This window comes from Microtetraspora sp. NBRC 13810, from assembly GCF_030268685.1.
GTDB lineage: Bacteria > Actinomycetota > Actinomycetes > Streptosporangiales > Streptosporangiaceae > BSRQ01.
This window is the reverse complement of sequence record NZ_BSRQ01000017.1, coordinates 1-115343: the sequence shown is the minus strand read 5'-3', so window position 1 is coordinate 115343 and position 115343 is coordinate 1. Positions and strand designations below refer to the sequence as shown.

Below are 115343 nucleotides of genomic sequence, written 5' to 3'. Positions count from 1 at the left end.
CCTTTTCGGTCACTCCGGCGGAGTCGAAGGTCGCCACCTCGTGCATCACGCGTACGGCGGCGCAGACGAGCGGATGGGCGAGCAGGCCGCCGGTGCCCTCGCCGAGACGGAGTTCGAGGTCGACGAGGGGACGCAGGCCGAGGTGGTCCAGGGCCAGCCGGTGCCCGGGCTCGACCGACCGGTGCCCGGCGACGCAGTGGTCCACCGCCGCCGGGGCGAGCGCGGCGGCGGCCAGCGCCGCCGAGCCGGCGATCACCCCGTCGAGCAGCACCGGCACCCGCGCCGCCGCGCCGCCCAGGATGAACCCGGCGATCGCCGCGTGCTCCAGCCCGCCCACCGCCGCCAGCACCCGCAACCCGTCCTGGACGCCGTCACCGGCCGGTGGCACGAGGGCGTTGACGCGCAGGGCCTCGCGGACCGTGGCGATCTTGCGGGTGTGGGTGGGGTCGTCGATGCCGGTGCCGCGGCCGGTGGCGACGGCGGGGTCCGCGCCGGTGTAGGCGCACACGAGGGCGGCCGAGGCGGTGGTGTTGGCGATGCCCATGTCGCCGGTGATCAGGCAGCGGGCGCCGCCGCCGATGAGCTCGGCGGCGACCGAGATACCGGTCTCCAGCGCGGCCACGGCCTGCTGGACCGTCATCGCCGGCCCGCTGGACAGGTCGGCGGTCCCGTGGGCGACCTTGCGCAGGAGCAGGCCCGGCGCCGGGGCGAGATCCGCGGCCACGCCCACGTCTACCACCGTCACGGACGCGCCCACCTGGGCGGCGAACGCGTTGGCCACCGCGCCGCCCGCGGTGAAGTTGGCCACCATCTGGGTCGTGACCTCCTGCGGCCACGGGCTCACGCCGCGGGCGTGCACGCCGTGGTCGCCCGCGAAGATCGCCAGCGCGGCGGGCTCCGGCATGGGCGGCAGGCCGGTCCCCGCCGAGCCGGCCAGCCGTACCGCGACCTCTTCGAGCACGCCGAGCGAGCCGCGCGGCTTGGTGAGGCGGTCCTGGTGGGCGCGGGCCTCGGCGACGGCGCCCGGGTCGGCGGGGCGGATCGCGGCGATCGTCTCGTCGAGCAGGCTCATACGGTGTCTCCCGGGAAGTGGACGGTCCGCCCAGTCTCCACCAGCCCGGCCCGCTTTCCCATCCCGGGCCCGGTTCACCGGGCGGCCGTGGCGAGGGCCTCCTCGTAGCGGTCGATGACGACGTCGGCCAGGGCCTCGCAGTCGCCGATGACCTCGGCGCAGCGGATGTCCAGCTCGGGGTGGCCGGCGGCGTAGGCGAGGGCCTGGGCCCACACGCGTTCGAGCTGGCCGCCGGCGAAGAGGAGGTAGGGGACGACGATCACGCGGCGGGCGCCGAGCCGCCGGCAGCGTTCCAGGCCGCCGGTGACGCCGGGCGGGGTGAGCGACACGAAGGCCGTCTCGACGGTCATGAAGTCGTAGGCGTGGGTCTCCCAGAAGAGCCGGGAGACGCGGTGCACCTCGGCGTTGGCGGTCGGGTCCGTGGAGCCGTCGCCGACCAGGACCACGGCGGTCTCGCCCGGCTCCACCGGCGCCGCGTCCTCCTCGTGCGGCCACAGGCCGGACGGGCCGCGCAGCCGCGCCTCGTGCCCGCCGGAGAGGGCCGGTACGGTGTGCAGCCTCGGCACGTCCGCCGCCGCGTCCGCCAGCCGGTCGGCGAGGACGGACAGTACCCGCGGGTCGGGGCCGAGGGGCCGCCCGTAGTCGTACATGAGCGTCGGGTGGCGCTGCTGCTCCAGGGCCATCGCGGCCGGGATCCTGCCGCCCGCGAGCTGTTCGCCGTTGAGGGTCAGGGACAGCGCGACCAGCCGGTGGTGTCCCCGGGCGATGAGGGAGGCGACCGAGTCGCTCAGCCGGGGGCGCGCCTTCTCAAGATAGCCGCCGGACACGTCGGTGACTTTCTGGTCCAGTCGGCAGCGCAGCCGGTGCACGAATCTGCCGAACTCGGCGGCACCACTGTCCTCCCCCTGGCCGTGCCCGATGAGCAACAGCGGCGGCTTCATGCAGGCTTCTCCAAGTTTCTCGACGCGGTTTCGGCTAGCTGACCTGGGAGGACAGCAGCAAGGCAGCGCGAGGATATCCGATAAGGACACGCAAAGCACAGGTAACGACCTGGCAACGATACAGCTGGGGCAACTGCGGCCCAAGTGGCGTTATCCAGGCTCAGCCGGGCCCGATCCGGGTGCCGTGCACGATGTAGACGGGGGCGTTCGGGGCGAGGTGGTGGGCGCCGTCCAGCCGGGACGCGTGCAACCGGAGTCCTTCGGCGTGGTAGCCGTGCTCGCGCAGGATCGTGAGCAGGGCGGGCACCCGGTCCGCGGCGCCCAGGGTGCACACGAGGGACTCCGGTGACCGCGCGGCGCAGGCGGCGACCACGGCGGGACCGCCGCCGCCGACGTGCACGGCGTCCGGGTCGGGCAGCGGTTCGAGGGCGGCGGGCGCGTCCCCTCGGGTGAGCGCCACCTTGACGTGGTGTTCCAGCACGTTCCGCTTGATGGTCTCGCAGCGGGCCGGGTCGCGTTCCACGGCCACCACCGCCGCGCCGAAGCGGGCGCACTCGACGGCCACGTCGCCGGCCCCCGCGCCGACGTCCCACACCATCGCGCCGAGCCGCGGCCCGAGCCTGGCCAGCACGAACGCCCGCGCCTCCGGCCCGGCCCACGGCACCGCTCCGGGCGCCGCACCGCTCCCTGGCACGGCTGCCGCCGCCGGCCCGGGTACGGCATGCGGGGCGGAGGTGAAGTCGAGCGCCCACCGGCCGGGGCCTGGCCGTGCTCCGGCGAGCCAGGTCCGCTCCGCCGGGCGGTGCCGCGGGTCGAGGACCAGGACCAGCGCCGGGTCCCGCCACGGCCGGGTGGTCGCCTCGCCCATCCGGCTGTGCGTGATCCGCTCGCCGGGGCCGCCGAGGTCCTCGAAGACGATGAGGGCGCGCGGCGTGGTCGGGGCCAGTGCGCGGGCCAGCTCGGCGGGGCCGATCCCGGGGGCGGTCAGCACGGCGACCTTGTGGTGGGCGCGGCAGACGTTGGCCGCCCGCCGCAGGTCGGGGGCGGCCAGCACGAGGGCGTCCTCCCAGGGCAGGCCGGCCCGGCCGAAGGCGCGGGTGACCAGGGAGGCGGCGGGCAGCACCTCGGGGGCGAGGCCGCGCTCGCGCAGGGCGCGCACGACTCCGAAGAACCCGGGATCGCCGTCGGCGACCACCACCGCGGGCCCCTCCCCGCGCTCCAGGTGCGCCTCGACGGCCGCCACCGCGGCCGCGTCGTCCGCGGCCGGGACCGGGGGAACCGCCGTCCGCACCCGCCGCAGGATCCGCTCGGCGCCGGTGACCAGCGCGGCGGCGTCCAGCCTGGCCCGCGCGGCCGGCGACGGCTCCGAACCGTCGAACCCGATCACCGTGATCATCAACGTTTCACCGCCCTCCCCTCCAGAGTGACCGTCTCCCGGTCCGAGTTCCAGGTCACGAAGCCGCCGCCGCCACATCGGGAGCCCGCGAAAGCCCGCAAACGCCCTCGAAAGGGCTCACGGAGGAGCCGGATCCTCGCTGAGACGGCCGAAGACCACCATGTCGGTGCGCACGCCGCCGGGCAGCAGTCCGGCGCCGCGCAGCACGCCCTCCCTGGTGAACCCGGCCCGGTCCGCCACCCGCTGGGAGGCGGTGTTGCCGCTCGCGGCCCACAGGCCGACGCGCGCCAGACCGGCCGCGAAGGCGTGCCGTACCACGGCCTCGGTGGCCTCGGCGGCGAAGCCGTGGCCGCGCGCCCAGGGGGCGATCCAGTAGCCGCAGTAGGCGTGGCCGTCGTCCCAGTCGGCGCCGAACAGGGAGACGGCGCCGGACAGGCGGCCGGTCCCGGTGGCGACGACGGCCCACTGGACGCCGGTGTCGGGACTCTCGTGCGCGAGCCGGACGCAGAAGTCCCAGGCGCGCTCGGCGGTGAAGCCGATCGGCCACTTCAGCCAGCGCCGGATGTCCGGATCGGCGGAGACGGCGAGCAGGTCGTCGGCGTCGCCGGCGTGGAACGGGCGCAGCAGCAGCCGCGCCGTCGCCAGCCTGGCCGGGCCGAGCACGCGGTCCCGCCGGACCTGCCCGCTCGGCTGATCCTGCGCGAGCAGGCCGAAGACCACCAGGTCGCGTGGCCCGTCGGACTCGAACCCGGCGCCCCTCAGCACCCCTTCGCGGGCGAAACCGGACTTCTCCGCGACCCTGATCGAGGACGGGTTGTCCACGTTGGCGCGCAGCTCGATCCGGCGCAGGCCGACCTCGTCGAAGGCGTGCCGGGCCAGGCCGGCGAGGGCCTCGGGCGCGTAACCCCGGCCGCGGTGCGCCGGATGCACGCCGTAGCCGACCTCGGTGGTGCCCGCGCCCCAGTGGGTGCGGAACAGGCTGATCGAGCCGATCACCCGGCCCTCGGCCTCCATCGCCAGGTGGATGCCCTGGCCGGAGCGCTGGAGCTCGTGCACGCCGTGGTCGAGCCACTGCCCGACGCTCGCCACGTGCCGGGGCGCGCCGGCGGGCAGGAACTCGTCGCCGCTCTCCACCACCGCGCGGATCCGGTCCTGGTCGCCGCGGGAGAAGGGGCGCATGACCAGCCGCCGGGTCCCGACGGTGAGCCCGGGATCGAAGGTGCTCATGCTCCACTCCCCGCTCTGTCTCGAATTCCGGCGCACTACACCCCAGCGCATCAGAGATCGCCGCGCAACCCGGATATCACGCATGTTTGCCTTCAAAGCCGCGGGTAGGAGCCCGGGTCCGGACGCACCCCGGATCCGAAAGGGGGAGAACCATGGAACGCGGCAGTGCGAAACATGGGGCCCGGCTGGACGAGCAGCGCAGGAACAGGCCCGGCGGATCGGCCGGCATGACCCCCGCCGACGTGCAGCGCCGCAGCAATCTCGCCAAATGGCTGCACGGCGGCGACTTCCCCGCCGACCGGAGCCAGCTGATCGCCCGCGCCGAGGCGGTGCACGCTCCCGAGGCCGTGGTCGAGGCGGTCAGGTCGCTGCCCGACGTGCGGTTCGCGAACATCTCGGAGGTCGCTCAGGCACTCGGGCTCGGAGTCGAGCCCCGTCGCGGGTAGGAAGGGCGGCCATGAGACTGGACGCGATCCGGTCACTGTACGACCACGCCGGGCAGGCGTTCGCCTCCGTCTACCTCGACACCTGCCGGGTGGGCGCGGAGGGCGTGGCACGGCGCTGGCGGCGCCTGAGTCCCCGGCTCAGGGACGCCGGCGGCGACCCTTCGACGGTCGCCGCCATCGGCGACCTGCTGGCCTCGGACGCCGGTAGCGCCGGCTCCGCGCCGGGCCGCGCCCTCTTCGCCGCGGGCGGCGAGGTCCTGCTGGACGAGCCGCTGCCCGGCCCGCCGCGCAGGGAGCTGGCTCGCTGGTCGCCGCTGCCGCACGTGACGCCGATGCTCGCGCAGCGCGGGGAGAGCGTGCCGCACCTGCGGGTGCTCATCGACGACCGGGGCACGGACGTGGTGGTCGTCCGGGCCAGCGCGCAGGGCCGGGCGTTACCCGGGGTCGCGCCCGGCGGCTGGTCGCGGCACCGGTACGAGCCGGGCGTGGCGGACTCCTGGGAGGGCAACGCGGGCACGGTGGCCAAGCGGGTGAACGCCGAGGTGCGCAGGATCGGCGCCGAACTCGTCGTGGTGGCGGGCGAGCCGCAGGCGCGGGCCGTGCTCTGCGAGCATCTCGGCACCCAGGCGACCGACCGGGTGGTGATGGTCGACCACGACGGACGGGCGCGGGGGGCCGATCGCGGGCCGATGGAGAAGGGCGTGCAGGCGGCCGTGGACGACTGGGTCGGGCAGCGGCGCGCCGAGCTGATCGAGTACTACGGCGAGGGTCCCTCGGCGACCGGCCTGGCCGAGACCGTGCGCTGCCTGCGCCGGGGCCAGGTGGACGTGCTGCTGCTGGCCGGCGACCCGACGGCCGAGGCCCTGATGTGGGTCGGCCGCGAGGGCGGCCAGCTCGCGCTGGACCGCGCGGAGCTGACCGGCCGGGGGATCGCCGAGCCGGGCAGGGAACGCGCGGACGCCGCGCTGGCCCGCGCGGTGGCCGTCACGGACGCCGAGCTGTGGTTCGTGGAACGGGCCGCGCTGGGCACCGACGCGGCGGCGCTGCTCCGCTTCTGACCCGCCGGCCCGTCAGCCGTCGATGATGATCACTTCGAGGTTGCGCGGGCCGTGTACCCCCTCGACCCGGTTCAGCTCGATGTCGCTGGTGGCCGAAGGACCGGCGATCCAGGTGAGCGGCCTGGCCGGATCCAGCCGGCCGATGGCCTCGGGCAGGATGCCGGCGACCTGGTCGATCCGCACCAGGCACAGGTGGTAGTCGGGCAGCAGGGTGAGCGCGCGGCGGCCCTGGCCCGGCCCGGCGTCCAGCACGATCGTCCCGGTCTCGGCGATGGCCACGGCGCAGCCGGTGAGCACGCCGTCCACCGCGTTCAGCTCCTCCGCGCTCAGCGGCGGGTCGTCCCGGACGATCTGCGACCCCCCTTCCCCGGCTGCCGCCCGGCTCCACTCCTCGGGGACGCCGTCCGGCACCACGAGCCGGCCGACGCCGCGCTCCTTCAGCACCCTGCCGACGGTGGCGGCGACCTGCGCGGCCGGCACGACGTGCACCGTCGCCCGGTAGTCGTCCAGCCGGTCGGCCAGCAGCTCGGCCAGGCCCTCCTGTGACCGGGTCCGCCGGTAGCCACGGGGGATCTCGGTCTCCGGCGCGTTCGCCACCGCGGCGCGGATGCGGGAGAGGATCAGCTCGCGGGACCCCGCGGCGGGGGTGTCGGCGGTCATCGGCGGCCTCCGTCCGTCTGCTCCCACCAGTCGCGGAAGGACTGGGCGGGGATGTCCGGTATCTCGCGTGTGTCGGTCCAGCCGCCCAGCGGTCCGGGCAGCCGTCTGGGCACCAGCCTGCGGAACCTGCTGCCCATCCGCTGCGCGCGGGCCAGCCGTCCCGGCTTGCCGAACACCCAGCCCGCGGCGCGCATGCCGAGGCGTTCCGCGCGGGCGTGCCTCGCCCTGGATCGCAGGTGCACCAGCACCTCGGGGATGTCGATCGCCACCGGGCAGGCGTCGAAGCAGGCGCCGCACAGGCTGGAGGCGTAGGGCAGCGAGCGGTCCAGCTCCGAGCCCATGCCGCGCAGCTGCGGGGTGAGGATCGCGCCGATCGGCCCCGGGTACACCGAGCCGTACGCGTGACCGCCGGCCCGCTCGTAGACCGGGCAGACGTTGAGACAGGCGGAGCAGCGGATGCAGCGCAACGCCTGCCTGCCCACCTCGTCGGCGAGCACCTGGGTGCGCCCGTTGTCCACCAGCACGAGGTGGAACTCCTGCCCTTCGGTGGCCCCGGTCCACGAGGAGGTGTAGGGGTTCATCCGCTCCCCGGTGGAGCTGCGCGGCAGCAACTGGAGGAAGACCTCCAGGTCCTGCCAGCGGGGCAGCAGCTTCTCGATGCCCACCACGCTGATCAGCGTCTCCGGCAGGGTGAGGCACATCCGGCCGTTGCCCTCGGACTCCAGCACGACCAGGGTGCCGGTCTCCGCGATCATGAAGTTGGCCCCGGAGACGGCGACCTTGGTGGACAGGAAGCGCTCGCGCAGGTGCAGCCGGGCCGCCTCGGCCAGGGCGCGCGGCTCGTCGGTCAGCGACGCGGGCGCCGGCTTGCCCCACTCGGCCATCTTGGACAGGAAGATCTCCCGGATCTCCGAACGGTTGCGGTGGATCGCCGGGACCAGGATGTGCGAGGGGAAGTCGTCGCCGAGCTGCACGATCAGCTCGGCGAGGTCGGTCTCGTAGGCGGTGATGCCCTCTTCGGCCAGCGCCTCGTTGAGCTCGATCTCCTGGGTGGCCATCGACTTCACCTTGACCACCGACGTCTCACCGGTGGCCTTGACCAGCCCGGTGACGATGCGGTTGGCCTCGGCGGCGTCGGCGGCCCAGTGCACCTTGCCGCCCGCCCTGGTCACCGCCTCCTCCATCTGGAGCAGGTAGGTGTCCAGGTGGCGCAGCGTGTGGTCCTTGATCGCCTTCCCGGCCTGGCGCAGCTCCGCCCAGTCGGGCAGCTCGCCGACCACGCTCAGCCGCCTGTCGCGGATGGTGTGCGTGGCCTTGCGCAGGTTGAAGCGCAGCTGGGAGTCCTGTACGGCTGCCGCCGCGTTCCGCGGGAACGACGGCATGCCGAGGAAGGTGCCGCTCACCTGACCTCCTCCGTGGCCGCGAGGATCTCGGCCAGATGCATGATCCGGACGCCGGTGCGCTGCCGTTTCAGGGCGCCGCCGATGTGCATCAGGCAGGAGTTGTCGGCCGCGCAGAGCACCTCGGCCCCGGTGTCCATGACGTTGCGCACCTTGTCGGCGCACATGGCGGAGGAGACCGCGGCGTTCTTCACCGCGAACGTGCCGCCGAAGCCGCAGCACTCCTCCGCGCCGCGCAGCGGGACCAGCTCGAGGCCGCGCACCTGGGACAGCAGCCGGGTCGGCCGGTCGCCGACGCGCAGGCCGCGCAGCGAGTGGCAGGTCGGGTGGTAGGTCACCCGGTGCGGGAAGTAGGCGCCGACGTCGGTGACGCCGAGCACGTCCACCAGGAACTCCGACAGGTCGTGCACCTTCGGCGTCATCTCGGCCACCGCGCCCGCCAGGCCGCTCGGCACCCGGGGTCCGGAGGACCGGGCGGCGTGCACGAGCCGGGGGTACTGCTCGCGGACCATCGCCGCGCACGATCCCGAGGGGGCCACCACGGCGTCGTACCCGGCGAAGACGTCGACGAAGTGCTCGGCCAGCCGTACCCCTTCGGCGCGGTAGCCGGTGTTGACGTGCATCTGCCCGCAGCAGGTCTGGGCGGCGGGGAACTCGACCTCGCAGCCGAGCCGTCTCAGCAGGGACACCACCGCCTGCCCGGTGCCGGGGAACAGTGTGTCGTTGACACACGTGATGAACAGTGCGACGCGCACGTGACTTCCCTCTCGACTTCCCTGTCCGACCGCCGTTTGTGGTCTGACCACAGTATGGTCGGACCATATGGGGACACAAGACACCGGGTGGCGTCCGGTGCGCCGGGCGCGCACCTTCGAGGACGTGCTCGCGGAGATCGAGCGGCGCATCGTGGCGGACGGCCTGACGCCCGGCGACCGCCTTCCCGGCGAGCGCAGGCTGGCCGAGCAGCTCCAGGTCAGCCGTTCGTCGGTGCGCGAGGCGTTGCGCGTGCTGGAGACGCTCGGCGTGGTCTCCTCCCAGGCCGGGCGGGGTCCCGACGCGGGCGCGGTGCTCACCTCACGGCCCGGCGACGCGCTGACCGACCTGCTCAGGCTGCATCTCGGCCTGTCCAGCCTGTCCATGCGGGAGGTGGTCGAGACGCGGATGATGATCGAGCAGTGGTCGGCCGGGCGCGCGGCCGGGCACGCCACCGCCGAGCACCTGGCGCTGCTGCGGGCGGCGCTGGCGAACATGGAGCGGTCCGGGTCGGTCGAGGAGTTCGTCCGGCACGACGCGGGGTTCCACCTGGCGATCGCCGAGATGTCCGGCAACCGGCTCCAGGCGGCGACCATGCGCGCGCTGCGCGCCGCCGTCGAGGGCTACGCGGTGGAGGCGGTGACCCGGCTCGGCGGCACCGAGCGGCTCATGGCCGAGCACCGGGCGATCTACGACGCCATCGCCGCCGGGGACCGGGAGGCCGCCGTGACCGCCACCACCCGGCACCTCACCCACACATATCCCGAAATATCCGAACCCTGACCCCAGCCCTCCACCCGAGCCCCGACCCGAGCGCCGACCCGACCCCTGCCCCGAGCCCTCCCCCGAGCCCTCCCCCGACCCCTGCCCTGGGCGCCGCCCCGAGTCCCGGCCTCGCCCCCGGGGCCTTGGGTGTCATCGCGCGTCCGCCACCCGGCAGCTCGCCCCGCTGCACCGCGCCATCTCCCGGAGCTTGTCGCGCAGCCCGGCGATCAGGTCGTGCGGGGCCTCGTCGGCGATGTTGTGCAACTGGTGGGGATCGACCACGAGGTCGTAGAGCTGGCGCTCCCCCATGTCGTACTCGACGTAGGTGTACCGCGCGGTGCGCAGCGCCCGGTAGGGCGGCACCGGGGCGGACGGCGTGGACTGCTGCCACGGCGGCCGGTAGAACTCGACCAGGACGTTCTTCCGCCAGGACTCCGGCGTGCGCCCGGCCAGCAGCGGCGCCAGCGAGCGGCCCTCGGCGAACCCGGGCACCTCGGCCCCGGCCAGCTCGGCGAAGGTCGGCGCGAGGTCCACGGTGGCCGACAGCGCCGAGACCTTCGACCCCGCGGGCACCCCAGGCCCGCGCACCACCATCGGCACCCTGATGTCCTCCTCGTACGGCGAGGTCTTCCCGTACCGCAGGCGGTGCTGGCCGAGGTGGTAGCCGTTGTCGGAGGTGAAGAACAGGTAGGTGTCCGCGAGCCGGCCCGCGGTGCGCAGCTCCTCGACCAGCGCCCCCACCATGTCGTCCACGCCCAGCATGGCCCGCAGCCGCGCCCGGTAACGCTCGTCGGCCTGCGCGATCTCGTGCTCGGACATCCGGGGCAGCGCCCGCAGCCAGGCCGGCTCGGCCTCCACGTCCTCCTGGTCGAAGGACGGCGTGCGGGGGGCCATCACGTCGGAGAAGGCTCCGGCGTGCCGCCAGGCCGGGTTGGCCGGCGCGTGCGGCGCCACCGGGGCGAGATAGAGGAAGAACGGCGCCTCGCCGCGGACGAACTCGCGCGCCTTGACGCTCAGCACGTCGGTCAGGTAATCCTGCGGATGGTCGCCGTAATCGCGCAGCGAACCGTTCTCGTTCATCGTGTAGCGGTATTCGCGGTAGAGATGCGTGACCGGAACATCCCATTCGTCCCACCCGGGTGGCACATATGTCGGATGTGTCGCCATACCCGGATAGTGGTTGAGATATTTGCCCATCAACCCCGTGCGATAACCGGCTTCTTGCATCCATGTCCCGATCGTGGAACGTTCCAGACCTTGTTTATAGAATCTCGCGAATCCCCCTTCGGGGGCGGTGTTGGTGTAAACCTCGTGGCTGTGTACATACTGCGAGCGCAGGACGGAGGCGCGGGAGGGGCAGCACCAGGAGTTGCTGACGAAAAACCGGTCGAAGGATGCCCCTTGGCGGACCATCTGCTCAGAGATATTGGGGAAAAGGCTGAGATCCACCGAATCCAGATCGTCCACCATGATCATCACGATATTCGGCCGGGGGGCGGTACCCGCGTCGGCAGGCCGTACGGGCAATGGCTGCGCGCCGGCCAGCGCCAGCATGACCATGACGACCACGGCCATGCCGACCGGCCAGCAGGCGATCCTTTTCACAACCCAGGCTTTCCCCGTCCAAGAAAAGCCGACACTCGACCAATCCAGCTAGAACATGTTCTAATCAGCCGGTGACCGACGATCTGAGACTCGGCCTCAACCTGGGCTACTGGCAGCGCGGACCGGACGACGCCTGACCAGCGACGGCGAGCACTACCCGCTGCCCCTCCCCGGCGGCGCCCGCCTCGGCAAGCCGCTCAAGCTCATCACGCACCCGCTCCGCGCCGAGATCCCGCTCTACCTCGGCGCGGAGGGACCGAGGAACGTCGCGCTCGCCGCCGAGACGGCCGACGGCTGGCTGCCGCTGTTCGTCTTCCCCGAGAAGATCGAGGAGATGTACGGCGCCTCGCTCGCCGCGGCCCCGCCCGGCTTCGACGTCGCCGCCATGGTCACGGTGCTGGTCACCGACGACGTGCGGGCCGCCCTCGACACCGTCAAGCTCACCCTCGCCCTCTACATCGGCGGCATGGGCGCCAGAAGCCGCAACTTCCACGCCGACGTCTTTGCCAGAATGGGCTACGCCGAGGTCACCGAACGGATCCAGGCGCTCTATCTCGCCGGACGCAAGGAGGAGGCGTGCCACGCCGTCCCGGACGAACTCGCCGACGGCATCTCCCTGGTCGGGCCGGCCGGCCGGATCAGGGAACGGCTCGCGCCCTGGCGCCGCTCCCCGGTGACGAGCCTGCTGGCGATGGGCCCGCGGGAGGAGACGGCACTGCGCGCGGTCCGCGACGCCGTGCTCGGCTGAGACTTCCATCCAGCTCCAAGCCGGGATCAAGTGGGCGGGAGCACGATCGGCGTCGTCCGCACCTACTCCGACAAGGCGGCCGATGACCGATACGGTGCTCATTCTCGCGGGTGAGGAGGACACGCAGGCGAGGCACGTCGCCCAGGCGCTCACCGGCCGCGGCGCGCACCCCGTGCTCCTCGACCCCGCCCGCCTCGCCACCGCGGCCCGGCTGTCCGTCACCCTGCGCCCGGACGGCGCCCGCCGCCTCACCGCCGGCGTCCTCGACCTCGACCTCGACGACCTGGCCTCGGTGTGGTTCCGCCGTCTCGGCCCGCCCGCTCCCCCGCAGGCCGGGGTGTCCGCGACGCTCGCCGGCCTCTGGGACGGCCTCGGCTGCACGGCGGTGCCCGCCAGGCCGGTCGCCGTCCTGCGCGCCCGGTACAAACTGCTCCAGCTCCTCACCGCCGAACGCGCCGGGCTCGACGTGCCCGCCACCCTGGTCACCACCGACCCCGACGAGTGCCTGCGCTTCTACCTGGAGAACGGCGGGCGGATCGTCAGCACGGAACTCGACGGCGACGTCCCACCCGGGGCCGGCCACGCGCCGGGGCCGCTGCTCGCCCAGGCGTACCCGGAGCGCAGGCTGTCGGTACGGGTGATCGTGGTGGGCGAGCGGGTGTTCGCGGCGGAGATCCACGTCGCGGGCAGCCGCCGCTGGGTGCGCCCGCACCGCCTGCCCACCGGGGTCGGCGACGCCTGCCACGACCTCGTCGGCCGCCTCGACCTGTGCTACGGCGCCGTGGACCTGGCCCTGACCCCCGACGACCGGTACATCTTCGCCGAGGTCAACCCCACCGGCGGCTACCTGCTCATCGAGGAGGCCACCCGGCTGCCCATCACCCCGGCCCTCTGCGACCTCCTCCTGCGCCGCCAGGGGGAGGGCGGGGACCTCAGTCCGGGCGCGGGCCCGGGTTCGCCGTGACCGAGCGCAGCAGCGGAGAGCTCAGCGCGCCGGCGCCCACCACGCCGGCGAACCCGCCCACGACGCAGACGCCCAGGGCGAGCACCCCGGTGACGTTCAGCCCCGCGTAGACGAACGGCAGCGCGCAGAACATGCCGGTCGCGACCGAGCCGCCGCCCATCACGACCAGCGGGACCAGCGTCTCCGAACGGCGCGCCCGGTCCAGCACGGACAGCGGCGTACCGGCCAGGCGCAGCAGCGCGTACGTCTGCCTGCGGTCCAGCACCGAGGACGCGGCCGTGATGCCCGCGCTCGTGGTCGCGACCAGCAGCGACACGGCGAGCACCACGACGGTGCCGGTGCGGATGTCGCCGAGCAGCAGCATGCCCGGGAGATCGTCCTCGGCGGGCGTGCTCGCGCCACGGCCGGGGACGAGCCCGTCGAGCGCGGTGCGGGCCCGTTCGAGAACCTCGGGCGAGCCCTCCCGGGGGCTCCCGCCGGTACTGCCCGGAGTGGCGGCGGGCTCGGGGGTCACCTCGACCAGGCGCCGGTCCCCCGTGCCGGTGACCGTCACCCGCGCGGGCACCCCGGCCGCGCGCAACCGCCGCTCGGCCCCGGCCTGGACCGTCGCGGCCTGGGCGGCGGGCACCCCCAGCCGCAACCGGTCGGCCGGCGCGTCGCCCAGCAGCCCGGCCGACGGGCTGAGCAGGCCGACGAACCCGGCCACGAAGCCGGTGAGCGCGACGCCGCCGACCGTCCGCCAGGCCGAGCGGGGATCGTCCACCAGCCGCCGCCCGGCCAGCAGCCAGGCCGGCCGCCGTGCCGTACCGGCCATCACCCTGCCGATCAGCGCCACGACCCACGGGCCGACCAGGTTCACCGCCAGGAACGGCAGGGCGAGCGCGACCGCCACCACGACCACGCCCGCGTTCCCCCGGCCCAGCACGGGGAAGGCGCCGACGACGGCCAGGAACGCGACCACCCGCAGGACCCGCATGCCGGGCGGCGTCTCCCGCCTGGCGACGCCGAGCGGGCTGACCACCACCCGCCGCAGGCCGAGCACCGCGGACGCCCCCACCAGCAGCGGCACGGCGAGCAGCACGCCGAACGTGATCAGGACGCCGGGCCACAGGTCCGCGACGAACCAGGTGCCCCCCGCGACGGTGATCCGCGCCAGCAGCGGCGTCATCGCCAAGTAGCCGGCCACGCCGGCGACCGCGCCGGCGAGGGCGAGCAGGATCGCCTCCACCACCGTCATCCCCACGACCTGCCCGGGGGTGGCCCCGACCAGCCGCAACGCCGCCAGCCGCTGGTCACGCCTGGCCACCGTCAGCCGGGCCGCCGCGCCGCTGAACACCAGCAACGGCACCACCATGAGCACGCCGGCGACCAGCGCCAGGCTCTGGTAGGCCACGGCGTCGGCGCCGTGGCGCCCGGTGAAGTCCGCGACCGGGGTCGGCGCCACGCCGTCGCCGCCCCGGCCGGGGGCCAGTGCCGGGTCATCCGGCGCCCTGCCGAGCACGGCGACGAGTTCCCCGGGGTGGACCAGCGTCTCGCCGGCGAGGGTGCCCGCCACGTTCGGGAAACGCCCGCCGAGCCGGTCCGGGGGCGTCTCGCGCACCAGGGCGGCCAGCGCGGGCGACAGCCACGCCTCACCGGGGGCGGGGAAGCGTGCCGCCCCCGGCGGCGGAGCCACGCCGGGCCGCAGCGCGGCCACCTCCGCCACGGTGATCATCCGCCCCTGGAAGAAGTCCCGCCGCACACCCTGCACGGCCACCGCCCGAGCCGCGTCCGCCGGGACCGGGTTGCGCCACGCCTCCCGGTCGGCCCGGTGCTCGAAGGCGACGTTGACCGCCACGGTGAACATCAGGAACGCCGTCGAAACGGCCACCGCCGCCAGCGTCAGCCCCGCGCCGATCAGCCCGCGCCGCCCGCCCCCGCGCAGCAGCCGCCAGGCGATCGTCACCGCGGCGCTCACCGGACACCCCCGGCCCGCTCCGCCACCTGGCCCGCGGCCCGCCGCCGGCAGGACGCCAGCACACCCGCCACCCACCATCGGCAGGCCGCCGCCAGCCCCTTGTAGAACGCCCGCGCGCTCATCGGGCACCACCGCCGGAGAACTCGGGCGAGGGAGTGTGCCCCGGCAGCAGCCGGCCGTCCCGGACCTCGACCACGCGGTGGCACCAGCGAGCCACCTGCGGGTCGTGGGTGACCACCACCAGCGAGGCGCCGTTGTGCGCGGCGGCCGTGACCAGCGTGTGCATCGTGTCGTGACCGGTCGCCTGGTCGAGCGCCCCGGTGGGCTCGTCGGCGAAGACCACCGAGGGGCCGGTCACCAAAGCCCGCGCGATCGCCACCCGCTGGGCCTGGCCGCCGGACAGCTCGCCCGGCCGCTGCCCCTCCATCCCGCCGAGGCCGAGCGGCCCGAACCAGGTGCGCGCCTGCTGTACGGCCCGGGCGCGCGGGACGCCGCCGAGCATGAGCGGCAGCGCCACGTTCTCCTCCGCGGGCAGCTCCGGCAGCAGTTGCCCGAACTGGAACACGAACCCGAACCTGCTCCGCCGCAGCGCGCTCCGCTCCCGTTCCCGCATGCCGTCCACCCGGCGTCCCAGCAGGGTCACCTCGCCCGCGTCCGGCCGCATGATCCCGGCCAGGCAGTGCAGCAGGGTTGATTTCCCCGACCCGCTCGGCCCCATGATCGCCACCGCCTCGCCGCCGCGCACGGCGAGGTCCACGCCGTCCAGCGCGACCGTCCGCCCGAACCGCTTGACCAGCCCGCGGCCTTCGAGCACCACACCTTCAGTCATGCCGTCAAGGCTCCCGCCGGGCCGCGTCCGGCGACATCGGCCGGGCGGCCCCTCCTTCCCGGCGTCCCTCGGCCGAAAGGCCGATCCGCGCGGAGTGCTGGCAGAATCGGCACGTGACGACGCGGGTGCTGATCGCCGACGACCAGGCGCTGGTGCGGACCGGGTTCCAGATGATCCTGGAGGCCCAGGCGGACATCGAGGTGGTGGCCGCGGTCGCCGACGGCGCGGAGGCGGTGGACCAGGCGCGGACTCTCCGGCCGGAGGTGTGCCTGCTGGACATCCGGATGCCCAAGCTGGACGGGCTGGAGGCGACCAGGATCCTCGCCGGTCCCGGCGTGCACGACCCCATGCGCGTGGTCATCGTCACCACCTTCGACCTGGACGAGTACGTGTACGGCGCGCTGCGGGCGGGGGCGTGCGGCTTCCTGCTCAAGGACAGCGGCCCGACGCTGCTCGTGGAGGCGGTCCGGGCGGCGGCCGTGGGCGACGCGCTGGTCTCGCCGTCGGTCACGGTACGGCTGCTGGAACACCTGGCCCGCCCCCGGCAGACCGTCCGGCCCCCGCGCGAGCCGCTCACCGGCCGGGAGATGGACGTGGTCAGGCTGGTGGCCAGAGGGCGGACGAACCAGGAGGTGGCGGCCGAGCTGTTCGTCTCGCTGTCCACGGTGAAGACGCATCTCGGCAGCATTCAGGCCAAGCTCGGCGCCCGTAACCGGGTGGAGATCGCGGCCTGGGCATGGGAGTCCGGCATCGTGCGGTGATCACGATTAGCGGGAGCGCGGACGGGATACAAGAAGGGCAACGTCCTTCAGCGCATCCCGGGGGGAGAGATCCATGCGCTTCGTCCCTCCACCACCCCGCAGGTCCGCCGCGGCGGTGTACGCGACGCTTTCCGCGCAGTTCGCGGCGATGGCCGCCCTGGTGACCTTCGAGGCGGTCCGCGGCAGGCGGCTGGCCGAGGAGATCGCCACGCTCGACGGCGACCCGCACTCCCCCGGCGCCCAGGCGGTGGCCGGAGCCGCGACGGTCTTCGCCGTCCTCCTGCTGCTGGCCGCCGCCGCCACCTTCGCCGTCGCCCTGGCCTACGCCGTCTGGCTGGTCCGCGCCGCCCAGGCGAACGACCCGAAGACCAGGGTGGCCGGCCGGGTGATCGCCGGCTGGCTGATCCCCGGCGTCAATCTGGTCGCCCCGCCGCTGATCGTGGACCACCTCTGGCGCGGCGCCGACCCGCCTCCCGGCCGCCGGGCGCGCTGGCTCACCCTGCTGACCGCGTGGTGGCTGTGCTCCGCCGCCGCCTTCACCCTCGTGGTCCTGCGCCTCCCCCTGACCGGCCCCGTCACCCGCGGCCCCAGCCCCCAGCTCACCGGCTTCGGCCCCGCCGAGCTGACCGCCGTGGCCCTCGCCGCCCTCCTGTGCGCCGCCACCGTCCGCGAGATCACCCGCCACCAGACCTTCCGCACCCACCCCCACCGCGCCCGCCCCGGCACCACCACCCCCCGCCCCATCGCCTTCACCACCGGAAAATAACCGAACAAAAGGCAATTAACCCAAAAAACAGCCCGAGAGAGTTTTCGAAACGCGCCCCATGGAAATGGCAAGCGTGAGTAATCTCTCGCCCATGCCTTCGAACGAACACGAGGCGCTGATCCAGCTTTTCCGTAACCGGCCCTCCCTGGCCACGGAACTGCTACGCGAAGCGCTGCACGTCCCCGTACCCGACCACAACGAAGCCACCATCGAATCGACGGAATTCAGCGACGTCACGCCGACCCAGTATCGCGCGGACGCGGTCGTCGTGCTTTCCGCCGCCGGCAAGGCGGTGCTGGCGGTGGTGGTCGAGGTACAACGCAAGCGCGATCCTGACAAAAGATGGACATGGCCGGTTTATCTCGCCACTCTGCGCAAAACCATGGAATGTCCCGCCGTGCTGCTGGTGGTGTGCACGAACGACCGCACGGCCGCCTGGTGCGGGACCGCCATCGAGATGGGCCACCCGGGGTGGACCCTGACACCCCTGGTCGCCGGGCCCAAGAGCATGCCCGCGATCACGGACCCGCAGCACGCCGCCCGCGCCCCGGAACTCGCCGTCCTGTCCGCCCGCGCCCACGGCTCCTCGGCCGACGGTTTCACCATCGTGAAATCGATGATCAGCGCGCTCCCACTGGTGGATGATCAATTCAGGAACATGTACTGTGACATCGTCCTCCCCGAACTTCCCGAAGATCTGCGACTCTACGTGGAGAAAATGTTGAAAAGCGAATACCAGTACCAAAGCAACTTCTTCCGGGACCAGCTCGCCGAGAGCAAGGCGGAAGGCCAGGCCGAAGGTGAGGCGCAGGCGCTGCTTCTCTTCCTCTCGGCTCGGGGGATAGAGGTGCCGGAGGAGGCTCGGGCGCGGATCAGCGGGTGCGCCGATCTGGCGCAGTTGCAGGAATGGATTCAGCGGGCCGCGACCGTGGAGACGGCGGACGAGCTGTTCGCTTAGGTCAGGCGGACTTTCTCGTGGGGGGCGGGCCCGAGCTGCCGGGGCTGGCGTGCCAGAGACGGCGCGGCGGGGCGGATCCGGACACGGGGGCTATGTCGGCATAGGGAGAGAGCCGGTAGCCGTTGGCGTATTCGATCTGCCGTCCGCCGACATCCGGGCCGGAGGCGGGCCGGGACGCCGGGGTGGCGGACAGGAGCGCCTGTACGGCGGGCAGGCCGTCCTCCCGCCAGACGCGGTCGAGCTCGGCGAGGTTCCAGCAGTCCACCGCGCGCAGCGTGACCGACCTGGCGCCGGTGCGCCTGACGACTCCCCGGGCGACCATCAGCCACGAGCCGAAGACCGTCGAGGCGCAGTGCCCCTGCACCGACTCGAAGAACGTCAGGTCGACGGGGCCGGTCGAGTCGTCCAGCGTGGTGAAGATGATCCGCTGGCCGGACCGGATGGCCGGGGTCTGCGTGCTCACCTTGACCCCGGCGACCAGGATCTCCGCGCCGTTGCGCTGGGCCAGCAGGTTCGCGGAGCGCACCACGCCGATCGCGTCGAGCAGCTCGTCGTGGAAGCCGATCACGTGCTTGCTGACGTCCATGCCGAGGATGTCCAGCTCCGCCTCCACCATCTCGCTCTCCGTCATCTCGGGGAGTTCTCCCGGCGCGACCCGCTCGGTGAAGCCCAGCGGCATCTGCACCGCCGTGCTCGCGGCCGAAGGCGCGCGGGTGGTGGCGACACGGGAGGCCCGGTCGATGACGCCGACCTGGGCGATCAGGTCGCGCCTGGTCAGCTCGCCGGGACGCCAGCGGGGACCCGCTCCCGGGGCGAGGCCGTGCACCTCGTCCAGCCCGCCGACCTGGACGATCCGCTCGGCGATCGGGCGTGACGGGCGGGCCCGGTCCCAGAAGTCGGCCAGCGACGTGTACGGCCGGCCCGCGACGATGCGGTCCACCTCCGCCTCGCTGATCCCCTTGACCGCCGAGAACGGCACCCGCAGGCCGTACCCCAGGCCGATCTCCCCGACGGCCACCTCCCCGTCCGCGGGCGGATCCGCCCGGGGGCCGACGCGTTCCACCTGCCAGTGCCCGCCGGAGCGGTTGACGTCCAGCGGGAGGACGGTCACGCCGCACTGGCGGGCCTCGTCGAGGATCACCCTCGGCGGGTACATCCCGGGCTCGTGGGTGAGCACGCCGGCGAAGAACGCCGCCGTGTGGTGCCGTTTCAGCCAGGCCGACTGGTAGGTGGGCAGCGCGAACGCGGCGGCGTGCGCCTTGCAGAACCCGAAGGCGCCGAACGCGTCGAGCACGTGCCAGGACCGCTCGACCGCCTCCTTGTCGTACTCCGGCCGCACCATGTGCTCCCACCAGGCCCGGACCTTCTCCCTGCCCTCGGGGGTGTCCAGGGTGCGGCGGACCCGCTCCGCCTCGGACAGGCCGCAGCCGGTCATGGCGTGCACGATCCGCAGGATCTGTTCGTGGAAGATGACCACGCCGTTCGTCTCGGCGAGGATGTCGCGCAGGTCGTCGTGCGGGAAGAGGACCGGCCGCCAGCCCTGCCTGCTCTCCAGGTAGGGGGTGACCATGTCGGAGTTGACCGGCCCGGGGCGGAACAGCGAGATGTCCACGATCAGGTCGTGCATCGTGCGCGGTTCCACCTTGGCGACGAGGTCGCGCTGGCCCGGCGACTCGATCTGGAAGCAGCCCAGGGTGCGGGCCGCGCAGATCAGGTCGTAGGTGGCCGGGTCGTCGTGCGGGACGGCGTCGAGGTCGATGCCGGCGCCGTCCACCCGCTTCACCTCGGCGAGCGCGTAGGCCAGCGCCGACTGCATGCGCACGCCCAGCACGTCGAGCTTCAGCAGCCCGGCCTCCTCCACGTCGTCCTTGTCGAACTGCGACATCGGGAAGTCCAGCAGGCTGCGCTCGACCGGGGTGCGGTCACGCAGCCCGGCGTTGCCGATCAGCACGCCGCACGGGTGCAGGGCGATGTGCCTGGGCAGCCCGTCGAGCCGCTCGGCCAGCCGGAACACCGTCTCCAGCACGCGGTCGCTCAGCCCGCTGCCGCGCAGCTCCGGCAGGTCGGACAGGGCGGCGCGGATCTGGCGGGCCCTGATGTGCGGGAACGCCTTGGCGATCACGTCGGTCTCGTGCGGCGGCAGCCCCATGGCCGCGCCGACGTCCCTGATCGCGCTGCGCGCGCGGTAGGTCTCCATCATCGACACGCAGGCGACGCGGTCTTCGCCGTAGTGCTCGTGGATCGCCCGGTAGCAGTCGAGGCGGCGGGCGGACTCCACGTCGATGTCGATGTCGGGCAGCCCGACCCGGCCCTCGGACAGGAAACGCTCCATGAGCAGGCCGTGGTCCAGCGGGTTCACCTCGCCGATGCCGATCAGGTAGTTGACCAGGCTGCCCGCGCCGGAGCCGCGGATCGCGCAGCGCACGTCCATCCCGCGGATCAGGTCGGTGATCCCGGCCACCGCGACGAAGTATCCGGACAGCCGCTTGCGCTCGATGATGTCCAGCTCGGCGGAGAGCCGCTCGCGGACGCCTTTGGAACGCTCCAGCCCGCGGGCGTACAGGCCGTCGGCGCAACGGTTGCGCAGCAGCGGGACCGGGTCCTTGCCGATCTCGGGCAGGTGCAGCCGGGGCGGGTCGTTCCGCAGCGCCAGCAGCTCCAGCGGGGAGAGCGCGCAACGCTCGGCGGTGTCCCTGGTCACGGAGAGCAGGCGGCCGGCCCGCCGCGTGTCGCCGCCGCAGATCCGCACCGCGACCTGGGCCATCTCCTTGTGGCTCTTGAGGTAGGCGTGCGAGGTGGAGTGCTCCAGGTGGCGGGGGTGCAGCGGGACCAGCTTGCGGGCGGCGTCGAGCACGTCGCCGACCTGGTAGTCGGCCGGGTCGAGGTGGCGCGCGGCGTTGGTCAGCACGGCGGGCACACCGGTCCGGTCGGCCAGGGCGAGCATGCGGGCCGCGGTGTTCCCCTCGCGGTGGCCGTACTGGTCGACGACCTCGACGGCGAGGTGGGGGGCCGCCGCGCGCCACTCCCGCAGCAGCGCCTCGGCCTGCTCGTCGCGGCGCGCGGCCACGGCGCGGCCGACGTCGGAGGCGGGGCCGAGGAGCACGACGAGCCCTTCGGCGTGTCGCCCGACCAGCTCGCGGGTGACCCGGGGCTCGCCCCGCTCCCCCGCGTGGTGCGCGGCGGTGACCAGCCGGGCGAGGAGCGGCCAGCCGTCGCCGCCGCGGGCCAGCACGGTCACCCGATGCTCCCGCCGGGCGTCCGCGCCGGAGACGGGCCCGGCCCCGGAGACGGACAGGGTCAGGTCGGCCCCGACGACCGGGGAGATCCCGGCCTCCAGGCACGCCTGGGCGTGTTTGATCACGCCGTAGAGGCCGTCGCGGTCGGTCAGGGCGAGGATGTCCATCCCGTGTTCCGCCGCGCGCCGGGCGAGCGCCCCGGGGAAGGCGGTGCCGTAGCGGAGCGAGTAGGCCGAGGCGACGTGCAGGTGGGCGAACATCAGTCCCACGCCCTCAGCAGCAGCCATCCGCCGCTGGCGGTGTCGAACCGCAGCTCGTAGGTGCCGGGCGTGCCGCCGGGGGTGGCCTCGACCCGCCAGAACCTGCGCTCGCCCGGATCGGTCTCGGAGGTCTTCCACCACTCCCGGGCGACCACCCAGTGGTCGAGCACCTGGCGCACGGCGTAGAGGCGATCGCGCCAGACGAATTGGCTGGGCTCCCCGTCTTTGGTCCAGACCTCGATGGGGTCGCCGTAGAGTCTGCTCAAAGCGGTCTTCTCCCTGGGGCTCCGGCTGTCCTACACGTGAGCCACCCGGGGGAAGACGGGTGCTGTCTCGAACATATGTTCTCCAGTCAGCCTACCGCAAGTCGCCGTCCTGTCCAGCCAGGGACGGGTTCACGCCGCCCGGGCTCCGGGTCGCGAAGACGACGCTGCCCGCCCGGTAGCGGTCGTCGGACCACTCCACGGGCCGCCCTTCCGCGGTGCTGGTGAGCCGCCGCCTGCGCAGCAGCGGGCTGCCCCGCCGTACGGCGAGCAGCCGGGCCTCCTGCACCCCCGCGGCGACCGCGTCGATCAGGTGCTCGCCGTGCCGGAAGGCCAGCCCGGCCGTCTCGCCCAACGCGCCGACGACCGACTCGCACCCGGGTTCCAGTACCTCGACGGCGGGGACGACCCAGCTCGCGTAGACGGCCCGCTCGACCAGCACCGGCACGCCGTCCAGGGTGCGCAGCCGCAGCATGGACAGCACCTCCTCACCCGCGCAGACCGCGAGCCGCACGGCCTCGGTGGCCGACGCCTTCCTGCGCCGCCGCCCGATCACCTCCCCGCCGGCCCGGTGCCCGAGCGCCCCGGCCCACCGCGCGAAGTCGTACGGCTCGCCGAAGAGCTGGTCGCGTTCGCCGCGGAGCACGACGCGGCGAGCGCCCTGCCGGGAGCCGACGAGTCCCTCGCTGGCGAGCAGGGCGACCGCCTGGCGCACGGTGCCGCGGGCGGCGGAGTGGCGGGCGGCGAGCGCGGCCTCCGAGGGCAGGTGCGATCCCACCGGATAGGTCCCCCCGAGGATGGCCTCGCGCAACTCTGCCGCGATCTGCTCGTACCGCGCCGGCATGGTTCCCCCCTCGCCCGGCTGCGCACAGCCGGGAGACACGCCCTGACCGAAGAGATGACTGCCATCAAGCATGATCGATCGGCGAACCCGCAGGTCACACGTTATCCCGTTAGATGACGACCGTTCACGGAACGGCCACTGATTACCTGATCTGACGCCGTTAGCTTGTTCGCACAAGTTTTGTCCTGTCGCGCAACAAATGCCTGACGGCCTGTCTGGGAGACCCCTGTGATCACTAACCGTGTCCGCGTGGCGGGCATCGCCGCCTTCCTGCTGATGGCCGCTGCGGCCTGTGGCGCGGCACCGGAAACCGCGACCACGACCGCCGCGGGCGGCGTGAACGCGCGCACCGCGTCCTCCGCCCAGGACTTCGGCGGGCTGGACAAGCTGGTCGAGGCGGCCAAGAAGGAGGGCAAGCTGCACGTCATCGCGCTGCCCCCGGACTGGGCCAACTACGGTGAGGTCATCGCAGCCTTCAAGACGAAGTACGGCATCGAGATCGAGAGCGAGGACCCGAACGCGGCCAGCGCCGACGAGATCAACGCGGTGAAGACCCGCAAGGGCCAGGACCGCGCCCCCGACGTGCTCGACCTCGGCCAGTCCTTCGCGCTGAGCGGCGCCGCCGAGGGGCTCTTCGCGCCCTACAAGGTGCAGACCTGGGACAAGATCCCGGACGCCCAGAAGGACCCGAACGGCCTCTGGTTCAACGACTACGGAGGCTACGTCTCCATCGGGTGCGACGCCGGGAAGATCCCCACCTGCCCGACCACCTTCGCCGACCTGCTCAAGCCGGAGTACAAGGGCAAGGTCGCGCTGAACGGCAACCCGACCAAGGCCGGCGCCGCGTTCGCCGCGGTCTACGCCGCCTCCCTCGCCAACGGCGGCTCCTTCGACGACATCCAGCCCGGCATCGACTTCTTCAAGAAGCTGAAGGACGCCGGCAACTTCAACCCGGTCGAGGCCACCCCCGCGACGGTCGAGAAGGGCGAGACCCCGATCACCCTGGACTGGGACTACCTCAACGCGAAGTACGCCGACCAGTTCAAGGCCAAGGGCGTGAACTTCCAGGTGGCGGTGCCGAGCGACGGCGTCTACACGCAGTTCTACGCGCAGGCCATCAACAAGGACGCCCCGCACCCGGCCGCCGCGCGGCTGTGGATGGAGTTCCTCTACAGCCCCGAGGGCCAGAACCTGTGGCTGAAGGGGTACGCCCGCCCGGTGCTGCTGCCGGCGATGCAGGCCGACGGCACCGTGGACGCCGCGCTCGCCGAGAAGCTGCCCAAGGTGGAGGCCGAGCCGTCGTTCCCGACCGAGGCGCAGACCACGAAGGCCCAGGAGACGGTGGCCGCGGGCTGGGCCGCAGCGGTCTCCGGCTGACATCGTGACGACGATCGACCCGGGTACGGCCACCGCCGGCCGTACCCGTGCGGCGAGGCCCGCCAGGGGCCGGACCGCGGGCAGGCGCGCGTGGACGGCGGCGCTGCCGCTGCTGGTCTTCGTGGGGGTGGCGTTCGGCATCCCGGCGATCGCCATGCTGATCGGCGCGTTCACCGTGGACGGCTCCCCGAGCACCGAGAACCTCACCGAGACCCTGACCGGCCCCTACCTGCACGCCCTGCGCAGCAGCGTCGAGCTGTCCGCCGTGGTGGCCGTCGCGGGCGCGGTGCTGGGCACGTTCGTCGCCCAGGCCGTGGTCACCTCCAGGTTCACCGCGCTGCGCGAGGTTGTGCTGACCGCCTCCGGGGTGCTGGCGAACTTCGGCGGCGTCCCGCTGGCCTTCGCCTGGATCGCCACGCTCGGCAACTCCGGCGTGCTCACCCGGGTCCTCGGCCTGGACTCGATCGGCTGGAGCCTCTACAACTTCTGGGGCCTGGCCCTGGTCTACCTGTACTTCTCGATCCCGCTGATGGTGCTCGTGGTGGTGCCCGCGCTGGACGGCCTGCGCCCGAACTGGCGTGAGGCCGCGCAGAACTCCGGCGCCACGACCTGGCAGTACTGGCGGCACGTGGGCATCCCCGTGCTGGCCCCCGCGCTGCTCGGCGGGGTGGTGCTGCTGTTCGGCGGCGCGTTCGCGGCCTACGCGACCGCGGCGGCGATGGTCGGCACCGTCGTCCCCCTGATCACCCTGCAGATCGCCGACGCGCTCGGCGGCAACGTGCTGGTCGGGCACGAGGGGATCGCGCTGGCGCTCAGCCTGGACATGATCGTGGTGGCCGGCCTGGTGATGGCGATCTACCTGCCCATGCAGCGGAGGAGCTCCCGATGGCTGCAGTGACCCCCGCGGCGGCCCCGGTGGCCGCCCCCTCCGCCGCTCCCCCGCGCCGCGGGTCCACGGGCCGCCGCCGGCCGTGGCGCGGCCTCGTGCTGGTCGTCGCGGCGGCCTACTTCCTGATCCCGCTGGCCGCGTCGTTCTGGTTCAGCGTGGACGTGCCCGGCCAGGGCTTCTCCCTCGCCGCCTACCTGGAGATCTTCTCCGCCGACGGCTTCACGCGGAGCCTGCTGCTCTCGCTGGCGCTGGCCACGACGACGATCGTGGTGGTGCTGCTGATCACCCTGCCGGCCGCGCTCGCCGTACGGCTCGGCGCGGCGCGGCTGCGGCCCGTGCTGGAGGTGATCTGCACGCTGCCGCTGATCGTGCCGCCGATCACGTTCGTGGCCGGGATCAGCACGGTGCTGCGCTGGGGGCCCGACCATCTGGCCAGCACGCCGTTCTGGGCGACGCTGATCGCGATCCAGAACCCGGACTTCCCCGTCGTGCTGGCGCTCGCCTACGTGGTGCTGGCGCTGCCGTTCGTCTACCGGGCGCTGGACGCGGGGCTCGGCGCCCTGGACGTGCGCACGGTGGTGGAGGCGGCGCGGAACCTGGGCGCGTCCTGGCCCCGGGTGATGTTCATGGTGATCATCCCGAACCTGCGTTCCGCGCTGGCCGGCGCGTCGTTCCTGACGCTCGCCCTGGTGCTCGGCGAGTACACGATCGCGAGGCTCCTCGGCTTCGGGCCGTTCTCGGTCTGGATCGTGACGATCTCCGGCTCCGACGCGCAGCTCTCGGTGTCGGTGTCGGTGCTCAGCCTCCTGCTGACCTGGGCACTGCTGTTGGTTCTCTCGTCGATAGGAAGGAAGCGCACGTGACCGCCAGTGTGGAGCTCAGGGGGCTGCGCAAGACCTTCGGGCAGGTCTACGCCCTGGACGGGCTGGACCTGACCATCCAGCCCGGCGAGCTGATCACCTTCCTCGGCCCTTCGGGATGCGGCAAGACCACGGCCCTGCGGTGCGTGGCCGGGTTCGAGCACCCGGACACGGGGGCCGTGCTCCTCGACGGGGCGGACATCACCGCGATCCCGGCCAACCGCCGGGACGCGGGCATGGTGTTCCAGTCCTACAGCCTCTTCCCGAACCTGTCCGTCCGCGACAACGTGGCCTTCGGCCTGCGGATCCGCAAGGCGCCGGTGGCCAGACGGCACGCCCGCGCGGCCGAGTTGCTGGAACTGGTCGGCCTGCCGAGCCACGGCGACCGCTACCCGCACCAGCTCTCCGGCGGCCAGCAGCAGCGCGTCGCCCTCGCCAGGGCGCTCGCCCTGGAGCCGCGGGTGCTGCTGCTCGACGAGCCGCTGTCCGCGCTGGACGCCAAGGTCCGGGTGGCGCTGCGCGAGGAGATCAGGCGGCTCCAGCTCTCGCTGGGCATCACCACGATCTTCGTCACGCACGACCAGGAGGAGGCCATGGCCGTCTCCGACCGGGTCGCGGTGCTGCGCGCCGGCCGGCTGGAGCAGTGCGCCACGCCCGCCGAGATCTACGACCGGCCCGCGACGCCGTTCGTGGCGGAGTTCGTCGGCACGATGAACCACGTGCCGGGCACGCTCGTCGGCGACAAGGTGCGGGTGCTCGGCCGGCTGCTGCCGGTGGACGGCCCCGCCCCGGCCGGCCCGGAGGTCAGGGTCCTGATCCGGCCGGAGGCCGTGCTCGTCGCCCCCGACGAGCAGGGCGCCGGCACGGTGACGGCGTCCTCCTTCCGCGGCGCCTCCGCCCGCCTCCGCCTCGACCTGGGCCCCGACGGCGAGATCATCGCCGACGTCCCCGGCCACGAGTCCGTACGGCTGGCGCCGGGCACGAAGGTCGCCGTCCGCCTGGTCGAGCGGCCCGTCCTGGTGGCGGCCCCGGAGGCCGTGCGGGAGCCGGCCGCCGCCTGACCGCTTCCCGGGGATCGGCGCGGGTCCATCATCGGTAGGCTGAACCCCCACATGACCATGCGAGCGGGTAGGGCAAGCGGTGAACGAGCTGAGTCCGGGTGAGCCTCATCAGATAGGTCGATACCGGTTGCTCGGCCGCCTCGGACGCGGCGGCATGGGCACGGTGTACCTCGGCGAGGACGTCTCGGGCCGGCAGGTCGCCGTCAAGGTGATCAACCCGGAGTACAGCCGGCACGAGCCGTTCCGGATGCGCTTCCGGCGGGAGGCCGACGCCGCCCGCCGGGTGCGCAGGTTCTGCACGGCCGCCGTGCTGGAGGCCGCGCTCGACGGCGACCAGCTCTACGTCGTCACCGAGTACGTGCCGGGGCCGAGCCTGGAGGCGGCGGTGGCCGGCTCCGGGCCGCTGCGCGGGTCCAGCCTGGACGCGCTCGCCGTGGGCGTGGCGACCGCGCTGACCGCGATCCACGGGGCGGGCGTCGTGCACCGCGACCTCAAGCCGTCCAACGTGCTGCTCTCCCCGGTCGGCCCGCGGGTGATCGACTTCGGCATCGCCCGCGCGCTGGACACCCTGGACGGCATCACCGGCACCGGCGAGATCATCGGCACGCCGCGGTACATGTCCCCGGAGGTGCTGCGCGGCGAGCCGGTCTCGCCCGCGTGCGACGTGTTCTCCTGGGGCTGCCTGGTGGCCTTCGCGGCCTCCGGCCGGCCGCCGTTCGCCGGTGAGACGCTGCCCGCCGTGCTCTTCCACGTGCTCAACAGCGCGCCGGAGCTGTCCGATCTGGAACCGGTGATGCGCGATCTCGTGAGCCGGGCGCTGGACAAGGACCCCGCCAGGCGGCCCACCGCGCAGCAGTTGCTCGACAGCCTGGTGGGCCGCGCCGCCGTACCCGAGCAGGCCGCCTCGACGGTGCGGAGCACCTGGGTGCAGGAGAGCGGACCCGCCCCCGCCCCCGCCCACGGCGGCGGGTGGCGCAGAGGGCTGTGGACCGGCGTCGCGGCCGCCGCCGTGGCCCTGGCCGCGGCCGGCGCGGGGGTCGTCTGGGCGCTGTCGCCGGGCGGGCCGCCGCAGGACCTCGCGCTGCTCTACCAGGACGACTTCACCCAGAGCGGCACCGGCTGGGACGGCAGCACCTACAACAGTGACACCACGTCCTACGGCTACTCCCCCGAGGGCTTCTACGCCATCGACGTGTGGGGGGACAACGCCTCACGGGCCGAGGACGCCCCTATCCCGTTCGTGCCCGAGCCGCCCGCCACGCCCGACCCGTCGGCGACGCCGACCCCGGTGACGCCGGGCAGACTGCTCCTCGGCGTGGACGTCTCGGTCAGGCAGGGCACGAAGGGCGCCGGCGAGTACGGGCTGTACTGCCGCGGCGGCGACGGCTACAAGGCGACCCGGTACGAGTTCCTGCTCAACACGACGGGCGGGGTGCGGATCCGGCGGGTGCAGAACGGCGGCGGCGGCGACCTCGCCATGGGCACCGTGCCCGTCACGCAGGGCAAACCGGTGCGGCTCCAGGCGGAGTGCGGCGCCGGACCCGGCACGGTCACGCTCACCATGTGGGTCGACGGCGAACAGGTCCTGACCCACACCGACAGCACCCCGTTGCCCAACGGCCAGGTCGGCGTCCTCGCCCGGGTCGGCGAGAAGAGCTCGGCCGTGCTGAAGACCTCCTTCGACAACTTCAGCATGAACGGCTCCGCGCCCCAGTCCGTGACCCGCGGAAACTGACCACCAGTAACGATCAAGGGAGCCTTGTAAGGATGCGTGCCATCGTCATCTCCGCCAACGGCGGCCCCGAAGCCATGGAGTACGTGGAGTGGCCCGACCCCGTGCCCGGACCAGGTGAGCTGCTGGTCGACGTGGCCGCGAGCGGGGTCAACTTCATCGACGTCTACCACCGGGAGGGCCGCTACCCGCTGGAGCTGCCGCTGGTGCTCGGCAACGAGGCCGCCGGCACGGTGGCCGCGGTCGGCGAGGGCGTCACGGAGTTCGCCGCCGGCGACCGGGTGGCCTGGGCCAACGTGATGGGCACCTACGCCGAGCGCGCCGTGCTGCCCGCCGCCAAGGCACTGCCAGTGCCCGACGGCCTGGCCCTCGACGTCGCCGCCGCGATCCCGCTCCAGGGCATGACCGCGCACTACCTCACCCACTCGGTGCACCAGGTGAAGCCCGGCGACGACGTACTCGTGCACGCCGCGGCCGGCGGCATGGGCCTGCTCCTCGTCCAGATAGCCAAGCTCCTCGGCGCCCGGGTGATCGGCACGGTCTCCAACGACGAGAAGGAGGCCCTGGCCCGCGGCGCCGGCGCGGACGAGGTCCTCCGCTACGACGGCTTCGCCCAGGCGGTACGCGACCTGACCGGCTCCGGGGTGCACGTGGTGTACGACGGCGTCGGCGCCACCACCTTCGACGGCAGCGTCGCGTCCCTGCGCCCTCGCGGCATGCTGGCCCTGTACGGCGCCGCCAGCGGCCCGGTCCCCCCGGTCGACCCGATGGTCCTCAACCGAGGCGGCTCCCTCTTCCTCACCCGCCCCACCCTCGCCCACTACGTCGCCACCCGCGAGGACCTGCTGTGGCGCGCGAACGCCGTCTTCGACTGGGTCGCCACCGGCAAACTGCACATCCGCGTCTCCGAGCGCTACCCCCTCGCCGAGGCCCGCCGCGCCCACGAGGACCTCCAGTCCCGCCGCACCACCGGAAAGCTCCTCCTCATCCCCTGACCCCGGACTCGGCGTGCACCCCGGCGGCGTCCGTGAGCTCCTGCGACGCCGCCGGGGCGGACATCGATTGAATCGCCCACGTCCAAGGCCAGTTGGAGCCGTGGTGGTCACAGACATTCGTCGTAAACATCGATGGATACATGCGCAAGTCACTGCTCACCCCTGAAGATGACGGAGGCCAAGATGTCGAATAACATCGACTGCCATCGATCTCAGGAGCGGCTGTTGAAGACGGGGCCGATCGGTGTACTCGCCCTGGAAACGGCTGTTAAGACCTCTAAACTGCCTGACCGAACAAGAACCCCGGGCCACAGCCGAAACCCAACGACTCCGGTGCACACGAGCATTCGTCGCAGCGTTCGCCATCTACGCCAATGCCGACCCAGTCGCTGACATTGGCGGGTATGGTCGGCGCTTCTCGTGCATGAGGGTCCAAGCCCGGCACGGAAGCGTCATGGCTCGGTTCATCCAATCTCTCCATCCCCCATCCAGGCCAGAACCTCGCCCGAACACTCAGTCGCGATGCGATATTCGGAGCGTATTTACCTGCTCTGCCACTCCCTGCCAAGCCGCCTACCCACAACTTCAAGCTTTTTATTCAAATAAAAATCGGCGGGCGAGCCTAGATCAGCTTGGAGAATATACTTCCGGGCCTCACCTGGCGCAACTACCATCAGGTCGAGAGCGGCATCAATCCGGTCTTCCACCTCCTGCGCGCAAGCCAAGACCTCATACAATCTCCTCAAAAGTTCTCTATTCCGGCAAGGCTCCATAACGGCTTCAACATAATCGCTCGGCGGCCTGTATCCGTGACACTCCACATAATGATACACCAGGTCGGGCGACGAATATATGACACCATTAGCCGAGAATAGATGAATCTCCGCACTCCCAAGGCATACCTCAACCCCCGTGCTCATCGTAACTTTCGGCTGCCCCACCCGACCTCGCCTCACACAGAAACCGCAGCGGCGAAAGCCCCGGGTTTGATTTCTGGGTACTGCCACATGCAATCGAAGGGTATCCAGAAAATCCGCTGGCACCGAATCCATCGTGTGCGGCCTCCACGAACTAAGCCATCCGACGTTTCGATCCGGAATCACTGAGGTGCTATAGGTATATTTTGACAAGTCCCGAAAATACGCCATAGCCGCTTTTCTCCTAAACAGGCAGCCCAGTGGCACATCCCCATGTCCGGTTTCAATAATTCCGACAAGGATGTTCTCGATCGAACAGTGGCCGACGGCCTACCCCTCGCCAGATCCACCGTCCGCTGACGTTGCCGTTAACTACTACTGTCAGACCCGCGACGATAGTACTCAGAATTGCGCAAGCGCTCCGATTCCAAGAAAGTGTTCAGCTCATCGAATAGCACGGCGACAGCTTTCGGACTCTCTTCACGCATAGCCGCCACCCAGAAGTCGTTTCCCATATCGGGATAGGCGATTCTGACCAGCAATACCGGCAGTGCAAGATTTGCACCAAGCCCCGACTTGGCCGCCAGCCATTCCCGGAACCCTTCCAGGAATCGCCAATCAGTCGCCGCGTCAACACCCGTCAGAAATGCAACCATTTCACCGAGCGTGCTGAGCCCGTACGCGCGTGGGCGTCTACGCACGTCGGCAAGCCTTTCATGCAGTTCCATAGCCCCCACCCGCTACCTGGGAGCCGGACTGAAGACAAGATCATCCCCATACTCCCAATTTGCTCGATAGTTGGCCATTGATTCACCGTATCTTCCTGTAGTCGCATCGAATACTCGACCATCCTTCACGACGACATCGTGATAGTTCCAACCGCTGTCGACGCCGCGGTACTTACCCAACTGGGGCGCACCGTATCGGTCCGTTAGCCGCATGATGTCACCACCGATGACCGACTGAATATGGTCGGCTACCTTCTCACATCCACCGGTTCCACATACCTGCGCTGCCGTTTTAGGCTTCCAAGTTTCTCCCAGGTCGGGGCCACAACCTGAATTGTGAACCAGGACCGGCGTCCCGCCCGCAAGCACATAGTACGTGTGCAGGCGATCGACGGTCAGATTATAGACACGCTCCGGCGCGTTCCACTTCTTGACCGCCGTGATCTGAACGTAAGTTCCGACCGAGGTTCGGAGCCACATTCCTGGCTGCAGCTCACCGGCATCGAGCCACACACGCAGATGAGGAAGCCAGAACGGGTGACCGTCTGTTGCAATGATTGATGCTGTCGATGTACCGCGTTCGCCGTCGACGTCCACAGTGATGGCGACGAGCGACTTGGCCCCTTCACCCACGATGAGCGCAGTGACATCTTCGGCCACAGTCTCGCCCGTCTCGGAATTCGTAGCGAGGACCTTGTCGCCGATTTTTACTTCTTCGATCGGTTTCTTCGTACCATCAGCAAGTAGCACTTCTGTGCCTGCAACAAAACTATTGCCAGGCAAGCAGTCCGTCGGTGGACGTGGACCTAACGGGGCCCGAGGTGCAAGCGGAGCCAGTACCCCGGGCGCCAGCACCACGGGGGCCAGCACCACCGGCGCCAGCGGAGCCGTGATTATCGGAAGTATCGGAATGATCGGCGGAAGCTCAAATCCATCACTGGAGTCGTGATCCTCCCCTTGGGGCTTGATATCACTTCCCGCCCCGCCCCCGGCATTTGGACATGCCCCTGGGATGGTCGAATAGATCGTCCCCGGATCACAGAGATTGCCGCCACCGGACGAGTTTGTCCCTATATCCCCGTTGAATTCTATCCATTCAGTGGTGCCCGCATAGTCGTCCGGGCAACCCATCCCGCGAACGCAGGTGTATGGAGTCTTTGCGGGCGGAGGATTACGGTCGACCGTCACATTGTCCGGGTGGTTTTTGAACCATGGCGCGCTTGGATCGAAATTCGTCCCAGTGTGGGGATATATGGTCGGTTTAGGATTGGCCTTCGTTCCTGGACCTCTGACCGGGTTACCGCATGAGGTGCACGGCGACGGCCTTCTTATCGGCGGGTTAGCTTTCGGCGGAACGGGTGTGGGCTTGCGTGGATTGCTCTTCGGCGGACTGCTCTTCGGTGGACTGCCGCCGCCCCCCTTGTTGGGACACTTATTCGCGAACTCGGCGCAAGCGTTCGGCTGCGCTACCGGCCTATTACACTGGGGCCGTGGGTCAATCCACCTGCACGCTCCCATTGCCACGTCTTTGTGGCGCGGAGCAGTAGATTGCGGAAAGGCGACGATAAAACACCCTGCTCCCCCCACCACGCCCCCGACCGCAGTCGCGGTGACACATTCGCTCCCTGGCAGCCCGGGGCGAGGTCGAGTCGCAGCGTGCCCGCTCGGATCTATGTAGCCCAGAGGGTTGGCATTCCCGTAGGTGTACCGGTTTGCTTGAACAGAAGGAGAAGGGGGCAGCGTCCAGTCGTCGCGGGAGGCGAAGCCGCCGGTGCCTGGCTGGTACCAGCGGGCGTTCATGTTGACCTTGCCGGTGCCGGGGTCGGTGTATTCGCCCTGGAATCCGAGCGATCGGGCGGTGCCGGTTCGGGCGACGACTTCACCGAAGGGGCTGTAGGCCGTCGAGTCGACCAGGGCGGTGCCGGAGAAGGTGGCGACCAGGTCGCCGTGCGCGTCGGTCATCGTGCCGGCTGCGGCGGTGCCGCCTTCTTGCAGGCCGAGGAGTCCGCCGAAGGGGTCGCGGCTGTACTTGGCCTGGACGGTTCCGCTCGCGTCCAGAACGGCGGCGATGTCGTTGTCCAGGCCGGAGTAGACGAAACTCTGCTGGCTGCCGGCTTTGGCACGGCCGGTCATACGCCCGAAGGCGTCATAACCGTAGGTGGTCTCGCCGTCGGTGATGAGCCGGTCGAAGGCGTCGAAGACCAGGTTGCGGGTGGTGCCATCTTTGGTCTCGGTGGCGAGGGTGCCCCGGGGGGTGTAGGTGTAGTCGGTTCCGCCCCCGGACAGGAGGCGGTTGCGTTCGTCGTAGGTGAAGGTGTCCTCGCCGGCTTTGATGCGGTTGCCGGAGTCGTCCCAGGCGTAGTCGGTCGTTCGCCCGTCGGGGTCGGTCCAGGAGGTCAGCCGTCCGGCCTGGTCGTAGCCGTAGGTGTTGTTGCCCGCGCCCGCCGTGCCGCTGGTGGCCTTGGAGGTGAGGTTGTCGTCCTTGTCCCACCCGTAGGTGATCTTCGCGAGCTCGGCCCCCGTCCCGTTCTTCAGGGTGTGGGTTTCCGGGCGGTTCATCGCGTCGTAGGTGTAGGACTGCGTGGTGGCCGGACCGGCCGAGGTCAGCGAGGTGAGCCGGTCTGCGTCGTCGTAGGCGTAGGTGGAGGTGCGTCCGGTGACCGGGTCGCCTGCGGTCCGTAACCGGTCGGCGTTGTCCCAGGTGAAGTCGGCCGTACCGGCGGCGTCGACGCGCTGGGTCGGGTTGCCCAGCGCGTCGTAGGCGTAGGTGGTGGACGGACCGGTGGGCTTGGCCACCTTCGTGAGCAGGCTCCGGTCGTTGTACTCCAGCCCGTAGTCACCGACGGAGGTGTTCCGCCCGGCGGTGTCGTAGCCGTAGGTGCGCACCGGGGTGGCCACCTGCGCGCCGCTGCCGGTCTGCTTGGTGAGCCGGCCCAGGTGGTCGTACTCGCGGTCGATTCTGACCCCGCCGGGCTGGAGGGTCGCGATGTTGTTGCCCGCGATGTCGTACAGGTTGGTCCAGGTCCGGTCGGCCGCCGCGGGGTGGGCGGTGGTGGCGGGTTCGGTGAGGGTTTCGGCCAGGCCCAGCGTGTTGTAGGTGGTCCAGGTGGCGTTCCCGCGGCCGTCGGTGAGCCGGGTCTGCGCGCCGGTGGCGTCGTAGCCGAAGGTCGTGGTGATCGACTTGGCGGCGGAGACCGGTTCGATCAGCTTGGTCAGCTGACCGAGCGCGTCGAACTCGCGCCGGGTGACGTGTCCTTCGGCCGAGGTGGTGGCGGTCGGGTTCCCATCGGCGTCGAAGCCGAAGCCGAACGTGCGCAGCGTGGCCCCGGACTTGTTCAGATCCTTGGCGGTGACCTGCCGCCCGGCGATGTCGTACTCCGCGACCGTGGCATTGCCGAGGGGGTCGGTGACCTTGGTCGTACGGCCCAGGTTGTCATAGGCGATGGCCGACACACGGTTCAGCGGATCGGTCACAGTAGTGACCTCGCCGGCCGCGTTGACCCCGTAGATCGTGGTCCGGTTGCCTGTGCCCGGTACCACCTTGTGCGTCAAGTTCCCGGCGTCGTCGTAGGTGTACCGCGTGGTGTACACGGCCGTGGTCGGCTTGCGTTCGATCTGGGTCCGGGTGACGGCCCGGCCCAGGTCGTCGTAGGTGGCCTCGGCTCGCGCCCCGGTGGGATCGATGACGGCAAGCTGCTCGCCCAGCAGGTCGTACTCGGCCATCCACTGCCCGCCAGGACCCGACGGCCCAGGATCGGTGACCCGCACAAGATTGCCCAGCGCGTCGTACTCGTTCGTGGTGACGAATCCGCGCGGATCGGTGATCTTCGTGGTACGGCCGGCGGCGTCGTAGGCGTAGGAGATCTTGGGGGTGACCGCGGTCCCACCAGGAGGGGTATACGGCGTGCCGGTGTCGGAGAGTGGACGACCGGCCTTGTCATAAAGGCTGGTGGTCGCGCGTCCCTCGGGATCCACGACGTGCGTTCGCAGACCGAAACTGTCGTACCCATAACGAGTGGTAGGCCGCGTAGTGCTCGCTGTACCAGCCTTCTCCACCGTCACTTGCGGCTCTTTGACCTCCACGAGTCGGCCGAAGACGTCGTAGCGGGAGGTTGTGGTGAAGTCAGCAGCGCCGGCGTCAGCTTGGTTACCACGGGGGGAGGTCTCCTGGACCAGCAGGCCGCGATCATCGTAAGCCCACGTGGTGACGAGATCGGTGTCCCCGTTGTCCACAGTTTGCCGGGTGACCTGGTTCAGGGTGTTGTGGTCGTACTCGACTACCTCCTGTCGGGTGGTCGCCGAGCCGGTGAACGTCTCCTTGGTGACGTTGCCGACCGCGTCATAGGCGTAGGCGGTCTTGCGCCTGAGCGGGGCGGGGGTGGAGGCAGGGTCGAAGGTGTCGGAGGTCAGCAGGCCTGCCGCGTCATACACATACTCCGCGGTGACAGCCTTGTTTCCTCCAGTCACGGTTTTGGTGAGCTGCCCAGCGGCGTCGTAGGTGTTGTCTGTCAGGACCACGTCCCTGGCCGTCGTGGAACCGTTCAGCAGCGCGTCGTCGGCGATGACCTGGGAGAGGAGGTTGTCGTTGAAATATTTGTATGAGGTCTTACGGCCCATCGCGTCGGCCTGCGTGGCCAACCGCCCGCCGGGGTCGTAGGAGTAGGACTCCAGCACCGCATCCCGTGGAGCTTGCGGGTTGACCGGGCTGCCGGTCCAGTTCTTGATCGTCGTGGACTGGAACTGGCCGCGTTCGGTGTAGGCGTAGGTGAACTGGGTGCCCATCTCGTCGGTCGTGGCAACCTGTGCGCCGATGTTGTCCCAGGTGGTGGAGATCACAGCGCCTTCGGGACCGGTCGTCTTCTTCACCCGGCCGTGGTCGTCGTACTCGTAGATCGTCTTGCTCTCGGGGTCCCCGCCGGTCAGATCGGAGAGGGTTTCGGTGAGTACGTTGCCGTCCGCATCGTAGGTGTAGCTGGTCCGGGCTGTGTGCGTGACATCGCTGACCTCGTTGCGGACACCGGGGCTGGTCCGCGTGAGTATCCGGCTCATCCCGTCATAGGTGACGGTGGTTGTCACACCGTCGGGGTGGGCGTCAGAGATTTGGGTCTCGCCGACCAGCCGACCGATCGCGTCATAGGTGTACTTCATCACCAGACCGGCAGGGCTGGTCTTCTCCGCCAAGTCACCCGCTGCGGTGTACCGATAGGTGGTCTCGTTGTTCTTGGCGTCCTTCTCGGACTCCAGCAGGCCGGCCGGGGTGGTTCCACCACCGACCGCGGGCTCGGTGCCGTCGGTGTAGGTATAAGTGACGGTCCGGCCGTTGGGGAAGTCCGGGGTCGCCGGGGTCCTCTGCCTGGCCACGTCACCATGGACGGTGTACTCGGTCGTGGCGGCGTAGGTGTCGTCCTCTTTCCCTGCGGAGCGGCCGTCCCTTGACGTGATCAACCGGTCGTTACGCGCGTCGAAATGATCGTCTTCGTTGACGTGGTAGGAGTAGTAGCTCGTCTGGCAGTTGTTCGCGGATCGGCATGTGGTCCGGCTGAGCAGGTTGCCGCGCCTGTCGTTGGACTGGCGGGTGATGTTGCCGTTCGGATCGGTGATCTTCTTGACGAAGCCGCGTCTGTCGAAGTCGTAAGTGGTGATCGCGGAAACCCCACCGCGCGGGTCGGTCACCTTGGCCAGCCGGTAGCCACGCCAGGCGTCGTGGTCGTAGATCAGGGTGCCGCCCTTGGGATCGGTAACCTCCACCCTGGCGAACCCGGTGTCGTAGGCGTAACCTGTCTCGCCGATCTTCCAGGTACCGCCGTGCTGATCGGTGTGGGTGGCGATCCGGTCGTTGACCGGGTTGTAGGTGTTCGCCGCCCATACCTTCCCGGACGGCAGAGTGATCTTCGCTAGTTTGTTGGCGACCTTCGCCCTGGCCGCGTAGTGTGTGCCGATCTCGGCCTCGGTCAGCGGCTTGCCGTAGACGGCGAACTCATCGATCGTTCCCTGGAACGGAAACGCGCCTCTCACAGCCGGGCCACCTGGCGTGTCGGTGTCCCACCCGTTGGCCCGGTCTCCGCTGCCGACGTAGGCGGTCATCAGATACTCGAGAGAGGCCTCCGCGGTCAGCTCGCCTACCGCTTGACCGTCCAGGTAGAGCTTCTGCTGCTGACCGGACACGTTAAGCACGACGTGATGCCACTGGCCGTCGTCAACCCGGCCGGTAGTGGTGATCGGCGGGATCGCATTGCCAACGCGGTCGACGGCGCCCAGTCGCCCGCGTAGCCGTCCATCGGTACCGACATAGATCATCGCGTACGGTGCGCCAAGTGGGTAGCCACTCCGGCTGGCGGAGAGGATCACACCGTTGACGGAGGTCTTGAACCATGTCTCGACCGACCCCTGGTTCTGCCGCCGCGACAGCATGAAGGACGGCAGTTGCATGGTCGACCTGGTGAACTCCACCGCGGTGTCGGTGGTCCCCTGCAGCACACCAGCCTGCCCCGTGGTCACCTGGTGGTACACGCCAGGCCCGCCGTGGGTTCCCTCGTTGGCCGCATGCTCGAATTCCTTGTCGCCGAGCCGGAAATAGCCGACCGGCTCGGCATCGAGCACCAGGTTGCGATAACGCGACCCATCGCCGTACTCGAATCCGGTGCAGTTCGGCGCCGCGACAGGGGCGCACACACTGGTCAGGTTCCCGGCGGTGTACCGATAGGTCCAGGTCAAGGGCTGGCCGTCGACGGCGTCGGTGGAGACCGAGGCCACCTGCGCCCCCGTCCAGGTGAAGTGCAGCGATCGGCCGCCTGCCGCGCTGACCTTGGTCAGTTTGCCGTCGGATCCGTAGTGCAGAGTCTGGGCGCGGGCGCGGCTGTCGACGACTTCCAGCAGTCGGCCCTGGGCGTCGAACAGGTAGGTGGTCGAGGACTTGTCCATCAGTTTCCAGCCGCCCGGCTCGACCTCGGCCAGTGTGGCGTGCATGCCCGGCGGTGGCTGGAACTGACCGTCCCCGTCGGCGGCGAACCGCACTTGGCGGCCATCGGGATAGGTGACCAGCAGCGTCTCCGCCTCGCTCGGCCTGTTCTCGGCCACGATCTTCATGTCCCAGCGGGTCGACCAGCCCGCCCCGAAGATCCCATCCGTACGCGGGTCAAGGCTGTTGTAGGTCCGGACCACCGACAACGGCGGGCCCGCGGTCGCCACCGACGCGTCGGTGAACTGGGTCGTGTAGTTGCCCGACGCCTGGTAGAACTCCTGGCCGTTGGCGCCCCGCTCGCCCAGCGTCGAAGTCGTCGCGGGCTGGTGAACCCCGGTGGTGAACAGGCGCTTGTCCGTTATGGTCTGGGTACCTGACGCGGGGTCATTGACCCGCACCCACCACTCGTACTGTTTGCCCCACTCCAGTTTCCCGGCCGGTACCCGCCAGGAGCTCACGCCGTCCAGTCGTCCCGACTCCACACACAGCGGCACAGGAGGCGGAGCACCCGGATCGGTCTCCTCTTCGTCCTCCTCCGGTTTCTCACACACATGGAAGAAGAACCGGAATGACCCGGCGGTCCCACCACCAAGGCTGGTGACCTGGACCGTAAGCAACGGCGTCAGCGATCCGGACAACGCCTGATGGTCTGGGTGCTGATCATCAATGAATGGCGCCAAGGCGACAGCAGCCGCACGATCGGCCGACTCGGCCCGCTGCACACCTTGTGGAAGTTCTCTCTTGCCCGCATCCACATCGAGGTCAGGTCTCGTCGATGCGGTGAACCGGTCTTCCAGCGGGACCGCCCCCTCGGGCTTCTCCGCCTCTCGCGCGGGAATACCCGGCTTGGCCGATGTGACAGTCTCGGCCGTGCCAACCAGCGGCGGCAGTCCCGCGGCCGACCCCGTCAACTGGTCTGGTGTGTCGGGAGGCGCGACCGCCGCAGCCGCCGGCGTCGCCCAATTCGGCAACGCCTGAACCGACAACAAGCCCGGCAGAGTCAGCAACGTGACAAGCAGCGTCCACCAGGACATTCGAACGGCAGAACGCGGCCATGACGAATTCCGGCGCATGCGCCACCACTCTCCGAACTCACCAGACAAACAACACAGGACGAATGACTGCGTGCGCCCGTCCTCCAAAAATCAGACATCCTGCTGTCCACTGGAGGTTCGAAGCGATCTACACCAAAACGAAAGGAACGTAACGCAAAGATCGCGGTGTGCACAAGAGTGATCTAAAACACAAAGCGGATAATGCGGTGCAATATTAGACAGAGAGTAGCGGCTGAAACAAAAAGGCTGTTATGACTGCCACTTCATCGGAACACGCACGGCTGAGCCGGCCGTTCACAGATCGCCGTGTTCGCGTATGGCCGCGGCCAAGAGGGTGTCCAGGACGTCCTGGGATGCCTGGAGGCGGGTGATGGTTTCGGTGAGGCGGCCGCGTTCGCGGCGGAGGCCGGCGATCATGCCTGGGCAGGGGGAGGGGACCAGGCGGTCGCCGTCGTCGTGGACGCAGTGCAGCAGACCGCCGATCACGGCGGTGGGCAGGCCGGCGGCGAGGAGGGTGCGGATGTGGCGGACGACGGCGACGTGCGCGGCGGTGTACTCGCGGTAGCCGTTGGCCTGCCGTACCGGGCGGAGCAGGCCCTGTTCCTCGTAGTAGCGCAGCAGGCGGCGGCTCACGCCGGTCTCCTGGGCCAGGTCACCGATCCGCATGCCGCTCCCCCGCTCCCCCGTTCCCGGCTTGACCTTCACATCGATGTGACGGCTTAACGTCCCCCATTGTCGGTTATCACACCAGAGGAAGGAGCCGGGGATGGCGGGAGTGGTGGTCATCGGGGCGGGGCCGGGGATCGGCCGGTCGGTCGCCCTGCGGTTCGCGCGGGAGGGGCTGCCGGTCGCCCTGCTGGCCAGGAGCGGCGGGACGCTGGAGCCGGTGGCCGGGGCGGTCGCCGCGCTGGGGGTGCGGGTGGTCTCCGTGACCGCCGACGTGGCCGACGAGACCGGGCTGCGCGCCGCGCTGGACGTGGCGGCGGGCGAGCTGGGACCGCCGGACGTGGTGATCTACAACGCGGCGGTCATCCGGCCGGACCGGGTCGGCGAGCTGTCCGCGCGGGACCATCTGGACATCTGGGCGGTCAACGTGCTGGGCGCGCTCACCGCCGCCGCGCACGTCGCGCCGGGCATGGCGGAGCGCGGGGCGGGGTCGTTCCTGGTCACCGGCGGCATGCCCGAGCCCAAGCCGGAGTACGTGAGCCTGTCGCTCGGCAAGGCGGGCGCGCGGACGCTGGTCACCCTGCTCGACCAGACCTACGGCGCGGCCGGCGTGCACGTCGCCGGGGTCACCGTGTACGGGCCGGTCGCCCCGGGCACCGCCTTCGACCCGGACGACATCGCCGAGCACTACTGGCGGCTGCACACCCAGCCCCGCGACCGGTGGGAGCACGAAGTGGCGTACACCGGCGAGGGGTGACGGTCACCAGTCCTGGGACAACCCGGACATGCGGCGGAGATATTCGTCCTCGTCGATCTCACCGGCGGCGTAGCGGCGTCGGAGAATCTCACGCGGGTCCTCGTGCGGGGGCGAGAGAGGCTCTCTGACGACGGCGGCGCGAGCCTTCCTGGCCATGTTGAGCACGACCAGCGCCAGTATGGTGATCAAGAGGAGGACCAGCAAGAGCCTCATCATGGGACCATTGTCCCCCCTGGCGGGAGTGCCCGCAGCCCCGGGGGCGGACCGGATTCGACCAGCCGGAGCAGGGCGTCCGTGTCGAGGTGCCGTTCCACCAGGTCACCCAGGGCGTCCAGGCGTTCCTCGCGGAGGGCGGCGAAGGAGACGTCCGGCGCGGGGACGAAGTCGCGGCCCGCGCGGGCCGCGACGTCGGCGAGGAAGGCGCGCCGGAAACCGTCGTTCTCCAGGGCGCCGTGCCAGGTCGTGCCCCACACGGCGGCGGTGCGGCAGCCGTCGAGGAACGGCTCCGCGCCGGGGTCGGCGGTCACCGAACCGTGATGGATCTCATAGGCCGCCACCCGCTCGCCGTACGCGGCGCCGACCGGGCGGCCGAGGGTCTTCTCGGCGGCGAACTCCACCCGCGCGGGCAGCAGCCCCAGCCCGGCGACCTCGCCCGCCTTCGACTCGACCTCGTCCACGATCGTGCGGGCCAGCATCTGGTAGCCGCCGCAGATGCCGAGCACGGGCCGGCCGCGCGCGGCGAGCGCGGTGACGGCGTCGGCCAGGCCCCGCTCGCGCAGCCAGCGCAGGTCGGAGACGGTCGCCCGGGAGCCGGGCAGCACCACGAGGTCGGCGTCGTCCAGTTCGCCGGGCGCGGTGGCGAACCGCACCGTCACGCCGGGCTCGCCGGCCAGCGCGTCGAGGTCGGTGAAGTTGGACACGCGCGGCAGCCGCACGACCGCGACCCGCAGCCCCTGCCGCCCGTACGGCGGGCGGCTCGGCACGGTACGGGAGTCCAGGGCGAGGGAGTCCTCGACGTCGAGCCAGAGCCCGTCCAGCCAGGGGAGCACGCCGTAGACCTCGCGGCCGGTGAGCTCCCTGATCATGTCAAGACCGGGTTCGAGCAGTTCCCGGGCGCCGCGGAACTTGTTGATCACGAAGCCGGCGATGAGCGCCTGGTCGGCAGCGTCGAGCAGCGCGACCGTGCCGTAGAGGGCGGCGAAGACCCCGCCCCGGTCGATGTCGCCGACGACGACCACCGGCAGGCCGGCGGCGCGGGCGAGGCCCATGTTGGCGATGTCCCCGGCGCGCAGGTTGATCTCCGCGGGGCTGCCCGCGCCCTCGCAGACCACCACGTCGTACTCGGCTCTGAGCCGGTTCAGGGAGGCCACCGCGGTCTCCCTGAGCCGGTCCTTGAACGCGGTGTACTCCAGCGCGTCCACGTCGGCCAGCGGGCGGCCCATGACCACGACCTGGCTGCGCCGGTCGCTGCCCGGCTTGAGCAGGACGGGGTTCATGTCGGCGGTGGGCTCCAGGCCGCACGCCGCCGCCTGCATCGCCTGGGCCCTGCCGATCTCCGCGCCGTCCGCGGTGACGAAGGAGTTCAGCGACATGTTCTGCGCCTTGAAGGGGGCGACCTTGACGCCCTGCCTGGCCAGCCAGCGGCAGATCCCGGCGGTCACCACACTCTTGCCCGCGTCCGAGGTGGTCCCCGCGACCAGCAGCGCCCCGCCCGTCATCGCCTGCCGCCCTTCCGTGCGCGTACCAGGATCGCGAGGCCCGCGGCGGCGTAGCCGACGGCCCTGGTGAGCTGCACGGCCCTGCGCACGTCGGCCGCCCGGGGCCGGTCGCCCTCGCCGAGCTCCGGCCGGTGCTCGACCCTGCTGCCGTAGACGTTGGTGCCGCCCAGCGTGACGCCGAGCGCGCCGGCGAAGGCCGCCTCGCAGCGTCCCGCGTTCGGGCTGGGATGCCGGTGGCCGTCCCTGCGCAGCACCGCCGCGGCCCGCCGTACGGAGCCGCCCGCGAGCGGCGCGGCGAGCGCGGCGAGGACGCCGGTGAGCCGGGCCGGGGCCAGGTTGGCCACGTCGTCGAGGCGGGCCGCGGCCCAGCCGAAGCGCGTGTAGCGCGGCGAGCGGTGTCCCACCATGGCGTCGAGGGTGTTGACCGCCCGGTAGGCGAGCAGGCCGGGCACGCCCGCGACCGCCCCCCACAGCAGCGGGGCCACCACGGCGTCGGAGGTGTTCTCGGCGAGCGACTCGACCGTGGCCCTGGCAAGCTCGCCCTCGCCGAGGCCGCTCGGGTCGCGCCCGCACAGGTGCGGCAGCCGTCTCCTGGCCGCCGGCAGGTCCCCGGCCTCCAGCGCGGCAGCCATCGCGGCGCCCTCCCTGGCCAGGCTGGTCCCGCCGAGCACGGCCCAGGTGGCCGCGGCGGTCACCGCGGCGCGGGCGGCCGGACGGCCCCGGGTGAGCCGTTGCGCGGCCACGCCGAGCGCGGCGGCCGAGCCGACGCACACGGCGGTGAAGGCGACGCCGTTCGCCCGCGCGTCGCCGTACAGGCGGCGCTCCAGCGCGCCCGCGGCCCGGCCGAACAGCGCCACCGGGTGGCCCCGGCGCGGGTCGCCCAGCAGCGCGTCGAGCAGCACCCCGCCGAGCAGCCCCGCCGCCACGGGGTCCGCGGCGCGGTCAGATGAGGTGGTCATGAAGCCGGTCCTGATGGAGGTCGAGCCAGGCGCGGGCCCGGCGGATGCGCTCGCCGGCCCCGGACTCCCACGCCCGCGCCCACGGGCCGCCGCCGGACTGGGCGCGCGAGCGCATCGCGTGGAAGGACCGCTCGAAGCGGAGCTGGGCCAGGTCGAGGAGGCGGCGCCGGTCGCGCGGGGCGAGGCCGTACTCGTCGCAGAAGAGCCTGAGCCGGGCGCCCACGTCGAGCCCGCGCTGGGCCGGGTCCCGGTCCACCGGGTCGGCGATGGGCGCCCAGTGGCGCAGGGTCGTCACGATGTCGAACAGCCGGGTCGTGGGCCGGGCGAGGTCGAAGTCGATCAACGCGTACGGCAGGCCGTCACGGAAAATCACGTTCTCCAGGGTGACGTCGCAATGGCCGACGATCTCCGGCTCGCGGTCGTCGTTGGACCCCGGCTCCCACTGCGCGTAGGGCGGCGGCGTGAAGGACGCCGAGGCGTCGTGGAAGCGGCGCAGCAGGCGGGCCAGCGCGACAAGCGCCTCGTCGCCCACCGCGTGCGGCGGCAGCGGCCCGGACGCCGACCAGCCCGGCACGTAGCTGAGGATCTGCCGGCCCTGGTCGTCGACGCCCAGCACCCGTGGGGCGCCGTCGAACCCGGCGTCCCGCAGGTGGCGGAGCAGCGCCTGCACGGCGGGCGTGGCCCGCCCGGCCGGCCTGCGCACGGTGTCGCCCACCCGGACCACGCCCTCGGTGATCATTCCGCCGAGCGGGACGATCTCGGGTGGCGCGGTCGTGGGAGACATGGCACAGGAGCCTAAACCCTGTACGCCCCCGGACCGGAACATTCCGGGGAAGCCGGCAACCGGTGATCGAATACGTGTTTGAATAGGTGGCGTATAGTGGGCGCATGACCGGTGGATTCCAGGGTTCTCTGCTCGACCTGTGCGACCGGACCACGCTGGGCGCGCTCGGTTCCTCGGTGCGGCGCACCGTCCTGTCCGGCGGCGCCTGGGTCGACGTCAGACCGGGCTGGATCACCGGCGCCGACGCCCTGTTCGAGCGGCTGCTCGACGCGGTGCCCTGGCGGGCGGAGCGGCGCCACATGTACGACCGGGTGGTCGACGTGCCGCGCCTGCTGAAGTTCTACGCCGAGGACGAGCCGCTGCCCGACGCGGCGCTCACCGGGATGCGGGCCGCGCTCAACGCGCACTACGCCGGCGAGCTGGGCGAGGGGTTCCGCACGGCGGGCCTGTGCCTCTACCGCGACGGCCGGGACAGCGTCGCCTGGCACGGCGACACCATCGGCAGGGGCGCCACCGAGGACACCATGGTGGCGATCGTCTCGCTCGGCACGCCGCGCAGCCTGCTGCTACGCCCGCGCGGGGGCGGCCACGCGCTGCGGCACGACCTCGGCCACGGCGACCTGCTGGTGATGGGCGGCAGCTGCCAGCGCACCTGGGAGCACGCGGTGCCCAAGACCGCCCGCCCGACCGGCCCGCGGATCAGCGTGCAGTTCCGCCCGCTCGGCGTCCGCTGACCACACCCCAGTCCCCCTTTCCCGCCATGGCCGGATTTTGTCGGCCTCCTCCCTTAGTCTCCCGGCCATTGGATCACTGACTGAGGGGTCGGCATGGCTAACGCGCACACCTATCTTGAGCTGTCCGAGGACGACGGGGGCGCGCACAAGTTCTACGAAGTGCTGGTCTCCGGCACCCAGGTGACGATCACCTACGGCCGCATCGGCGAGCGGGGGCAGACCAAGGTGTCGGCCTTCTCCTCCGCCGGCAAGGCCGAGGCGGCGGCGGCGAAGAAGGTCGGCGAGAAGCTGCGCAAGGGTTACGCGCCGGCGGTGCGCGGGCAGCGGCAGGCCCGCGCGGTCAGCCGGCGTCCCGTGGTGAGCCACCCCTCCACCGCCCGGCAGGCACCCGTGTTGTGGCGGTTCGCCAGCGGCGAGGCTGCGTTCGGCATCTTCGTGGACGACGAGCGCTGCTGGGTCGGCAACCAGCGGGGCGACGTCTACACGGTCACCCACGACGGAACGGTCACCGGCCGGTTCCGGCTGCCCGCCGGGGTCAAGTGCATCGTCGCCGACGACTTCTGGATCTACGCGGGGGCCGACGACGGCAACGTGTACGACCTGAGCGGCAAGGCGCCCCGGGTGGCCTACGAGATCGCCGAGGACGTGGACATCTACTGGCTGGACATCCGCGACGGGCTGCTCGGCGTCTCCGACCGCGCGGGCGGGGTGACCGCCATCGACCACGAGGACGAGTTCCAGTGGTCCCGCGACGGGCGGGGCGACTCGGCGTGGATGGTGCGCTGCGACGACGGCGCCGTCTACCACGGGCACTCCAGGGGCGTCGCCCGGTACGACTCCTACGACGGCACGCCGGTCTGGGACAACGCGATCAACGGGCAGGTGCTGTTCGGCTGGCAGGAGGCCGACTCGGTCTACGCGGGCACGAGCCGGCACGAGGTGTACCGGCTGGCCAAGGCCGACGGCCGGACCGAGGCGGTCTACCAGTGCGACGCCGCGGTCTTCTCCTGCGCCGCGGCGCCCGGCGGGCGTTATGTCTTCGCCGGGGACAGCCACTCCTCGGTCTACTGCTTCGACCAGGACGGCAGGCGGCTGTGGAAGCTGGCCACCGGCTGCGGCTCGGCCTTCTCGATGCAGTATCTCGGCGAGCGTCTCTACATCGTCACCACCACCGGCGCGCTGGCCTGCATCGACGCCGGCGAGGAGGCGATCAAGGCGGCGCAGACGGGACAGGTGCCGACGCCGGTGGACGTGAAGGCGTCCGCCGCGCTCCCCGCCGTCGAGCCCACCACGGTGCTGGAGACGGCCTCGGCGGGCGAGGCGGGCGTGGTCGTCGAGTGCGTCCCCGACGGCGAGCGGCTGCGCATCCGGGTGGTCACCCCCGGCTACGAGACGGACTGGAACGTGCAGTTCCCGAAGGGCGTGCGCGAGGCCGGCGCCCGCTACCTGGTCGAGGGGATCCGCTCGTCCGGCCGGGGCGGTTTCTACCGCGCCTACGGCGACATCAGGCGCCTGCGCTGACCATGCGGGTCTTAATCGCCATAAAGCCGCACTTAGAGCGCTGTTAATCCCAAAAAGGTAACTGATCGTAACAAGGCGGTAATTTCGCTATTACCTGTACATAGCACGCTTCCCACTGATCAACGTCTCCCGGGCGTGGCCGGGAGAGGCTTCCGTCAGGAGGACGCGCGCGTCATGAACAGCACCCTGTTACGCCACCTTCCAGGTCGTCGAACCACCCTGTACGTCGCGATGTTCGCCGCGGTGGCGGCCCTGGGCACGGTGGCGCCGAGCCTGCCCGGCCGGGCCGCGGCGACCACGCCCTCCCCGGCCGTCAACCTGGAGACCGCGACGGTCGCCCAGCTCCAGCAGGCGCTGGCCGCGCGGAAGATCACCTCCGAGTGGCTCACGAACGCCTACATCGACCGCATCCGCACCCTCAACTCGAACGGGCCCGGCATCAACGCCGTCCGCGTCCTCAACGACGACGCGATCGCCGAGGCCAAGGAGGCCGACCGGGACCGCAAGCGGGGCAGGGTACGCGGCCCGATGCACGGCATCCCGGTGCTGGTCAAGGACAACATCGACGTCAGGCGGCTGCCCACCACCGCGGGCGCGCTGGCGCTGGCCGAGTCCTACCCGGCCGACGACGCCTTCCTCGTCAAGCGGCTGCGCGCGGCCGGGGCGATCATCCTCGGCAAGACCAACCTGACGGAGTTCGCGAACTTCACCACGAACGGCATGCCGTCCGGCTACAGCGGCCTCGGCGGCCAGGTGCTCAACCCCTACGACGTCAGCCAGACCCCGAGCGGCTCCAGCTCCGGCTCCGGCGCGGCGGCCGCCGCGGCGCTGGGCGCCGTGACCATCGGCACCGAGACCTCCGGCTCCATCCTCAGCCCCTCGGTGGCCAACTCCCTCGTCGGCGTCAAACCCACCGTCGGCCTGGTCAGCCGGACCGGCATCGTGCCCATCGCGGCGAGCCAGGACACCGCCGGCCCGATGACCCGTTCCGTGTACGACGCCGCCGCCCTGCTGACCGCGATCACCGGTGTGGACCGCGAGGACCCGATCACCGAGACCAGCAAGGACGTCGCCGGCACCGACTACACCAAGGCGCTGTCGAAGGACGCGCTCAGGGGCGTGCGGATCGGCGTGGCCGGCTCGCCGACCGGCAACCAGGGCGCCGCCCTCACCAGGGCGCTGGACGTGCTCCGCGCCCAGGGGGCCACGGTCGTCCCGGTGACCGTCAACACCGGCGGGCTGCCGCCGAGCATCCTGACCTACGAGTTCAAGCGCGACCTGAACGCCTACCTCGCCAGGCTGCCCGCACGCGCCCCGATGAAGACGCTGGACGACGTGGTGAAGTACAACCTGGCGCACACCGCGGACGGGGCGATCAAGTTCGGCCAGACGCAGTTGGAGGCGTCCAACGCGGTGGACCTCAACGACGCGGCGGCCAGGGCGGCCTACGAGGCCGACCGGGACAACGGCATCGCCGGCGCCCGCGAGCGGATCGACTCCGTGCTCCAGGCGGAGAACCTCTCCGCGATCGTCTTCTCCGGCAGCGGGTCGGCGGGCATCGGCGCGCGGGCGCAGTACCCCTCGGTCGCCGTGCCGATCGGCTACGACCCGGCCAACGGCCGCCCGTTCGGCATGAGCTTCCTCGGCACCGCCTACACCGAGGCCAGGCTGCTGTCCTACGCCTACGCCTACGAGCAGGCGTCCAAGGAGTGGCGGGCCCCTTCGGTGGTCAACCCCTCGCTGTTCCGGTGCGCCCAGCCCAGGGTGCAGCGCGGCTGCGCGCCCTGACCCCCGGCCTCTGACCCCCGCGGGCGCGCGACCGGCCGTGCGCCCGCGGGGGTCAGAGCGCGTCGAGGAACCGCGCCGCGACCGGAGCCGCCGCCGCGCCGCCGCCTCCGCCGTTCGCCACGAAGACGGCGAAGGCCAGCGAGCCCCGGTAACCGATGAACCAGGCGTGGTCCCCCTGCCCGGCGACCTCGGCGGTGCCGGTCTTGCCGTAGGTGTCCGGCGGCAGGCCCGCCTGCGCAGCCGTACCGCCGGTGACCACCTCGCGCATCATCGCGCGCAGGCCGGCGAGCACGCCCGGGTCCACCGGGACCGGGGCCGGCGAGTCGGGAGGCGGCTCGGCGGACATGATCGCGGGCTTCCACACGCCGCTCGCGACGGCGGCGGCGACCTCGGCCATGCACAGCGGGCTGGCCTGCACCGAGTTCTGGCCGATGGCGTCCGAGCCCAGTTCGTCCGGGGTCCCGGCGGCGAGGATCCGGCAGGAGCTCAGGCCCGGCTTCTCCCGGAAGCCGAACCGGTCGGCGGCCTCGCTCCGCAGTTGCCCGTCGCGCAGCCGTTCGTAGGTCTGCTGCACGAAGGCGGTGTTGCACGACAGGGCGAAGGCCCGGGACAGGGAGACGGCTCCGTGGTCGGTCCGGTCGCCGTTGGTGAAGCTTCTGGCGTTCGGGATGGTGTAAGAGGCCGGGCACGGGACCGTCGTGTCCGGGGTGAGGCCGCTGCGCAGCAGGGCGGCGGCGGTCACCACCTTGAACGTCGAGCCGGGCGGGTAGAGCCCGTTGAACGCCCTCCTGCCGCCCAGCGTGTCCGCCACCGCGCGCACCTGGCCGGTCTCGGCGTCCACCGCCACGATCGCGGCCGGTTGTCCGACGCCGTCCAGCACCCGGGCGGCGGCGGCCTGGACGGGCAGCGAGATCGTGCTGCGCTTGTCGCTGGGCGGCGGCGCGGGCGACTCCAGCAGCACCCTGCCCGAGGGCTCCTCCTCCAGCGACAGGTCCACCGCCGTGCCGTTCAGCCCGGTGATGTAGTCGCCCGCCTTGCTGTCCAGCGGGAACGGCTTCCCCTCCCGGGTGAGCGTGGCCGGCCTGCGCACCTGCGTCTCCCTCAGCCGCAGGCCGCCGCCGTCCCTGAGCGCGGGATGCAACGTGTCCAGCCCCCACAGCACCTTCCAGGCGCCGTCGCGCAGCGTGAGGTGCAGGACGGAGGAGAACGGCCACGGACCGAGCCCGGCCACCACGCGCAGGCCCTCGAAGGGCACGTCGGCCGCCTCCGTGCCCTGTGGCCGCACCGCGCCGGGCGTGATGGACAGCGACGTGACGCGCAGGTCGGAGTCGAACCTCCGGTGCAGGTCGGCGAAGTCCGGCGGCGGATCGGCGACCAGGCCGCCCATGGTGACGAGGTCGCCGGCCCGCCAGGCGTCGAAGTAGCGGGCCGCGGTCCCCTCCGGGCCGGGCGGCGGGGCCGGCGTGGTCAGCGGCGGCGGGGAGGACGGCGGCGGAGTGGACGACGGCGAGGGCGGGGGCGGGGGCTGCCGTCCGGCGTCTCCGGCGGGGGTCTCGGGGCGGGGTGTCGTGGCCACCACGGCGTCGGTCCCGCTGCCCCCCGTCACGGCGTAAACGCCGAAGGCGACGATCCCGGCCGACACACCGATCAGAACGAGGAGCCGCCTGTCCCGCATACCGGTTACTCCCCCGCTTTTCCGGCCGTCTTTACCAGCGAAAGGATCGTAAAGGCGATATACGGTAACGAACCAGGTTTTTCGCCTATCGGTTAGATGTCCTCAGCGCAGCAGCCGGCGTACGGCCTCGACGACCGCGGCCCGGTGCCCCTCGATCCGGTCGCCGTCGCCGAGGGTGGGGGCCATGGCGCTGGTCGGCATCCAGGCACAGGTCAGGGCCAGGGTGAAGACGACCAGGTCCGCGGGGGCGAAGTCGGCCGGCAGCCGCCGCGCGCCCTGCTCGCCCGCGACCGCGTCGATCTTGCGGCGCATGGAGTCGCTCATCCCCGCCGGATCGCCGCCGGCGCCGGTGCCGGCGCGCTCCAGGCGCTGCCAGGCGGCCAGCCGGAGCTGGTTGGGGTTGGCGAGGAGGAAGTCGAAGAGATGCCCCGCGTAGCCGGGCAGATCCTCCGGGGTGAAGGGCACCTCGTCGAGGACCCGGGCGACATGGGCGTCCAGCACCGCGTCGAAGAGCCGGTCCTTGTTGCCGAAGTAGGCGTAGATGAGCGCCTTGTTCGCCCGGGCCGCGGTGCTGATCCGGTCCACCCGCGCCCCGGCGATCCCGTGGGCGGCGAACTCGGCGGTGGCCGCCCGCAGGAGGCGGGCCTTGGTGGCCTCCGCGTCACGGGTCCTGGACGGCTGGGACTGCTCGGACATGGGCTAAGAATATGGCAACTAACCATTCATTTGAGCGCTGCCCGGCACGCGCACCGGTCACCGAATCCCCGTTGGAAATCCCATGAAAGATCACAATTTATGGGAGATGCCCCTACTATCCCTGCTAACCGACCAGCGGAGGCCGACCGGCATGAGCGACCAGGAAAAGAGTCCTGCGTGGGCGATCGACCCACACGTCCCGAGTGTCGCCAGGATGTACGACTATTACCTCGGGGGCAAGGACAACTTCGCCGCCGACCGCGCCGCCGCGGACAAGGTCGTGGCCGCCATGCCTTACGTGCGGACCTTCACCCGGGACAACCGGGCGCTGCTGTCCCGGGTCGTGACGCTGCTGGCGCGCAACGGGGTGCGGCAGTTCCTCGACATCGGCTCCGGGCTGCCCACGCAGGAGAACGTGCACCAGGTCGCCCAGCGGGCCGCCCCGGACAGCCGGGTCGTCTACGTGGACAACGACCCGATCGTCCTCGTGCACGGCAGGGCGCTGCTCGCCAGCAACCCGCTGACCACGGTCGTCCAGGCCGACCTGTGCGACCCGGCGGGCATCCTGCGGCACCCCGAGGTCCGCGCGCAGATCGACTTCGACCGGCCGGTGGCCGTTTTGCTGCTGGCCATCCTGCACTTCGTCCCGGACGACGAACAGGCCGCCTCGATCGTCGCCGACCTGCGCAAGGGACTCGTCCCCGGCAGCTACCTCGCCATCTCGCACGGCCACGCGGGCAAGGTCGGCGAGGAGGTCGAGGCGCAGGTCCGCGGCGCGTACGCCAAGACGACCGCCGGTGACATCAAGCCCCGCACCCCCGGCCAGGTGGCGGCCTTCCTCGACGGCATGGAACTGCTCGAACCCGGCGTCGTACCGGTCGAGGCGTGGCGCCCGCCGGACGATCCCGTGGAACCCGACTTCGACAAGGCCGGCTTCCTCGCCGCCGTGGGCAGGGTGCGCTGATGACCGAGCGCCTGCCCGCCGCGTTCCTGCTCGGCTCCGACTTCGCCGCCGACCCGTACGCGCAGTATGCGGCGCTGCGGGAGGCGGGCGCCGTCCACCCGATCGACTTCCCGCCCGGCGTGCCCGCCTTCCTCATCGTGGACCACGAGCACGGGCGCGCCGCGCTGAACGATCCGCGGCTGTCCAAGAACCCCGACCACAGCGGCGTCCGCGTCCCCTACGAGGCGTTCTTCGGCGGCACGCTGCTGGGCGTCGACCCGCCCGACCACACCCGGCTGCGCGGCCTGGTCGCCAAGGCGTTCACCCCGCGCCGGATCGAGGCGCTGCGGCCGAGGATCCAGGAGGTCGCCGACGGGCTGCTCGACGACGTGGCGGGGCGGGAGGAGGTCGATCTCATCACCGCCTTCGCCTTCCCGCTGCCCATCATCGTGATCTGCGAGCTGCTCGGGGTGCCCGCCGGCGACCGCGCCGACTTCCGGGCCTGGACCGCGACCCTCACCGCGCTGGACCTGTCCGCCGAGCAGCGCGAGCGCAGACGGGACACCGCCCGCGCGTTCAACGCCTATCTGCGCGAGATCTTCGCCGAGCGCCGCGAGACCCCCGGCGACGACCTGATCAGCGCCCTGGTCGCGGCCCGCGACGGAGACAGCCTGCTCACCGACGCCGAACTGCTCAACGCCATCCTGCTGCTGCTGATCGCCGGCCACGAGACCACGGTGAACCTCATCGGCAACGGCGTGCACGCCCTGCTGCGCGCCCCCGCCCAGCTGCGGCTGCTCAGGGAGCGTCCCGACCTGCTGCCGGCGGCGATCGAGGAGCTGCTGCGGTTCGACTCCCCGGTGGAGCGGGCCAGCCAGCGCATCGCCGTACAGGACGTCGAGATCGCGGGCACCGTCATCCCCCGGGGCTCGTGGGTGCACGTCTCACTCGGCGCCGCGCACCGCGACCCGCGCGCGTTCCACGAACCGGACGCGCTCGACATCACCCGCCCGGACAACCGGCACCTGGCCTTCGGGCACGGCATCCACTACTGCCTGGGCGCCCCGCTGGCCCGGGTCGAGGGCCAGATCGCCATCGGCACCCTCCTCACCCGCTTCCCCACCCTCCGCCTCGCCACCGACCACGACCTCCCCTGGACCCAGACCGGCTCCATCGTCCGCGGCCTCACCACCCTCCCCGTCCACCTGTGACACGGCTTGGCCCGTGAGGGCTCCCCTTCTCTTCGTGTGAGCGTGGATGCCGTGAACTTCTGGGCCGGTGGGTGAGTCTTACCCACAGACGGTCCACACCCGGGGGGATTCCTTTCATGTCGCGTTCGATCACCGCCACCGCGCTCGCCGTCCTGTGCGCAGCCGCCGTGACCGCCACGCCCGCCGCCGCCGCGCGCACCGAGGTCCTGTACGGCTACGCGTGGGCCGACGGGCCGGGCGCCCTGCGCATCACGCCGGCCAAGGCCACGCTCAGCCGGGCCGGCGTGCGGCGGCACACCCTCCGGGTGATCCCCGGCGCCAAGGAGCGGCGGATCCGCTACACCGGGGCCGAGTTCCGCCGGATCACCGCCGCCTGCGGCCTGAAGGAGACCGAGGGGGTGGTCCGGCTCGACTCCAAGGGGCTCGGCACCACCCGGTGCACCTCCGGCGATCTGGCCTTCGTGCTCGGGCTCGGCCCGGCGCCGGTGCGGATCGCGCTGGACGGCAGGACCCGGATCCAGGAGTTCCTCGCCGCGCCGAGCGGTTCGCGGACCGGCCTCGGCACGATCAGGCGGCTGAACGACAGGGCGGTGCTGTTCACCAAGGGCGGCACGACGGTCAAACTGGGCTACACCTTCGACCTGTCGTTCAGCCGGGTCACCCGTTCCTGCCGCGACGGCTGGCTGGCCAACCACGTCAACGCGGGACAGAACGGCCTCGGCCGCAAGGGATGCGGCACCGCCGACTTCACCAAGGCGTTGAAGGGGGTCAGGTATCCCGTGCTCGCCAAGGTGGATTACACGCCGCTGAGCGGCCGGCTCAACCAGGTCTGGGAGGTGTTCGGCGACGCCTGACGGACGGGGTGCCGGCACGGGTGGTTCCGATCGCCGGGCGAGGTGATCAAGGCAGTACGCTCCGGCCATGTGCGCGCGCACGGGGACCGTCCAGGCGCGAGCGGCCCCCCCGTGACGGGCGCGACCCACGGGACGCTAGCCGCCGGTCCGGAACGGGAACCGCCGGGCGGACGCGGTGAGGTTGCGGGCCATGCGGCCGAAGATGAGGTTGTGGAAGGGCGAGATGGCCCACCAGTAGAGGTGGCCGAGCAGGCCGTGCGGGTGGAAGAGCGCCCGCTGCCGGTAGACGGTGCGGCCGTGCGCCTGGCTGAGGCTCAGCTCCAGCCAGGCGAGGCCGGGGAGCCTCATCTCGGCGCGCAGCCGCAGCAGGCGACCCGGCTCCACCTCCTCGACCCGCCAGAAGTCGACGCTGTCGCCCACCCGCAGCCGGTTCGGGTCGCGGCGGCCCCGGCGCAGCCCGACCCCGCCGGCCATCCGGTCCATGAGGCCGCGGATCCGCCAGGCGACCGGCAGCGAGTACCAACCCGCCTCGCCGCCGATGCCCTCGATCACCCGCCACAGCACCTCCGGCCGGACGTCCACCGGACGGCGGCGGTCGTCTACGTAGAGGCTGCCGCCGGACCAGTCGGGGTCGGTGGGCATCGGGTCGCTGGGCGCGCCCGGCGTGGAGGCGGAGGACCAGCGGGTGGCGACGTCCGCCTCCTTGATCTTGTGCAGGGCGAGGGAGACGGCCCGCGGGAAGGAGGTCAGTCCCGCGGGCGGATCCGGGACGTATCCCGCGATGTCGTGCTCCCGGCACACGGCCTCGCTGCGCAGGGACTCCACCAGGGGCCGCGCGATGCCCGCCGGGACCGGGGTGACCAGGCCGACCCACTGGCTGGACAGGTTGGGCGTGAGCAGCGGCACCGGGATGATCAGGCGCCTGGGCAGGCCGGCCGCCGCGGCGTAGCCGTGCATCATGTCCCCATAGGTCAGCACGTCGGGGCCGCCGATGTCGAAGCCGCGGTTCACCCGGTCCGGGATGGCCGCCCAGGCGACCAGGTAGCGCAGCACGTCGCGGACGGCGATCGGCTGGGTGCGGCTGTGCACCCAGCGCGGCGTGGTCATCACCGGCAGCCGCTCGGTGAGGTAGCGCAGCATCTCGAACGACGCGGACCCGGAGCCGATGATCACCGCCGCGCGCAGGACGACCGCGGGCACCCGCGAGCCGAGGAAGATGTCGCCGACCTCGGCGCGCGAGCGCAGGTGCGGCGACAGCCGCGGATCCGCGGTCAGCCCGCCGAGGTAGACGACCCGCCGCACCCCGGCCGCCTCGGCGGCCGCGGCGAAGGTGGCCGCCGCCCGCCGGTCGGAGGCGGCGAAGTCACGCGTACCGCCCATGGCGTGGATGAGGTAGTAAGCGACCTCGGTCCCCTCCAGCGCCGCGCGGGTCCGCTCCGGATCGGTCGCGTCGGCCTCGGCGACCTCGATCCGGCCCGCCCAGGGCTGGTCGCGCAGCCGTACGGCGGAGCGGACCATGCAGCGGACCTCGTGTCCGGCGTCGAGCAGTTGCGGGACGAGCCGGCCGCCTATGTAGCCGGTCGCCCCGGTGACCAGGCACCGGGTCATCCGTCTCCCCTTCCGCCGCGCCGGTCAGCACGGGACGTGGTTGCGCAGGCCCAGCTCACGCGGGTACGGGGAGAGGTAGGTCTGCTCCCCCAGGTAGCCGGCCGCCTCGCCGCGGGCGTGGTGGTGCAGCAGCGAGACGGGCACGCTGAGCGGCACCTCCCGCTCCCGGTAGGCGCGCACGACGTCGACGAGGTCGGCGCGGCGGGCCGGGTCCAGCCGTTCGCTCACCATGCCCAGGCAGTGTTGCAGCACGTTGACGTTGCGCCCGGTGGACGCCCGGTCGGCCAGGGCCGCGCGGAAGGCGGCGGCGTACTCGGCGGCGACCTCCGCCCTGGGCCGCGTGCCGACGGAGGCGACCAGGCGGCCGAGCTCGTAGTAGCGCTCCGGGGCGTGCGCCAGGATCTGCATCTTGTGGCGGGCGTGGAACGCCACCAGGTCGCGGGGCCGCCAGTCGCTCTCCAGGAGCCGGCGCAGCCGGGCGTGCGCGAAGATCCGCTCGACGAACGCCTCCCTGAGCACCGGGTCGGTCAGCCTGCCCTCGTCCTCGATCGGCAGCAGCGGGTGGGCGTCGATGACGGTTCCGGCGAACAGGCCGCGGTTGCGCCGGTCCACCAGGGTCCCGCCGTCGTAGAGCGGGATGCCGTGGATGCCGCAGCTCGGGCTCTTGGCCTTGAACACGTAACCGTCGGCGTCGAGCCGGGCGGCGCGGTCGTCCGCCACGGTGCGCATCGCGGAGGTGAGGTCTCTGCGGGTACGCCTGCTCACCAGCCGCGGGCCGCCGGGTGCGCGCTCCAGGTGCAGCGTCTCGCGCGGGGCGCCGAGGCCGATCAAGATCTCCGGGCAGCACGGCACCCAGTCCACGTACCCGGCCAGGACGTCGGTCAGGAAGCGGTTCCTGCTGTGCCCGCCGTTGTGCCGTACGGCCTCGCCGAGCAGGCAACTCGACACGGCCACCCGGGGTCTGCCGTACTCCATGATCAGCCGCCTTCCGGGGTGAGCAGGGTGGACAGCCGGTGCAGGCCGCGGGTCGTGCGCGCCTTGATGGTGCCCAGCGGCACCCGCAGCCGCTCGGCGATCTCGCGCTGGGTCAGGTCGCCGTAGTAGGCCAGTTCGATCGCCTGGCGTTGCGCGGGGGGCAGCCGGTCCATCGCCGCGCGGATCTCCTCCCGCTCGGCGAGCCACCGGCCGTAGGTCCTGCCGTCGGCGCCCGCCCGCTCGGCGACCGCCTCCAGCGGGACCGTCGGCGGCCGGCGTGCCCGGAGGTGGTCGACGGCCCGCTTGCGCGCGATGCCGAGCAGCCAGGCGGGCAGGTTGCGCGCCGGGTCGAAGCGGTGCCGGGAACGCCACACCTCGGCGAAGACGACCTGGGTCACGTCGTCCACCTCCTGGGCGGGCACGAACCTGCGCAGGTAAGCGCGCACCAGCGCGACGTGCGCGCGGTAACACTCGCTGACCGCCTCGGGCTCGCCGACGGCGAGACGCGCCCCCAGAGTGTCCCCCATGTCAGCCAGGATGCCCCTGGTAAGTTACTCAAAACCTCTTCACCGGATACGCAGGGTAATGATCTCCCCAAGGACCGGTCAGGCGAGATGGGCGAGGACCTGGGAGATCGCCTCGCGGAAGCCGGTGACCCGGAGCACGCCCGGCGGGAGGCCGTCCGGCCAGCCGGGACCGCCCGCGATGACCTGGGCGGCCGGGCGGCGGGCGGGCAGGGCCGCCAGCGGCGCGGGGTCGCCGGTCCACTCCTGCTGCGACCACACGAAGACGACCCGGGGGCCGGCCCGGCGGATCGCCCCCGCCAGCGCGGGATAGGGCGTGCGGGCGCCGAGCACGAGCGTCCCGACGCCGTACTCGGACTCCAGCGCGACGGCCAGCGCGTGCACCGGCAGGCTGTGCAACTCATCCTGCGCACAGGCCAGCAGCACGCCCACCGGCGAACCCCCGCCCCCGGCCCCGGCCCCGGCCCCGGCCCCGGCCACCGGACCCCAGCCCTCGGTCACCGGCGATCCCCCGCCCCGGGCCACCGGTGGACCCCCGCCCCAGGTCACCGGCGAGGGCCCGGCTGCGCCGAACTGGTGCAGCGCCGCTAGGACGCTGCCGGAGAACACGTGCTCCGCCTCGATGTGCCGCCCGCTCCCGGCCTGCCTGCGGCAGATCGTCTCGAACACCGGCAGCACCAGCCGCTCCCAGGTCGGCACGACGCCGTGCCGCTCCAGCGACCGGGCCATCGCGTCGGCCACGGTACGCCCGTCCAGCACCAGCGCCGCCCTGGCCAGCCGCGCCGCCGACAGATCGGCCTCCCCCGCCCGCACCCGCGCCCCCGCCGGAACGCCCCCCTCCACCCCGGCGGCGGCCTGCCCTGGGGCGAGCCGCCCTGTGGTCGGCTGCCCTGTGACGGCCTGTTCTATGGCGGTCTGCCCCGTGACGGGCTGGCCGGTGACGGGCTGGCCGGTGGTGACTGCGGTGGACGGGGTGGCGAGTCTGAGGGCCGCGCGGGCGGCTTCCGCCGGGGCGACCCCGGAGCGGATCAGCCGGTTCATCTCCGCCAGCCGGCGCAGGTCGGCGGCGTCGTAGCGGCGGTGGCCGCCGGGGCTGCGGCGGCTCGGGCCGATGCCGTAGCGCAGGTTCCAGGTGCGCAGCGTGGGCGCGGGCACGCCGAGGGTGCGCGAGACCGCGCCGATGCCGTACCCCGGCCCCTCGTCGCCGCTCCGCGACGGTCCCTCGCCCATCGCCGTCCCCCCCTCGACCGTCCTGGCCCGCCATCGTTCCCTTCGTGCCGGACGACATCCCGGATGCAACCGCCCGACGGCACGTACCCCCACACGGCCGCCCGACGGCACCTACCCCCATGTGACCACCCGGCGGCGCGTACCGCGGATGCAACCGCTCGGCGGCGGGCGCCGAAGGATCGGGTGTGGACACCGTGATCGTGCTGTTCAACCGGGACCTGCGGGTGCACGACCACCCCGCGCTGGCGGCGGCCTGCGCCGAGGCGGAGCGGGTCGTGCCGCTGTTCGTGCTGGATCCGGCGATTCCGGCCGGGCGCAGGGGCGGATTCCTCGCCGAATGCCTGGCCGACCTGCGCGGCTCGCTGCGCGAACGCGGCGGTGACCTCGTCGTGCGGCGGGGCGACACCGTGACCGAGGCGATGCGGCTCGCCGGGGAGACGTCCGCCGAGGCGATCTACGCCAGCGCCGACGTGAGCCGGCTCGCCCGGCGGCGGGAGGGGCGGCTCGCCGGGGAGCGGATCGCGTTCCGCTGCTTCCCCGGCGTCACCGTGGTACCGCCCGGCGCGCTGTACCCCTCCGGCGAGAACGATCACTACCGGGTGTTCACCCCTTACTGGCGGGCCTGGTCGGCGACCGGCCGCCGGTCCGTGCTGCCGCCGCCCGCGCGCGTCCCGCTGCCCGCCGGTCTCGCCCCCGGCCAGCTGCCGCCGCGCGAGCCGTACGGCGCGATGCGGGGCGGGGAGTCGCTCGGCCGCGAGCGCGCCGAGGCGTGGCTGCGGTCGGGCCTCGCCGGGTACGAGGACGGGCATGACGACCTCGCCGGGGACCGCACCTCGCGGCTCAGCCCTTACCTGCGCTTCGGCTGCGTCTCACCGCTGGAGCTGGCGGCGGGCGCCCGGGGCAACGAGCCGTTCCTGCGGCAGCTGTGCTGGCGCGACTTCCACCACCAGGTGACGTACGCCTTCCCCGACATCAACCGCCGCGACTACCGCCCGCGCGGCACCCGGTGGGCCCCCGGCGGGGAGGCGCTGGACGCGTGGCGGGAGGGGAGGACCGGGATGCCCATCGTGGACGCCGGGATGCGCCAGCTCCTGGCCGAGGGCTGGATGCACAACCGGGCCCGCCTGATCACCGGGAACTACCTGGTGAAACACCTGGGCGTGGACTGGCGGGCCGGGCTGGCGCACTTCTTCGAGCTGCTCCTCGACGGGGACGTCGCGAACAACTCCGGCAACTGGCAGTGGGTGGCGGGCACCGGGAATGACACCCGCCCCAACCGCACCTTCAACCCGCTCCGCCAGGCCGACCGCTTCGACCCGGCCGGCGAGTACGTCCGCAGGTACGTCCCGGAGCTGGCCGGCCTGACCGGCCGGGAGATCCACCGCCCGTGGCGTCTCGCCGACCCGCCGCCCGGCTACCCGGCCCTGCCGGCCGGGGTGGCGTGATCAGTCCGGCTGGGCTGCGGGCTCGGCGAACTGCGCCGAGTACAGCCGGCTGTACGCGCCGCCCCGGGCGAGCAGTGACTCGTGGTCGCCCTGTTCCACGATCCTGCCCGACTCCATCACCAGGATGACGTCGGCGTCCCGGATCGTGGAGAGCCGGTGGGCGATGACGAAGCTGGTCCGGCCGCTGCGCAGGGAGGCCATCGCGTGCTGGATGAGCACCTCGGTCCGGGTGTCCACCGAGCTGGTGGCCTCGTCCAGCACCAGGATCGCCGGTTCGGCCAGGAACGCCCTGGCGATCGTGATGAGCTGCTTCTCGCCGACGCTGACGTTGGAGCCCTCGTCGTCGATCACGGTGTCGTAGCCGTCGGGCAAAGTCCGGACGAATCGGTCCACATGGGTGGCCCTGGCCGCCTCGACGATCCGGTCGTGCGGCACCCCTTCGGCCCCGTAGGCGATGTTCTCCGCGATCGTCCCGCCGAACAGCCAGGTGTCCTGGAGCACCATGCCGATCTGGGCGCGCAGTTCCTCCCGCGACATCTCGGCCACGTCCACCCCGTCGAGGGTGATCCGCCCGCTCCGCACGTCGTAGAACCGCATGAGCAGGTTGACCAGCGTGGTCTTGCCGGCTCCTGTGGGGCCGACGATCGCCACGGTCTGGCCGGGCCGCACCGACAGGGACAGGTCCTCGATGAGCGGCCGGTCCTCCTCGTAGCGGAAGGAGACGTCCTCGAACTCCACCTGCCCGCGCACCTGGGCGGGCAGCAGGCGGGCCTCGGGGTCGGGCCGCTGCTCGTCGGCGTCCAGCAGTTCGAAGACCCGCTCGGCGGAGGCGACGCCCGACTGGACGAGGTTCGCCATGCTGGCGACCTGGGTGAGCGGCTGGCTGAACTGCCGGGAGTACTGCACGAACGCCTGCACGTCGCCGATGGACAGCCCGCCGGCCGCCACCCGGAGCCCGCCCACCACGGCCACCAGCACGTAGTTGATGTTGCCGATGAACATCATCGCGGGCTGGATGATCCCGGAGATGAACTGCGCGCGGAAGCTCGACTCGAACAGCCGGTCGTTCTGCTCGCGGAACAGCTCGGCCGACTCCCGCTGCCGGCCGAACACCTTGACCAGCGAGTGACCGGTGTACATCTCCTCGATGTGCGCGTTGAGCTTGCCGGTGGTGGACCACTGCTTGATGAACTGCGGCTGCGCGCGTTTGCCGACCCTGGTCGCGACCAGCACCGACAGCGGCACCGTGACGAGCGCGACCAGCGCCAGCAGCGGCGAGATGAGGAGCATCATCACCAGCACGCCCACGATGGTGAGCACCGAGGTGACGATCTGGCTGATGGTCTGCTGCATCGTCTGCTGGATGTTGTCGATGTCGTTGGTCGCGCGGGAGAGCACCTCGCCTCGCTGCTGCTTGTCGAAGTAGCTCAGCGGCAGCCGGGCGAGCTTCTCCTCGACCTGTTCGCGCATCCGGTAGACGACCCGCTGTACGACACGGGTGGCGATCTGCGCCTGGGCGAAGCTGAGCAGGGAGGCGGCGGCGTAGATGGCCAGCACGCCGAGGAGCACGGTCGCGACGGCGTGGAAGTCGATGCCCTGACCGGGGACGACGTCCATCGACGCGATCAGGTCGGCGACCGTGCCGTTCCCCTGCTGCCGCAGTTGCGCCACGGCCTGCGCCTTGGTGAGGCCGGCGGGCAACTGGGCGCCGATGACACCGGAGAAGATCAGGTCGGTGGCGTGGCCCAGGAGTTTCGGCCCGAGCACGGTCAGCGCGACGCTGACGAGGCCGACGAGCAGCGCGACCACGACGATCGGCCGCTCGGGCCGCAGCATGCGCAGCACCCTGCGGCTGGACCCGCGGAAGTCCATGGACTTCTCCATCGGCTGCCCGCCCATCGGCCGGCCGCGGCCCATCATCGGCGGCGGGGTCCGCGGCGGTACGGCGGGGGCCTGGGAGGAACTCATGCCGCCTCCTGCTCGGTGAGCTGGGAGAGGACGATCTCCCGGTAGGTCTCGTTGGCCCGCATCAGCTCGGTGTGCGTGCCGGTGCCGACGACGCGGCCCTCGTCGAGCACCACGATCAGGTCCGCGTCGCGGATGGTGCTGACCCGCTGGGCGACGATGACGACGGTCGCGTCCCCGGTCTCCGCGGCGAGCGCGGCCCGCAGCCGGGCGTCGGTGGCGTAGTCGAGCGCGGAGAAGGAGTCGTCGAACAGGTAGATCAGCGGCCTGCGGACCAGGGCCCGGGCGATGGCGAGGCGCTGCCGCTGGCCGCCGGACACGTTGGAGCCGCCCTGGGCGATGGGCGCCTCCAGGCCGCCTTCCATCTCTTCGACGAAGTCGCGGGCCTGCGCGATCTCCAGCGCGTGCCACAGTTCCTCGTCGGTGGCCTCCGGCCTGCCGTACCGCAGGTTGGAGGCGACCGTGCCGCTGAACAGGTACGGCTTCTGCGGGACGAGGCCGATGGTCTCGGCCATGGCGGCCGGGTCCAGTTCGGTCACGTCCACGCCGTCCACCCGCACGCTGCCGCCGGTGACGTCGAACAGCCGGGGCACCAGGCCGAGGAGGGTGGACTTGCCGCTGCCGGTGCTGCCGATGACGGCGGTGGTACGGCCGGGCCCGGCGCGGAAGGAGACGTCGCGCAGCACCGGCTCCTCGGCGCCCGGGTAGCGGAACTCCACCCCGCTGAGCTCCAGCTCGCCGCGCCGTTCGCCGGGCGTGACCGGCTCGGCCGGCGGCACGACGCTGCTCTCGGTGCCCAGCACCTCCTGGATGCGCTCGGCGCACACCTCGGCCCGGGGCACCATCACGAACATGAAGGTGGCCATCATCACGGCCATGAGGATCTGCATCAGATAGCTGAGGAACGCGGTGAGCGCGCCGATCTGCATGTCGCCGCCGGCGATGAGGTGGCCGCCGAACCACACGACGGCCACGCTGGAGGCGTTGACCACCAGCATCACGGCCGGGAACATCATCGACATGAGCCGCCCGGCGCGCATCGACACGTCCATCAGGTCGGTGTTGGCCCCGGCGAAGCGCTCGCGCTCGTAGCGGTCGCGGACGAAGGCCCGGATGACCCGGACGCCGGTGATCTGCTCGCGCAGCACCCGGTTGACGGTGTCGATGTTCTCCTGGACGCTCCGGTAGAGCGGCCGCATCCGGCGCACGATGAGCGAGACGATGACGCCGAGCACCGGCACGATGACCAGCAGCAGGCTGGACAGCCGCACGTTCTGGTGCAGCGCCATGGCGATGCCGCCCACGCACATGATCGGCGCCGTCACCATCATGGTGAACGACATCACGGTCAGCATCTGGATCTGCTGGACGTCGTTGGTGGTCCGGGTGATCAGCGACGGCGCGCCGAACCTGCCGACCTCCCGGGCGGAGAAGGACTGCACCTGGTCGAACAGGTCGCCGCGCAGGTCCCGGCCGAGCGCCATGGCGGTGCGGGCGCCGAAGTAGACGGCGCCGATCGCGCAGACGATCTGCACCAGGGTGATCGCCACCATGACGCCGCCGACGCGCACGATGTAGCCGGTGTCCCCGCGGACCACACCGTTGTCGATGATGTCGGCGTTGAGGGTGGGCAGATAGAGCGTGGCGAGCGTCTGCACGAGTTGCAGGAGCACCACCAGCGCTATCGGGCGGGCATAGGGCCGTAGATACGCCCGCAAAAGTCGCAGTAGCACGACGGGAAGGGTAGGCCCAAACGTAGGTGGTTGACAACATACTTTCCGTGCGGCCAGTCTGCGTCTATGGCATCGACATCAGGACTGCCGCCCAGCGTGGCCAACCGGCCCGTGCAGGCGAGGTCGGAGCTGTCCACCCTGGCCCTGCTCGACGCGGCGGCGGAGGTCATCGCCGAGGTCGGCTACGAGCGGGCCACCCTGGCGGCCATCGGCGAGCGGGCGGGTTACAGTCACGGCCTGGTGACCCGGCGGTTCGAGTCGAAGGCGAAGCTGCTCTCCGCCCTGATCGAGCGGATGACGTTCGTCTGGGGCGACGCGCAGCTCCGGGGCCGGGCCGGCGACCACCGGGGCACGGCCGGCGTGATCGTGGTCATCGACGCCGTGCGCGGCTTCCACCGGCGCTCCCCCAGGGAGTTCCGCGCGCTGTACAGCCTGATGTTCGAGGCTCTCAAGCCCATCCCGGTGCTGCGGGACCGGATGGCCGAGTTACATCGGGAGTTCCGGGCGAGCATCGAGCTCGGCGTGCGCGAGGGGATCGAGGCGGGTCTCGTGCCCGCGTCCGTGGATCCGGCCGCGGTCGCCAGGGTGCTGATCAGCGGGCTGCGCGGCGCCGCCTACCAGTGGCTGCTCGACCCCGGCGAGTTCGACATGGACCGCGCGCTGCTCGACCTGCGCTCGCTCATGGAGGACATGCTGGGCGGCCGGCCCGCGTGACGGGAGCCGGGAAGGCGCTTCGCCTTCCCGGCTCCTCACCTGCCGCGAACTGCTCGGGCCTGGTCGAGACCTAGTCGAGGCCGTTCTTCATGGCCGTGACCAGCTCGCCGTTGGCGGTGTCGCCGCTGAGCTCCCAGAAGAAGGAGCCGCCGAGCCCCTGCTGCTGCGCGTAGCTCATCTTTCCGGAGATGGTGGCGGGGGTGTCATAGCTCCACCACTGGTTGCCGCAGTGCGCGTACGCCGTGCCGGCGATCGTGCCGGTGGCCGGGCAGCGCGTCTTGAGCACCTTGTAGTCCTCGATGCCCGCCTCGTACGTGCCGGGCGCGGCGCCGGTCGCGGTGCCGCCCGGGGCGCTCTGGCTGACGCCGGTCCAGCCGCGGCCGTAGAAGCCGATGCCGAGCAGCATCTTGTTCGCCGGGACGCCCTTGCCCTTGAGCTTCTGGATGGCCGCGTCGGAGTTGAAGCCAGCGGCCGGGATGCCGGTGTAGGAGGTGAGCGGGGAGTGCGGCGCGGTCGGGCCCTGGGCGTTGAAGGCGCCGAAGTAGTCGTAGGTCATGACGTTGTACCAGTCGAGGTACTGCGCCGCGCCCGCGTAGTCGGCCGCGTCGAGCTTGCCGCCGTTGGAGCCGTCGGCCGTGATGGCGGCGGTCACCAGGTTGCCGGCGCCGAACCGGGCGCGCACCGCCTGCATCAGCGTGCGGTAGGACGCGAAGCCGGTGGTGTCACAGGTCAGGCCGCAGGCGTTCGGGTACTCCCAGTCGATGTCGATGCCGTCGAACACGTCGGCCCAGCGCGGGTCCTCCACCAGGCGGTAGCAGGACTCGGCGAACGCCGCCGGGTTGGCCGCGGCCTGGGCGAAGCCGCCGGACCAGCTCCAGCCGCCGAAGGAGAACAGCACCTTCAGGTTCGGGTACTTCGCCTTCAGCTTGCGCAGCTGGTTGAAGTTGCCGCGCAGCGCCCCGGCGTCCCAGGTGTCGGCCACGCCGTCCACGCTCTCCGCGGCGGTGTAGGCGCGGTCGTAGTCGGCGTAGGAGTCACCGATGGTGCACTGGCCGTTCTGCACGTTGCCGAAGGCGTAGTTGAGGTGGGTCAGCTTCGCCGCGGCGCCACTGGTGTCGATGTTCTTGACGTGGTAGGCGCGCTGGTAGACGCCCCACTGGACGAAGTAGCCCAGCAGCTTGTCCCCGCCGCCTCCGCCGCCGCCCGGCTGGGTGGTGGCGTTCAGCGTGTTGCTCACGCCGGACAGATTGCCCGCGGCGTCACGCGCCCGCACCGTGTAGCTGTAACTCGTACTCGCGGCCCGGCCGGTGTCGGTGTACGACGTCCCGGTCACCGTCGTCACCAGCGTCGTCCCCCGGTACACGTTGTAACCGGTGACCCCCACGTTGTCCGTGGCCGCGTTCCACGCCAACGACACACTGCTGCTCGTCGTCCCCGTGGAACGCAGGTTCCCCGGCACCGACGGAGCCGTGGTGTCCGAGCCGCCGCCGCCCGGCTGGGTGGTGGCGTTCAGGGTGTTGCTCACGCCGGACAGGTTGCCCGCGGCGTCACGCGCCCGCACCGTGTAGCTGTAACTCGTACTCGCGGCCCGGCCGGTGTCGGTGTACGACGTCCCGGTCACCGTCGTCACCAGCGTCGTCCCCCGGTACACGTTGTAACCGGTGACCCCCACGTTGTCCGTGGCGGCATTCCACGCCAACGACACACTGCTGCTCGTCGTCCCCGTGGAACGCAGGTTCCCCGGCACCGACGGAGCGGTGGTGTCCGAGCCGCCGCCGCCGGTGACGACCTTCCAGAGCGCGGGGACGTTGGACGGCTCCCAGCCGGGCTGGGAGGTGTGGCTCTGCAGGCACTCGTAGTCGACGCCGTTGTAGGTCACCCGGGTGCCCGGGGTGTACGGCGTCCACGCCTGCCAGAGCGGGTAGGCGGCGAGCATGCTCTGCTGCCCGGCCACGGCGGAGGCGGTGGGCGCGGTCAGGACCGCCGCGCTCAGCGGGAGGGTCAACACCGCCATGCCTGCGAGGAGTTTGAAGGCGCTGCGTTTCATGTGTGCTCCGACGTCCTGTGATGGATGGGGGGTGGGAGTCGGGAGGAAACCATTAGGAAAGTTTCCTTTTAATTGTTGAAACTTAGCCGCCGTCACAGGGCTAGTCAATAAGCTGTTGCGGGGGAACCGGCGGGCGATGCCGGGCGGTCACCACTCCCGCGAGTCGCCGGACTCCTTCTCCAGGGCGGTCTCCAGCCGCTCCGAGGCGCGCTCGGCGACGTGCGTCACCCCGGTGACCCTGGCCACCCTGGCGAGCCCGGGACGCTCCCGCGAGTCGCGGACCCGCAACAGCCAGCCGGGGATCCGCTCCCGCATGTCCCAGACGCCGTTCAGGACCAGATGCAGCACGTTGACCAGCAGGATCGCCGGCGCGACGGCGGCGATCGCCTGCGGGAAGGCCGGTTGCAGGCTGAGCACGAGCACGATCGCGGTCAGCCCGTTCTGCTGGCCCAGGGCGAGGTACACGCGGTCGGTGACGCCCATCCGGCGCGGCGCGATGAGCACTCCCCCGACGAGCACCTGGGCGAGGAAGGCGGCGCCGCCGAGCACCGCCCCCGCGGCGAGGTCGACCCCGCCGAGCAGGAGCATGCCCAGCGCGAACGCCGCCAGGTAGAACGCGGCCGTGATCAGCCGGTCCAGCGCCGCGCCCAGCGGCGGCCGGTAGAACAGGCCGAGCAGGGCGACGCCGAGGATGAGGAACTGCCAGACCGCCACCGCGATCAGGGCGACGAGCAGGACCACGGACACGGCCCGGAAGACGGCGGGCGCCGGGTTCCACTTCTTCAGCAGCCGCCAGATCACCCAGCCGCCGGCCGCGAACAGGACGTTGAGCCCGAGGTCGGCGACGTAACCGCCGACCTCCCCGTCCAGCGGCGAGGTGACGGCTCCTTCCGCCATGCCGCGTAACGCGAAGACCGACAGGTAGACCGTGAGCAGCGCGGTGATCGGGTCGTCGAACGACGCCCACGCCAGCAGGAGCGCCTTGGCCCGCCGGCTCATCTGCGAATTCCGGGTCATCGCGGCGACCGACAGCGGGTCGATCTGCGCGACCGCCACTCCGAGGAGGAGCGAGGCGGGATGCGGATGGAAGACGTACATCGCCCCGGCGATCAGGAGGGCCTTCAGCAGCACCCCGACGGTGACCGCGACGACGACCCGGCGCACGTCGCGCAGGGCCTCGGCGGGGATGCCCGAGGCGCTGCCGTACAGGCCCACGGCGAGCAGGGTGCTCACGGCGGTCATGTAGAAGGGGGAGGCCGGGACGTCGTCGAGGCCGAGGACCAAGGCGAGGAGGAGGCCGGCGCCGACCGCGCACACGGACGCCGCCAGTCGCAGCGCCGGTGTCATCGGAACGCGAAACGCGTGTAAGGACACGAACCGCCTCCCGCTCGGCGAGAAACCGCTACCGGCGTGGACGGCAACGCCTTTCAGCAGCTTAAGGGAAAACGCCCGGATCGGATAGTCTCATGATTCCCTTTCGGCCTGCCAGGGGTTTCACCGGAGGGTCGGAAATGGGTCCCGATAACGGTCCGACCGTTTTATGGTGCGATTTCTGTACAAAATGGGGAAGCGAGGCGCTCCCCTTCGTGCCGGGAACGCCCCGCTCCGATGGCCGCTCCGGGTCAGCGGATCGGCAGCACCGCCTCGTAGGACCTCGCGCGGGTCTTGGACTGCGGGGCGTCCACGAGCCCGGCGCACTGACCGCTGCCGGTGACGTCGTTGGACACGCCGGCGTCGGAGGGCTGCGGGGTGTTGCCGGCGCAGGCGAGGGAGCCGCTGACCGTGCTGCCGGTGACGACGAGGGCGTCGGCGGTGGTGTTGCCGGTCAGCGTGATCGCGCCGCGGATGTCCGCGCCGGCGACCGTCAGGTGGCCGGTGGTGCCGTTGACGACGACCGCGCCTTCGACGCGCGCCTTCAGCAGGTGCACCTCGGCCGCGCCGGAGGCGACCAGGCCGCCCCTGACCGTGCCGCCCCTGACCACCAGGGAGGCGCCGGGAGCCACCGTCACCGCGCCGCTGACCTCGGCGTTCTCCAGGCAGGTGACGCCGGAGCGGACGGCGACCGCGCCCTTCCTGACCCCGGTGACCGTGGTGGTGCAGGCGGGCGGCGCGGCGAGGGTCGTCACCGAGAAGCTCTTCGGCTCGCCGCGGTTGCCGCTGGCGTCGATCGAGCGGTACTCCACGGTGTGCCGGCCCCGGGGCAGCGCGCCGTAGGTGAGGCTGTCGATCGTGGTTCCGGTCTCGCTGAACGTCCACGGCAGGTCGGCGGAGGTCGGCCAGCCGAAGTAGTTGAACCAGCCGTCGCCGTCCACCCGCGACTCGTTCACCACGTAACCGGGCTCGTCGTCCGCGCCGGTGAGCTTCATGGTGAAGGGGCCGTTGTAGACGTAGTTCTCACCCGAGCGGACCAGCGGCTCGGACAGTTCGTACCCGGTGGCGGGCAGGTCGTCCACCGCCCAGGTGAGCGTCTGGCCGCCGGAGGTGGCGGTGAGCGTGTGGGCGCCCGGGGCGAGGTCCAGCGCGCCGAGGTCCACGTCCTCGTCGGTGTCGGGCAGAGGCTTGCCGTCCAGGGCCCACACCACCGGCGGTACGGAGTCGTCGGGGTGCGGGGTCTCGACGTAGACGACCTCCTCGCGGCCCACGCCGCGGTTCGTCGGCGTGGAGGAGAGGAAGCCGGTGCCCGGCTCGGCCGGGGTGGTCGTCACGGCGGTGTCCACCGTCCAGGTGCGGGTGGCGGTGAGACCGGCCGACCGGATGGCCGGATCCCGGACGAACTCGGTCGGATCCACCACGGTGGCGGTCACCTTGTGCGTGCCGGGCGCGAGGTTCAGCGCGCGCAGGTCCAGTTCACCGCCCTGGGCGGGCACGTCGGCGCCGTCCACCTGCCACGTGGTGACCAGGGAGTGGCTGTTGGGGTGCAGCGGCTCGACCCAGAGCACCCGGTCGGCGCCGACCGGGGCACCGGTGGGCGTGTTGTCCTGGATCAGGCTGACCTTGGCGGCGATCGCCTTGGTCATGACCTCGCGGCCGACCTGGTCGTAGTAGTAGCCCAGCGTCCGCATGATCGAGTGCCGGCTGGGCCGCCAGACGCCGCTGCTCTTGTACAGTCCGCCCTCGTACCGGCCGATGACGCCGCCCGCCTCGCCCGGCTCGCCGAGCCAGCGCCACCACTTCTGCCGCTGGTCCTTCATCTGCTGCTCGGTCAGCAGCGTGTGGTGCGCGGAGCCGGGCTCGCCGTCGGTGTACGGCCCGCCGTCCACGCCCCTGGAGTAGTAGGTGTACTCGTCCTGCAGGTTGCCGAGGGAGTGGCCGATCTCGTGCGGGGCGATGAGGGCCGACATCGAGTTGTGCCCGGAGGCGGTCGCGTAGGCGCCGCCCGCTCCGCCGTACGTGCCGCTGTTGGCCAGGGCGACGATCTGCCGGTTGGCGTTGCTGGTTCCCGGCACCATGTTGGCGTACCTGGTGGCGGCCGAGTTGCTCATGGTGATCAGGCGCTGGAGGCCGCTCGGGCTGCATCCGCCGTAGAAGCCCATGCTCAGCGGGGTGTTCTTCCTCCCCGCGGCCAGGTCGGGGTCGCAGCCGACGCCGGACTCGCCGGAGACGATGTCCACCCGGTAGACGTTGAAGTAGTTCCGGTAGGACTTGTACGGCTCGATCGACCAGAGCACGTTGAGCTGGAGATCGGCGTCGGCGGCGAACGACGACTGCTCGTTCTCGGTGTAGCCGTCGCCCATGATGATCAGGTTGAACCGGTCGGAGGGGTCGCCGGTGACCTGGAGGGGCACCACGGTGGCGCTGCCGGGCTCGGCGGCGGCAGCGGCGTGCGCGGGGAGCGCCGGCGCGGTGAGGAGCAGGGCCGCCGTGGAGGCGGCCGCCAAGGCCCGGAGCGGCCTGGGCATGCGCATAGGGGGGACCTCCGGAAGACATGTCGAGGGCGTGCCTGCACTATCGGGGGCGGCACCCGCTCAGCGCACATCCCATATGGGCATAACTCCGGCTTTATGGATCAGCTGCGCACCATCGTGATGAGCTGCTCCAGTACGGCGGGCCCCTGGCTCAGGCCGTCATGGGCGTACTCGTCGGTGATCCAGGTGGTCAGGCCGCCCACCTGACCGGCCGTCAGCAGGGAGTGCTCGCGGTCCACGTACATGTCGTCGTGGTAGATCACCGCCGCGACCGGCACGGTGTTGCGGGCCAGCCGGTCGGGATCGTACAGCCGCGGCCAGGACCCGTGCGCCGCGAGCTCCTCGGCGCACGCCCGCAGCGGCGCGAGCGCCGGGTCCTCCTCGAACAGCCACGGGTAGATCATCTCCCCGGTGAACAGCACCGGCCCGCCCGGCGTCAGGCCGAACTCCGGGAAGCCGTCCAGCGCCCGGTGCGCCGCCCACGCCGACGCCTCCCCCTGGCAGTAGATGGCCTCGTGCAGCAGCGCGTAGAGGGGGTACTCGGCGAAGGAGACCAGTGAGTCGACGTGCCGCAGGAAGGCGTCGGACAGCTCGCCGTCCCTGACGAACGCCCGCTCCAGCACGTGGTGCAGGGTGTCGAAGCGGCGCTCCTGGCCGAACGTGATGCCCAGCGTCTGGAACCGCCTCGGGGTGAGCCGGTCGCCGCCGGGCAGCGTCACCTCGCCCTCGCGCAATCGGTCCACGACCCTCCCGGCGATCTCCCGGTCCCCCGGGTAACGCGCGAAGAACCGCTCGTTGGCGGCCAGCACCCGGGGATAGGCCGCCCGGTACACCTCGTACGGCGAGGCGGTCAGCGACGGCAGCCCACCGGCGATCATCACCTCGCGCAGCCCCTCCGGGGCGGAGGACAGGTAGGCGAGCGCGCAGAACCCGCCGAAGCTCTGGCCGAGCACGCTCCACGGCCGGTCGCCGGCGAGGTGCGCGCGGAGCAGTTCGGCGTCGCGCACGATGGCGTCGGCGCGGAAGTGGCGCAGGTAGTCCGGCTGGTCGTCGACGCCGGACAGGGTCTGCCGGGTGGCCGGCGTGCTGAGCCCGGTGCCGCGCTGGTCGAGCAGCACCACGCGGTACTCCCGGGTGGCCCGCTCCAGCCAGGCGGGGAGCTCCCGCGGGGCCGAGTGGCCGGGGCCGCCCTGGAGGAAGAGCAGGAAGGGCAGGTCCGCCGCCTCCCGGTCCACGGCCACGACCTCCCGGGCGAACAGCTCGATCATCCACTCACGCGGGCGCGCGTGGTCGAGCGGGACCTTGATCACGTGGTCGGTGAAGACGTATCCGGAGTGGTGGTGGATCACGGGGCTCCTCTTCTTGTGGTCGAACCTCCCACCCTGCGGGAAACACGAAATATCCCGCTAATCCTGAAGAGATATAGTCCGCGGGTTATAGGGGTGAAAGGAGGGGCCGGAGTGCAGCTTGAGCTCCGTCACCTGCGCGTCATCTGCGCCATCGCCGACGCCGGAAGTCTCAGCCGGGCGGCCACCTCCGTCGGCGTGTCCCAGCCCGCCCTCACCGCCCAGCTCCAGCGGGTCGAGGGGGCGCTCGGCGGACAGCTCTTCCGGCGGGGGCGGCTCGGCGTCACCCCCACCCCCTTCGGGCAGTTCGTCCTGACCAGGGCGCGGTCCGTCCTGCTCACCGTGGACGAGCTGGTCACCGGCGCGGGCACGGGCGCGGCCCGGTCGGATGTCGCGCGCATCGGCGGCTACGTCACCCCCATGCTGTCCGGCCTGCTCAGCCGCCTCTTCGAGGTCCCCGGCGTGTCCATCACCGTGCACACCGAGTACTCCCCCCGCCTCCTCCTCGACCTGCTCGCCTCCCGCCGCCTGGACGCCGCGACCCTCGTCGACTACCCGGGCAACGAACTGCCCGCCGTCCCCTCGGTCGGCATGCGCCTCGTCGCCTCCGAGCCGGTCTTCGTCCTCATGAGCAGCGCGCACCCGCTCGCCGCCGAGGAGGAGGTACGGCTGGCCGACCTCGCGGACGACGACTGGGTGATCTCGCCGCCGGACGGCGTCGGCTGGCCCGAGTGCGTCTACTCCGCCTGTCAGGACGCGGGCTTCTCCCCCCGCGTCCCGCACACCATGACCGAGCAGACGATGATCCGCCAGCTCGTCGCCGGCGGCCACGCCGTGTCCCCCTGCCAGGCCACCGTGCAGGACGGCCCCGGCATCGTGGTCCGCCCCCTCGCCGGCACCCCCCTCTGGCTCCGCCACCTGGTGGCCTGGCGCCACGACGGCCCGCTCGCCGACCGCGCCCCCGAACTCGCCGCCTTCGCCGCCCAGGCCCACCGCGAAGCCATCGCCGACCGCCCCCACTACGCCACCTGGCTCGCCCGCCACGGCGACCTCGCCACCCCGTCGTAGCCGCCCCGCCGGGCCGGGAGTCACGAATCCGCGGCATGGCGTCACAAGGCGCGTTGATCGGATTTATGTTGTCTGAGTACCGTCTTCCGGCATGTGTCAGACAGGTGGTCGAACTTCTTGGTCCAGGATCACGGGCGCCGATTCTTCATCGGATGGGGAACCGGGCGTTATCAGCATCTGGCGGACGAGGATCAACTGCGCTGGGTCGCCTCCGACCTGGCCACCATGCGAAGCCGGTTCGAAGACGTGGGCTACCAGGCGGCGTTGCCGGGGTTGGGGCAATACGCCGGGGCGGCCCAGGTGAAACAGACCCTGAGCCATTGGGCGGAGGACGTCGGGCTGAACGAGTCCGACATCGTCGTCGTCTACTTCGCCGGTCACGGGATCGCCGATCCGTACGACCGCCACTACCTGATGTGCTGGGACACCAGGGCGGAGGATCTCGTCACCACGGGGCTGCCCACCGAGGACCTCGTCCGCGTCCTGTGCGACGGCAGAAGCCGGCTCCGGCACCTGCTCGTCATCCTGGACTGCTGCATGGGCGGAGCCGGCAGCGCCGACGCCATGATGACCGCGCTCCAGTCGATCGCCCGCCGGCACACCGGCGCCGCCTCCTCCGGCCTGTGGTTCCTCGCCTCCGCCAGGAGCAAGGACGAGGCGGTCGACGGGGCCTTCGCCGCGGCGTTCCGCTCGGCGCTGGCGTCGGCGGCCGGGCGTACCGGGCAGCGGCAGCGCTACCTCGACCTCACCGAGCTGCTGAAGGCGATCAACGACGTGTTCGCCGCGAACCGGCTCGGGCAGCGCGCGGAGCTGGCCAGCGGCCTGGTGTCCGGCCTGGCGCCCTTCCTGCCGAACGACAACTACCGCGAGGACCTGCCCGCCCTGGGCACCGACCTGGAGATCCAGCGCCGGGTCGCCGCACGCGACGTCCTGGAGCACTTCGGCCCGCGCTCCCGGGGGGTGGAGTTCGAGTCGGAGCAGGGGTTGTACTTCAGCGGCAGGACCGGGGTGCTCCGCGACCTCGTCTCCTGGATGACCGCGCGGGAGGGCGACGGCCGGGGACGCGTGGTGACGGGTCCGCCGGGGTGCGGCAAATCGGCGGTGCTGGGCCGCGTCGTCGCGCTGTCCGACCCGGTCTACCGTACGAGGCTCGACCTGACCGAGGTCGATCCGGCCACCGTCGTCCCGGAGAACCTGGTCACGGTGGCCGTGCACGCGCGGCACAAGCGGCTGGAGGAGATCGTCGCCAGGCTCGCACCGGCGGCGGGCATCGAAACGGACTCCCCGGCCAGCCTGCTCCAGGAGTTCAGCAGGCGAGACCGGGAGGCCCCGCCGGTCGTCATCGTCGTCGACGCGCTGGACGAGGCCGGATCGGGCACGCTGGCGGACTCCGGCGGGCGGGGAGAGCCCAGGCGGATCGCCAGGGAGCTGCTCCGGCCGCTGTCGGAGATCCACGGGGTGCGGCTCCTGATCGGCACGCGCAGAGAGCTGGTGCCCAGCCTGGGAGCCGCGATCACCGTGCTCGACCTGGGCGGCGCGACCTACCGCGATGACGACGACGTCGCCGGATACGTCCGCAGGGTCCTGCTGGCGAGCGACGAGCCCGATGTCAGCACCCCCTACCGCGTCCGCCCCGATCTCGCGCGGAAGGTGGGCGAGGGGGTGGCGCGCCGGGCCGCGGGCGTCTTCCTCGTCGCGAGGATGACCGCGCGGTCGCTCCGGCGGCAGCCGGCCGTGGTGGACGTGACCAGGCAGGGCTGGATGGCCCAGTTGCCGAGCGAGATCGGCGAGGCGTTCGACGACTTCCTCGCCCGCTTCGAGGCCGACGAGGCACGGGTGCGCCGGATCCTCACGCCGCTGGCCTTCGCCGAAGGGCAGGGCCTGCCCCGCGGTCACATCTGGACCCTGCTGGCCACCCGGTTGTCCGGCGTGGAGTGTTCCGAGGCCGACGTGGCGGAGACGCTCACCGCCGCCTCGGCGTACATCGCCGAAGTCGTGGACGACGGGCGGTCCGTCTACCGGCTGTACCACCAGTCCCTCGCCGAGCACCTGCGGGTCAGCTCCGGCCGGCAACAGGAGATCCACGCCCTGATCGTGGACGGGCTCGTGGACGCCGTCCCCCGGGTGGCGGGACGGCCGGACTGGTTCGCGGCCCACCCCTACATCCGCGGCCACCTGCCCACCCACGCCGCGGCGGCGGCCCGCCTCGACACGCTGATCGTCGATCCGGGCTTCCTGCTCGCCTGCGACCGGCTGGCGATGCTGCGCGCCCTGCCGACGATCGACGGGGACCCGCGGGCGCAGAGCATCCGCAGCGCCTACGAACAGGCCGCCCACCAGCTCACCGGGGAGCGCCCGCTGGAGACGCGGGCCGCGGAGCTGCAACTGTCGGCCCGCCGCTGCCGGGCCGACGACCTGGCGGACAGCGTGGGCACGCTCGGCCTGCGTCCCCCGGTCACCGCCCGGTGGGCGTGGTGGTCGGCCACGGGCGCGCACCGGCAGTTGCGGGGGCACACCTCCGGAGTGCTGTCGGTCGCGATCGGCGACCTGGACGAGCGGGCCGTCGCCGTCACCGGGAGCTCGGACGGCACCGCCAGGATCTGGGACCTGACCACGCAGCAGCAGATCGGCAAGCCCCTGAGCGGCCACCGATCGGTCCTGGCCGTCACCGTCGGCGACCTCCTGGACTACACGGTGGCGCTGACGGCCGACATCGACGGCACCGTACGCGTCTGGGACCTGTCCGCGGCCACCGAACTCGGCCTGCCCCTGCGCGGGCACACCAACTCCGTGAACGCCGTCGCCATGCGAAAGATCGGCGACCGGTTCGTCGCCCTCACCGGCAGCGCCGACGGTACGGCACGGCTGTGGGATCTCGAAACCCGGCAGCAGATCGGCTCTCCGCTGACCTCGCACCGAGGATCGGTCAACGCCGTCGCCCTCGGCCTGCTGGACGGGCATCCGATCGCCGTGACCGGCGGCACGGACCGGCAGGTCCAGGTCTGGGATCTCGACGACATGGCCGCCCCCGTGGCCGAGGCGTTGAGCGGCCACTCCGGGCCGGTGACCGCGGTCGCGATCGGCGACCTGGACGGGCGGGTGATAGCTCTCAGCGGAGACGCCGCCGGGCAGGTGAACGTCTGGGACCTGGCCACCCGCCAGCAACTCGGCGAACCCATCGCCGCCCACCTGGACTGGTTGAGCCGCGGGATCAACACCATCGCCATCGGCGTGATCAACGGCAGGCCCATCGCGATGACCTGCGGAAAGCTCCATGCTCGACTGTGGGATCTCCGCAGCAGGCGCCAGCAGGGTCACGGGCTCACCGGACACAGCAGCGGCCTGACCGCCGCCGCGCTCGACGTCCGGCACGACCGTCCGATCGCGGTCACCGCGGGCCACGACGGGTCGGCGCGCATCTGGGACCTGACGGCGGATCGTCCCTCTTCCGGTCACAACGGCGCCGCGCGGTCATCCGGAGTAGGGCTCCTCGGCGGCAGGTATGTGGCCATCACCGGCAGCGACGACTGGACGGCTCGCCTGTGGGATGTGCGGGAGCAACGGGAGCTGGGACGCCCGCTGGAAGGCCACACCGGACCCGTGACCGCCGTCGCGATCGGCGAGGTGGCCGGACAGCCGATCGCGGTGACGGGAAGCACGGACGGCACGATCCGCCTGTGGAACACCGCTACCGGGACAGCGCGGGGAGAACCGCTCCGCGGGCACACCAACATGATCAGCACGGTGACGCTGGGGCGGATCGGAGACCTGAACGTCGTCGTCAGCGGCAGTGACGACGGCACCGCGCGACTGTGGGACCTCGACACCGGCGAGCCGGTCGGGCTTGCGATGAAAGGACACCTGGGCGACGTGCGGCACGTCGTGGCCGAGGACGGACACGACGGCCTGCGGATTCTGGTCGCCTCATCCCATGACTGCGCCTACCTGTGGCGGGTGCCGGACCTCCGATCCGCCCCCGAGCAGTCGGCCGCGCTGATACCGGAGAGCTGGCCGCCGCACTACACCCTGATCGGCATCGGATTCGCCCGGGGCCGTGGGCTGGGCATCACCGTGCGGCAGGACAACACGATCGTGGTCCGGGACGTGGCCACGGGTGCCCAGGTCGGCGCCGGGTATCTCGACGACGAGACTTCGTACTCCGGCTGGCTGTGCGAGTACGGCGGCCACGTGGTCGTGGCGATCACGCACTACCAGACCGTGATCTTCTGGGATCTCGACACCGGCGCTCGCTGGGGTACGCATTTCGACGCGGGGCAGGGCGCAGTCGAGAGCGTGGCCTTCGGCGAATCCGTGGACGGACCGACCGCCGTCATCACCACCACCCATGCGGTGCGCATATGGGACGTCTTCCGGTCACAGCCGATCGGAGAACCTCTCAGCGGCGGAACCTCCATAGTCAACAGCCTGGACGTGGGCCGGTCGGCAGGGTCCCGCGCGGTCGTGAGCCTGGACGGCGACTTCGTCCTCCGTACGCATGACGCGAATACCGGCGCCCAGATCGCGTCGCACACGCTGACACCGTCCGGGAGCGTGCGAGTGACCCTCACCACAGATCAGTCTCCGAAAGCGATCTTCATCAGCAATGAGCACGTGCACATCTGGGAACTCGCGTCACGCAGGCGAAAAGGAGTGTTCACCCAGCATCTCGCGACGGTGACCACGCTGTGGAGCGGACGGGTCGGCGGCCGGACCGTCGCGGTCACCGGCGACGGCGAAGGAACCATCCACGCCTGGGACGTGGCGACCCTGACCCCCGTCGCACCGGCCATGAGCGAACACCGGGGCACGGTGCAGGCGCTCACCGTGATCGAGAGCGCAGCGCGGCCCCTGGTCGTGTCCGGCGGGGACGACGCGACCGTCCGGCTCTGGGAGTTGCCGTCGGGCGAGCCCGCCGGGGCCCCTCTCACCGGCCACGTCTTCGCCGTCCACGCACTGGCGGCCGGACGCGTCGCGGGCCGCGACGTGCTGCTCAGCGGGGACTCGGACGGCGTGATCGCGCTCTGGGACCTGGCGACCCGTGCCCGTCTCGACTTCCCGTTCACCCAGCATGACGGCCTGATCGTGTCCATGTCGTTCGCGGCGATCTCCGGCATTCCCGTCCTGGCCGTCGCGGACAGCCTGGGACTGCTCCGCGCCTGGGACCTGGCCGATCGGCGCATCCTGGCCGAGGTGGACGTCGGAGCGAGCGTGCGGGACATGGTGATGGAACCCGACGGGCGGGTCTTCGTCGGCACGCAGATGGGCGTGCTGGCGCTGGATCTCGACGTGACCGCGCTCGGGAATCGACAGGAGGCGCTGTGAGCAGGGTCGTTCTGGTGCACGGCATCGCCCAGCAGGTCCGGGGCGCCCACTCCCTGCTGGAGAGCTGGTATCCGGCCCTGGTGGACGGGCTGGCCCGGGCCGGGCACGAGACGGTCGCCCGCGACGAGGTGGCCATGGCCTTCTACGGCGACCTGTTCCGCAAGCCCGGCACCAGGGCCGTCGGGGCGCCGCTCCTCGACGCCTCGGACGTGACCGGCGACGAACGCGACTTCCTGCTCGGCTGGTGGGAGGCGGCGGCGGCGCTCGAACCCGCCGTGCCCGGACCCGGCGACCGCACCCGGATGCGCGCCCCGAACGTCGTCCAGCGGGCCCTCAACGCGCTCAGCCACTCCGCGTTCTTCGCCGGGCTCGCCGAACACCTGCTCGTCTTCAGCGCCCGCCAGGCCCGCCTCTACCTCACCGATCCGGAGATCCGCGCCCGGGCCCGGGCCCGGGTGACCGACGAGATCGGCGACCGGACCCGGGTCGTGGTGGCGCATTCCCTGGGTTCCGTGGTCGCCTACGAGGCGCTGCACGAGAGCCCCGCCGCCCGTGACGTCACGCTCGTGACGCTGGGGTCGCCGCTCGGTGTCCGCGGCCTCGTCTTCGACCGGCTGGACCCGCGCCCGGCGCTGGACCGGGGATCGTGGCCCGCCGCCGTGACCAGGTGGACCAACATCGCGGACCGGGGAGACGTCGTCGCGCTGGCCAAACGGCTGGAACCGGTCTTCGGAGGCGATCTCAGGGACCTGCTCGTGCACAACGGGTCACACGCGCACGACATCCGCCCGTACCTGACCGCCAAGGAGACGGGGGACGCCATCGCGGAAGGGCTGTGAGCGCCACGGCCGGGTGTCAGGTGACGTATTCGGTGAAGGCCGCGGTGGTGGCCCTGGCCCGCCAGTCGGTGACGACGTTGACGAGTGCCGGGCGAGCTGTACTCGCGCAACGCGCACACGTTCGACGGCTACTGGAACCTGCCGGACCGGACGCGGGAGGCGTTCCTCGGGGCTTACTGCACGGTCGGCGACGTGGCCCGCCGCGACGCCGACGGCTACATCCACCTCGTGGACCGCAAGAGCAACATGATCATCTCTGATGGGGAGAACGTGTACCCGTCGGTGGGGGGCGTCTCGGTGGGGGCGTCTCGGTGGGGCGGCAGGGACGGGTGGGGGCGGGTCGTTGAAGGGGTGGTGGGGGGTGTGATTGGGGATCAGGTGAGGAGGCGGGAGCGGATGAGGAAGCGGACGCCTTCTGGGGCCTCCAGGGAGAAGCCGCTGCCGCGGCCGGGGACCACGTCGATGGTGAGGTGGGTGTGTTTCCAGTACTCGAACTGCGCCGTGGACATCCACACCGGGATCGGGCGGTCGATGCCGTCCACGGTGAGGTCGGCCAGGTGCACGTCGGAGTTGCCGGTGCGGAACTCGCCGGCCGGGTAGCACATCGGAGAGCTGCCGTCGCAGCATCCGCCGGACTGGTGGAACATCAGCGGCCCGTACTGCGCGGTGAGCCGCCTCAGCAACTCGGCCGCACCCTCGGTGAAGCCCACACGCCCGGCCTCGCCACCACCACCGCCACGCCCCGCCATCACCTCACCGTCACGGACATCACACACCCCGCCCTTCCCATGCCATCACGGACACCACGCTCCGCCCTCCCCTCACCGTCACGGACATCACGCCCCGCCCTCCCCGCACCGTCGCGGTCTTCAGGCCCCACCGTGGCGCCCGGCGTCAGCCCCTGTGTGCCGTGGGGGTCCGGTGAGGTTCTGGTGGGTGGGCAGGGGTTCGTGGATGGGCATGGTCAGAAGAATCCTTGGGCGTTCGGGGAGTAGGAGACCAGGAGGTTCTTGGTCTGCTGGTAGTGGTCGAGCATCATCTTGTGGTTCTCGCGGCCGATGCCGGACTGCTTGTAGCCGCCGAACGCGGCGTGCGCCGGGTACACGTGGTAGCAGTTCGTCCACACCCGGCCCGCCTGGATCTCCCGGCCGGCCCGGTAGGCGGTGTTGCCGTCGCGGGTCCAGACGCCGGCGCCGAGCCCGTACAGCGTGTCGTTGGCGATCTTGATGGCGTCGGCGTAGTCGTCGAAGCGGGTCACCGCGAGCACCGGGCCGAAGATCTCCTCCTGGAAGATCCGCATCTTGTTGTGGCCCTCGAAGATCGTCGGGCTGACGTAGTAGCCGCCGGACAGCTCGCCGCCGGGGTCCACGCGTTCGCCGCCGGTGAGGACGGTCGCGCCCTCCTGCCTGCCGATGTCGATGTAGGAGAGGATCTTCTCCAGCTGGTCGTTGGACGCCTGGGCGCCGATCATGGTGCCGGTGTCCAGCGGGTGGCCCTGTTCGATCTTCTCGACCCGGGCGACGGCGTCCGCCATGAAGTCCGGGTAGATCGACGACTGGATCAGCGCCCTGGACGGGCAGGTGCACACCTCGCCCTGGTTGAGGGCGAACATCGCGAAGCCCTCCTGCGCCTTGTCGTAGAAGGCGTCCCGGGCGTCGGCGACGTCGGCGAAGAAGACGTTCGGGCTCTTGCCGCCGAGTTCCAGGGTGACCGGGACGATGTTCTCGCTGGCGTATTGCATGATCAGCCGCCCGGTGGTGGTCTCCCCGGTGAAGGCGACCTTGCGGATCCGCGGGTGCTGCGCCAGCGGCTTGCCGGCCTCGACGCCGAAGCCGTTGACGACGTTGAGCACGCCCGGCGGGAGGAGGTCGGCGATGAGGTCGATGAGCACGTGGATCGAGGCGGGCGTCTGCTCGGCGGGCTTGAGCACGACGGTGTTCCCGGCGGCGAGCGCGGGGGCGAGCTTCCAGGTGGCCATGAGGATCGGGAAGTTCCACGGGATGATCTGCCCGACCACGCCCAGCGGCTCGTGGAAGTGGTACGCCACGGTGTCCGCGTCGAGCTCGGAGATGCCGCCCTCCTGTGCCCGGATCGCGCCGGCGAAGTAGCGGAAGTGGTCCACCGCGAGCGGGATGTCCGCGGCCAGGGTCTCCCGTACCGGCTTGCCGTTGTCCCAGGTCTCGGCGACGGCGACGGCCTCCAGGTTGCGTTCGATCCGGTCGGCGACGGCGTTCAGCACCCGGGCGCGCTCGGCGGGCGAGGTGCGGCCCCACGCGGCGGCGGCGCCCTCGGCGGCGGTCACGGCGCGGTCGACGTCGGCGGCGGTGCCGCGGGCGATCTCGGTGAACACCTGGCCGGTCACCGGACTGGGGTTCTCGAAGTACCCGCCCCCGGCCGGCGGCACGTACTCCCCGCCGATGAAGTGGTCGTAGCGCGGCCGGTACGACACCACGCTGCCCGGCTCACCGGGAACTGCGTACCTTGTCATACTTTCGCCCCCTATAGCATGAATTGACGGGCTATGCAGCCAAACGTAGGAAAGGTGACGTTGCAGCGCCGTTGCACGGGGGAACACCCGCCCTGGCCGGGGCGGGCGTCGCGCAAGGCGCTGCGGTAAGTCCGGTCACTGGCAGTGACGGCCACCCCGACGCGCCCCGTCGGGGTCGCCGCGGAGCGCACTATGAAGGTCAAGACCACCTCGACGGCCGCGGAGCTGTCGGCGAACCCCTCGGCGCAGTTCCACCTGCTCCAGCAGGTGCACGACGCCGTGCTCAGCGGCGGGAAGTCGCCCGCGCCGCCGCGCCCGGTGATCTCCGAGTCCTGGCGGCGTTCGCTGGCCGCGCACGTGGACCCGGAGGACTTCCGGCCGCCCGTGGTGTACCGGCCGGACGAGATGGCCGACGTGCGCTCGGCGCACCCGCTGCGCGCCGTACTGCCGCTGGTCCGCGACCTGCTGGTCGGCATCGCGGACGAGTCCCGGCACGTCATGATCGCCACCGACGCGGAGGGCACCATCCTGTGGCGGGAGGGGCCGGCGGACATCTGCCGGCGCGCGGACCAGGTCGGCCTGTGCGAGGGCACCCGGTGGGCCGAGGACGCCATCGGCACCAACGCGATGGGCACCGCCCTGGTCACGGACGCGCCGGTGCAGATCTACTCCGCCGAACACCTCGTCCGCACCTACCACACCTGGACCTGCGCGGCGGCCCCGGTGCACGACCCGGACACCGGCGACATGCTCGGCGTGATCGACGTCAGCGGGCTGCTCTACGCGCTGCACCCGGCGGTGGTCAGCCTGGTCGGCGCCACCGCGCAGCTCGCGGAGGGCCACCTGCGCCGCCGGATGGAGCTGCACGACGAGCTGCTGCGCGCGCGGAACATGCCGCACCTGGCCGGGCTGCGCGGCGAGGCGGGCGCGCTGCTCACCCCGACCGGGCGGATCATCGCCGCCGAGCCGCACGGCCGGTGGCCGGCGCGGATCTTGATCCCCGCGGGCGCGGACCGGGTCCTGCTCGGCGACGGCCGCGAGGCGCTGGTCGAACCGCTGCCCGGCGGCTACCTGGTCCGGGTCCCCCGCTCGGCGCGGGCGGCGGCCCGGCGGCCGAAACTGTCGCTGTCCTTCCTCGGCGACCGGCCGGTGGCGGTGCTGGACGGCCGCGAGGTGCCGCTGACCCTGCGCTGGGCCGAGCTGCTCGCGTTGCTCGCGCTGCATCCGGCCGGGCTGACCGCGGAGCAGCTCGCGTTGCAGCTCTACGGGGACGACGGCAACCCGGCGACGGTGCGCGCCGAGATCCACCGGCTGCGGGCCCGGCTCGGCGCGGCGACCATGCGGGCGAAGCCGTACCGGCTGCGGGCCGACGTGGAGGCGGACTTCCTCGCCGCGCGGGCCGCGCTGGGCGCGGGGGACGTGCGCGCGGCGGCGGCGGCCTGCCGGGCGCCGCTGCTCTCCGGTTCCGAGGCGCCCGCCGTCCGGGCGGAGGGCTACCAGCTCGTGGCGGCCCTGCGCGCGGCCGTCCTGGGGCACCGGGATCCGGACGCGCTGTGGACGTACGCGCAGAGCGAGCCGGGCGCGGACGACCTTGAGGTGTTCGAGCGGCTCGTCCGGGACCTGCCCGCGCATGACCCGCGGCGGCCGGTGGCCGCGACCAGGCTCGCGTGGCTGCTCGCCGAGGACGGGTGACCGCTTCACCCAGCCGTACATGCTACGGCATTGCAACGTGACATTTCATACTATTTTCCATATTCCCGACTATTCCCGGCACCGCGATGAACGTGCAGTGACGTTCCCACCACGGTGACGACTCCCGCCGGCACCGAGCCTCCGGGCTCGTGAGGAGGTACGAGCCGATGAGCGACGCGGAACTCGACCCGCAACGCGACTACCCCCTGGCGTCACACCGCCCCGAACTGCTCAGAACCCCGACCGGCAAACGCATCGACGAGCTCACCATGGCGGCCGTCCTGGCCGGCGAGGTGGCCGCCGAGGACCTCCGGATCGCCCCGGAGACGCTGCGGCTCCAGGCGCAGATCGCCGACTCCGTCGGCCGGCCGCAACTCGGCCAGAACTTCCGCCGGGCCGCCGAGCTGACCGCGCTGCCCGACGACAAGGTCCTCGGGATCTACAACGCGCTCCGGCCGCGCGCCTCCACCAGGCAGGAGCTGACCGCGATCGCCGACGAGCTGGAACACGACTACTCCGCCACGCTGTGCGCGCGGCTGGTCCGGGAGGCCGCCGACGTGTACGAGCGCCGGGGCATCCTCGCGAGCTGAACCCGCCGTCACGACGGCACGGGCATGAGGAAGGTGAGACGGGACATGAGCACTCGAAGCACGGCACGCCCGCAGGCCCCGGCGGTCCCCCGGCGGTCCAAGCGCACGGAGATCCTGGAGAACCGCCCGGTGAACCTCGACGGCTTCGTCGAGGAGTGGCCCGAGGTCGGCATGGTCGCCATGGACAGCCCCTACGACCCGCGGCCGGGCGTGCGGGTGCGGGACGGGGTCATCGTGGAGATGGACGGCAGGGAGCGGAAGGACTTCGACTTCCTCGACCAGTTCATCGCCGACCACGCGATCGACGCGGAGGCGGCCGGGCGGGCGATGGCGCTGTCCGCGGTGGAGATCGCGCATCTGCTGGTGGACCCGAAGGTGTCCAGGCGCGACGTGCTGGCGGTGTCCTGCGGCCTCACCCCGGCCAAGCTCCTCGAAGTCGTCAAGACCATGAACGTGGTGGAGATGATGATGGCCCTGCAGAAGATGCGGGCCCGGCGCACCCCGGCCAACCAGGGGCACTCCACCAGCGCCAGGGACAACCCGGTCCAGGTGGCCGCGGACGCCGCCGAGGCCGGGCTGCGCGGCTTCCGCGAACTGGAGACCACCCTCGGTGTCGTGCGCTATGCCCCGCTGGTGGCCATCGCGCTGCAGGTCGGCGCGCAGGCCGGCAAGCCGGGCGTGCTCACCCAGTGCGCGCTGGAGGAGGCCACCGAGCTGGAACTCGGCATGCGCGGCATCACCGGCTACGCGGAGACGATCTCGGTCTACGGCACCGAGGCGGTCTTCTGCGACGGCGACGACACCCCCTGGTCCAAGGCGTTCCTCGCCTCGGCGTACGCCTCCCGCGGGATCAAGATGCGGTTCACCTCGGGCACCGGCTCGGAGGTGCAGATGGGCAACGCCGAGGGCAGGTCGATGCTCTACCTGGAGATCCGGTGCATCCTGGTCGCCAAGGGGGCCGGCGTGCAGGGGCTGCAGAACGGCTCGATCAGCTGCATCGGCGTGCCCGGCGCGGTGCCGTCCGGGATCCGCGCGGTGCTCGCCGAGAACCTCGTCGCCAGCACCGTGGACCTGGAGTGCGCCTCCGGCAACGACCAGTCCTTCTCGCACTCCGACATGCGCCGTACCGCGCGGCTGATGCCGCAGTTGCTGCCCGGCACCGACTTCATCTGCTCCGGCTACTCCGCCGTGCCGAACTACGACAACATGTTCGCCGGCTCCAACCTGGACCCGGAGGACTTCGACGACTGGAACGCCATCCAGCGCGACCTCCAGGTGGACGGCGCCCTCCGGCACGTCCCCGAGGCGGAGATCCTCGCCGCCCGCAGCCGGGCCGCCCGCGCGTTGCAGGGCGTCTTCGCCCACCTCGGCCTGGCCCCGATCACCGACAGGGAGATCGAGGCGGTCATCTATTCGCACGGCAGCAAGGAACTCCCGCCGCGGGACGTGCTGGAGGACCTCAAGTCGGCGCAGTCGGTGATGGACCGGGGCGTCACCGGGCTGGACATCGTCAAGGGGCTGGAGGCCGGCGGCTTCCCCGACATGGCCGAGGCGCTGCTCGGCGTGCTGCGGCAACGGGTCTCCGGCGACCTGCTGCACACCTCGGCGATCCTCACCCCGGAGCTGACCACGCTGTCGGCCGTCAACGACGCCAACGACTACGCGGGGCCGGGCAGCGGGTACCGGCCCAGCGGCGCGCGCTGGGAGGAGATGAAGCGGCTGCGGCACGTCGTCAGCGCCCGCAATCCGGAGCAGGAGGTCGGCTGACCCACCGGGCGGCCGGGAAAGGAGACGTGATCATGGCTGACACCGTGGCGGCCCGCGACGGGGCGGCGAGCCGTACGCTGAGCCTGGTGGAGAAGGGCCCGGCGCTGCCCGGGCGGCGCTCGGACGAGGTGGTCATCGGCGTCTCGCCGGCGTTCGGCGCGTTCTTCTCCAGGACCATCGTGGACATCCCGCACGCCGACGTGCTGCGCGAGCTGCTGGCCGGGGTGGAGGAGCAGGGGGTGCAGGCCCGGGTGATCCGGCTGCGTTCCAGCGCCGACCTCGCGGTCATCGCGCACACGGCGGCCAAGCTGTCCGGCTCGGGGATCGGGATCGGCATCCTCTCCCGCGGCACCACCATGATCCACCAGAAGGATCTGCTCCGGCTGTCGAACCTGGAGCTGTTCCCGCAGGCCCCGCTGATGGACCTGGAGACCTTCCGCAGGATCGGCCGCAACGCGGCGCGGTACGCCAAGGGCGAGTCACCGGAGCCGGTGCCCTCGCGCAACGACTACATGGCCCGCCCGCGCTGGCAGGCCAAGGCCGCGCTGCTGCACATCAAGGAGACCGGGTTCGTCCAGCCGGACGCCGGGCCGGTGGAGCTCGACGTGCTGATCCGGTTGGCCGACGCCGGCTGAGGAGGAGATCCATGTCCCTGGTCGTGGGGGTGGACATCGGGAACTCGACCACGGAGGCGTGCGCCACGCTGGTGGGCGAGCACGGGGAGATGACCTTCCTGTCCGGCGCGCTCGGCGGGACCACGGGGGTGAAGGGCACCGTGGAGAACGTCTCCGGTGTCGTCGAGGTGGTGCGCCGGGCGCTGGCCGCGGCCGGGCGCGACCCGGCGGACCTGGCAGCGGTGCTGGTCAACGAGGCGACCCCGGTGATCAGCGGGCTCGCCATGGAGACCATCACCGAGACGATCATCACGGAGTCCACGATGATCGGCCACAACCCGGACACCCCCGGCGGCGCCGGGCTGGGCGTCGGCACCACCGTGGCCTTCGCCGGGCTGCCGGACTGCGCCGCCGGTTCCGCGGTCATCTGCGTCGTCGGCGCGGGCGTCGACTTCGAGGACGCCGCCGCCGGGATCAACGCCGCCACCCTGCGCGGCGTCCGGGTCACCGGCGTGGTGGCGCACGCCGACGACGCCAACCTGATCGCCAACCGGCTGCGCGAGCCGGTGCCGGTGGTGGACGAGGTCACCCTGGTGGACCGGGTGCCGCTCGGCATGCGGGCCGCCGTCGAGGTCGCCGAGCAGGGCCGCACCATCCGCACCCTGTCCAACGTGTACGGCATCGCCACCGTGTTCGAGCTGGACCCGGAGCAGACCCGGCTGATCGCCCCCGTGGCCAGGGCGCTGGTCGGCAACCGTTCGGCCGTCGTGGTGCGCACCCCGGCAGGGGACATCGCGGACCGCAGGATCCCGGCCGGCACCCTCACCCTGATCGGCGAGCAGACCAAGCGCTCGGTCGAGATGGACGCCGGCGCGGCCGAGATCATGGACACGCTGCGCCGGGTGCGGCCGCTGGTCGACGCCGCCGGCGAGCCGGGCACCCACGTCGGCGGGATGCTCGCCCGGGTCCGCGACACGATGTCCGAGCTGACCGAGATGCCGGTCGACGGCGTCCGGATCCAGGACGTGCTGGCCGTGGACACCTTCGTCCCGCAGCGGATCACCGGCGGCCTGGCCGGGGAGTTCGCGCTGGAGAGCGCGGTGGCGCTGGCCGCGATGGTGCGGACCAGCAAGGGGCCGATGGAACTGCTCGCCGAGCGGCTGCGCGCGGCGCTCGGCTGCGAGGTGCTGATCGGCGGCGTCGAGGCCGACATGGCGCTGCTGGGCGCGCTCACCACGCCGGGCACCGACCGGCCGCTGGCGATCCTCGACCTCGGCGGCGGGTCCACGGACGCGGCGGTGTCCAGCGGCGACGGCGCGCACTCCGTGCACCTCGCCGGCGCCGGCGACCTGGTCACCAACCTGATCGACTCCGAACTCGGGCTGGACAACCTGGAACTCGCCGAGGAGATCAAGAAGTTCCCGCTGGCCAAGGCGGAGAGCTTCTTCCACATCCGGATGGAGGACGGCACCGCCCGCTTCTTCCAGGAGCCGCTGCCCGCGGACGCCTTCGCCCGGGTTCTGGTGCTCACCGACGCCGGCATGCACCCGATCCCCACCCGGCACGGCGTGGAGAAGATCCGCGAGGTGCGCCGGTCGGCCAAGCACCGGGTGTTCGTGGTCAACGCGCTCCGCGCGCTGGAACAGGTGGCCCCCGGGGGCGACATCCGGCACCTCGGTTTCGTGGTGGTGCTCGGCGGGTCCGCGCTGGACTTCGAGATCCCCGACATGATCTCGGAGGCCGTCGCGGCGTTCGGCGTCGTCAGCGGGACCGGGAACGTGCGCGGCACCGAGGGGCCGCGCAACGCCGTGGCGACCGGCCTGGTCGTCAGCCACGCGGCGGCGCGGGCGGTGATGGAACGTGCGCTGCACATCCCCCGGTGACCGGCCCGCGGGCCGGGCCGGCCGGATCCCGCCCGCCGTGGTGCTGCTGCACCGCCACGGCGATCCGCGGGTGCTCCGCGAGATCCTCGCCGGGCTGGAGGAGGAGGGCGTGCCGTGCCGTACCGAGGAGGCGGCGGACGGCGGCGCGCGGGAACTGGCCTTCGCGGCGGCGCAGGTCTCCAGCCTGGGCGTCGGGGTAGGGGTGGACGCCATGGGGAACACCTGCGTGCACCACGCCAAGCTGCCGCGGGACGCGCCCGCGGCGGCGGGCCCGGCCGGCTCGGCCAGGGTCATGGGGCACAACGCGGCCCGGCTGGTCGTGCGCATCCCGTTCAAACGGCAGGAGGACTCCCATGCCTGATCGCATCGCCACCACCCGGTGGACCGGGGACCTGATCAACGGCTCGGGCACGGTCACCCTCGTCTCCTCCGGCGCGGGCGGCTTCACGGTGTCGCTGCCCACCAGGGCCGGCGAGCCGGACGGCCAGACCAGCCCGGAGGAACTCGTCGCCGCGGCGCACGCCGCCTGCTACAGCATGCAGCTGTCGGCGCTGCTCACCGCGTCCGGCACCCCGCCGGACCGGATCGACACCACGGCGACGGTGTCCCAGAACCTGCGCGGCGAGGCGTATCTGATCACCGAGATCCGGCTGGTCGTGCGGGCGGTGGTGCCCGGCGCGGACCCGGCCGGGTTCCGCCGGTCGGCGGAGCGGGCCAAGGAGGTCTGCCCGGTCTCCGTGGCGCTCAGCGCGACCCCGATCACCCTGGACGCCGAGCTGGACCAGGTGCCCGCGTAGCGGGGAAGGGAGACAGGACCATGCCCGCACGACTCGCCCTCGCCACCGCCCGCCAGGTGCTCGACGCCGCGCTGAACAGGGCGCTGGAGATCGGGCAGCCGATGAACGTCGCCGTGGTGGACGACGGCGGGCACCTCGTGGCGTTCGCCCGCCAGGACGGCGCGATCCTCGGCAGCATCGACATCGCGATCCGCAAGGCCCGCACCGCCGCGCTGATGGCGATGACCACCGAGCAGCTCGGCGAGTCCGCCGTGCCGGGCGGCCCGCTCTACGGCATCGAGGTGACCAACGAAGGTCTGGTGATCTTCGGTGGCGGCGTCCCGCTGGTCGAGGCGGGCGGCGAGGTGGCCGGCGCGGTCGGGGTCAGCGCGGGCACGGTGCAGGAGGACATCGCCGTCGCGCAGGCCGGGGCCGACGCCTTCTGAGCCCGCCGTGCGGGGGCTCACTCCGGCGCCGGGGCTCCGGCGCGGTAGCGCAGGCCGTCCATCAGCAGGTCCAGCAGCCGGCTGGCGCGGTCGCGCTGCGCCGCGTCGCCCGCCGCCAGGGTGACCCCGCTCAGACCGGTCAGCACGTCGACCGGATCGACATCCGGCCGCACGGTCCCGGCCTCGGCCCCGGCCCGCAGCAGGCCGCCGATCGCGGCGACCATCCGGTCCCTGCTCTCCTCGTACGGGTTGCCGCCGGAGGCGATGACGGCGCGCAGGGCGTCGGCCATGCCGCGTTTGGCCGTCATGTAGTCGACGAAGCGGTCCATCCACGCCCGGGTGGCCTCGTCCGGCGGCAGGCTGCCCAGCAGTTCGGGCGCCGCGTCGCACAGCCGGGCGAGCTCGTTGCGGTAGGCCGCCTCGACCAGGGCGTCCCGGGTGGGGAAATGGCGGTAGAGCGTGCCGATGCCGACGCCCGCCTCCCTGGCGATGGCCTCCAGCGTCACGTCGAGACCGTGCTCGGTGAAGGCCCGCACGGCGGTCTCCAGCAGCCGGTCGCGGTTACGCCGGGCGTCGGCGCGCAACGGGCGGGACTCGGTCGCCGGCATGGCTCCTCCTCGGTCACGGACGTACGGCTCGCGGGTACGTCACAGCCAAATATGCGGGATCACGGCCCAGCTTGCTAACCGGAGGAACCTCCACATACAGTGGAAGGCGTAACGGAGGCTCATCCGGTTATCACCATACCGGGCCTCGGTCCGCCCTTCGAGCAGGACAGGCAGGATCATGACCACTCGCATCAGCACCCCGTTCGGCGCCAGGTCCACCGCCGCGGAGGTCGTGGCCGGAATCGATCTCACCGGCCGCCGGGCCGTCGTCACCGGTGGCTCGTCCGGGATCGGCGTCGAGACCGCCAGGGCACTGGCCGCCGCCGGCGCCGAGGTGACGCTGGCCGTCCGCGACCTCGCCGCGGGCGGGCGCACCGCCGAGGACATCACCGCCACCACCGGCAACAAGGGCGTCCTCGTCGCCCGGCTCGACCTCGGCGACCAGGCGTCGGTGGCCGCCTTCACCGGCGCCTGGGAGGGACCGCTGCACCTCCTGGTGAACAACGCCGGCGTGATGGCCACCCCCGAGACGCGTACGCCGGAAGGCTGGGAGCTCCAGTTCGCCACCAACCATCTGGGCCACTTCGCACTGGCCACCGGCCTGCACGACGCGCTCGCCGGAGCGGACGGCGCCCGCGTCGTCTCGGTCAGCTCCAGCGGGCACCTGCGCTCGCCGGTGGTCTTCGAGGACATCCACTTCAACGAGCGCGCCTACGATCCCATGCTCGCCTACGGCCAGTCCAAGACCGCCAACGTGCTGTTCGCCGTGGAGGCGACCAGGCGCTGGGCCGACGACGGGATCACGGTCAACGCGCTGATGCCGGGCGGCATCCTGACCAACCTCCAGCGGCACATGTCCCAGGAGTTCCTCGACGGGCTGATCGCCCAGACCGGCGTCGCCGCGCGGTGGAAGACCCCCGAGCAGGGCGCGGCCACGTCCGTGCTGCTCGCCACCTCGCCGCTGCTGGAAGGCGTCGGCGGGCGGTACTTCGAGGACTGCCAGGAGGCGGAGCCGTACGAGCCGGGCGCCTGGGCCGGCGTGGCGCCCCACGCCCTCGACCCCGAGGCGGCCGCCCGGCTGTGGCAGGTGTCCGAGGAGACGCTCGCCGCCTGACCCGCGGCTCAGCGGGGGGCGGCGGAGGCGCCGTCCACGAAGAGCAGGGCCATCAGCGCGATCAGCGGCAGCAGGGTGAGCTGCAGGAAGCCCGCGCCGCTCCAGCCCGTCGAGTCGACGAGCGCCGAGAACAGGTATCCCGCGAGCCCGGCGGGAACGAAGAAACTCGCCATGTAGACGCCGGACACCCGGCCGATCAGGTCCGGTCGCACCGAGCGCTGCATGGCCGAGTAGATGTTGACGAACAGGAAGCCGCTCGCGATCGCCCCTTCGGCGAAGGACAGCACGACCTGCGGCCCGACCGTGGTGGGCCCGTTGAACAGCAGGTAGCCGACCGCCGACCCGGCGATCAGCGCGGCGATCATGATGGTGCGCTGGTCGAACCGGTCGCCGAGCCACCCGGCGACCGGCCCGGCCAGCGCTCCCAGCCCGAACATGCCGGCCGCCAGTCCCGCCTGCCCGGCGGTGAAGCCGAGCTTCTCCTGGAGGTAGGTCGGATAGAGGCCGATATAGCCGTACATGGTGACCCCCACCACCATGGCGACCGACGCCAGCATCACCACGTTGCGGTTGAGCAGGCCGTCCTGCGCGTGGCCGGGCTCGTACACGCGGACGGGCCGGCGGTCCCGCCCGACGTGCTCGGTGAACACCTTGCCGACCAGCGCCGCGATGAGCACGACGAAACCCAGGCCGAGCAGGCCGTACACCCACAGGGCCGAGCGCCACGTGCCGGTGGCGCCGTCCATCCCCGCGCCGGCCAGCGGGCCGAGGAGACCGCCGAGCCCGTAGGCGAAGTTGAGCCCGCCCACGGCCAGCGCCCGGCGGGCGAAGAAGTACGCGCCGACGGCCGCGAACAGCGCGGTCCCCTGCAACGACTCGCCGACGCCGGACAGCGCGCGGTACACGGACATGTCGAACAGGCCGAGCGACATCGTGGTGAGCAGGGTGAACACCGAGTAGATGAGGATGCCGGCCAGCATCACGGCCTTGCGGGAGAACCTGTCGAGCAGGAAGCCGGCCGGGATGCCCGCCGCCCCGATGCCCACCGTGCACAGCGCGACCAGCAGGTCACCCTGGCCGGGTGTGAAGCCGTACTCGCCGCCGATGTGCGGCACCAGCGCCGGGAAGACCTGCCGGTCCATCGAGTTGACCACGTAGGACGCGACGAGCAGGCCGAAGCTCGGCAGAGCGACCGCCCTGGTCAGTCGCGCGCGGCCGGTCACGGCGGCCCCGCTGTCGACGGCGTCGTCGCCCATGCCCTCCCCGCCCTCCCGTGCTTCCTCCGCTCGTCGTTTTACAATGATGCTGCATCTTATAAAATCCATTCTGCAAAGAGTCAAGAATGCCCTGGTCAAGGATGGGACCGGTCATGGAGGAGGCAGCTTGTCGCCCGGCAGATTCGCGAGTTCGCCGCGGAACCGCACCGCGCACGAGTATGTGCTCACGACCCTGCGTTCGGCGATCCTCGGCGGCACCCTCAAGGGCGGCGCCCGGCTGGTCCAGGCCGAGCTCGCCACCGAGCTGGGCGTCAGCACCACTCCGGTGCGCGAGGCGCTGCGCGATCTCGCCACCCAGGGCCTGGTCTCCGTCGACCCGCACCGCGGCGCGGTCGTCCGCTCCCTCGACATCGCCGAGGTCCGCGAGATCCACGAGCTGCGCACCACGCTGGAGCCCCTCATGATCCGCCGGGTCATCGGACACCTCACCCCCGACGACCTCGCCCACGTCGAGCACCTCCAGCGGGCGATGGAGCGCGAGCCGGGCCACGCCGCCTGGATCGACCTCAACCGCGGGTTCCACGCCGCCCTGTGCCGCCCCGCCGACGGCAGCCGGCTGGCCGGCATCCTCGCCGGCCTCCGCGACAGCGCGATCCCCTACGTCAACCTCGCCCTCGGCGCCAGCCCCCAGCACCTCCACAAGGCCAACACCGACCACCACACGCTGGTCGGGCTCTACCGGGCGGGCGACGCCGAGGGCGCCGTCCGGCTGACCCTCCAGCACATCGACGCCACCCTCGTCACCATTGAAAAGGCCCACGACGACGGACTCATCTGACCCACGCTGCCCGGCCGCCGCGCCGGTGTCCTGCGGGTGACCCGCACGGAGGTGCGATGGCCTTCGGGGGTGGACATCGGCGGGAACGATCTGTCACCATCCTGAACATGATCGTAGGAAAGGACGACGCCACCTCCATCCGGTGAGCGTTCTCGTGCAGCGGGAAGCTGCCGGCATCCGCGAAGAATGGCTGGGCGCGACGCTGTCGACGTCACCCACCGACCGTCAGGCCGCAGAGGCGGCCGTCACAGGGCTCTACCACCTGATCGGGCTCGCCCCACCACGTTTCCACTGGGTCTCGTCACCGGCCACCGCCCTCACGACCGTCCCGCCGGGAACGCGGCCAAAGCCCTCGGAGTCCATGGACCGCGTGTCCGAGTGGACCGTGCCCTCCCGGCTCCGAGCGTCGAGGGCGGCGCTCGGCCTGGAGCTCGACGCCGGGATCCACCGGGCACTGAACTGGGTGATCCGCCCCCAGGTGTTCGACTCGCTCACCCGGTCCACCCGGAACACCCTGGGGACGGCGCTCCGGGCGGCGCACGACTCGAAGACCGCGCGGTCGGACGCCTGGTACACGGCGCTGGGCGTCGCCTGGATCGCCCACTACGACTTCGTCCGCCGGGCGGCGGGCGTGGTCTTCACCCCCGAGCAGAACCGGCGGCTCGACCTGTGGGCGGCGGCGGGCCGGTCCTGCGGCTGGTGGTGGCCCCGCGAAGACGTGTGCGTCATCTCCGAGCGGCCCGCCGTCATGCGCACGGAGGTGTCCGGCGACGACGGCGAGGTGCGCCTGCACTGCGCGGACGGCCCCGCCGTGCGTTACGCCGACGGCTGGGAGCTGTACGCCTGGCACGGTACGCGCGTGCCCTCCTGGGTGATCACGGATCCGGCCGTGTGGCGGATAGAACGGGAGGCCAACGTCGAGGTCAGGCGGTGCGCGATCGAACGCATCGGCTGGGAGTCCTACATCGAACGGGCCGGGCTGAGGCTCGTCGCCTCCGCGCCCGACCCGGGCAACCCGGGCTCCTCGCTCCACCTCTACGACGTGCGCGAGGACACCCGGGTCCTGCTGGCGGTCAACGGCTCCGTCGAACGCGACGGGCGCCGCCGCCGGTACGGCCTGACCGTGCCGGGCTTCTTCGACGACCCGGTCGCCGCCGCCGGCTGGACCTACGGGTTGTCCGCCGAGCAGTACTCCACCCTCGTCCGCCGAACCTGAGGTGCCCGCCGTGAACGTGACTCTCGCCTCCCTCGCCCGGCGAACCGGGCTCACCGTACTCGACCATCTCGAACAGTCCGTGACCGTCCCCGTCGTCGACGGCCTCCAGGCCCAGGGCGACCTCATCGTCATCCCGCTGCCGGTCATCTCGGCCTCCATCCAGGTCTGGACCGGCGCCCGCTGGCGGGACGTCCCCGCGGGCGGCGTCGAACTGCTCCGCGGCGAAGCCGGCGGCAACCCGCACACCCTCGTCGCCGACCCCGGCGCCTGCCGCTGGACGGACAACGTGTACGACGCCGACGCCCTGGCCATCGGCCTGTTCGAAACCTCGGCCGCCGCCTACCTCCTGCACCCCGAACACGGCGCCACGGGCTGCGTCCCCGGCACCTACGTCATCCGCCGCCAGCGCGAACAGGAAGGCCGCCGGTCCCGCATGGTCGCCGACTGACCCGATCCACCCCGTACCGCGCCCTACCTGACCGTTCGCGCGCCCGCGACGGCGGCGGCCACGCCTCCGCCGCGGGCGCCTCTCTTTGTCGGTGGCACGTGAAACAGTGCGTCCATGAGCACGCTGCACGACATCCTGCGACAGCACACCGGCGGCCAGGCGGCGCCCGGAGCGGTGGCCCTGGTGGCCCGGGGCGACCGGGTCGAGGTCGAGGCCACCGGCTCCGCCGACCTCGACGGCACCTCCCCCATGGCCAGGGACTCCATCTTCCGGATAGCCTCCGCGACCAAGCCCGTCGTCGCCGCGGCGGTCATGATGCTGGTCGACGACGGCCGCGTCGCACTGGAGGACCCGGTGCGGAAATGGCTGCCGGAGCTGGCGTCGCCGGTCGTGGTCCGCACGCCCGCGAGCCCGGTCGACGACGTGGTCCCCGCCGCCAGGCCGATCACCGTCGCCGACCTCCTCACCTTCCGCGCGGGCTACGGCTTCCCGTCCGACTTCTCCCTCCCGGCGGTGGCCCCGCTGTTCAGCGAGCTGAAGCAGGGGCCGCCGCAGCCGCAGCACGTCCCCGCGCCGGACGAGTGGATGGCCGCGCTGTCCCGCATCCCGATGCTGCACCAGCCCGGAGACGCCTGGCTCTACAACACCTGCTCCGACATCCAGGGCGTGCTGATCGCCCGCGCCTCCGGCGTCCCGCTGCCCGAGTTCCTGGCGGAGCGGCTGTTCGAGCCGCTCGGCATGGTGGACACCGGGTTCGAGGTGCCGGCCGGCAAGCTCGACCGGCTCGTCGCCTACTACCGCACCGGTGCCTCAGGCGCTCCCGAGCTCGTCGACGCCCCCGACGGCCAGTGGGCCCTGCCGCCGATCTTCCCGTCCGGCGCCGGGGGCCTCGTCTCTACCGCCGACGACTGGCTCGCCTTCGCCCGGATGCTCCTCGCCGGAGGCACGGTCGCCGGCCGCCGCCTGCTGTCCCCCGCGTCGGTCCGGCAGATGACCACCGACCACCTCACCCCGGCCCAGCGCGACGCCTCCACGCTGTTCATCGAGGGCCAGGGCTGGGGATACGGCGGCTCGGTCGACGTCACCCCCACCGACGTGTGGAACGTCCCCGGGCGCTACGGCTGGATCGGCGGCACCGGCACCGCCGCGCACATCACCCCGTCCACCGGCACGACCACCATCCTGCTCACCCAGCTGGAGATGGCCGGCCCCACCGCCCCCGCGATCATGCGCGACTTCTGGCGACACGCGGCCGGAAGCTGAGACCGGCCACCTCGGGGAGAAGGCGTCCCTCACCGCCGGTGAAGAGCCTGGTGATTATCACCGAGGCATCATGTACCGTCGCGGAAACGATCGCACTGCCGGAGGAGCGGTAGATGGTCGAGGAGCGGCGGTCAGACGCGACGGGCGAGCAGCGGAAACGGCAGCTGGTCCGGGCGGTGGTCGCCTCCGCCGTGGGGACCTCGATCGAGTGGTACGACTTCTTCCTGTACGGCTTCGCCGCCAGCACCATCTTCGCGGAGCTGTACTTCCCGACGAGCGACCCGACGACGGGGCTGCTGCTCGCCCTCGGCACCTATTTCGGCGGGTTCGCCGCCCGCCCGATCGGTGCGGCGATCTTCGGCCACTACGGCGACCGCATCGGCCGCAAGGCCACCCTGATCATCACCCTGCTGACCATGGGCGTCGCCACGGCGCTCGTCGGCCTGGTGCCCACCTACGATCAGATCGGCATCTGGGGCGGCATCCTGCTCACACTCCTGCGCCTGCTCCAGGGCATCAGCGTCGGCGGCGAATGGGGCGGGTCCGTGCTGCTCGCCACCGAATGGGGCAAGTCACGCGGCGGCCGGCGCGGCTTCCTCGGCAGCTGGCCGCAGTTCGGCGTCCCGGTCGGCCTCGTGCTCGGCTACACGGCCCTGCAGATCTTCCAGCCGCTCGACCCGTACTGGGGCTGGCGCATCCCGTTCCTGCTCAGCATCGTGATGGCCGGGGTCGGCCTCTACATCAGGCTAGGCATCCTGGAGACGCCGGTCTTCACCAAGGTCGTCGAGGAGAACCGGGTCGAGCGCGTCCCCGTCCGCGAGGTCATCGTCAGGAACTGGCGGGAGATCGTGCTCAGCGCGCTGCTCCGCACCGGCCAGCAGGCGCCGTTCTACATCTTCACCGTCTTCATCCTGACCTACGCCACCAAGACCCTCGGCTTCGCGGCGAGCGACGTCTACCTCTACGTCATCATCGCGGGCGTCGTCTCGCTGTTCACCGTCCCGTTCTGGGGCTACGTCTCCGACCTCGTCGGCCGCCGCCGCCTGTACGCCACAGGCGCCGCGGCCATGGTGGTCTGGTCCTTCGTCTACTGGCCGCTGCTGGACACCCGCGTCCCGGCGCTGGTCTTCCTGGCCATCGTGCTGACCTCCCCCATCCACGACATCCAGTACGGCCCGCAGGCCACGTTCATCGCCGAGAGCTTCACCGGACGGCTCCGCTACAGCGGCGCCTCCCTCGGCTACCAGCTCGCCTCGGTCACCTCGGGCGGCCCCGCCCCGCTGATCGCCGTCTGGTTGTACGCCACCTACCAGAGCTCACTCCCCATCGCGATCTACATGGCGATCTGCGCCCTGATCAGCGTCATCGCCGCCCTGGCCCTCAAGGACCGCGCCAACCAGGACTACGCGGTCGAATACGACGAGGTGAGCCCCCGGACCGGTTAGGAGCGCCGATGCCGGACCAGGCAGAAGGGATGCCCCTCAGGGTCGGCGTAGATCCGCCAGCTCCGCCCGGCGGACCCGGCGTCCAGCACCGTCGCCCCCCACGACAACACCTGCTCCTGCGCCTGATCCAGCTCCGCGACCCCGAAGTCCAGATGGAACTGCTGCGGCCGGGAGGGATCGGGCCAGCGCGGCGGCCGGTAGTCCGCGACCCGCTGGAAGCAGATCACAAGACCGGACGACAGGTGCAACGTCGCCCAGTCGTCGTCAAGCGACCACCGCGCGTCCGGCTGGTTGACAACCCCGCCGATCACCGCCTGATAGAACCCGGCAAGCCGCAACGGATCCGAACAGTCCAGCACCACACATTCCAACTCAGCGATCACCCCCCGATCCTAGGCCGTCCCCCGTGACCCCCCTCAGCTCAAGCCCCCAACTCCACACCGGCCCTCCCACCGCAACTCAGCGCACCGGCCCTCCCATCGCGACTCAGCGCACCGGCCCTCCCATCGTGAACCTCCGCCCCTGGCCCGCGAACACCCCGACGCCGGCCACCCTGTAACCCACGTCGGCGACCGGCTGAGACGGTCGCCACCACCTACGCCATCCGTCGCGCTCCCCGGCAGCCCGCCCGTCCTCGGCATGGAACCCCCCTTCAAGCCCCTGGCGGCCTGCGCGGGCGCCCCATCCCTCAACCACGAGCCCGGCTCCCCCACCGAACGCGCCCCGCCCCACAAGAACGCGATTCAGTGCGACGACCCCGCACACCTCCCCGCCCCCAAGATCGTTCCAACGCCCACCCACACCACCATCACCCCCTCTGACCAGCAGAAATACCAGCACTCCCCCCTCCCACCCAACACACCTCAGATATCGAATACACCCTCGCCCGCTGGATCATGCACAATTAGGCGAGAGCGCCCTTAGCTCAGCTGGATAGAGCATCGGACTTCTAATCCGACGGTCGCAGGTTCGAATCCTGCAGGGCGCGCTACCGGCATGCAGCCAGAAGAGCCTCTGACCAGCGGGAACGCCGGCCGGAGGCTCTCTGCGTGTGTCCGGTGGTGTACGGCTGCCGCCGGTGGGCTACGGGTGGTCGCGCCAAATACGTGCGCAAGTCCTGCCCATGATCGGCTTCACCCTTCCCTGAGGGCATCAGAGATCCGGCGTTCGGCGGCCTCGTCTTGGCCCACGGTGCACTTGGCGTAGGTCCACAGCAGGACTTCCACGCTGTGTCCGGCCCACTCCGCGACCTGAGGGGCCGGTACACCGGCGATCAGCCAGGTCGAGACGCAGGCGCGGCGAAGGTCGTAGACGCGCTTGGCAAGAGGGGAGGCGCACTCCTCCGGGGTCAGCGCATCCTGTCGAGCCCTGGCCCATACCGACGGTAGGTGATGCTGGGCAGCTCTCCCCCGCGGACTCCGGTATAAGGGGCTCGTCTCTACGCTCACTAGCTCTGACACTTGTAGGTAAGTATCACAACCGAACCCTAACCACTGAGTACGCGGCCCACCTCCTCCGATTACACCTCGGCGGGGGCGGGTTTCGGCAAATTCAAACAAGAAAGGAAATATATGGCGACTCAGGAGATCGTAAGACGCTACGAGCAGCTCATGCGAGATATTGAATGGCTGGGCGAGGGCATGGCCTGGACGGTGCTCATGCCAGAGAAAGAGTCACTCCCTATTTCGGAGATCATCTCTCGCCTGTCACTTCCGGAAGGCAGCCTCCTGCCGGACCTGGAAGTCGGATTATCCGAAATCGCCTATATCAATACCCGCTACGCATGCACAGCCCTCTTTGAACCGGAGGGGTTCTCGCATGTTGGCTACGGGCCCAATCTGGAACGCCTAGCCACCGACAACCACGTCTGGCATGTGTCTTGGAATATTACAGGCCGCAGCATGTTGAAAGTAGCGAAAAATGGGCAGGTTCAGGTAGAGATTCTTGACCTGGACCCAGCTATGGCCCACGGAATAGGTTTGGATATAGTGGGCGACTACTTGCCCCTCCTGCGGTCTGCATCAAGACGAAAATGGCCTGCGCTGAGGGCCACCGCGATGGCTATCGTCGAAACCGTTACTGGCACTCGCCTGGATCAAGAGTGGATTGGCCAACCTCAATCGGGACTGGCTATCACGCGACCCCCGCTTGGATCTTGAAGATGTGCTGACGCTGGGTGGTGCAATCTCCAACTCCTTCTTCTCCACGCCCTTCAAGAGCAGCTCCGACTCCTCAGCCTCGGCGATTCGTGCGCCCAGCAGGACGGGAGGTAAAACCGTGACGTAGCGGTAGATCCTGCTGTTCGTAAGCTCGTCGTCGCTTGCCGGTGGGAGTCCGGTCCGGGTAGCTGCCAGGAGGCCCGGTAGCAGGCTGGCGGCTTCGACCGGAAACGGGCGGGGTCGAAGCCCGGCATCAAAGGCCCTGTCATGGGGGAGCAACTTCATGCCATGGGCCATAACGGCAGGTCACCGTAGCGTGGAGCATCCAAAGATCAATCCACTTCTAATCCGACGGTCGCAGTTCGGAAGCTGCGGGGCGCGCCATCGGTGTGCGGCGGAATCTTCGCCTGACCTGCGCTGCTGGCGCGGAGCGGGTTCCTTCGTGTCCGGCTGTCTACGGCTGGCAGTGAGCGTATGCGGTCACCCTTGTCCAATGTGTGAGCTGATCACCTTCACGAAGTGCCGGCGTTCCTCCTGGCCGAGCGGCTCATCGGGATCACGCTGGCATCGCTGCTTCCGGAGGTACCCGTGCGGATTCGTTGCCAAAGGTTCAGAGATATTTCGCACATGCTTGTAATACCGCCAGACGAGCTCGCTGATCGGAGGTACCGCCTTCAATTCGCGAGGCCCAGTGAGACGCGAGTCCGGCGGCTCGCCTGTCGTTCGGATCGAGCGCGCCCAGCAGGGCGTTAAATGCCGCGGTTTGAGCAGAGAGGGTGCCCAGGAGATCGTGTCGCCCGCTCTGAAGGGCGAGCTCTTGCACCTGTTTCCACAGCTCCGCAGGGACGAGTCTGGAGCTTGCCGCCGCCAACGCGTCGCGGATCACCTCGCTTCCGAGGCCGGTGACTTCCACTGCGACTCGCGCAGACAACTCCACCACTTTCCTGCGATGCCCATGCGGGTCAGCAGCGATCGCCGCTATTTCCGGATCTAGCAAGATGGGATGATCGCGCAGATTCTCCGGCAATACATCACGAGTAGTTTTCCGGATGATGTAGCCGTCATGAGGTTCCCTGAGCCACGCATCGCCGAGTCGCACTCCTGTGATCCGCTCAGCGAGTGTGTAGGCGGCCTCCAGCCAGTTCTCGCCGGAGGAATCCTCCCGGCACGGCAGGTCTCCTATCAGGGCGCCCAGCACACGGACGTCTGGCTCATCATCCTTGATGTGTTTGACCCGAAGGGGTTTACCGCCGTCCCGGGAATACTGCCACTCAGGACTGCCGCCTCCGAAGATACAGAATGCCTCTCCCCCGGCAGAGAGTCGACGCATGACCTCCGCAGCGGTGGCCTCGCGGCCATCGGGCTCGATGGCGATCGTCCACCGGGACCGGGTATCGAGGAGAACGATCGGGTCTTGTTCCTCGACGGATGACGGGTCATGCTCATCCCTGTACTCAGAGGCATGGAGGAGGGTCCACTTACCCACCGGGTCCACCAGATCTCCAAAACATGAAGCAACCGCCGTGACATCCGGAATCCTGGTCCAGGATGTGCAGGTGTTGCCACGCAGAACATAGTGGGTATCGAGCAACTTCCGGTAGTACTTCAACTCTTCTTCAGCCATTGATGATCACCATCAATCTGCTCGGCAACCGTTTGGACGGGCTTCTCCACCCTCGGTCAGCGTGCTCCGCCTGGTGCGTTCCAGAGTCAGGTTCGAAATGCGGCGTGCTCGCCGAATGTGGCAAGGTACCGCAGCATGACCGGCCGTATCGAACGCCCGCTGCTCTTCCTCGATGTCGACGGGCCGCTTCTCCCGTTCGGCGAGGATCCGCGGGGCGTACCGCGGGTTGCTGCGCCGGAATCCCGTTTGGCGCGGCTCTCCTCCGGGGTGGGGCGTCGGCTGGCAGCGCTGCCCTGCGAACTTGTCTGGGCGACGACCTGGGAGGACGCGGCGAATGCCGAGATCGTACCCCGAATCGGGTTGCCGCGGCTGCCTGTCGTGAGCTGGCCGGAGTCAACCCGCCGACATGAACGTGAGGACCGGTGGTTCGGGCTCTGCTGGAAGACCCGGACTTTGGTGAACTGGGCGGGCGGACGCCCGTTCGCCTGGGTTGACGACGAGATCACCGATGCCGACAGGGAGTGGGTCTCCGCGCACCACAGCGGCCGGGCTCTCCTCCACCACGTGGAGTCGTACCGGGGACTCGGCGACGAAGACTTCGCGGCGCTCGATCAATGGCTTCGAGCCTTGTGAACACCCGCAGTCCACATGGAAAAGGACGGGAATCATTTTTGGTTGATGGGCTCCTGGCTCACGTTGTACAAGACCATCCGCCGGTAGTCCTGGGGCGCCATGCCATAGGCCTTTCGGAACGCCCGGCTGAAATGCTGCGGGTGGGGCAGACCCCAGCGGGCGGCGATGGCGTGAACGGGCCGTGACGCCAGTGCCGGATCGGCGAGGTCCCGGCGGCAACGATCGAGCCGACGTTCCCTGACCCAGTCGCTGATCGTCTGGACTCGCCGCTGGAAGATCCTCTGGACGTACCGGACCGAGACGTGGTGAGCATCGGCGATCATGGACGACGACAGCAGCGGATCATCCAGGTGCCGCTCGATGAAGGCATGGATCTGCACGTCCAGGGTGGCCGCACGTGTTTCCGGGGGGATGTGGGCGTCGGCTTCGACTTCGTGGGCGAGGAGTGACGTCAGAAGGTCCAGCACGATACCGCCGATCCGCACCGTGTCCGCAGGGCGCAAAGGGCCCGTATCGGTGATCAGGTGCTGGAGAACCCCGCTGAGCAGACCCCCGATGCCCACGTCGGCGGGCAGCAGCGCAGGCGTGATCCCGTTGACCGCGGAGTTCAGCGGCGGGGGCAGCAATGTCCGGGGAACGTGGACGATGACTTCGGCGCACGCACTCTCCTGGGCATGTGTTTCGCTGACGAATGGCCGCGAGGTGTCGAACAGCAGCAGGTCGTGCTCGGTTGCGGCAAGATGCCGGTCGGCTTGGGAGAATCGCGCACTGCCTCGCCGGAACATCGCCAGCAGGTACATCTCCGGATCGGAGCGCCGGATCAGGTGCGGAGGCCGGCGGGTGGTGAGCGGGGAGTGCGTCATCGCGGTGACCTGCACGGGACCCAGGTCCGCCATTCCCAGTTCCGCCTGGAAGGCGGACGTGTACTCGCTGGCGATAATGGTGGGGAAAAGAGTTTTGGCGGTCAGTTCGCACCAGCTGTCATATCGCTGCGGCGCCGGCAGGTTATTGCTCCGGAAGATCGTCTCTATCGCCATGTGTCCCTCGGTGTAGGAGATGGACCGTCAGAGCGCTGCGGAGAGAAGGGATGCGGGAGCAGCCTAATGCTCACCCCGTTCGGTCCGGCTTCGGGGCTGCCGGTGAACGATCCGGTCAGCAAATCCATTTCTTGCCGTCCCGCGGTTCGGGCGGCCGTGGACGGTTACTGCGCAGTCGTCACGCACCGCGCCGGCACCGTTGATGAACCACCGGATTTGTGCGCGTGACGGTAAGAGATGTGCGCTTCATGCCAACGACATCGCTCCGGATACCGGGAGATTCTGGCCCCGATCGGCCGGCGCCGGCCTCGGCGTAGGCGGGTCAATGGTTCCAGCGGGGCCTCTACCTGTCGCCGTCACCTTTGAGCGACGGCCGCCGGATGGGGTCTGCCGGCTGACGTCGACGGGGAGCGCGGTGTGCGGAGTCGTGGGGGCATGACGGCTGTGCCGGTGACGGCGGGGGGCGGGGTTGCCGTGCCTCGCTGTTTCCTCCTGGGGCGCTGTCCGCGGCTGTCAGCCGGCGAGCGAGGAAACCAGAAGCCCGTCGAGCCTTCAAGGACGCGGCGCCGTGCCGAGCCGGGACAGCGGCGTCGCGCGAGCGGCCGATGAAGTGCGGCCGATGAAGTGCCGACGGTGATCAGGGGAGGAAAGTGCATGGGCTTACGAAGTACGGCTGTCGCCGCGGCGCTGGCGATGCTGGCGCCGAGTGTGCTGACAATGCCGGGTCCGGTGGCGAAGCCGGCCACTGCCGCAACATCCACATCGACGTCCACGCCCTGGATGTCGATCATCTCGACGTCGTATCCCGTACCCGCTGATGCGATCTTCGTGGCTCCCACGGGAAACGACGCCAACCCGGGGAGCAGGGAGGCTCCGCTGCGGACCGCGGGGGCGGCGGTGCTCAAGGCGGTGGCCGGCAGGATGACCACGGTCGTGTTGCGTGCGGGAGAGTACCGGGAACGGCTGGGCAACGTCGAGGCGCCGGTGACCCTGCAGCCGTACCCGGGTGAGAAGGTCTGGTTCAAGGGCAGCCGGGAGATCCCGTCGAGCCAGTTGGTGGCCGACGGCGACGCCTGGCGGCTGGACGACTGGAACCCGGAGAGTGTGTGCCGGGCGACACCGCCGGCGTATGACGAGTGCATGAATCCCGGGCACTACAACGACGACAACCCGGTCGGCGGGGACCCGCAGATGGTGTTCCTTGACGGCGAGCCGCTTCGCCAGGTGGCCACCCGCGAGGAGGTCGGGGCCGGCACCTTCTTCCATGACGGATCGGTGGACAAGACCTACCTCGGCAGCGACCCGGCCGGGCGGAGAGTCGAGATCACCGCCAGGAAGAGCGGAATGCACTTCTTCGCCGGTGCGGACGGTTCGGTCGTCCGTGGGCTCGGCTTCGCGCACTACGGCACCAGCCAGAACCAGACCAAGGAACCGGCCGCGCTGATCACCCACGCCAAGGGCATGGTCTTCGAGAAGAACACCGTCATCCACAACGCGGCGACAGGTCTGCTGGTCAACGCCGACGACGTCCGCGTGAGCGGCAACGTGATCGCGGAGAACGGGTACATCGGCATCACAGCGCAGAAGTCGGCCGGCCTGACGGTCGAGGGCAACCGGGTGCTGCGTAACAACACCGAGCGACTCGGCATCCACAAGGGTTACCACCTGACGGCGGCCGGGATGATGGCCACCCGGGCCGTCAACGCGACCGTGCGGGACAACGTCTTCGAGGCCAACCAGGGCGCAGGTCTCCTGTGCGACCTGTCCTGCTTCAACGTGACAGCCGTGCGCAACCTGATCCGCGCCAACTCCGGCCACGGCCTGCACTACAAGGTGTCGGGGCAGGCGCTGCTCGCGTCCAACGTGCTGGCCGGCAACGGCTTGACGGGCCTGAGCATCCTGGGGTCGAACAAGGTGAGGATCATCAACAACACCTCCGTCGGCAACGCCCAGGCCATGTCCGTGCAGGAGGACGTGCGGCCGACGTGTCCCGGAGACGACACGAACTGCCCGACGGACGCGGAAAGGGCCCTGGGCATCACCTGGGACACCGCCGACACCACGCTGATGAACAACGTCATCGCCGGGGGTGACAGCGCCGCGCCGCTGGTGAACACCACTGACAACAACACCGCCGAGTCCGGGCGCCGGGTCGGCGGGGACGGCATGATCCCGGCCGGCCAGATGCACCACAACGGGTATTCGCGCAACGCCCCCGACACCCCCGGCACGCTGGTGCAGTGGTCACGGAGGACCGGGGCGAGCGTGCACCATCGATCGCTGGCGGAGTTCCAGGCGGCGACCGGGCGCGATGCCGGCTCCCGCTATCAGGAGACCGGCTACCTCGTCGACGCGGCGGGCGGCGACTACCGGCTGATCCCGGGAAGCCCGGCGGAGTCGGGAGGCGCGGCACTGCCGGCCGACGTCGCGGCTGCGATCGGTGTGCCGGCGAACGAGCCGGTCAGGCTCGGCGCACTGGCGTGGCCGGACGAGCCGTCCGACACCGAACTCGTACGCAACGGAACGCTGGACGGCTCCTCGCCCGCGCCGTGGTCGTCCGCGGGCAACCTCGCGCTCACCGTCGCGAACGGGGAACTGCGGGCCACGGTCGCCGACGGCGCCACCGACCCGGCGGGCGCCGTGGTCGTGCAGCGCATCGAGCCCCTGACCAGCGGACGCACCTACACGCTGTCCTTCGACGCTCGCGCGTCGGCCGACGTGACGGTGCAGGTGGCCGTGCAGGAGGGGGAGGATCCGTACAACGCGGCGTTCACCCAGGCCGTCGGTCTGGAGACGGCCACTCAGCGTTTCTCCTTCCCGTTCACCTCCACGGTAGACACCGCTGTGGCGGAGGTGGCGCTCCAGCTCGGGGGGCAGGGCGCGTTCACGGCCCATGTCGACAACGTGTCCCTGGTCGAGAACACCTGGGTGGTGGCGAAGGAGCCCGCGCAGACGGAGGCGGAGGCCCTCGCGTCCGCGGCCTCGTCCGGGCAGCTGGTGGAGGTGCTGTCCGAACGCGGTGAGACCCGTGAGGTTTACGCCACCCCGGACGGCAGCTTCACCTCGAAGGAACACTTCCAGCCGGTCCGGGTCCTCAAGGACGGCATCTGGGTGCCCGTCGACACCACGCTGCGCGAGCAGGCCGACGGATCGATCGTGCCGAAGGCCACGGTCACGGAGATCCGGCTGTCCGGCGGCGGCAGCGGCCCGCTGGTGACGATCGACCGCGCGGGCCGGCCGATGTCGCTGACCTGGCCGACGCCGCTGCCCGAACCCTGGCTGGACGGCGATGCCGCCGTCTACCCCCGCGTCCTGGGCCCGGATGTGGATCTGCGGGTCCGGGTGGAGCCGGACGGGTTCTCCCACGTGCTGGTCGTGAAGACCGCGGAGGCGGCCAAGGATCCCGGCCTGGCCACCGTCAGGCTGGGGCTGTCCGCGCCGGGATTGACCGTGCGGACGACGGAGGACGGCACCCAGCAGGCGGTGGACGAAGCCACGGGCGGCGTGGTCTACGAGGCCCCGCCGCCGATCATGTGGGACTCCACGGCGCCCGCCGCGCAGCAGTCGCGGATGACGGCCGACGACGCGGAGCCGCCGGCCGAGGAACTGGTCGAGAGCCCGGTCACGGAGGCTTCGGCCGATCAGCCCGGTGACACCTCCAAGGTCGCCGCGGTGACCACGACCGTGGCCGACGGGGAGCTGACCCTCAAGCCGGACCCGGCCCTGCTCAACGGGGCCGACACCACGTACCCCGTCTACATCGACCCGATGTGGGACACCCCCAGGGCGTCGGCCCGGCTGATGGTCTCCAGCGCCGGATGGGGGAAGTACAACTTCAGCAAGAACGAGGGCATGGGACGATGCCCTCGGGACTACCCGCCCGCTGGCCGTTACTGCAACGGGTGGTACGAGAAGCGGCTGTTCTACCGCGTCCCCACCGCCAGGTTCGCGCACAAGCAGATCATCTCCGCCGAGTTCCACGTGCAGGAGACGTTCGCGACCTCGTGCAGGAAGCGGGTCGTGGACATCTACCTGGCCAAGAGCTTCGGGCCGGGCTCCACCTGGAACTCCACATCGGACAACTGGGTGCGCCGGCTGGACGGCAGGAACGTGGCCAAGGGCTGGAACTCCGGCTGTCCCGCCGGTGACGTGTTGTTCAACGTGACCAGCGCGGTGCAGCAGGCGGCCAAGGGAGGCTGGTCGAACACCACCTTCGGGCTCCGTGCCCGCGACGGCGGCGACCAGCTCGCCTGGAAGCGGTTCGACCGGAACGCGTTCGTCCGGGTGCACTACAACACCCCGCCGACGCAGCCGAAGATGAGCCAGCTCTCCTCCAGTCCCGGCGGCCCGTGCACCGGCCCGGAGAAGCCGGCCAGGTTCAACCAGCTCCCGACCCTGTTCGCCAAGAACCTCACCGATGCTGACAACAAGGGTGTGGAGGGGGAGAAGCTCAGGGCGCAGTTCCACGTGCTGTGGACGGAGAACGGCGTCAAGAAGACCAAGAACCTCGGCACCGTGGTGAAGATGTCCGCGAGCGGGGCGCGCCACTCCTCGTTCAGCGTCAAGATCCCCACCGGCGTGGTCCCGCAGGGCGTCGTCGCCCACTGGGGGGTGCGCGCCTACGACGGCCGGGCATGGAGCCCGTGGAGCTGGTCGGGCAACGCGACGGCCTGCTACTTCGTCTACGACGCCAGGGCCCTGCCCGCGGCGAAGATCACCTCCACCGGCGCCGACGGGTATCCGGCGCTCGACCCGGGCAACCCGAACCAGGTCCCGACCAACGGGGTCGGCCGGTACGGAACGTTCACCGTCACGTTCGACACCCGGGTCACCAAGTACGCCTGGGCGATGAACACCACCCCCTCCGAGGGGGCCGCCCAGGTCAAGGCCGCCAACACCGAGTCGGTCAAGGCGATGCCCACCCGTGCCGGACTGAACACGCTGTATCTGACGGCCTGGGACGCGGCCAACAACTGGTCGACCGGCACCTACGAGTTCTGGGTCGCCGACGGCACGGCCCCGAAGGCGCACTGGAAACTGGACGAACCGGCCGGCGCGCCCCAACTGGCCGACTCCTCGCCCCGAGGCGGCCATCCGGCCACCCCGCAGGGCGGTGCGGCCCTCGGCGTGCCCGGCGCGCTGGGCACGGCGATGAGGCTCAACGGCACCACCGCCTACGCGGCCACGAGCGGGCCGGTGGTGGACACCACCAAGAACCTGGCCGTGTCGGCGTGGGTGAAGATGCCGGCCACGCTGCCCACGACCCACTTCACCGTGGCCAGCCAGATCGGCTCACAGATGGCGGGCTTCTACCTGAAGTACGACCCGACCGACCAGACGTGGCGGTTGTCGCGGCCCGTGGCCGACGGGAACGCCAGCACGGCCGGCATCGCGAAATCCAGGGGTCCGGCCAGGCCCGGCGTGTGGACCCACCTGGTCGGGGTGCAGGACGCGGTGACCATGAAGCTGCGGCTCTATGTCAACGGGGTGGAGGGCATACCCGCCGACCTCGGTCCGGTGTGGGCGGCGGGCGGCGCGTTCCAGATCGGCCGGAGCATCTGGCGGGGGCAGTTCGCTGACTATGTGCCGGGCCCCCTCGACGATGTCCGGGTCTACGACCGGGTGGTGTCGGCCGACGAGGTGCACGACCTGTTCGCGATCAAGCCGTTGATCGAGAGCAAGTGGCACCTCAACACCGCGACCGGCACCCCGGCGAGCAGCCCTGACACAGGTCAGGGAGTCGCGTACCCGCTGACGCTCAACGGCGCCGCCAAGATCACCACAGACTGGTCCAAGGTGCTGGTGAAGTCGCCGGCGGGCACTCCCAGCGGAGCGCTCGAACTGCCGGGCGGCAACAACGACTACGCCGTGGCGAACGGGCCCGTGATCGACACCCGGGACAGCTTCACCGTCTCGGCGTGGGTGTCCACCCCGGGCACCCCGACCCGGCCGATGATCGTGCTGGGCCTGACCGGATCACACAACAGTGCGATCACGGTCAGGTACGACCCGGACAAGCAGCGCTACGTGCTGGACGTGCCCGACAAGGACGGCACCGGCGCGAACACGGCCAGTGTGGAGCACTCCATGTTCCACCAGGGCGTCTTCGAACCCTGGGACCACATCGCCGTCACCTACGACGCGATCGAGGCCACCGTCACCCTGTGGGTGAACGGGGAGAAGGAGGCCACCGCCGAAGCGGACAACCTGTCCCTCCGCCACCGCACCCGGCCGTTCGGCCCCATCGCTTCGCTGCAGGTGGGCAGAAGCCTCACCGGCGGCGCCTACCCGAACGGCAGGGCCTGGGCCGGAATGGTCGATGACGTGTGGGTGCTGCGCGGTGTGGCTTCCCGGCAGCTCATCGACATGCTGGCCCTGCCGACGGAGATCGGCTCGATTCCCGGCTGACCTGTCGCGGGCCGGTGGCCTCCCGGCCACCGGCCCGCTCTCTCCGCCTCACTCCACGACGTGCTCGGAGGATCTCGCATGACCGTCCGCGGTGTATCGACGCGGTTGAGGATCGGGCCGGTCCGCCGGTTCCTGTCCATGGGCCTCACGGCCGCCCTCGTGGCGGGGCTGCTCGCGGCCACGCCGGCATACGGCACGGCGCAGGCCGGCCGGGGCCATCCCGAACCCGAGGACCACGACCCGGTGGTGGCCGGCCAAACCCTGAAGGTGAAGCCTCGAAAGGACAGCCCGCGCGCTCCGGAACCGGTCGTACGCTGGCCGGCTGCCGGTCAGGCCGAAGTGGCGCTGGGGGACGCGGCCCGCGCCCGCGACGGGCAGCGGGCGGGAAACCTGCCGGTCTGGGTCGCCGCCCCGGCGGCGACCCAGACTCTCGGCGCCGAGCCGGGCAGGGTCCGGGTGCGGATGCTGGATCGTGCCGCCGCTGTCCGGACCGGCGTCACGGGCGTGGTGTTCACCGTGAGCCGGATAGGCGATGTGCCGGGAAAGGTGGGCCTGCGGCTGGACTACTCCGGATTCGCCGAGGCGTTCGGCGGCTCGTACGGATCGCGGCTCCGGCTGGTGAGCCTGCCCGCGTGCGCGCTGGCGACACCTGACCGACCGGAGTGCCGGACCACAACCCCGGTCCCGGCGACCAACGACGCCCGATCCAGGACGATCGCGGCCGAGGTCGAGCCGGCCGCCGAACCTGCCGTGTTCGCGGCGACGTCGAGCGCCGACAGCGCCAAGGGGGACTACAAGGCGACCGAACTGGCGGCCTCGGCCACCTGGCAGGTCGGCACGCAGACCGGGGACTTCGCCTGGTCCTATCCCCTGCGGACGCCGCCGGTCCCCGGCGGGCTCACCCCTGAACTCGTCGTGTCCTACTCCTCCTCGTCCATCGACGGGCGCACCTCCAGTTCGAACAACCAGGGCTCGCAGGTCGGGGACGGCTTCGACCTGTGGCCCGGCTACATCGAACGTAGATACCGATCCTGCAAGGACGACGGCGTTCCCAAGGACAGCACCTACCAGGTCCACCCGATGGACCAGTGCTGGGGCTACGACAACGCGGTCCTGACGCTGGGCGGCAAGGGCGGCGAGCTGGTGCAGTCCGGTGCCGACGAGTGGAAGTTACGCAAGGACGACGGCACCCGGATCCGGAAACTCACCGGGTCGGAGACCGACACCGACAACGGCGACGACGACAACGAGTACTGGGTGGTCACCGCTCCGGACGGGAAACGCTACTTCTTCGGGAAGAACCGGTTGGCAGGCTGGGCCTCCGGCAAGCCGGAAACCCGATCCACCTGGACCGTGCCGATCTTCGGTGACGACGACAACGAGCCCTGCCACGCCGACGCCTTCGCCCAGTCGTGGTGCCAGCAGGCCTGGCGGTGGAATCTCGACTACGTCGAGGACCCGCACGGGAACGCGATCGTCTACTACTACGGGCAGGAGGGCAACCGCTACGGGCGCAACCTGCGGGCCGCGGACGACACGCCCTATGTCAGGGGCGGCTACCTCAAGAGCGTCGAATACGGCCTGAACAGCGACAACCCATATCCGGCCAACGCCCCGGCCCGGGTGGACTTCACGGTCGCGGAGCGGTGCCTGCGTTCCGCCGCGGACTGCGCCGAGTCCAACATCGCCGACCATCCGGCGTACTGGGAGGACGTGCCCTGGGACCTCAACTGCGATGCCGGCACGAAGTGCGCGGACTACAAAGGGACGTACGCCCCCACCTTCTGGACGCGCAAGCGTGTCGTCGAGGCGACCACAAAGGTGATCAAGAATGACGGCAGTGGCCACCGGGCCGTGGACTCCTGGTCGTTCTCCCACGACTGGGGCACGGCGGACGTGGACCGGCAACTGCTGCTGAAGTCGATCGTCCACAAGGGCCACGCGGGAGCGACCGCGGTGACGATGCCGCCGGTCAGCTTCGCCTACACCCCGAGGCCCAACAGGGTGGACATCCTCGGAGACGACGTCGGGCCGTTCGTCAAGAACCGGGTCGGCTCCATCACCAACGAGACCGGTGGCGTGTTGGATGTCAACTACTCCGCGCCGGACTGCAGGGTGGGCGACACGCCGAGCCCGCAGGCCAACCACCGTCGCTGTTTCCCGGTCTTCTGGGAGAGGTCCGGCGGTGACGCCGATCCGACCCTGGACTGGTTCCACAAGTACGTGGTGACCCAGCTGGTGCAAAGCGACCTCACCGGCGGCTCACCGGACATGGCGACCGACTACGACTACAGCATCGGCGAGCCGGCCTGGCGCTTCACCGACGACGACGGGCTCACCAAGGAGAAGTACCGGACCTGGTCCCAATGGCAGGGGTACGACAAGGTCCGGGTGCGGACCGGTGTCACCGGCGCCGCACCGGCCCAGACCGACCACTGGTTCTTCCAGGGCATGCACGGCGACCGCCTGAACGCCGACGGCGGCGCCAAACAGGTCATGGTCAGCGACGGAGAGGGTGGCTCCTTCCCCGACCACGAGTCGCTGCAGGGGATGGCCGTCAAGACGATCGAATACGACAGAGCCGGCGGCGAACCGGTCGGCAAGACCGTGAACAAGCCCTGGCATCACCAGACCGCCTCCCGCACCCGCACGATCGACAAGGGCACCATCACGGTCACCGCCAACCTCACCGGGGTCGCGGGCAGCCGGACCATGAAGCGGATCGACAGCGGCTGGCGGTCGACCAGGACGACCGTCAACTCCTTCAACCTCAGCACCGGGGCGCCGAGCGAGGTCGACGACGAGGGCGACATCGCCGTCACCGGTGACGAGAAGTGCGTCACCACGACGTTCACCGCGAACGGCACCCGCATCCTGGCCAGGCCGGCCCAGGTCAGGACCGTGGCCCGGCGCTGCGCCGACACGCCGGACCTGGCCAGGGACCTGATCTCCGAAGAGCGCACGTACTACGACGACGGCGCCTTCAAGGCCGCGCCGACCCGTGGCGACGCCACCCTGGTGGAGAAGGCCAAGGAGGCCACGGCGAACTCGGTGACCCATCTCGCCGAGACGCGTACCAGGTACGACCGCTATGGGCGGGCCGAGGCCGTCACCGACGTCGCCGGCAGGACGACGACCACGCGGTTCACCGAGACGCACGGGCTGACCACGAAGGTCGAGGAGACCACCCCACCGGCCACGGGCGGCGACGCCGCGACGGCGCACACCACCGTCAAGGTGCTCGACCCGGCGTGGGGCAGCCCGACCGGCGACACCGACGCCGGCGGCAGGACCACCACCATCCGCTACGACGCGGCCGGGCACCTGGTCAAGGTGTGGACCGGCGGCCGCGCCGTCACCGCCGTGCCGGACAAGGAGTTCGAGTACCTCATCAGGCCGAACGCGATCGTCGCCGTCGCCACCAGGTCCATCACCGCCGAGGGCGGCCAGGAGGTGTCCTACACCTTGTTCGACGGCTGGCTGCGGCAGCGGCAGGTACAGGCGACGGGACTCGACGGCACGACCAAGGGGCGGCTGATCTCCGACACCTTCTACAACGCCGCGGGCCAGGTGGACCGCACCTACGAGAGCTACTACGCCGACGGCGAGCCGGCGCCGGAGCTCTTCGGGGTGGCCGACCCGGGCCAGATCGAGACCCAGCACGTCTTCGACTACGACGGCCAGGGCCGTAAGACGGCCGACCGGCTGCTGGTGGGCAGCAGCGATGTGCAGGAGCGGTGGCGGACCCGTTACGAGTACGGCGGTGACTGGACCAAGGTGGTCCCGCCGGAGGGCGGCACACCGGTCACCACGTACACCGACGCGCACGACCGCAGGACCGAGGTCCGTGAGCACCGGGCTGCCGGCCACGTCTCCACGGTCTTCCGATACGACCACCGCGGCCTGGAGGAGTCGGTCACCGGGCCGGGCGGACACGTCTGGACGACGAGCTACGACCTGCGCGGCCGGAGGATCCAGACGTCCGACCCGGACAAGGGTGTCACCAAGTTCGGCTACAACGACCTGGACCAACTCGAACTGACCGAGGACGCGCGGGGCAAGAAGCTCGCCGTCACCTACGACGGGCTCGGCCGTAGGACCGCGATGTACGACGCCACGTCGGCGACCCCCGGCGCCAAGGTCGCCGAATGGGTCTATGACACGGTTCGCAAAGGGCAGCTCACCAGCGCCACGCGCATCGTGGGGACGGCGAGGTACACCACACAGATCGACGTCTACGACGGCCTGAACCGGCCGACACGCAAGCGGTTCCTGCTCCCGAGCGCCGAGGGCGCGCTGGCTCCGGAAGGCGGCTACGTCTTCGACACCGCCTACAACCTGGACGGCAGCGTGCGGGCGTCCAGTAGCCCGGCGGCCGGCGACCTGCCGGCGGAGAACATCACGTACACCTACGACGGCCTCGGCCGGCTGGTGGAGATGGGGTCCAACCTGTCCACCTACCTGGTGGGCACCGACTACACCAAGACCGGCAAGCCGATCGGCCAGCGCCTGTCGATCGGTGCCGCCGGCAGACAGGTGGACCAGACCTTCTCCTACGAGTACGGCACGCAGCGGCTGAGGAAGGCCACCACGGTGCAGGCCGGCATGTCCGGCACCGACCGCAGCGTGGAGTACCGCTACACGGATGCCGGCAACCTCGTGCAGGCCACGGACACCTCCAGGGACGGGGTGGACGACCAGTGCTTCCACTACGACGACCTGGGGCGGCTCGCCGACGCCTGGACCCAGGCGGCGCCCGCGGGAAGCCCCGCCGGGTGTGCGACCGACCCCGGGCAGGCCACGATCGGCGGGCCGGCGCCGTACCGGGTCAACTACACCTATGACGACACCGGCAACCGCACCGGCGAGACCCACTACGGCGCCGGCCCGTCCGGCGGCGCCCAGACCGCGACCCGCGCCTACCGCTATGCGGGCAACCCCGGCGTCGACCCGAAGTTCAAGGGACACCAGCTCTCCGAGGTGACGGGCGTCCCGGCCTCCTACGGCTATGACCAGGCCGGCAACACCACGGCGCGGACGACCTCCTCCGGCAGGCAGACCCTGCATTGGGACTCCGAGGGTGAGCTGGTCAAGGTCGTCGACGACAAGAAGGGAGAGACCCGCTTCCTCTACACCGCCGAGGGTGAACGGCTGCTCCGCCACGACCCCGCGGGTACCACGCTCTACCTTCCCGACCTGGAGATCCGGCTGGAGAAGGGCCGGCCCACGGCCAAGGCCACCCGCTACTACCAGAACACCATGCGAACCGGCGCCGGGGTCACCTTCCTGGTCAACGACCACCACGGCACCGCCGAACTGGCCATCGACGCCGTCGACGGCTCCCTGAGCCGGCGCCGCTACACGCCTTTCGGGCAGGTGCGGGCAGGCGCGGGCGAGTGGCCGGCCGGGAACGAGAAGGGCTTCGTCGGAGGCATCGTCGACTCCTCCACCGATCTGACGACGCTCGGCGCACGCGGCTACGACCCCGGCACCGGCCGGTTCGTCTCGGTGGATCCGGAGATCACCATGGGCCGGTCGCAGCAGATGAACGGCTACAACTACGCCGACAACAACCCGGCGACCCTGTCCGACCCGGACGGCCGGTACCCCAAGACCTCCGTCTATCTCATCGGCTACCGCCAGTTCTGGTACCGCTACGGCAACTACGACTACCTCGCCCGGCAGAACCTCTATCTGGTGCACGTCCAGTTGAACTTCTTCACCAGCCAGCTATACCTCGCGGTGGGCAACTGGTACATCGCCGCGCGCCGATGGGCCTACCTCGCCGGTCCGGTCGCACCCGGCCGAAGGCCCCTGCTGCGGCAGCCCGGCATTCCCGACGCGACGCCCCCACCACCGGCGCCGCCCAAGCCCAAGGCGCCGAGCAAGCCGAAGAAGGGCGTCGCCGGCTCGTGTATCGGCATCAGCATCAGTTTCACCGCTTCGTTCGGTGTCGAACTGTGCTCTGTCGCCGACCGCAAGGGCTTCGGTTTCGCCGGCACCTTCAAGACCGGTATGTCGACCGGGATCGGTATTGACGCCGCCGTCGGCGGCTTCGTCGCTCCGCACACGGACATCGACGGGCTGAATACCACGCCCGGCACGTGGGACTCCTACTCCGGCGTTCAAGTGGCAGGCGGCGACAAAACCAAGAAAGTGGGTGCCGGAGGTTATGTCGTGACCGACTACACGGGCAAACGCACAGCCTACGGCTTCGAGCTCAGCCGGGGCGTGTCGGTGAAGGTGGACGATTGGGTCACCGGGCAGCCCCGTGTCTCGGGCTACCATCAACGCGGCAAGACCCGGGCCGGGCGGCTCCACGGCCCCAAGACCTGGTACAGGAACGCCAGGGACTCCATGTGGGACTTCGTCCGCGGCGGCTACGGCTACTAGCACGACACTAACAAAGGGACAGGGAAAAGGAAAAAGGCGTCGATCGCCGTTTGCGGCCCTGCGGTGAACGGAAGACAAACCCCCGGAAGAATGGTCCGCCGGACGTTCTCGTCGCGGTATGTGCCCGGGGGATAATATGCCCAAGTTTCACAATATTGTCTGGTTTCTTGCGG

86 protein-coding genes and 1 tRNA gene (1 of these 87 running past the window's edge) are annotated in these 115343 nt (G+C 71.0%); 46 read left to right on the top strand and 41 right to left on the bottom strand.

What is annotated here, in order from left to right; genetic code table 11:
* The 4 genes from cobT to QSK26_RS29120 all read right to left on the bottom strand — a co-directional run.
* A protein-coding gene (cobT, locus tag QSK26_RS29135) for a nicotinate-nucleotide--dimethylbenzimidazole phosphoribosyltransferase (RefSeq protein WP_285778481.1) crosses the window boundary here: on the bottom strand, positions 1-1072 show its 5' portion. It extends 8 nt beyond the left edge of the window; 1072 of the gene's 1080 nt are visible here — the first part of the coding sequence; its start codon is at positions 1070-1072; the stop codon falls past the left edge of the window.
* 74 nt (positions 1073-1146) lie between these two features.
* Positions 1147-2013: a sirohydrochlorin chelatase gene (locus QSK26_RS29130; RefSeq protein WP_285778480.1), complete on the bottom strand. Its 867-nt coding sequence runs from the start codon at positions 2011-2013 to the stop codon at positions 1147-1149.
* 160 nt (positions 2014-2173) lie between these two features.
* On the bottom strand, positions 2174-3409 hold the full coding sequence (locus QSK26_RS29125) for a bifunctional cobalt-precorrin-7 (C(5))-methyltransferase/cobalt-precorrin-6B (C(15))-methyltransferase (RefSeq protein ID WP_285778479.1): 1236 nt from the start codon (positions 3407-3409) through the stop codon (positions 2174-2176).
* 117 nt (positions 3410-3526) lie between these two features.
* Positions 3527-4636 carry a GNAT family N-acetyltransferase gene (locus QSK26_RS29120; RefSeq protein WP_285778478.1) on the bottom strand — a complete coding sequence of 370 codons (1110 nt, stop codon included), beginning with the start codon at positions 4634-4636 and terminating at the stop codon, positions 3527-3529.
* Positions 4637-4788: 152 nt separating this feature from the next.
* On the opposite strand from QSK26_RS29120, the gene QSK26_RS29115 reads away from it, so the two are divergent.
* Together QSK26_RS29115 and QSK26_RS29110 are read left to right on the top strand one after the other, a co-directional pair.
* The gene (locus tag QSK26_RS29115; RefSeq protein WP_285778477.1) at positions 4789-5082 is read left to right on the top strand and encodes a DUF2795 domain-containing protein; all 294 of its coding nucleotides are present in this window, start codon (positions 4789-4791) and stop codon (positions 5080-5082) included.
* A gap of 11 nt (positions 5083-5093) precedes the next feature.
* The gene (locus QSK26_RS29110) at positions 5094-6140 is read left to right on the top strand and encodes a baeRF2 domain-containing protein (RefSeq protein ID WP_285778476.1); all 1047 of its coding nucleotides are present in this window, start codon (positions 5094-5096) and stop codon (positions 6138-6140) included.
* A 12-nt stretch (positions 6141-6152) separates the two neighbouring features.
* Here the strand turns inward: QSK26_RS29110 and QSK26_RS29105 are convergent, their stop codons facing one another.
* From QSK26_RS29105 to QSK26_RS29095, 3 genes are read right to left on the bottom strand one after another with little or no spacing between them, the layout of a single operon-like run.
* Entirely contained in the window at positions 6153-6800 is a 648-nt protein-coding gene (locus QSK26_RS29105) for a LutC/YkgG family protein (protein WP_285778475.1), read from the bottom strand.
* Complete coding sequence (locus QSK26_RS29100) at positions 6797-8203, bottom strand: lactate utilization protein B (RefSeq protein WP_285778474.1); 1407 nt, start codon at positions 8201-8203, stop codon at positions 6797-6799. The genes QSK26_RS29105 and QSK26_RS29100 overlap by 4 nt, the downstream gene beginning before the upstream one ends.
* Positions 8200-8955, bottom strand: coding sequence for a (Fe-S)-binding protein (locus QSK26_RS29095; protein ID WP_285778473.1), 756 nt, complete (start codon positions 8953-8955; stop codon positions 8200-8202). Before QSK26_RS29095 ends, QSK26_RS29100 begins: the two co-directional genes overlap by 4 nt.
* 67 nt (positions 8956-9022) lie before the next feature.
* On the opposite strand from QSK26_RS29095, the gene QSK26_RS29090 reads away from it, so the two are divergent.
* Positions 9023-9736 (top strand): FadR/GntR family transcriptional regulator, encoded by a 714-nt coding sequence (locus QSK26_RS29090; RefSeq protein WP_285778472.1) that lies wholly within the window; start codon positions 9023-9025, stop codon positions 9734-9736.
* Positions 9737-9868: 132 nt separating this feature from the next.
* On the opposite strand, the gene QSK26_RS29085 is transcribed toward QSK26_RS29090, so the two are convergent.
* On the bottom strand, positions 9869-11188 hold the full coding sequence (locus tag QSK26_RS29085; RefSeq protein WP_285778555.1) for a sulfatase family protein: 1320 nt from the start codon (positions 11186-11188) through the stop codon (positions 9869-9871).
* On the opposite strand from QSK26_RS29085, the gene QSK26_RS29080 reads away from it, so the two are divergent.
* The 3 genes from QSK26_RS29080 to QSK26_RS29070 all read left to right on the top strand — a co-directional run bounded on the left by QSK26_RS29080 (position 11120) and on the right by QSK26_RS29070 (position 13035).
* Entirely contained in the window at positions 11120-11398 is a 279-nt protein-coding gene (locus QSK26_RS29080) for a hypothetical protein (protein ID WP_285778558.1), read from the top strand. The two genes, QSK26_RS29085 and QSK26_RS29080, sit on opposite strands and share 69 nt — an antisense overlap.
* A 34-nt stretch (positions 11399-11432) precedes the next feature.
* Positions 11433-12071 carry an LLM class flavin-dependent oxidoreductase gene (locus tag QSK26_RS29075; protein ID WP_352244414.1) on the top strand — a complete coding sequence of 213 codons (639 nt, stop codon included), beginning with the start codon at positions 11433-11435 and terminating at the stop codon, positions 12069-12071.
* Positions 12072-12153: 82 nt separating this feature from the next.
* Entirely contained in the window at positions 12154-13035 is an 882-nt protein-coding gene (locus QSK26_RS29070; protein ID WP_285778471.1) for an ATP-grasp domain-containing protein, read from the top strand.
* Here the strand turns inward: QSK26_RS29070 and QSK26_RS29065 are convergent.
* Genes QSK26_RS29065 through QSK26_RS29055 form a run of 3 tightly spaced genes read right to left on the bottom strand, consistent with a single transcriptional unit; the run spans position 13004 to position 15821 of the window.
* Positions 13004-14992, bottom strand: a complete 1989-nt coding sequence (locus tag QSK26_RS29065; RefSeq protein ID WP_285778470.1) for an FtsX-like permease family protein — start codon at positions 14990-14992, stop codon at positions 13004-13006. The genes QSK26_RS29070 and QSK26_RS29065 overlap by 32 nt on opposite strands.
* Entirely contained in the window at positions 14989-15114 is a 126-nt protein-coding gene (locus tag QSK26_RS29060; protein WP_285778469.1) for a hypothetical protein, read from the bottom strand. Before QSK26_RS29060 ends, QSK26_RS29065 begins: the two co-directional genes overlap by 4 nt.
* Positions 15111-15821: an ABC transporter ATP-binding protein gene (locus QSK26_RS29055; protein WP_285778468.1), complete on the bottom strand. Its 711-nt coding sequence runs from the start codon at positions 15819-15821 to the stop codon at positions 15111-15113. The genes QSK26_RS29060 and QSK26_RS29055 overlap by 4 nt, the downstream gene beginning before the upstream one ends.
* 113 nt (positions 15822-15934) lie before the next feature.
* On the opposite strand from QSK26_RS29055, the gene QSK26_RS29050 reads away from it, so the two are divergent.
* The 3 genes from QSK26_RS29050 to QSK26_RS29040 all read left to right on the top strand — a co-directional run bounded on the left by QSK26_RS29050 (position 15935) and on the right by QSK26_RS29040 (position 18306).
* Positions 15935-16582 carry a response regulator gene (locus QSK26_RS29050; protein WP_285778467.1) on the top strand — a complete coding sequence of 216 codons (648 nt, stop codon included), beginning with the start codon at positions 15935-15937 and terminating at the stop codon, positions 16580-16582.
* 73 nt (positions 16583-16655) lie between these two features.
* Positions 16656-17348 (top strand): DUF4328 domain-containing protein, encoded by a 693-nt coding sequence (locus tag QSK26_RS29045; protein WP_285778466.1) that lies wholly within the window; start codon positions 16656-16658, stop codon positions 17346-17348.
* A gap of 91 nt (positions 17349-17439) precedes the next feature.
* Entirely contained in the window at positions 17440-18306 is an 867-nt protein-coding gene (locus QSK26_RS29040) for a hypothetical protein (protein WP_285778465.1), read from the top strand.
* Between the two features lies 1 nt (position 18307).
* Here the strand turns inward: QSK26_RS29040 and QSK26_RS29035 are convergent, their stop codons facing one another.
* From QSK26_RS29035 to QSK26_RS29025, 3 genes are all read right to left on the bottom strand, one after another.
* A complete protein-coding gene (locus QSK26_RS29035; RefSeq protein ID WP_285778464.1) occupies positions 18308-21829 on the bottom strand; it encodes a DNA polymerase III subunit alpha in 3522 nt (1173 codons plus the stop codon).
* Positions 21802-22068 (bottom strand): DUF6504 family protein, encoded by a 267-nt coding sequence (locus tag QSK26_RS29030; RefSeq protein WP_285778463.1) that lies wholly within the window; start codon positions 22066-22068, stop codon positions 21802-21804. The genes QSK26_RS29035 and QSK26_RS29030 overlap by 28 nt, the downstream gene beginning before the upstream one ends.
* A 91-nt stretch (positions 22069-22159) precedes the next feature.
* Positions 22160-22909 (bottom strand): GntR family transcriptional regulator, encoded by a 750-nt coding sequence (locus tag QSK26_RS29025; RefSeq protein ID WP_285778462.1) that lies wholly within the window; start codon positions 22907-22909, stop codon positions 22160-22162.
* A gap of 228 nt (positions 22910-23137) precedes the next feature.
* Here QSK26_RS29025 and QSK26_RS29020 point away from each other — a divergent pair, with 228 nt between their 5' ends.
* The 6 genes from QSK26_RS29020 (at position 23138) to QSK26_RS28995 (ending at position 29823) form a co-directional block, all read left to right on the top strand.
* On the top strand, positions 23138-24286 hold the full coding sequence (locus QSK26_RS29020; protein ID WP_285778461.1) for an ABC transporter substrate-binding protein: 1149 nt from the start codon (positions 23138-23140) through the stop codon (positions 24284-24286).
* Between the two features lie 4 nt (positions 24287-24290).
* Complete coding sequence (locus tag QSK26_RS29015) at positions 24291-25184, top strand: ABC transporter permease (protein WP_285778460.1); 894 nt, start codon at positions 24291-24293, stop codon at positions 25182-25184.
* Positions 25172-26038 (top strand): ABC transporter permease, encoded by an 867-nt coding sequence (locus QSK26_RS29010; protein ID WP_285778459.1) that lies wholly within the window; start codon positions 25172-25174, stop codon positions 26036-26038. The genes QSK26_RS29015 and QSK26_RS29010 overlap by 13 nt, the downstream gene beginning before the upstream one ends.
* On the top strand, positions 26035-27096 hold the full coding sequence (locus tag QSK26_RS29005) for an ABC transporter ATP-binding protein (RefSeq protein WP_285778458.1): 1062 nt from the start codon (positions 26035-26037) through the stop codon (positions 27094-27096). Before QSK26_RS29010 ends, QSK26_RS29005 begins: the two co-directional genes overlap by 4 nt.
* A gap of 79 nt (positions 27097-27175) precedes the next feature.
* On the top strand, positions 27176-28831 hold the full coding sequence (locus QSK26_RS29000) for a serine/threonine-protein kinase (protein ID WP_285778457.1): 1656 nt from the start codon (positions 27176-27178) through the stop codon (positions 28829-28831).
* A 32-nt stretch (positions 28832-28863) separates the two neighbouring features.
* The gene (locus QSK26_RS28995; RefSeq protein ID WP_285778456.1) at positions 28864-29823 is read left to right on the top strand and encodes a quinone oxidoreductase family protein; all 960 of its coding nucleotides are present in this window, start codon (positions 28864-28866) and stop codon (positions 29821-29823) included.
* A gap of 542 nt (positions 29824-30365) precedes the next feature.
* Here the strand turns inward: QSK26_RS28995 and QSK26_RS42150 are convergent.
* The 4 genes from QSK26_RS42150 to QSK26_RS28975 all read right to left on the bottom strand — a co-directional run bounded on the left by QSK26_RS42150 (position 30366) and on the right by QSK26_RS28975 (position 40150).
* Complete coding sequence (locus QSK26_RS42150; protein WP_502888758.1) at positions 30366-30971, bottom strand: DUF7919 family protein; 606 nt, start codon at positions 30969-30971, stop codon at positions 30366-30368.
* 137 nt (positions 30972-31108) lie between these two features.
* Positions 31109-31468 (bottom strand): hypothetical protein, encoded by a 360-nt coding sequence (locus QSK26_RS28985; protein WP_285778454.1) that lies wholly within the window; start codon positions 31466-31468, stop codon positions 31109-31111.
* Positions 31469-31480: 12 nt separating this feature from the next.
* The gene (locus QSK26_RS28980; protein WP_285778453.1) at positions 31481-39463 is read right to left on the bottom strand and encodes a polymorphic toxin-type HINT domain-containing protein; all 7983 of its coding nucleotides are present in this window, start codon (positions 39461-39463) and stop codon (positions 31481-31483) included.
* 315 nt (positions 39464-39778) lie between these two features.
* Positions 39779-40150, bottom strand: coding sequence for a MerR family transcriptional regulator (locus QSK26_RS28975; protein ID WP_285778452.1), 372 nt, complete (start codon positions 40148-40150; stop codon positions 39779-39781).
* A gap of 100 nt (positions 40151-40250) precedes the next feature.
* Between QSK26_RS28975 and QSK26_RS28970 the strand changes: the two genes are divergently transcribed.
* Entirely contained in the window at positions 40251-40907 is a 657-nt protein-coding gene (locus tag QSK26_RS28970) for an SDR family NAD(P)-dependent oxidoreductase (RefSeq protein WP_285778451.1), read from the top strand.
* A 3-nt stretch (positions 40908-40910) separates the two neighbouring features.
* Here the strand turns inward: QSK26_RS28970 and QSK26_RS28965 are convergent, their stop codons facing one another.
* The 4 genes from QSK26_RS28965 to QSK26_RS28950 are packed head-to-tail and all read right to left on the bottom strand — an operon-like array spanning position 40911 to position 44368.
* Positions 40911-41123 (bottom strand): SHOCT domain-containing protein, encoded by a 213-nt coding sequence (locus QSK26_RS28965; RefSeq protein WP_285778450.1) that lies wholly within the window; start codon positions 41121-41123, stop codon positions 40911-40913.
* Positions 41120-42625 (bottom strand): cobyric acid synthase, encoded by a 1506-nt coding sequence (locus tag QSK26_RS28960; protein ID WP_285778449.1) that lies wholly within the window; start codon positions 42623-42625, stop codon positions 41120-41122. Before QSK26_RS28960 ends, QSK26_RS28965 begins: the two co-directional genes overlap by 4 nt.
* The gene (locus QSK26_RS28955; RefSeq protein ID WP_285778448.1) at positions 42622-43584 is read right to left on the bottom strand and encodes a cobalamin biosynthesis protein; all 963 of its coding nucleotides are present in this window, start codon (positions 43582-43584) and stop codon (positions 42622-42624) included. The genes QSK26_RS28960 and QSK26_RS28955 overlap by 4 nt, the downstream gene beginning before the upstream one ends.
* Positions 43568-44368, bottom strand: coding sequence for a phosphotransferase (locus tag QSK26_RS28950; protein WP_285778447.1), 801 nt, complete (start codon positions 44366-44368; stop codon positions 43568-43570). Before QSK26_RS28950 ends, QSK26_RS28955 begins: the two co-directional genes overlap by 17 nt.
* A gap of 104 nt (positions 44369-44472) precedes the next feature.
* On the opposite strand from QSK26_RS28950, the gene QSK26_RS28945 reads away from it, so the two are divergent.
* The 3 genes from QSK26_RS28945 (at position 44473) to QSK26_RS28935 (ending at position 48411) form a co-directional block, all read left to right on the top strand.
* Positions 44473-45102, top strand: a complete 630-nt coding sequence (locus tag QSK26_RS28945) for an alpha-ketoglutarate-dependent dioxygenase AlkB (protein WP_285778446.1) — start codon at positions 44473-44475, stop codon at positions 45100-45102.
* A 93-nt stretch (positions 45103-45195) separates the two neighbouring features.
* The gene (locus tag QSK26_RS28940; RefSeq protein ID WP_285778445.1) at positions 45196-46623 is read left to right on the top strand and encodes a WGR domain-containing protein; all 1428 of its coding nucleotides are present in this window, start codon (positions 45196-45198) and stop codon (positions 46621-46623) included.
* A gap of 174 nt (positions 46624-46797) precedes the next feature.
* Positions 46798-48411, top strand: a complete 1614-nt coding sequence (locus tag QSK26_RS28935; protein ID WP_285778444.1) for an amidase family protein — start codon at positions 46798-46800, stop codon at positions 48409-48411.
* Between the two features lie 52 nt (positions 48412-48463).
* Here QSK26_RS28935 and QSK26_RS28930 read toward each other — a convergent pair whose 3' ends face one another.
* Both QSK26_RS28930 and QSK26_RS28925 read right to left on the bottom strand, forming a co-directional pair.
* Positions 48464-50086, bottom strand: a complete 1623-nt coding sequence (locus tag QSK26_RS28930) for a penicillin-binding transpeptidase domain-containing protein (protein ID WP_285778443.1) — start codon at positions 50084-50086, stop codon at positions 48464-48466.
* 102 nt (positions 50087-50188) lie between these two features.
* A complete protein-coding gene (locus tag QSK26_RS28925; RefSeq protein ID WP_285778442.1) occupies positions 50189-50782 on the bottom strand; it encodes a TetR/AcrR family transcriptional regulator in 594 nt (197 codons plus the stop codon).
* Positions 50783-50933: 151 nt separating this feature from the next.
* Here QSK26_RS28925 and QSK26_RS28920 point away from each other — a divergent pair, with 151 nt between their 5' ends.
* The 3 genes from QSK26_RS28920 (at position 50934) to QSK26_RS28910 (ending at position 53790) form a co-directional block, all read left to right on the top strand.
* A complete protein-coding gene (locus tag QSK26_RS28920; RefSeq protein WP_285778441.1) occupies positions 50934-51746 on the top strand; it encodes an SAM-dependent methyltransferase in 813 nt (270 codons plus the stop codon).
* The gene (locus tag QSK26_RS28915) at positions 51746-52936 is read left to right on the top strand and encodes a cytochrome P450 family protein (RefSeq protein WP_285778440.1); all 1191 of its coding nucleotides are present in this window, start codon (positions 51746-51748) and stop codon (positions 52934-52936) included. Before QSK26_RS28920 ends, QSK26_RS28915 begins: the two co-directional genes overlap by 1 nt.
* Positions 52937-53052: 116 nt before the next feature.
* Entirely contained in the window at positions 53053-53790 is a 738-nt protein-coding gene (locus QSK26_RS28910; protein ID WP_285778439.1) for a hypothetical protein, read from the top strand.
* 135 nt (positions 53791-53925) lie between these two features.
* On the opposite strand, the gene QSK26_RS28905 is transcribed toward QSK26_RS28910, so the two are convergent.
* The 4 genes from QSK26_RS28905 to QSK26_RS28890 all read right to left on the bottom strand — a co-directional run bounded on the left by QSK26_RS28905 (position 53926) and on the right by QSK26_RS28890 (position 58127).
* Positions 53926-55398 (bottom strand): SDR family oxidoreductase, encoded by a 1473-nt coding sequence (locus QSK26_RS28905; RefSeq protein WP_285778438.1) that lies wholly within the window; start codon positions 55396-55398, stop codon positions 53926-53928.
* 24 nt (positions 55399-55422) lie between these two features.
* Complete coding sequence (locus QSK26_RS28900) at positions 55423-56373, bottom strand: YbgA family protein (protein ID WP_285778437.1); 951 nt, start codon at positions 56371-56373, stop codon at positions 55423-55425.
* A 2-nt stretch (positions 56374-56375) separates the two neighbouring features.
* Complete coding sequence (locus tag QSK26_RS28895; protein ID WP_285778436.1) at positions 56376-56900, bottom strand: RNA polymerase sigma factor; 525 nt, start codon at positions 56898-56900, stop codon at positions 56376-56378.
* A 78-nt stretch (positions 56901-56978) separates the two neighbouring features.
* Positions 56979-58127: a MerR family transcriptional regulator gene (locus QSK26_RS28890; protein ID WP_285778435.1), complete on the bottom strand. Its 1149-nt coding sequence runs from the start codon at positions 58125-58127 to the stop codon at positions 56979-56981.
* 185 nt (positions 58128-58312) lie between these two features.
* Here QSK26_RS28890 and QSK26_RS28885 point away from each other — a divergent pair, with 185 nt between their 5' ends.
* The gene (locus QSK26_RS28885) at positions 58313-59572 is read left to right on the top strand and encodes a cryptochrome/photolyase family protein (protein WP_285778434.1); all 1260 of its coding nucleotides are present in this window, start codon (positions 58313-58315) and stop codon (positions 59570-59572) included.
* Here QSK26_RS28885 and QSK26_RS28880 read toward each other — a convergent pair whose 3' ends face one another.
* Both QSK26_RS28880 and QSK26_RS28875 read right to left on the bottom strand, forming a co-directional pair.
* Entirely contained in the window at positions 59573-61540 is a 1968-nt protein-coding gene (locus QSK26_RS28880; protein ID WP_285778433.1) for an ABC transporter ATP-binding protein, read from the bottom strand.
* A complete protein-coding gene (locus QSK26_RS28875; protein ID WP_285778432.1) occupies positions 61537-63270 on the bottom strand; it encodes an ABC transporter ATP-binding protein in 1734 nt (577 codons plus the stop codon). Before QSK26_RS28875 ends, QSK26_RS28880 begins: the two co-directional genes overlap by 4 nt.
* Positions 63271-63336: 66 nt before the next feature.
* Here QSK26_RS28875 and QSK26_RS28870 point away from each other — a divergent pair, with 66 nt between their 5' ends.
* Positions 63337-63984, top strand: a complete 648-nt coding sequence (locus QSK26_RS28870; protein ID WP_285778431.1) for a TetR/AcrR family transcriptional regulator — start codon at positions 63337-63339, stop codon at positions 63982-63984.
* Positions 63985-64054: 70 nt separating this feature from the next.
* Here QSK26_RS28870 and QSK26_RS28865 read toward each other — a convergent pair whose 3' ends face one another.
* The 4 genes from QSK26_RS28865 to QSK26_RS28850 all read right to left on the bottom strand — a co-directional run bounded on the left by QSK26_RS28865 (position 64055) and on the right by QSK26_RS28850 (position 71285).
* Positions 64055-66031, bottom strand: a complete 1977-nt coding sequence (locus QSK26_RS28865) for a glycosyl hydrolase family 18 protein (protein WP_285778430.1) — start codon at positions 66029-66031, stop codon at positions 64055-64057.
* 147 nt (positions 66032-66178) lie between these two features.
* Positions 66179-67378: a hypothetical protein gene (locus tag QSK26_RS28860; RefSeq protein ID WP_285778429.1), complete on the bottom strand. Its 1200-nt coding sequence runs from the start codon at positions 67376-67378 to the stop codon at positions 66179-66181.
* A 275-nt stretch (positions 67379-67653) separates the two neighbouring features.
* Entirely contained in the window at positions 67654-69930 is a 2277-nt protein-coding gene (locus QSK26_RS28855) for a M64 family metallopeptidase (RefSeq protein WP_285778428.1), read from the bottom strand.
* A 107-nt stretch (positions 69931-70037) separates the two neighbouring features.
* Positions 70038-71285 (bottom strand): alpha/beta fold hydrolase, encoded by a 1248-nt coding sequence (locus QSK26_RS28850; RefSeq protein ID WP_285778427.1) that lies wholly within the window; start codon positions 71283-71285, stop codon positions 70038-70040.
* A 111-nt stretch (positions 71286-71396) separates the two neighbouring features.
* Between QSK26_RS28850 and QSK26_RS28845 the strand changes: the two genes are divergently transcribed.
* From QSK26_RS28845 to QSK26_RS28835, 3 genes are all read left to right on the top strand, one after another.
* A complete protein-coding gene (locus tag QSK26_RS28845; protein WP_285778426.1) occupies positions 71397-72350 on the top strand; it encodes a LysR family transcriptional regulator in 954 nt (317 codons plus the stop codon).
* Between the two features lie 117 nt (positions 72351-72467).
* Positions 72468-77672: an AAA family ATPase gene (locus tag QSK26_RS28840; RefSeq protein ID WP_285778425.1), complete on the top strand. Its 5205-nt coding sequence runs from the start codon at positions 72468-72470 to the stop codon at positions 77670-77672.
* A complete protein-coding gene (locus QSK26_RS28835; RefSeq protein WP_285778424.1) occupies positions 77669-78511 on the top strand; it encodes an alpha/beta hydrolase family protein in 843 nt (280 codons plus the stop codon). Before QSK26_RS28840 ends, QSK26_RS28835 begins: the two co-directional genes overlap by 4 nt.
* Positions 78512-78885: 374 nt before the next feature.
* Here QSK26_RS28835 and QSK26_RS28830 read toward each other — a convergent pair whose 3' ends face one another.
* Both QSK26_RS28830 and exaC read right to left on the bottom strand, forming a co-directional pair.
* Positions 78886-79260 carry a DUF779 domain-containing protein gene (locus QSK26_RS28830; RefSeq protein ID WP_285778423.1) on the bottom strand — a complete coding sequence of 125 codons (375 nt, stop codon included), beginning with the start codon at positions 79258-79260 and terminating at the stop codon, positions 78886-78888.
* A 215-nt stretch (positions 79261-79475) separates the two neighbouring features.
* On the bottom strand, positions 79476-80999 hold the full coding sequence (exaC, locus tag QSK26_RS28825) for an acetaldehyde dehydrogenase ExaC (RefSeq protein WP_285778422.1): 1524 nt from the start codon (positions 80997-80999) through the stop codon (positions 79476-79478).
* A gap of 192 nt (positions 81000-81191) precedes the next feature.
* On the opposite strand from exaC, the gene QSK26_RS28820 reads away from it, so the two are divergent.
* The 8 genes from QSK26_RS28820 to QSK26_RS28785 all read left to right on the top strand — a co-directional run bounded on the left by QSK26_RS28820 (position 81192) and on the right by QSK26_RS28785 (position 88767).
* Positions 81192-82691, top strand: coding sequence for a sigma-54-dependent transcriptional regulator family protein (locus QSK26_RS28820; RefSeq protein ID WP_285778421.1), 1500 nt, complete (start codon positions 81192-81194; stop codon positions 82689-82691).
* Positions 82692-82858: 167 nt separating this feature from the next.
* The gene (locus QSK26_RS28815; RefSeq protein ID WP_285778420.1) at positions 82859-83281 is read left to right on the top strand and encodes a diol dehydratase small subunit; all 423 of its coding nucleotides are present in this window, start codon (positions 82859-82861) and stop codon (positions 83279-83281) included.
* Positions 83282-83326: 45 nt separating this feature from the next.
* Complete coding sequence (locus tag QSK26_RS28810) at positions 83327-85048, top strand: propanediol/glycerol family dehydratase large subunit (protein ID WP_285778419.1); 1722 nt, start codon at positions 83327-83329, stop codon at positions 85046-85048.
* A 32-nt stretch (positions 85049-85080) separates the two neighbouring features.
* Complete coding sequence (locus QSK26_RS28805; RefSeq protein WP_285778418.1) at positions 85081-85683, top strand: propanediol/glycerol family dehydratase medium subunit; 603 nt, start codon at positions 85081-85083, stop codon at positions 85681-85683.
* 11 nt (positions 85684-85694) lie between these two features.
* Complete coding sequence (locus QSK26_RS28800; protein WP_285778417.1) at positions 85695-87545, top strand: diol dehydratase reactivase subunit alpha; 1851 nt, start codon at positions 85695-85697, stop codon at positions 87543-87545.
* Positions 87523-87906 carry a glycerol dehydratase reactivase beta/small subunit family protein gene (locus QSK26_RS28795; protein ID WP_285778416.1) on the top strand — a complete coding sequence of 128 codons (384 nt, stop codon included), beginning with the start codon at positions 87523-87525 and terminating at the stop codon, positions 87904-87906. Before QSK26_RS28800 ends, QSK26_RS28795 begins: the two co-directional genes overlap by 23 nt.
* Positions 87899-88342, top strand: a complete 444-nt coding sequence (locus QSK26_RS28790) for an OsmC family peroxiredoxin (protein WP_285778415.1) — start codon at positions 87899-87901, stop codon at positions 88340-88342. The genes QSK26_RS28795 and QSK26_RS28790 overlap by 8 nt, the downstream gene beginning before the upstream one ends.
* A 20-nt stretch (positions 88343-88362) precedes the next feature.
* Positions 88363-88767, top strand: coding sequence for a GlcG/HbpS family heme-binding protein (locus QSK26_RS28785; RefSeq protein ID WP_285778414.1), 405 nt, complete (start codon positions 88363-88365; stop codon positions 88765-88767).
* Between the two features lie 17 nt (positions 88768-88784).
* On the opposite strand, the gene QSK26_RS28780 is transcribed toward QSK26_RS28785, so the two are convergent.
* Entirely contained in the window at positions 88785-89375 is a 591-nt protein-coding gene (locus QSK26_RS28780; RefSeq protein ID WP_285778413.1) for a TetR/AcrR family transcriptional regulator, read from the bottom strand.
* A 178-nt stretch (positions 89376-89553) separates the two neighbouring features.
* Between QSK26_RS28780 and QSK26_RS28775 the strand changes: the two genes are divergently transcribed.
* Positions 89554-90489 (top strand): SDR family NAD(P)-dependent oxidoreductase, encoded by a 936-nt coding sequence (locus QSK26_RS28775; protein WP_285778412.1) that lies wholly within the window; start codon positions 89554-89556, stop codon positions 90487-90489.
* A gap of 8 nt (positions 90490-90497) precedes the next feature.
* Here the strand turns inward: QSK26_RS28775 and QSK26_RS28770 are convergent, their stop codons facing one another.
* Positions 90498-91745, bottom strand: coding sequence for an MFS transporter (locus QSK26_RS28770; RefSeq protein WP_285778411.1), 1248 nt, complete (start codon positions 91743-91745; stop codon positions 90498-90500).
* 127 nt (positions 91746-91872) lie between these two features.
* Here QSK26_RS28770 and QSK26_RS28765 point away from each other — a divergent pair, with 127 nt between their 5' ends.
* The 5 genes from QSK26_RS28765 to QSK26_RS28745 all read left to right on the top strand — a co-directional run bounded on the left by QSK26_RS28765 (position 91873) and on the right by QSK26_RS28745 (position 96916).
* Positions 91873-92544: a GntR family transcriptional regulator gene (locus tag QSK26_RS28765; RefSeq protein WP_285778410.1), complete on the top strand. Its 672-nt coding sequence runs from the start codon at positions 91873-91875 to the stop codon at positions 92542-92544.
* A 142-nt stretch (positions 92545-92686) separates the two neighbouring features.
* Positions 92687-93760, top strand: coding sequence for a DUF6745 domain-containing protein (locus QSK26_RS28760; RefSeq protein WP_285778409.1), 1074 nt, complete (start codon positions 92687-92689; stop codon positions 93758-93760).
* 10 nt (positions 93761-93770) lie between these two features.
* Positions 93771-94208, top strand: coding sequence for a DUF8820 family protein (locus tag QSK26_RS28755; protein ID WP_285778408.1), 438 nt, complete (start codon positions 93771-93773; stop codon positions 94206-94208).
* Between the two features lie 114 nt (positions 94209-94322).
* Positions 94323-95471, top strand: a complete 1149-nt coding sequence (locus tag QSK26_RS28750) for a serine hydrolase domain-containing protein (RefSeq protein ID WP_285778407.1) — start codon at positions 94323-94325, stop codon at positions 95469-95471.
* A 113-nt stretch (positions 95472-95584) separates the two neighbouring features.
* The gene (locus QSK26_RS28745; protein WP_285778406.1) at positions 95585-96916 is read left to right on the top strand and encodes an MFS transporter; all 1332 of its coding nucleotides are present in this window, start codon (positions 95585-95587) and stop codon (positions 96914-96916) included.
* Here the strand turns inward: QSK26_RS28745 and QSK26_RS28740 are convergent.
* Entirely contained in the window at positions 96913-97299 is a 387-nt protein-coding gene (locus QSK26_RS28740; protein WP_285778405.1) for a VOC family protein, read from the bottom strand. The two genes, QSK26_RS28745 and QSK26_RS28740, sit on opposite strands and share 4 nt — an antisense overlap.
* Before the next feature lie 531 nt (positions 97300-97830).
* Here QSK26_RS28740 and QSK26_RS28735 point away from each other — a divergent pair.
* Both QSK26_RS28735 and QSK26_RS28730 read left to right on the top strand, forming a co-directional pair.
* Positions 97831-97904: transfer RNA gene (locus QSK26_RS28735), tRNA-Arg, on the top strand.
* A 583-nt stretch (positions 97905-98487) separates the two neighbouring features.
* Positions 98488-99075: a hypothetical protein gene (locus tag QSK26_RS28730; RefSeq protein WP_285778404.1), complete on the top strand. Its 588-nt coding sequence runs from the start codon at positions 98488-98490 to the stop codon at positions 99073-99075.
* A 610-nt stretch (positions 99076-99685) separates the two neighbouring features.
* Here the strand turns inward: QSK26_RS28730 and QSK26_RS28725 are convergent.
* A complete protein-coding gene (locus QSK26_RS28725) occupies positions 99686-100699 on the bottom strand; it encodes a DUF6461 domain-containing protein (RefSeq protein WP_285778403.1) in 1014 nt (337 codons plus the stop codon).
* Positions 100700-100834: 135 nt separating this feature from the next.
* Between QSK26_RS28725 and QSK26_RS28720 the strand changes: the two genes are divergently transcribed.
* A complete protein-coding gene (locus tag QSK26_RS28720; RefSeq protein ID WP_285778402.1) occupies positions 100835-101332 on the top strand; it encodes an HAD domain-containing protein in 498 nt (165 codons plus the stop codon).
* A 32-nt stretch (positions 101333-101364) separates the two neighbouring features.
* On the opposite strand, the gene QSK26_RS28715 is transcribed toward QSK26_RS28720, so the two are convergent.
* Positions 101365-102369, bottom strand: coding sequence for an AraC-like ligand-binding domain-containing protein (locus QSK26_RS28715; RefSeq protein ID WP_285778401.1), 1005 nt, complete (start codon positions 102367-102369; stop codon positions 101365-101367).
* Between the two features lie 828 nt (positions 102370-103197).
* Between QSK26_RS28715 and QSK26_RS28710 the strand changes: the two genes are divergently transcribed.
* Together QSK26_RS28710 and QSK26_RS28705 are read left to right on the top strand one after the other, a co-directional pair.
* On the top strand, positions 103198-108777 hold the full coding sequence (locus tag QSK26_RS28710) for a LamG-like jellyroll fold domain-containing protein (protein WP_285778400.1): 5580 nt from the start codon (positions 103198-103200) through the stop codon (positions 108775-108777).
* A gap of 78 nt (positions 108778-108855) precedes the next feature.
* Complete coding sequence (locus QSK26_RS28705) at positions 108856-115170, top strand: RHS repeat-associated core domain-containing protein (protein ID WP_285778399.1); 6315 nt, start codon at positions 108856-108858, stop codon at positions 115168-115170.
* The last annotated feature ends 173 nt before the right edge of the window (positions 115171-115343 follow it).

Bases quoted from the DNA above. Each gene is read 5' to 3' on its own strand.
- QSK26_RS29130 (WP_285778480.1), bottom strand. From the start codon at position 2,013: ATGAAGCCGCCGCTGTTGCTCATCGGGCACGGCCAGGGGGAGGACAGT.
- QSK26_RS29125 (WP_285778479.1), bottom strand. From the start codon at position 3,409: ATGATCACGGTGATCGGGTTCGACGGTTCGGAGCCGTCGCCGGCCGCG.
- QSK26_RS29120 (WP_285778478.1), bottom strand. From the start codon at position 4,636: ATGAGCACCTTCGATCCCGGGCTCACCGTCGGGACCCGGCGGCTGGTC.
- QSK26_RS29115 (WP_285778477.1), top strand. From the start codon at position 4,789: ATGGAACGCGGCAGTGCGAAACATGGGGCCCGGCTGGACGAGCAGCGC.
- QSK26_RS29110 (WP_285778476.1), top strand. From the start codon at position 5,094: ATGAGACTGGACGCGATCCGGTCACTGTACGACCACGCCGGGCAGGCG.
- QSK26_RS29105 (WP_285778475.1), bottom strand. From the start codon at position 6,800: ATGACCGCCGACACCCCCGCCGCGGGGTCCCGCGAGCTGATCCTCTCC.
- QSK26_RS29090 (WP_285778472.1), top strand. From the start codon at position 9,023: ATGGGGACACAAGACACCGGGTGGCGTCCGGTGCGCCGGGCGCGCACC.
- QSK26_RS29085 (WP_285778555.1), bottom strand. From the start codon at position 11,188: ATGGTGGACGATCTGGATTCGGTGGATCTCAGCCTTTTCCCCAATATC.
- QSK26_RS29070 (WP_285778471.1), top strand. From the start codon at position 12,154: ATGACCGATACGGTGCTCATTCTCGCGGGTGAGGAGGACACGCAGGCG.
- QSK26_RS29060 (WP_285778469.1), bottom strand. From the start codon at position 15,114: ATGAGCGCGCGGGCGTTCTACAAGGGGCTGGCGGCGGCCTGCCGATGG.
- QSK26_RS29055 (WP_285778468.1), bottom strand. From the start codon at position 15,821: ATGACTGAAGGTGTGGTGCTCGAAGGCCGCGGGCTGGTCAAGCGGTTC.
- QSK26_RS29045 (WP_285778466.1), top strand. From the start codon at position 16,656: ATGCGCTTCGTCCCTCCACCACCCCGCAGGTCCGCCGCGGCGGTGTAC.
- QSK26_RS29040 (WP_285778465.1), top strand. From the start codon at position 17,440: ATGCCTTCGAACGAACACGAGGCGCTGATCCAGCTTTTCCGTAACCGG.
- QSK26_RS29035 (WP_285778464.1), bottom strand. From the start codon at position 21,829: ATGGCTGCTGCTGAGGGCGTGGGACTGATGTTCGCCCACCTGCACGTC.
- QSK26_RS29025 (WP_285778462.1), bottom strand. From the start codon at position 22,909: ATGCCGGCGCGGTACGAGCAGATCGCGGCAGAGTTGCGCGAGGCCATC.
- QSK26_RS29010 (WP_285778459.1), top strand. From the start codon at position 25,172: ATGGCTGCAGTGACCCCCGCGGCGGCCCCGGTGGCCGCCCCCTCCGCC.
- QSK26_RS28995 (WP_285778456.1), top strand. From the start codon at position 28,864: ATGCGTGCCATCGTCATCTCCGCCAACGGCGGCCCCGAAGCCATGGAG.
- QSK26_RS42150 (WP_502888758.1), bottom strand. From the start codon at position 30,971: ATGGCGTATTTTCGGGACTTGTCAAAATATACCTATAGCACCTCAGTG.
- QSK26_RS28985 (WP_285778454.1), bottom strand. From the start codon at position 31,468: ATGGAACTGCATGAAAGGCTTGCCGACGTGCGTAGACGCCCACGCGCG.
- QSK26_RS28980 (WP_285778453.1), bottom strand. From the start codon at position 39,463: ATGTCCTGGTGGACGCTGCTTGTCACGTTGCTGACTCTGCCGGGCTTG.
- QSK26_RS28975 (WP_285778452.1), bottom strand. From the start codon at position 40,150: ATGCGGATCGGTGACCTGGCCCAGGAGACCGGCGTGAGCCGCCGCCTG.
- QSK26_RS28970 (WP_285778451.1), top strand. From the start codon at position 40,251: ATGGCGGGAGTGGTGGTCATCGGGGCGGGGCCGGGGATCGGCCGGTCG.
- QSK26_RS28965 (WP_285778450.1), bottom strand. From the start codon at position 41,123: ATGATGAGGCTCTTGCTGGTCCTCCTCTTGATCACCATACTGGCGCTG.
- QSK26_RS28960 (WP_285778449.1), bottom strand. From the start codon at position 42,625: ATGACGGGCGGGGCGCTGCTGGTCGCGGGGACCACCTCGGACGCGGGC.
- QSK26_RS28955 (WP_285778448.1), bottom strand. From the start codon at position 43,584: ATGACCACCTCATCTGACCGCGCCGCGGACCCCGTGGCGGCGGGGCTG.
- QSK26_RS28950 (WP_285778447.1), bottom strand. From the start codon at position 44,368: ATGTCTCCCACGACCGCGCCACCCGAGATCGTCCCGCTCGGCGGAATG.
- QSK26_RS28945 (WP_285778446.1), top strand. From the start codon at position 44,473: ATGACCGGTGGATTCCAGGGTTCTCTGCTCGACCTGTGCGACCGGACC.
- QSK26_RS28940 (WP_285778445.1), top strand. From the start codon at position 45,196: ATGGCTAACGCGCACACCTATCTTGAGCTGTCCGAGGACGACGGGGGC.
- QSK26_RS28935 (WP_285778444.1), top strand. From the start codon at position 46,798: ATGAACAGCACCCTGTTACGCCACCTTCCAGGTCGTCGAACCACCCTG.
- QSK26_RS28930 (WP_285778443.1), bottom strand. From the start codon at position 50,086: ATGCGGGACAGGCGGCTCCTCGTTCTGATCGGTGTGTCGGCCGGGATC.
- QSK26_RS28925 (WP_285778442.1), bottom strand. From the start codon at position 50,782: ATGTCCGAGCAGTCCCAGCCGTCCAGGACCCGTGACGCGGAGGCCACC.
- QSK26_RS28920 (WP_285778441.1), top strand. From the start codon at position 50,934: ATGAGCGACCAGGAAAAGAGTCCTGCGTGGGCGATCGACCCACACGTC.
- QSK26_RS28915 (WP_285778440.1), top strand. From the start codon at position 51,746: ATGACCGAGCGCCTGCCCGCCGCGTTCCTGCTCGGCTCCGACTTCGCC.
- QSK26_RS28910 (WP_285778439.1), top strand. From the start codon at position 53,053: ATGTCGCGTTCGATCACCGCCACCGCGCTCGCCGTCCTGTGCGCAGCC.
- QSK26_RS28905 (WP_285778438.1), bottom strand. From the start codon at position 55,398: ATGACCCGGTGCCTGGTCACCGGGGCGACCGGCTACATAGGCGGCCGG.
- QSK26_RS28900 (WP_285778437.1), bottom strand. From the start codon at position 56,373: ATGGAGTACGGCAGACCCCGGGTGGCCGTGTCGAGTTGCCTGCTCGGC.
- QSK26_RS28895 (WP_285778436.1), bottom strand. From the start codon at position 56,900: ATGGGGGACACTCTGGGGGCGCGTCTCGCCGTCGGCGAGCCCGAGGCG.
- QSK26_RS28890 (WP_285778435.1), bottom strand. From the start codon at position 58,127: ATGGGCGAGGGACCGTCGCGGAGCGGCGACGAGGGGCCGGGGTACGGC.
- QSK26_RS28880 (WP_285778433.1), bottom strand. From the start codon at position 61,540: ATGAGTTCCTCCCAGGCCCCCGCCGTACCGCCGCGGACCCCGCCGCCG.
- QSK26_RS28870 (WP_285778431.1), top strand. From the start codon at position 63,337: ATGGCATCGACATCAGGACTGCCGCCCAGCGTGGCCAACCGGCCCGTG.
- QSK26_RS28865 (WP_285778430.1), bottom strand. From the start codon at position 66,031: ATGAAACGCAGCGCCTTCAAACTCCTCGCAGGCATGGCGGTGTTGACC.
- QSK26_RS28860 (WP_285778429.1), bottom strand. From the start codon at position 67,378: ATGACACCGGCGCTGCGACTGGCGGCGTCCGTGTGCGCGGTCGGCGCC.
- QSK26_RS28855 (WP_285778428.1), bottom strand. From the start codon at position 69,930: ATGCCCAGGCCGCTCCGGGCCTTGGCGGCCGCCTCCACGGCGGCCCTG.
- QSK26_RS28830 (WP_285778423.1), bottom strand. From the start codon at position 79,260: ATGGCGGGGCGTGGCGGTGGTGGTGGCGAGGCCGGGCGTGTGGGCTTC.
- exaC (WP_285778422.1), bottom strand. From the start codon at position 80,999: ATGACAAGGTACGCAGTTCCCGGTGAGCCGGGCAGCGTGGTGTCGTAC.
- QSK26_RS28820 (WP_285778421.1), top strand. From the start codon at position 81,192: ATGAAGGTCAAGACCACCTCGACGGCCGCGGAGCTGTCGGCGAACCCC.
- QSK26_RS28815 (WP_285778420.1), top strand. From the start codon at position 82,859: ATGAGCGACGCGGAACTCGACCCGCAACGCGACTACCCCCTGGCGTCA.
- QSK26_RS28810 (WP_285778419.1), top strand. From the start codon at position 83,327: ATGAGCACTCGAAGCACGGCACGCCCGCAGGCCCCGGCGGTCCCCCGG.
- QSK26_RS28805 (WP_285778418.1), top strand. From the start codon at position 85,081: ATGGCTGACACCGTGGCGGCCCGCGACGGGGCGGCGAGCCGTACGCTG.
- QSK26_RS28800 (WP_285778417.1), top strand. From the start codon at position 85,695: ATGTCCCTGGTCGTGGGGGTGGACATCGGGAACTCGACCACGGAGGCG.
- QSK26_RS28790 (WP_285778415.1), top strand. From the start codon at position 87,899: ATGCCTGATCGCATCGCCACCACCCGGTGGACCGGGGACCTGATCAAC.
- QSK26_RS28785 (WP_285778414.1), top strand. From the start codon at position 88,363: ATGCCCGCACGACTCGCCCTCGCCACCGCCCGCCAGGTGCTCGACGCC.
- QSK26_RS28780 (WP_285778413.1), bottom strand. From the start codon at position 89,375: ATGCCGGCGACCGAGTCCCGCCCGTTGCGCGCCGACGCCCGGCGTAAC.
- QSK26_RS28775 (WP_285778412.1), top strand. From the start codon at position 89,554: ATGACCACTCGCATCAGCACCCCGTTCGGCGCCAGGTCCACCGCCGCG.
- QSK26_RS28770 (WP_285778411.1), bottom strand. From the start codon at position 91,745: ATGGGCGACGACGCCGTCGACAGCGGGGCCGCCGTGACCGGCCGCGCG.
- QSK26_RS28750 (WP_285778407.1), top strand. From the start codon at position 94,323: ATGAGCACGCTGCACGACATCCTGCGACAGCACACCGGCGGCCAGGCG.
- QSK26_RS28745 (WP_285778406.1), top strand. From the start codon at position 95,585: ATGGTCGAGGAGCGGCGGTCAGACGCGACGGGCGAGCAGCGGAAACGG.
- QSK26_RS28730 (WP_285778404.1), top strand. From the start codon at position 98,488: ATGGCGACTCAGGAGATCGTAAGACGCTACGAGCAGCTCATGCGAGAT.
- QSK26_RS28725 (WP_285778403.1), bottom strand. From the start codon at position 100,699: ATGGCTGAAGAAGAGTTGAAGTACTACCGGAAGTTGCTCGATACCCAC.
- QSK26_RS28720 (WP_285778402.1), top strand. From the start codon at position 100,835: ATGACCGGCCGTATCGAACGCCCGCTGCTCTTCCTCGATGTCGACGGG.
- QSK26_RS28715 (WP_285778401.1), bottom strand. From the start codon at position 102,369: ATGGCGATAGAGACGATCTTCCGGAGCAATAACCTGCCGGCGCCGCAG.
- QSK26_RS28705 (WP_285778399.1), top strand. From the start codon at position 108,856: ATGACCGTCCGCGGTGTATCGACGCGGTTGAGGATCGGGCCGGTCCGC.